We start from the raw sequence: 113575 nt of genomic DNA, 5'->3' as shown, positions 1-113575 counted from the left end.
CCGTCGTTGGTGATAGCCGTGTTGGCGTTGCGGTTGAAGGTCACCGACTCGTACTTGCGGTAGCTGTCTTCCTGGATATTGCGAACAAACTTGTAAGGCTGCAGCGTGGCGGTATCAATATAGGTTTCGAAGCGGTCGTTCACCTTCGATATCCAATCGAGCGAGGACGTGGTTTTTCCCGTGGCCGTAATATGGTATACGGGCCGGTTGTTAAGTCGCTCCGTATTGACGTTGATGAGGGCATTGGCCGCGTTTACGTAGATGCCGATGATGGAATAGTAAACATTGTAGGTAAGCACCTCGCCATCCTGGAAGGTCGTATTGCGGGTTCCGCAAAAATCCTCCGGATGCACCGTCCCTTCCTGGGCAGGCGTCACTTCTTTACCGGCGTGGCCGCCGAGAACGGTCAGGGTGAGTGCGGCAGCCAAAAGGGGTTTAACGTTCCTCATATCGCTTTTTAAATATTTTGACGCCCAGGATCAGCAGGCTACCCGCCAGGGCCGGCAGCACCAGGTTGATGAGCCAGATCGTGACCGTCGTTACTATTATCCCCAGGCTATTGGCCGAAAAAAGGCCGATGAGCTTGAGACTTACTTCGCCCCGGATGCCCACTTCCAGGAGCACCACGCTCGGGATAATGGCCAGTGCTAAAAAAACCAGGCCCATTACCCCAACGGCCTGCAGCAATGATACATCAACCGAAAACAAACGAAAAGCTAAAAGGTACTGTACCACGAACACTGCATACCGGACAGCAGATAGACCCAAAAGACGGCTCAGGCGTTGCATGCCGAATTCCTTCAGTGCCGCCACCAGGTAAAGCCAGGAAGCCTTGCGCAGCAAGCGTTCCAGCCATTTTTCAAGAGCAGCGATGTTAAAATAAAATAGTGTTAAAACACCGGTCCCGAGCACCAGTGCGGCCAGCCCCACCCGGTAGACGAAGGGATGCATCATCCCGCTGCCGGTAAGTTTTGCGTACAGGAAAATAAACGCAATGGTGCCGGCCCAGAGCGTCAGCAACAGCTGCGCCAGGCTGCCCACCAGGGTAAGGGCCACCACCTGGAGCCGCTTGCCTTCGGGCATGTACAGCATCCGGCCGAGGTACTCCCCGACCCGGTTGGGTGTGCTTACCGAAAAAGAAACGCCCGACAGAACGGCGCGGAACGACTGCCCGAAACTGATGGGCTCGATGGGGCGTACCAGCATCCGCCATTTAAGCGCCTCGATGCCCCAATTGGCCAGCATCAGCAGGCAAAGCGCGATAAAGTAAACGATGCGGGGTGAGTGGAAAGAGGCGCGGATGCTTCCCCAGGACTCCAGGAGCTGGGGTTGGTGCTGCAGTTGCCTGCCGATGGAATACAGGAGCCAGCTGAAAAGCAGCGGGCCCAGGAAGTAATTGCTAAATTTTTTACTAATTTTACCGGCCCGCATCGCCGTAAATATAACAGCCACCTTGCAAAGACCTTCAAAAATCATCCTTGGGATCGATCCCGGAACCGTAGTGATGGGCTATGGCGTTATCGCCGTTACCGCCGGCGTCATCCAGGTGCTGGAGGTGGATGCGCTGAAGCTGCCGGTGAAGGAAGACAGCTATGTGCGCCTGCAACTGATCCACGAAAAGGTGACCGAGCTGGTAAAAGTGCACCGCCCGCACACCTTCGCCATCGAGGCGCCCTTTTTCGGCAAAAACGTGCAGTCGATGCTCAAGCTGGGACGGGCGCAGGGCGTGGCTATCGCCGCGGCCATGAGCGGCGGCATCCCGGTGACCGAGTATTCACCCAAGCGCGTCAAGCAGGCCATCACCGGCAACGGTAATGCCGACAAGGAGCAGGTGTGGCAGATGCTCCACCGCATTGTAAAAATGGAGGAGTCACCCAAATCCTTCGACGCCACCGACGCCCTGGCCGTGGCCATCTGTCATTATTTCTCCGACGGCATCCCGCAGGCCAACCGGAGCACGGGCCGCGCCCGCAACCCGCGTAAGGCAAAGGCCGCCTCCGCCTGGGATGCGTTTATCGCGCAGAACCCGGGAAGACTGGGCTGATTTGCCGGCAGTGAAAGAACGCAGATTTATTATGATTTTTAAGATGAGCGCGGATGCTTATTCTGCAATGCCACGATGAATCATAACAACCTGCGTCAGCTGCGTTCGATCCTGCTTTCGTTTACAGGTGAGCCAAAATCTTTTCCTGCACCGACTTCAGCTGCGCTTCGCTCAGCTTCATCTTCGGCTGCGTGAAATTGATATCGTTGGAAGAAGAAATGGGCACGAGGTGTAGATGCGCATGCGGCACTTCGATCCCGATCACGGCCATGCCCACGCGCTTGCCGAAGGCCTTCTCAATGGCTTTGGCGATGGGCTGCGCAAACACCAGCATCCCCGAGAGGTACTCTTCCGGCAAGTCGTAGATCTTGTCCACTTCCACTTTCGGAATGACCAGCACATGCCCTTCGCGCAGCGGAAAGATGTCGAGAAATGCAAAGAAGCGCTCGTCTTCGGCGATCTTGTAGGAAGGAATTTCGCCGGCGATGATTTTGGTGAAGATGCTCATGAAGGAAAATTAAGGAGAATAAGAGTCTTTCACCGCGAAGAAAAGAAGGAGCTAAGGTTTACGCTAAGTTTTTATTTCACGTAGATCGCAAACGAAAGTCCCGCCTTCAGGCGGGACCCATATCCTTAGCGTATCGCTTCTTTGACTCCTTTTCTTAGCGGTGAGAAACGCTTCTTTTACTTTAAACACTTATTTCTTCCACCCGGAATTTCAGCACGCCGGCAGGCGCGGTCACCTCGGCCACTTCGCCGACGGCCTTGCCCAGCAGGCCTTTCCCGATGGGCGAGGTAGAGGAGATCTTGCCGCTTTTGAGGTCGGCCTCTTTTTCGGAGACGATCTGGTAAGTTACCTGCTTGTTATTATTGAGATTGGTCACCTTCACCTTGGTAAGGATCGACACCTTGGAGGTATCGATGGTCGATTCGTCGACGATGCGGGCCGTGGCGATCTGTCCTTCGAGCTGCGAGATCTTGGCTTCCAGCAGGCCCTGGGCTTCTTTGGCGGCGTCGTACTCGGCGTTCTCGCGCAGGTCGCCCTTCTCGCGGGCTTCAGCGATGGCGCGGGAAGCGGCGGGACGCTCTACGCCTTTCATATGCTGCAGCTCGTTCTTCATCTGCTCGAGGGTTTCCTTGGTCACGTATTGAATTCCACTCATGGTCGTTCGGTTGAGATAAATGAAAAAAAGAGCAACGCCTCAGTGGTTCACCAAAGCGTTGCTGTACGTTGGACAAATATAATAAAAATCGCAAAACGGACCTGTCAGAGCACCCCGGCGGTATCCAGCTTATCGATCAGCACTGAACTCATGCGCTCGTAGGCTTCGAAGCTGTAGCCCGCGATGTGCGGTGTAACGATCACGTCGGGATGTGCGCAAAGCTGCTCCAGGTGTGCCCGTTCGGCATCGGTGTACGTGTGGAGCTTTTCGTTTTCCAGCACGTCGAGTCCCGCACCGGCGATGAGACCCGCATCCAGCGCCCGCAGCAGGGCGGCCGTGTCGGTCACCCGGCCCCGGCAGGTGCTGACAAACCAGGGACGGCGCCGGAGCTTGCCGAAAAAGGCATCGCCTGCCAGATGCCTTGTCTCGTCCGTCAGCGGCAGGTGCAGGCTCACAAGGTCGGCGGCCCCGGCAATTTGTTCCATGGTGGCTTCCTCCACGTAATCGTGCCCGAAGTTCTCCCGGTATTTATCGCAGGCAAGCACCCGCACGCCAAAGGGTGCGAGCAGGCGGGCGAAGGCGCTCCCGGTATTGCCGTACCCCACGATGCCCACGGTTTTGCCCCCGAGCTCGGTGCCGCGGTTTTCGTTGCGGCGCCAGAGCCCCTGCTTCACCTCGCCAAAGGAACGGCATACATGGTTCATCAGGTTAAGGGCGAGGGCCAGGGTGTGCTCGGCTACGGCATTGCGGTTTCCTTCGGGCGTGCTGATACAGGTAATCCCTTTCTGCCGCGCATAGGCTGCATCAATCAGTTCCATTCCCGAGCCGAGGCGGCCGATCCAGCGAAGGCGCGGTGCCTTATCCAGCAGCGGCGCGTCGATGCGCAGCCGCGTCGTCACAACCAGCCCTTCCGCATCAACGATGAGCGCTTCGAGTTCTTCGTAAGTGATGGACGGAAAATCCAGCACCGCGTAACCGCGGCCGGCAAGAGCCTCCCCGAGCATCGGGTGAGCAGGTGCCGTCAGGATCGCATTCTTCATAACATACGGTGGGTAAGTTCAGCAAATTCAGATACGCTCAGTTGCTCGGCGCGGCGGTTGAAGCCTTCGTCCTGCAGCTCCTCTGCGCTGAAGAGGCCCTTCACTGCGTTCCGCAGCTGCTTGCGCCGCTGGTTGAAGGCGGCCTTCACGAGCGTAAAGAGTTTTTTCTCCGAAGCGATGGCGAGCGGCTCGCGGCGCGGCGTGAGGCGGATCACCCCGCTCATCACCTTGGGCGGCGGGTTGAAGGCGCCCTGCGGCACGTCGAAGAGGTATTCCACATCAAAGAAAGCCTGGGTGAGCACGCTGGTGACGCCATAGACTTTGTTGCCGTGCGCCGCCGCAAAACGCTGGGCCACTTCTTTCTGGAACATGCCCACGCAACCTTCCACAAGTGCCCGCCAGGCTATGATCTTGAAGACGATCTCGGTGGAGATATTATACGGGAAGTTGCCCACCACGGTAAACGGCTCTGTGAAAGGCGCGCCGATATCGAGAAAGCTTTTGTGGATCAGCTTGTCTTCGATCCCGGGATAGGTCTGCTTCAGGTAGACCACCTTTTCATCGTCCACTTCTACCGCCTTGAAGTCGATGCCGGGCAGCTGCAACAGGTATTTCGTCAACGCGCCCCCGCCCGGCCCTACTTCCAGCAGGCGCGCGAATGGCTTTGCTTCCAGCGCCGACACGATCTTGCGGCAGATGTTCTCGTCTTTCAGGAAATGCTGCCCAAGCGACTTCTTCAGGGTGTACATACCTCAAAGTTATGTCAGATGTCAGATGTGGGATGTCTGATGTTCAGCAAGCCTCCGCATACATAATCCCACAACCACTATATCCCACATCAGCCATCAGACATCCTACATGAAAAAGATCACGGTCGCAAAGGGCAGAGGACCCTTGCTGTCCGTGATCATACCAGAGGAAACCAAATCCAAATCTAAAGTTTTACAACGCGCTGGGTGCTGAGCAGGCGCCCTTCGGCATCGCGCACCTGGAGCACATAGGTGCCGCTGGCCATACCGAAAAGCGGTACCTGGAGGCTGCTGGCGCTGCGCCCGGCAACGGTCGACTGCTGCCACAGGGGGCGGCCCTGGAGGTCGTTGAGCCGCAGTTGCAGCAGCCCGGGCTGCGTGCACTGGAGCTGCACCTGCAGGCGGTCGGTGGCCGGGTTGGGATACACCTGGAGCTGCACCTGCAGCCCGAGGTGAATCAATACGATATTGCTGTAGGTAGCGTGACCGTTGTGGTCTACCTGGCGGATGCGGTAATGGTTGGCACCGGCCAGGGGCTGTGCGTCGAAGTAGATATAAGGCGGCGGCGTGCTGAGGCGGCCGATCGTTTCGAAGCGCACACCATCGGCGGAGCGCTCGATCTCGAAGTGATCGTGCTGCTCGTCGGTGTAGGCTTCCCAGTGAAGACGCACCGTGCCGTTGGGCTGCAGCTGTCCCTTGAAATTCACAAAGCGTACCGGCAGCACATTGAAGGTCTGCGTCGTCTTCACCACTTTCAGGTTGTCGATGTAAAACCCGTCGTCGAGCTCATGGGCGAAGGCGTCGGCATCGGCGTCAGAAGTAAACTGGAGGCGCAGGTTGAGACCCGGCTGACCGGCATAAGAAGTAAGGTCGTACCAGACACGTGTCCACTGGTCGCGGATGCCGGTGAGGGCGGGGTTGCCGCCAAGCGATCCGGAACCGGTGGCGGTGGCTTCGGCGATCGTGTGCGAACCGCATACTGCTACCCAGGAGTTATTGTTGCCCGTGGTGTTCACTTGCACCTGCAGCTTGTCGCGGCAGTTTTCGGAGCGGTGCTTTACCCAGAAGGTCAGGTAAGAGTTGGTCGCGTCACTGAGGTCAAGTGTGTTCTTATAGGTGATGGTGCGGGTGGTGCTGGTAGTATAGTTGCCGCTGGGCGACTCGGTGAGCGAGTTGCTGCCACCGAATGCGCTCGAGTTGGTGTAGGCCCAACTGCCGCCGTTACCGGCTACGTTGCTTGCGGTGGTCCAGTTGGTGGTGATGTTGCCCTCCATGTCATCAGACAGCATCGTCACGGGATTATACAGCTTGGTCACCGAATCCACGTAGGTAACACCGCCTGCGCTCACTACCCAGTTGTACCGCACGCGGTAGCCCGCAGCGATATTTCCCGGCAAGGTATAGGAAACCGATCCGGTATACGTATCGTAGTAGGCGGTTAACTCGGTAGCGACGCTGGCGCCGGCGTTTACCATATTCTCCACCGGCACAAGGGTCACTGTTGCAGGACCGCTGGTGAGCCCGATGTTACGGAGCTGGAAAGACAGGGTGCCGGTCTTGGAGGTCAGCGCCACGTCGTTCATGTCCTGGATATCGTAATACTGCCCGGCCGCGTAGGAGAGCTGGATGTTCTGCATGCAGTTCTGCTGGCAAAGGGTCTTGATCTGGCTGATGGGCGCCCAGAAGTCGCCGCCGCCGGCCTCGCCGGTCATGCCGTAGATCTTGCCCTTGGTGCCGAGGCCGATATCGCCCATCAGCAACCAGTCTTTAATGCCGCCGGCTACTTCGTAGTTAACGGTCTCCGGTGAGTTGCCCGCGCGGTGGCAGTTGTACGCTCCCATCAGTGCCGGGATCGCGGTATAGAAATTCGCATCCGAAGCACTCATCGTATGCAGCGACGGGCGTCCGAAGGGCAGCGAATAATAGGGACCATAGCAATGCTGGTCGATGGCGGTGACGAACTTGTGGGCGCTGACGAAGGCGCGAATGGCCTGCGTTTCTTTTTCGGAAAAAGCGCTCGGACCGTAGTAGGTATCCTGGGATGCCGTGTTGGAACCACAGCTGGTGCTGGCACCGGCGCAGTTGCCCCAGTCCACGCTGTAGTTACGGTTGATGTCGACGCCATAGGTGCTGCCGCTGATAAGGCGGCGGTTCTTGCGCCACAGGCCACCGCCGGTGGTTGGGTAGCCGCTGGCGCCGCTGTAGTTATACATGTAACCGTCCACGTTCACACAGGGGATGATGAAGATCTCGCGGCTGTCTACAAGCTCTTTGATCTTCGCATCCGTGCTGTAACTCTCACAGAGGTATTCCATGAAAAAGATCAGGCTGGTGCCGCCGATGGCTTCCCGCGCATGCTGGATGCCGGTGAACAGTACCTCGGGCTCGCTTTCGTCTGTGGCCACGTTATCGGAAATCTTCACCCCCCAGATGTCGTTATTGTTTATTGTCTTGCCGATCGAATAAAGCGAAACCAGGTTGGGATAAGCCGCAACGAGTGCCTGCATTTCAGAGATCATTTCGGCATAGGTAAAGTAGCCGGTGCCGGTGGCGGCGCCGAGGCGCAGGGAGCCGCCGTTGCCAAAGGAGGTGGGCGTGGTAAAAATGCCGGCAGCGTTGCTGCAGCTCACGGCATAAGGCGCCTTCGCGGTTTCGTAGCGCGACCAGTTGGCGCCGATGCGGCGGTTCAGCTCGGTAGTGTAGCGCACCACGTCGTCTACCAGCACCGTATAGCGGAAGCCGGAGGCGCGGAGCCGCGCCAGCTCTTCCTGGTCCAGCACCACTTCCATGGCGCCGTTGTTCATTTGGTAGTGATCGATCTCCAGGTTGTCAAAAACGAAAGCCTTTACGTCGGGCGACTTCATCGGGATGCGCACCTTCGAATATTTGTCCTGCGCGTGTGATGACAGCACAAAAAATACGCACAGTGAAAGCATCAGGAATAGCGTTTTCCTCATGGTTCTTCGGTTGGATTTGGTTGGTATTGGATGACGGTTAAAAGCGGGACGGCGATCAGCGGCGCAGCACCAGCGTACGTACCTGCCGTACGGACTCCGTCCGTAGTTCTACGATATACGTAGCCTCGGGCAGCGACTCGGGCAGGGGGATATTGTGCGTACTTCCGGCGGCTACCAGCTGGATGCGGCGCTCGAGTACGAGCGCGCCGGAAGCGGCATAGACGCGGCACAGCGCCGGTCCTTCGATCCCCGTCACCTGGAGGTTGACGCTGCCGCGGGCCGGGTTGGGCGCCAGCAGGAAGTTGTTATCGTCGTTGAAGCGCAGCTCGCGGATGCCGCTCCATTGGGGCGCGGCGCCGGGGCGCAGCACCTGGAGGCGGTAGTAGTTGCTGCCATCTGCCGGCTGGCTGTGGAGGAAGCTGTAGGTGCGGGTGGTTGCGGTGCCGGTAGCTGCCGATTGCTGCAGGTCGCTCCAGCGGCGACCATCGCGGCTGTGCTGCAGCAGGTAACGGGTGCCCGCCACTTCATCGGATATCTTCCAGGTGACGAGGCCTTTGCGGACATCGTGCTTGCGGGCGTCGAAGTCAACGAGCATGCTCGGCAGCGCGTAGGCGTTCACCTGCACACGGTAGTCTTCCACCTCACCGTCATCGAACCATCCGGTGGGATTGGCGGTGGTCATGCCGTTGGCGGCCGAGGTAACCCGGATGCGGATGAAGGTATAGGAATAAGGCGCCAGCGTCGTGGTCGGGTTGGGCCAGAAAAGCTGCACCGTCTGTGTGGAAGCACTCGAAGGCACATTCACCGAAATGCCTTCACTGGCATCGAAGATGCCGTTATTGTTGAAGTCAACCCAGGCGCACACCGTTGCGGGGGCACCCGTGTTGTTGAACACGTTGACGTCGGTGAGGTAGTTGCTGTTGTTGATCACGATGGAAGGCGTGGGCATGCCGTCGTCGTTGTCGCCGGCGGCGAAGAGCGACGTGTTTTTCGACCACTCGCTGGTAATGGTAGCACCGAGGCGCAGGTTGGTGTTGATCTCGTGCACCGCGGGCGCATTGGCCACGGGGTCGTAAGAAGAAGGTGCGTCGCCGAGGTCGCCTTTGGGCTTAAAGGCTTCTGCCGCGTCGCCCCAGCTTCCGCCGGAGGGGATGGTCGTGGTAGTCGAAGTGATCGTCTTCTGCGAAGCCGTGGTGATATTGGCACCACCGGTATAAGGCGCAATGGTACCGTCGAGGTTGTATATCGTGCCCGCCCAGTCCACACAGATCTGCCGCGGCACCCAGTTGCTCGACGGAGTGATGCGCGTCAGCGAACCGCTATACATATCATACTGGTAGATGTCCGGGTCGCCGGCGGCACCGTCAAAATCGTAAAGCACACCGTTGTTGAGACCAATATCGCTCCAGTCGTGCAGGATATTGGCGGTGACACCGTCGTCGGCGACGGCGGCATAGGCCTGGACGGCCGTGGCCGGCGTTCCACCGGAAATGTCGATACGCCAAACGATCGACTTGCGGCCCAGGGAGCCCGAGCCGCCGCTGGCGTAGCCTTCCACCCCGAGGTAGAGCGAACCGTTGTAAAAGCCCGCGGCGCCTGATTCCACGCCCGACTCATAAACGGGAACGCCCAGGGTCGTAATATCGGAAATAAAGGTGCTGAGTGTTCCGGTGGTGATGTCGTATTTCTTCACCGACTTGTTGGTCGCCGGCGAGCCCGTAAGGCTGTAGCAATAATAGATCACGTAGTTATACGGATCGTAGGCCATCGAGTTGATGTTGTTGCCGGTAGGATCTGCGAAGATCAGCTTCGACTTGCCCGTAGCGGGGTCGGTCTGCAGGATCTTATTGTTCACCACCGAAAGCACGTAGCCGGGCTGGTTATTCCAGGGCTTGCTCGTGCCGTAATAATTCGTGGGAAAGGCGGCGGCGTTGGTACAGGCATTGATGTCGGAAATAAAGATCGAGCCGTCTTCCCGGCCCGCGGCGTTACCGCTCGTAACGACCCCGGTGTTAGTTGTCGTGATCGTAAATGAAGACACCGGGCCGGCGATCGAAACGTTGACCGTACCGTTTTCCGATGTCAGTGCCGTAGCTGTCGCGTTCGCATCCACGCGGGCTACTGTTGTGTTGTTGTTTGTAAGAGTGAGTGTGGTGGTGGTAACACGCGTCATCGAAACCGCGGCGAGGGCAGACACTTCCACGCGCTGGTTCACGTCGATGTCGAACAGGGAGAACCTGACGTTCTGTACCGGGCTCTCGAAGGTGAATGTAATGGCGCCGTTGCCCAGGAAGCGAAGGTCGGACCCTTTGCCCGTCGCATTGGTTTCGGCGGTGTGCGCGGTGGAAACACCCAGGTTGTTGCCGCCGGTGAAGTTGTGCGTTACCGTCACTTTCTGCGTAGCGAAGGCGATATATTGCGTGGCAGCCTGTGCGTTGGTGACATAACCGGAAAAGCTGCCGCCGGTGCGGAGAAACTCCAGGGCGTCCCAGTTGATCTGGGCGCTGGAAAATCCGGCGGGGCATTGAGCCGAAGCAGCGGAGGAAAAGACCATTACGGCCAGGGTAAGGCGTAAAAGTCGCAGCATAGGGTTTGGTTTTAGAGAGGATCGGATCACACTGTTCACTGGTATAAAACGACCTGCACCATACCCTCCGGACGTCCGCAAAGCGGCCGCACGGGGCGCGACAAAACTTTTTTTTCAGATCAGGAGGGGTACGGATTCGGTTTCTGCCACTGTTATGTACGAATAAACGAAGCATAACGATTGACAGCCTCAAAATTAACGTTCTATTCGTTCTAAACAAGGGTAAAACTTGGTGATTTTTTATAGTAATCTTACGATAAGCCGTCGGTGTTTTTCCCTACCTGAATTTTCCCCAACTTTGCGTTATGCAAAAACCTGTTATCGGTATTACCTGCGGCGATCTGAATGGCATCGGCACCGAGCTGATCATAAAGACCTTTTCGGACCACCGCCTGCTGGAACACTGCACCCCGGTGATCTTCGGGTCGAATAAACTGGTGAATTTTTACAAGAAAACGCTTCCCGAGGCCAACCTCAACTACCAGAGCCTGAAGGACCTGACAAAGGTGAACCACAAGCAGGTGAATATCTTTAATTGCTGGGAGGAAGACGTCGCCATCACCCCCGGTGAACTCAACGAAACAGGCGGAATTTACGCTGTAAAAGCGCTGCAAGCCGCCACGCAGGCGCTGCTCGAAGGCCATATCCACGGCCTTGTTACCGCCCCCATCCACAAGAAGAACGTTCAATCAGAAAACTTCAAATACACGGGCCATACGCCCTTTTTCAAAGACGCCGCCAAGGCCCGCGACGTGCTGATGCTGCTTTATGCCGACAATATCCGCGTAGCCCTCGTTACCGAGCACGTACCGGTGGCTGAAGTGGGCAAGCAGATCACCAAGGGCGCCATCCTGAGCAAGCTGCAGCTGCTGCAGCAAAGCCTTCGCCGCGACTTCGGCATCGACAAGCCGCGGATCGCCGTGCTGGGCCTTAACCCGCACGCCGGCGACGAAGGACTGATCGGCTCCGAGGAAGAAACCATCATCCGCCCCGCCATCAAAGACGCCAAGAACAGCGGCGCGCTGGTATTCGGCCCCTACAGCGCAGACGCCTTCTTCGCCCGCCGCTCCTACCTGCAGTTCGACGCCGTGCTGGCCATGTACCACGACCAGGGTCTTATCCCCTTCAAGACCATCGCCTCCGGTGAGGGCGTCAACTTCACCGCGGGCCTGCCCTTTGTACGCACCTCCCCCGACCACGGCACCGCCTTCGATATCGCCGGCAAGGGTATCGCCGATGCCTCGTCGTTCACCACCGCCGTATTCGAATGCGTCGACATCATCAACCGACGCAGCGAATACGAAGAGCGCACCAAGAACCCGCTCCGTAAGGTGACGAGCGAAGTACTGAAAAACGTTGTCGACGAACGGATCGACGATACGATCGGATAATGCGGTAATGTGATAATGTGGTAATGTGATAATGTGATAACTGTTGAAATTATAAAGAACCTCGCCGATGGCGAGGTTCTTTATTACCGGATTACCGCATTATCACATTACCGCATTACTTAAATACGCTATCCGGCACACCCTTATTGATCGTATAATTACTATAGGTAAGCACGACGCTTCCTTTGCCGCTTTTCGGCGCCGCTTTTTTGGGGCCGCTTTTTTCGTAGTCGAACGTAACGCCTTTGGGCAGCTTGAATTCTTTGGTATCGAACAGGAAAGTGACTTTGCCGGGCAGGCCCCAGGCGGTGTACTTTCCGTATTCCAGCTGCATTTCATAGACGCCGCCGTCGCGGGTCACCACGGTACTCTTGCGGATCACCTGGGCCGCTGCGTCGATATAGAGCGTGCTCAGCACCACGTTGTCCGTCTCGCTGTTCGGCAGCAGCTTTATCACGCGGGTATTGGTGTTCCCGATGCGCGCGTTGCCGGCATCCACGATGCTGTAATTGCCGCCGGCCAGCAGGGCGGCCATGTTCACGCGGACGCCTCCCTTGGGCAGCACCGAAAGGCCGTCGGGCTTTTGCACGCTGAACTTGTCGGGGTAGCGGAAGAACACCAGCACCGCCGACTTCGGGGCATTGATAAAAGGCACGTTGATATCCATCGTGGCGGCCGCCTTATAGTCATGCACCTTGTCGAGCCGCGCCTTTACCTGGCGCACCAGGGTAGCCGCATCCTGTGCGCGGGCAGGCTGCAGGCAAAGCAGGGGCAACAGCAGCAGAAACAGTTTCCGGATCATGAGAGAATGTCTTTTTTACGGGCGATGAAAATGGTGGCGCCTACAAAAAGCAGGATATGTGCCAGCAGGATGGACGCCGAGCGCGCGATCTCGGGACCGTCGACGGGGCGCTCGAAAAAGCCCTTCCAGTTGAGCATATGGTTGGTAAAAAGCCAGGGCTTCAGCGACTGGAACAGCGGTATGTCCATCGTGGTGAGGATGGTACACACGATGATGACGCTCATGGTGGCGATGATCGGGCCAACGGCATTCTCGGCAAAAAGCGAGAAGAAAAAGGCCAGCGCCGCCACGGTGGTCATGGCGAGGGCCGCGAAGCCGAAGGCCGCCGCGTAGCGCCACAGCACGTCGGCGCTGTCGAGGATGACAATCATGTCGCTCTTCAGGATGATGAGGTCGCCGGTGCCGAAGAGGAGCAGCGAGCCGCCGAGGGCGAGCAGGGCCATGAACAGCAGGAGCAGCAGCGTATACAGCGTAGCGGCGATGAACTTCGAAAGCAGCAGCGCCGAGCGGCTCACCGGCCGCGAAAAAAGCAGGCGCAGGGTGCCCATGTTGGCCTCCCCCGCGATGGAATCGCCGGCCACCAGCGCGATGAGCAGGGGCACATGTACCAGCAGGGTCTGCAGGATGACGAAGCACACAAACCAGCCGTTGATGATCTGCCCGGATATGGAAAACGTACTTTCCACCGACTGCAGCGCGAAACCCAGGTAGGTGCGGCCGTCGGCCCAGAGCGCCAGCTGCAGCAGCCACACGATGGCTGCGATCGCGCCGAAGGCGATATAGGTGCGCGGCTTTTTCGCGATCTTGAACAGCTCGATCTTAATGAGTCGCCACATCTGCTTTCTGGGTTATGGAGAGGAAATAGTCTTCAAGCGAATGCCGGGGCTGCAGGGCCAGGATATCTACGTTCATAGCTACCAGGTCGCGGGCGAGGCGGGGCACGTCGGTGCGGGCCATGCGGAGCAGCAGGCGGTCGCCGGCGGGCTGCACGGCCCCGGCCCAGGAAGAAGCGAGCAACTTGCGCCGCGCGTCGGCGGCGTCGGCTGTAAGCAGCTCCACCTGCATATCGGCGGGGTTGAGGAGCTGGCGCACCTTGCCTTCGGCCACCTTGCGGCCCCGGTCGATAATGATCATGGCATCAGCCACGAGCTCCACTTCGCTCAGCAGGTGCGAAGACACCAGCACGGTCTTGCCCTCCTCACGGCTGAGGCGGCGAAGCAGTTCCCGCACCTCGGCGATGCCCTGCGGGTCGAGGCCGTTGGTGGGCTCGTCGAGCACGAGCAGGCGCGGGTTGTGGATGAGCGCGCAGGCAAGGCCAAGCCGCTGCTTCATGCCCTGCGAAAAGGTCTTCGCCTTGTCGAAGGCGCGTTCGCGGAGGCCCACCACTTCGAGCTGCCGCAACACGGCTTCGCGCGTGGGCCGCAGGCCCGACAGCTGCGCCAGCAGGCGCACATTATCGTAGGCGCTGAGGTATTGATACAGGTCGGGCCGCTCGATGACGGCACCCACCTGCGCCAGCACCTCGTGGCGGTGGCGCTGCAGCTCTTTTCCAAAAAGTTCGATGCGGCCGGCCGAGGGCTGCACCAGCGTCAGCAGCATGCGGATGGTGGTGGACTTGCCCGCGCCGTTCTGCCCGAGGAAGCCGTACACCTCCCCTTCCTCCACGCTGAAAGAAAGGTCGTCTACCGCCTTGAGGTTGGGATAAAACTTCGAAAGGTGCTGTACGGAGATGATGGGCGTCATTCGGGCTACAAAGCTAGCGCGGGGCCAGCCTGAGCAGAAACACGCGATCCGTTAAAAAGTTGAGTCAACGTCTAGACCAACCCCTCCCGGATCGCCTTGGCGATCAGCTGTGAGGAGTTGGCGACGCCCGCCTTGCGAAGCATGTTCTTGCGATGGGTGTGCACGGTGGCTTCGCTGATGGCAAGGCGCTCTGCTATGTCGGAGCTGCGAAGACCTTCAATCAGAAGCGCAAGGATCTCTTTTTCCCGGCGGCTCAGGTTGTCGTTGGCCAGCGGGAAGACCCGGGTCACATCGACATCGATATAGGACGGCTCACCATTGAGCCCGATGAACGACAGAACCAGCATGCCCGTTTCCTTGATATGGGTGATGTCGGTATGCACCGCCAGGGTCTGCAGAATGTTGCCTTGGTTATCGGACCGCAGCACCACCGACTGGTGCAGTACCCGGATATACTGTCCGTCGTTGCGCCGGAGGCGCACATCGTAGCGGGTCTTATAGTGGGGAATCTTTTCGATCGGGAGGCTTTTGAAAAACTCGCCCGTCTTGACGACAAAGTTGAGAAAATGCGGCTGGTCGTGCGGATGCATCACCGAAAGCAAAAAGGGAACATCAATCTGGTTGATTTCATACCCAAGAACGGCGGTTATCTCCTCGCTCAGATAATCAAAGGAAGCCGTGATGCTGTTGAACAGGAAATAGTAATAGTCGCCCACCTGGAAGAAAGCCTGTAGCTTTTTCGAAAGCTCATTTTCGGGTACGGGTGCTGCTTCGGGTGCGTCTCCGGCAAGCTGCTTCCAGATTCGGGCGGCTTCCCGGTAGATAGGGACATACATATTGGTCAGATGAGTTTAGACGACCAATATAGTAGAAATACGGAAAATGTAGAATTATTTCTGAATATATCCCTGGAGGGCCCGCACATAGGCCTCAAAAGCGTCTACCCCTTTGGGCGTCACCCGGCAGAGGGTCTGGGGGTAATTATCCTTGAACTGCTTGGTCACCTCGATATAGCCCGCCTCTTTGAGCTTCTGCACCTGCACGCTCAGGTTGCCGGCGGTGGCGCCGGTCTTTTCGCGCAGGAAGGTGAATTCCGCTTCCTTCACCCCGATCAGGAGCGACATAACCGCCAGCCGCAGCTGCGAATGCAATATGGGATCGAGGTCTTTAAACATGCAGGGAACGTTGCTGTTTGCGGTGACGGGCGCGCAGGATCAGTCCCGGAACGAGCCAGTTGGCGATACCGGCGAGTCCATTAAAGAGCATGTCCCAGGTTGTGGTGGTAAAGCAGGAGGCTATAAAGAAAAGGTAGCAGAGCACAGCCCCTACGAGCATGGGCCGAAAGCGCTGGGCGATGCCGGTGGCGAGAGTAGGAATGCCGTATAGCAGGATCAGCAGGCTGCCATAGCTGGGAATGCGGATATGCCCGTCGCGGGTGACGCCGTTGACCTGCTCCAGCAACACCGTGCCCCGCGCCGCCAGCGCCCGCTCTTCGGCCCCCGGCACCACGTTGAAGTAAAACACGAGCGCGAAGATGCTCAGGCCGTATACCAGCCACACCGCGTTCATCGCTTCCTGCACATGGGTACGTACGACGCGCTGCCGCGACTCGCGCACCGAGATCACCACCTGCGGCACAAGGGCCGCCAGCGTGAGCATCCAGACGTCGAAGCCGACCTTGAAATTCCAATAGCGCTCCGCGAAGCTGGTAAGGCCGCAAACAGCAATGTCCGTTCCCCAGAGGATGGCGCTGGTACCGGTTTCGTGAAAGTTCTTCTTCGCCTTACCGATCATCTCGGTGATAAGCCGCAGGCTTTCCTGCTCGCTCATTGGTTGCTCGTTCATGCCTGTTCGTTTTTGATACGGCCCAGCAGGTAGCCGGGAATAATGTAGCTGCATAGGATCGCCCCGGCCGTAAGCAGCATCTGGTAGTCGTAGGGCACATACACGCAGGCGATGGCAAGAACCCAATTGAGGATGCCGCCGGCCACGAGCGGACGGAAATGCAGCAGGCGCCCGGAGATATAGGTACCGAGCCCGTAAAACATAATGAAGAAAGGATAAGCGTAGAGGAAACCCTCGCGCGAATTGCCGATGAGGATACTCAACACGAAAAAGGAAATACCGATGCCCGTCCACAGGTAGGTCATGAAATCGCCGACGTAGGTGCGCGTGCCGGCGCTGCTGTGGCGGCGCGAGTAGACGATGGTGATGATAACAGCGGGAATGGTCACCAGCCACACGAGGTAATGATGCGGGTATCCGATAAAAACTTTGAGCGCGAACTGCGCCAGCAGGGCCGTGAAAGCCACCCATCCCCAGAAAAGGAAATAGAAGCGGTTAGAGCTCAAATTGGAGCGCGTCTTCCCGATCATCGACCGGATCAGGGCCAGGCTGTCTTCGGGGGTGAAAGAATTGTCCATAATTCGTATTAATGCGGGCAGGGTAAAGATAAGAGGCAGGGAGCGGAAGGAGCGGCAATCGGCAATGCCGGGGCGCAGCTATCGGTACCGCTGCTTCCCCGGCATCCGCCGCGCCCAAAGATCTGAGATCAGAGATCCGGGATCGAAAGTTCTATTTACTTGCCTGCGCCAGGAAATACTGCGTAGCGGGACGTCCCCAGTTCGGGGCCAGGGCGTCGGCAGGCTTGAAGCCATTGTATTTCTCCAGTGCGGTTTCAAAAAGCTTCTTCGCTTCGGTTTTGCTGCCGCCGAATTGCTCGGGGGTGAAGAACTTATCCTGGCCTTCGAGCAGGTAGATGCGCGGGTTCTCGGGGTTGAGCTTGCGCGCCATGGCCAGCGCCTCAGCAGCCTTGGGACCGTAGGTCATATAGCGGCTCATCGGGTCGGCGATCATCCGCATCGAGGCGATCATCTTGCGCACCACCCAGATCTCGGAGTTGTCTTTGCTGAGCGCCTCGGCTTTGTCGAGCAGGGCCTCCGCCTTGTCGGCCATCGGATCAATCTTGTCGGCTATGCCGCCGCGCAGGCCGTTCATCTGCAGCATGCCGGCATTCACCTTGGCGAGGGCGGCATAATAGTATGGCTGCCACTGGGTCTTCTCCGCTTCGGCAATGCGCTCAAAGCTGTTGGAAAGATCTTCAAGCGCCGCGGGGGTACGCGTGGTGTCGATGGCAATAACGCGCGGCTGCATGGCCGACACGAATTTTTCTGACTGTGCCTCTGCGCCTGCGAAAGCGGCAGCGGAAAGAACGAGAAGGAGTAACTTTTTCATGTGTGTTGGGATTGAATTTCGATTATAAGATTGTTGTCAGGGTTTATAGTATTTCTACGGACGGCTGCCGCGCTGGCGGCTCAGCCGCTCATACTCGCGCTCCTCGGCGTCGGAGCCGCCGCCGTAGGCGTGGTACCAGCCCAGGGCGATGCCGATGCCCCAGCCGAGTGTGGGCCAGATGGGCCAGGGAACTCCACCGCTGTAATAAGGGCGACCGGTAAAAAACCAGATGGCCCAGAGAAAGGCATTCACCACAAGGTAAGTGGCGAGGCTACGGCGGAAGGCCGCGCGGCGGCGGGCGATGCGCCACAGGTGCGGGTCACGGCCCTCAGCATTCGTTTGTGTATCCATGGTATTTGGTTGATTGGTTAATTGGCTAATTGGTCTTTAAGGCTGTAGTGAACTCAGGGCCGGCAACCACTGCACAAATCAGAAATCAGACATCCGACATCAGACATTCTCCTAGAGGTTGCTGTTGATCACATCCTCCGTGCGGTCCACGCCGAAGGAGATAAAGGCCCCGAGAAAAACAAACATATTCGTGGGCGGGGTGATGGCTTCCTTGCGCATCCCGTTGTAGGCATACTTGTAGCCGTATACCTGCTGGTTGCCCAGCACATTCGAAACCGAGAACACGAGCACCGTAAAGCGGCTGGCGCCTTTTTTCGAAAACAGTTTCGGCAGGTAGTTGACGCTGATGGAAGCGCTGTGATAGTCGATGGTGCGGCCGGCGTCGGTCAGCACCGGCTTGCTGGAAGCGTCGTAGCCGATGTTATAGTAAGGACGGCCCGAAGCATAGGTATACGAGGCATTGAACTGTGTTTTGATACCGGGTACGAAGCGCTTCAACACGAGCGAAGCGGTGTGCTTCGCGGCAAAGGACGGCTCTATAGCGGCGGGGAAATTGAGGTAGTCGCGCTTTGTGTTGAGGAAGGAGTACGACACCCAGTAGTCCAGGTTCTTGATCGTTTTCTTGTCGCGCCAGAACAGCTCGAAACCCTTTGCATCGCCATAGCCCGTTGAGCCGGTGGCGAGCTCATGGCCACCCACGATGCCCGTCTTGAGCAGGCTCTGGTAACGCTTGTAAAAGGCCTCGAGGCGCAGCGTCTGCTGGGCGCTGATGCGCTGGTACTGCGCAATGTAATGGGTGGCCCTCGCGTAGTCGAGCGTCACCGGCGCGGGCAGGTAGCGGCGCTCGGGCGACTGGTAAAACTCGCCGTAGGCCAGCGATGCCTGCCCGCCCTGGCCCAGCTTATAAGCCAGTGAAAGGCGGGGCGCCACGTTGACTTTATTCAGCAGCGACGAATGCTCGGCACGCAGTCCGGCGCGGGCGGCCAGCTCATTGGTAAGGTAGATATCGGCCTCGCCGAACAGCGATTTGATTTGCTCGGTAACGTTGTTCGGAATTTGCTGCCCGTTGTACCGGGTGAAGTCGGAGCGGTCGCTGCTGTAGTTGTATTCGGTGCCGACGCGCAGTGCGCTCAGTCCCTTCAGCCGGTGCTCGAAAACAGCCTTGGCGTTGGCATAGTGCCCTTTTGTGCGGAGCCCGAAGTTGCGCTCTTCCAGGCCTCCCACCAGCCTGGCGTCGTTATCGGCATTCACCAGGCTGCTGTTGATATCGTCGTGGTTCGTTGCATAAGAAGCGCCCAGCTGCAGCTTCCAGCCGCGGCCCAGGTTCTCGCGCCACGACAGGTTGTGGTACATATTATCGTTGGCCAGTCCGAACGCGTCTTTATAACCAAGCGTGTCGATGCTCGTCTGCCGCAGACCGAGCTTGTTGTAGCTGAAGTAACCATAGTATTTCAGCATGCCGGAAGCAGAGGTTTTGATGCGGAAGTTGGCATCGGCGGTGTGGTATTCGGGGATGTGGGTGTATTCGTCGCGCAGCTTAATCAGCTGAAAGCCCAGCCAGATATTGGTATAGCCGTACGATGCGCCCCAGGACGACTTCTTGTTCTTCGCCAGCTTCTGGATGCCGGCGTTGGCGCCGATTACCGAAATGCCGACGCTGCCGGCGCTTTGCTCGGGCAGGTCGATCGACTCGAGGATGAGCGCCGAGGATAGTGCTTGTCCGTAAAGGGCCGAATAGCCGCCGGCGCTGAACACGGTGCCCTTAAAAATAAAAGGCGAAAAGCGTCCGCGCTGGGCCACATTGGGCACCGAGCTGTAAAAGAAATTATTGACCAGGGTGCCGTCGATGAAGGTCTTGGTTTCCTGCGCGGTGCCGCCGCGTACAAAGAGCCCTTCGCTCTCCCCTACCTGCTGCGCGCCGGGAAGCGTCTTCACCGCGGCCGTTACGTCGGCGTTTGCAGAGGCGGTGGTCACGATATCGATCGGGCTGAGCACCGTGCCTTTTTTCTTATCCGAAGCCTCGAAGGAGCCGGCGGTGATCACCACGGCTTTGAGCTCGGTGACTTCCTCGCGGATGCTGAATTGTACTTCCAGGGGGCTGCCGTTGAGCTGCACCGGCTGGCTGGCGGCCTTGAAGCCCACCGCGCTCACCTCCAGCACCTGCGCTCCCTTCTCGGTACTGCGGAACGAAAAGCGGCCCATGGAGTCGGCTGTGGCACCGTCGTAGGAGCCACGGATCGCGATGGAAGCACCCGCCACCGGTGCGCCTTTGCCGTCGCGTACGGTGCCGCTGATGGGCTGGGCGCCCGCGATGGCGGCGATCAAAACAAAGAGGGTGAAAAAAGCGGCTCTCATAAAATGCAATTGTAGGACAAACGTAAACTGGTTTACAATATAAACCAAACTAAATTTTAAAGCCTGGTTGCATTAATCGCGCCGGGAGCGCCATCAGGACCCGAATATTAAAGAAAAGGGCTTTCCCGCTCTGCATTTAGGGGAGCACTTATTTGCGCAAAAGTGGCTTGCCAACGTTTGGCATTATGTTTTCGCGATAGATAATACACCATCGGTTTCTCTGAAACCCGGAGAAATCGTGGAATAATCGCCTGAAACCAACTTTTCTATTCCAGTCAAACCTATACCGTGACAACACAACCACTTGGCAGACCATTCTTCCTGCACAGCCGGAAGAAATTCTTATTGTTGCCGCTTGCTCAATGCATCCTCCCCCTGCAGCTGCTGCGGGCCATTTTCCTGCTTGCCGGCCCGGAGGCTGGGAAGGGCACGGAAACGGCTTACGTGCTGGTGCTTTATGCCATCCTGTTTGTCAATACCGGTCTGGAAATGTATGCGGCTGGCCGCCTGTTGCTCAGCTTCGGCACCAAGGCGGAACGAGCGCAAATTGCCTGCCCGCTTCTGCTGGCCAAAGCCTGTCTTTGGCTGCTGGCCTTGGCAGGCTATATCCTGTGCAGTGTCCGGTATACAGGCGCCACCAGTTACGAGGCGATCACAAACAGTTTGTTCGCCATAATATCGGCCAGCCTGCTGCTGCCTGCCTGGCTGCCCGGAAGTAATGGGCGCTTATCGATAGATCGGCACGTATTGCTGCCCCACCTGGCCTTTTGTATCGTAGCCACCCTGCTGACCATCATCCCCGGAGCGCTGCAGCTGCTGCCGCTGGTTGCAGCCGTCTATGCGCTTTTGGTTCTCTGGCAATTGCGGCAGTCCCTGCACAAGACAGGACTGCGCCAGGCCTCTTTGTGGATCGCGGCGCTGCGCCGCTTCCTGCACAATGGCGCTTCCTTCCCGATAAAGTACTGGATCGCGAATCAATTTTCCGTAGCCGTGCTGCTGCTGGTGGCTTTCCTGCCAATGGAGGAAGATGCCTGGGTGCTTGCCGGGGCGATCAATGTCTTCCTGCTGGAGCAGGCGCTCTTTCTTTTCCCGGTGATCGGCTTCCTGCTGCCTTTTGTGCAGGTCGCCTATATCCGGAGCCGGCGCGACGGTCTCGAACGGCTGCAGCGCCTCATGCCTTATGTGATGCTGTTATCGCTCGGGGCCACAATCATCGCCCTGTTTCTTTCCGATGTGATTGTAACCCACTACCTGGGCATTCGCTTCGCCGGTGCCACGGCCATCGTTTCCGTGTTATCGCCGGTACTCTTTTTCCACCTGATGAATACCCTGCTGGGACTGCAGCTGTTTCTCAACACGAAGCGAAAGCGGGAATATCTGCGTTCTTTTGGTTTTGGTTTTTTCCTGAATATGGGCCTCCTGATCCTGTTCAAGGGGTTCTGGCACAGCAACGGAGCGGCCTTTCTCCTGACGTTGACGGAAGCGCTCCTCTTCGGCGCTTACCTGATTTACCTGCGCCTCCACCAGGATCCGGACCTTCCTTCCCAATTCCCGCACCCGGGTCGGATTGTCAATAACCTGCTGCACACGCTATCGGAAATTGCCGCGCGCGCGCCGAAGTCGACAGTAGCGGGCCTCGCGTTCCGCTACGGACCGCTGGTGGAAGCTACCCGCCGTGTCGATACTACAGAGCGCGTACTTTACCTCACCTTCGACGACGGCCCGGATCCGTTGGGAACCCCCTTTGTGCTGGAGCAACTTCGGCGCTATGATGCCCGGGCCACCTTCTTTTGCCTTGGCGCCGCCGTGGCGCGACACCCCGAACTTTACGAACGCGTCCGTGCCGAAGGCCACGCCGTCGGAAACCATACGTACCGGCACTTGGATAGCTGGGAAACCCCGGCGAAGGCCTACCTCGCGGATGTGAGCGAGGCCGCCAGCCTTATCGACTCTCCGCTCTTCCGCCCTCCGTATGGGCATATCAACCGCTCGCGGATGCGGCGGATGCGGCACGGCGGCCAACCAATGCAGCTCGTACTCTGGTCGGTAGATAGCAAGGATTACGATTCGGGCATCACTCCGGAGCAGAGCTTCCACAACGTGGTCAATGCCGCGGGACCGGGGTCGATCATACTATGCCACGACATTGATTCGTCGGCACCTAACCTCAGGGTGATGCTGCCGCGCCTGCTGGCGCATTTTACTGCACTTGGCTACCGGTTCGAGGCTATCCCTGTAACCGGGAAGCCAGCTACCCGGCAAAGTGAGCCATCGGTCTGCATCAGCAATCATAGCTCTTTTTGAAACAGCTTCCAGGAGCACTGCACCTCACGGGAGCAAAGAATATGGCACGATAAAACCCTTCGCCTCTGGCGAAGGGTTTTATTTAAAAAGCACCGGGTGCTTACTTGTACTGGGGAATGAGGCTGTTCGTCAGCGCCGTCAGCTTGCTGATCGAATCATCCGAAAGACCACCCTTCTTGAACTCGGCGAGCACTTCGGGGTGCTTGTTCTCGAGTTCCATCAGGAGGTGCTCTTCGAATTCCTTCACGCGACGTACGGGTACTTCGCGGATGAGGCCCTGGGTACCGAGGTAGATGATGGCTACCTGCTTCTCCACCGGCATCGGCGAGTACTGGGGCTGCTTCAGGATCTCCACGTTACGGGCACCCTTGTCGATAACCAGCTTGGTAGCCGCGTCGAGGTCACCACCGAACTTCGAGAAGGCTTCCATCTCGCGGTAGAGGGCCTGGTCGAGCTTCAGGGTACCGGCCACCTTCTTCATCGACTTGATCTGGGCGGAGCCACCTACGCGGCTAACCGAGATACCTACGTTGATGGCGGGGCGGATACCGGCGTTGAACAGGTTCGACTCAAGGAAGATCTGTCCGTCGGTGATCGAGATCACGTTGGTGGGGATATAAGCGGATACGTCACCAGCCTGGGTTTCGATGATCGGCAGGGCCGTCAGCGAGCCACCACCTTTTACGAGGTGCTTGATGCTCTCGGGCAGGTCGTTCATCTGGCGGGCGATGGCGTCGTTGTTGATCACCTTGGCGGCGCGCTCCAGCAGGCGGCTGTGGAGGTAGAATACGTCACCGGGATAAGCCTCGCGGCCCGGGGGGCGGCGGAGCAGCAGCGATACCTCGCGGTAGGCTACGGCCTGCTTTGACAGGTCATCAAAGATGATGAGGGCCGGACGTCCGGTGTCGCGGAAGAACTCACCGATGGCGGCACCGGCGAAGGGCGCGTAGAACTGCAGCGGAGCGGGCTCCGAGGCAGAGGCGGCTACGATCACGGTATAGTCCATGGCACCGGCTTCCTGCAGGGTCTTCATCACACCGGCGATGGTCGATGCCTTCTGGCCGATGGCGACGTAGATGCAGTATACGGGCTTACCTGCCTGGAAGAATTCTTTCTGGTTGATGATGGTGTCGATGCAGATGGCGGTCTTGCCGGTCTGACGGTCACCGATCACAAGCTCACGCTGGCCGCGGCCGATCGGGATCATGGCGTCGATGGCCTTGATACCGGTTTGCAGGGGCTCGGTTACGGGCTGGCGGTAGATTACACCGGGGGCCTTGCGCTCCAGCGGCATTTCGTAGCGCTCGCCGGCGATGGGGCCTTTGCCGTCGATGGGCTCACCGAGGGTGTTTACCACGCGGCCTACCATGCCGTCGCCTACCTTGATGGAGGCGATCTGGCCGGTGCGGCGCACCTTGGCACCTTCCTGGAGGGTTCCCATTTCACCCATGAGTACGGCACCTACGTTGTCTTCCTCGAGGTTGAGGGCGATGCCCTGCACACCGTTCTCGAATTCAACGAGCTCACCGGCACGTACGTTGCCGAGGCCGTATACACGGGCGATACCATCACCGATCTGCAGAACGGTTCCTACTTCCTCCAACTCGGCGGTGGTGTTGGCACCGCTCAGCTGCTGGCGAAGGATGGCACTAATTTCATCAGGCTTTATTTCAGGCATTGTTGCTGATTTACTTGTTTCTAATTGATTGTATTACTACACACTTCTAACTACGCAATGCAGTTAGTTGATCTTATAAATAAAGTCGTTCTTGTCAAACTGGCGGCCGATCTCCTGGAGCTCATAGGCAATGGAGGCGTCGACCAGCTTGTCGCCGGTCTGCAGCACGAAGCCACCGATAAGGTCGGGGTTCACGCTCGTTTCCAGCTCGATCTGGTCCATATGACCCGACTGCTTCACCTGCGCCACAATGCGGCTTTTGACTTCTTCGCTTACGGGCGCGGCGGTGGTCAGCTTCACGGTGTGGATGCCTTTGAGCTGCTTGTACTGGTTGATGAAGGACGGGATGATCTCCACGAGCTCGCCTTCGCGGCCTTTGGCCACGAGCAGCTTGGTGAAGGCCAGCGTCAGCTCGCCGATATTGCCGGCGGTCACCGCGTTGATCACAGCCTGCTTCTTGTCGCTCGATACCACGGGGCTTTTCAGCATCGTATTGAAGTCGGGGCTCTGGCGGATCACCTCACGCAGGAACTGCATATCGGTATACACCGACTCCAGCTGCCCGCGCTCCTTGGCGAGGTCCAGCAGCGACTTGGCATATCTCGAAGCTAAACGGGGATTAGGCATGGTATTAATGTGATAATGTGGTAATGTGATAATGCGGTAATCAAATCCGGTCTCTCCTACATGTGGCTTCTCTGTTTACCACATTACCGGATTACCGCATTACCGCATTAATTCAATTTGATTTCGTTCACGAGGCCGTTGATGTGGGCTTCCTGGGCCTGGGGCGTGTCGAGTTGCTTGCGCAGCACCTTCTCGGTCACCTCGATCACGAGCTTGCCCACCTGGTTCTTCACCTCGGTGAGGGCTGCCATCTTCTGTGCGTTGATGGCCTGCTGGGCTTCGGCGATGATCTTGTTGGCTTCGTTCTTCGCCGCGTCTTTCGCTTCGTTCACGATCTTGTCGCGGGTGTCGCGGGCTTCCTTCAGCATCAGGGCGCGCTCTTCGCGGGCCTTGGCCATCAGCTCTTCATTCTCACTCTTCATCTGGGCCATCTCGGCCTTCACACGCTGCGCGGTCTCCAGCGAATCGGCAATGCCTTTCTCCCGCTCGCCGAGCGAGTTCAGGATGGGTCCCCAGGCGAACTTGCGGAGCAGGAAGAACACGATCAGGAAGGAAAGCAGCGTCCAGAAGAATAGGCCGGTGCCGGGTATTAACAGATCCATTATCTAGGGATTTGGGTATTTCTTGATTTGTCGATCGATTTGCTGATGCCCGATATCCGATGTCCGATTTAGATCGGACATCCGAGATCCGAGATCGAAAAATTTAAGAAACCGCGCCCTCGGCCCTGTGCGTCGGGCGCGGTAACTTCTTTTGTTGGCAGCTCTTATACGAACATGGCCAGGATACCTGCGATTACCGCGAAGAGGGCAACACCCTCGATAAAGGCGGCGGTCAGGATCATGTTGGCGCGGATGTCGTTGGAAGCTTCCGGCTGACGGGCGATGGACTCAACGGCACCACGGCCGATCTGGCCGATACCGATACCAGCACCGATTGCAGCCAGGCCAGCGCCAATGGCACCACCGGCGTTCGCGTAAGGAACTGTGCTCAACAGAATGGTTAACAAACTCATGACGGTTGTTTTATGTTGTTTAAAAAATCACACTTTGAGAGAATCTCTGATGTCTGATGTCTGATGTCTGATTTTTTCAGACAGAACCGTCATCAAGCAACCGAAGACCCGTTTACTGCTTTCTCCTAAAGATCCGAGATCAGCGATCTGAGATCTTAGATGTTCATCCAATGATCACCGGCTCGGTGGGCGGGTGGCCTGCGTGGGCTTCGCCTTCATGCTGGTGATGATCTTCCGTGGCCTGGCCGATGAACACCGCCGTGAGGTTGGTGAAGATGAAGGCCTGGATAAAGGCCACCAGCACTTCGATCACGAAAATGAACACCGAGAAGGCGATCGAGATGGGCATAAAGCCCCAGCCCGCTACCTTGGCCAGTGAACCGAAGATGAATATGAGGGAGATGAGACAGATAATGATGATGTGCCCCGCCAGCATGTTGGCGAAAAGACGGATGATGAGGGCGAAGGGCTTGGTGATGATCGACAGGATCTCTACCGGCACCATGATGAACTTGATACCGAAGGGCACCGGGGGGTTGAAGATGTGACCCCAGTAATGCTTGTTGCCCGAGATATTGATCACCAGGAAGGACACGAGGCCCAGCATGGCCGTGAAGGCGATATTGCCCGTTACGTTGGCCGAGCCGGGGATGAGGCCGAACAGGTTGTTGATCAGGATGAAGAAGAAGATCGTCAGCAGCAGGGGCATGAACTTGCGGTAGTGGTGGCCGAGGTTAGGCTTGGCTACCTCGTCGCGCACAAAGGTGATCACCGGCTCGATGGCGTTCTGCATGCCGCGGGGAGCGCTGGTAACGCCCTGGCCGCTCTTGTAGCGCTTGGCAACGCCCAGCATGATCCACACCAGCAGGATGAGCGCCAGCATCATCTGCACCACGTTGCGGGTGATGGAGAAGTCGTACACCTTGGCGCCGGCGAGGGGCGCTTTGGTGCTGGGGTCAACGGCTATAATGTTCTCGTTGCGGTAGCCTTTGGCCTGCTCCTCGGTGAGGTGGCCTTCGGAAACCATCTCGTGGCGCCAGTGCTCGGTTACAAGCTGGTAGCGGCCTTCGGCAACGCTGTGGCCGTGCTCGAAGCGGGCGGAGCTAAAGGTTTTGATGCCGCCGTTCTCTTTATCATACAGAATCACCGGCAGGCTGAGACCATAGGGGTGACCGTTGAGATCGAAGAAGTGGAAAGAGTGCGCGTCCAGCACGTGGCCGAAGATCACCTCGTTGGCGTCGAACTTATTGCCTTCTTTGGCGGGCTCCTCGCTGGCCACGTGGCCATCGGGCGTTTTTTCACCAACCGGTGTGCCGTGATCGTTTTGGGCGAAAGCAAGCACCGAAAACAGGCTGAAAACCGCTACCATCAAGGATTTGACACGTCTAACCTTCATATCTGTTCCCGAAATTTGGCGCAAAGATAAGGGTGCGTGCCCAAAAACAAAGGACAAAGTGCGTCCTTTCGGCAAAAGAAAAGGCGCCCGGTGCGGGCGCCTTTTCTTTTGCGGGAGCTCATCAGAATATCTGGTAATACCGCAGCATCAGCATCCCCGAAAGACCGGGCACCTGTTGCTGGATAATGCCAACGCCGGGTGCGAACCAGGCTGTTCCCAGGTCGCCGCCAAAGGGGTTGTTTTGCCAGCCCGTGTTCATAATATTGAACTGGAGGGCGCCGGTGACCTGGTACACATTCGTATAAGTGCGGCCGTTTACCGTAAGCGTTACGTTGTTGTTGACACAGTTGAACACCGCGCGGATCTGGGTGCTGTTGGAACCGCTGTAAGCGGCGGAGGTCCAGCTGGCACCGGTGGTCAGCGCGTCTTTCACCACCGGCAGCTCGGCGAGGGCACCGGCCGGGAAGGTCACGCCCATCGTGAGGCCAAGGTCTTCCAGGGCCACGGCCTGGTAGGTTGTACCCGCCTCTTTCCGGAACAGGAAGGAATCAGTGACGTTGCCCAGGCTGTTATACTCCCGGAACACCCGGTAGGTCTGGGTGCCGACGGTCGTGGAGGCTTCATTGATATGCTTGACCGTGTCGGTAGGATCGCTGGGGTCTGTATAGGTCCAGTAGCTGTTGGCGCCCAGGGGGAAATAGTCGCCGGAAGGCGTGGTGCCGCCGGTCACAACGGTCAGCGTATAGGTGCAGGTGCTGCCGTCGCCGAAATTAACCGGCACCGTAAAGGTGCCCGCAGCCGTAGGTGTGCCCGTTGCCGCCAGGGTGGCCGTGGGCGTCCCGCCGGCCGCCGTCACGTTGACGTTGGTGGAGGCAAAGGAAACGCCGTTTACGGGAGCCGCCGAAATCGTGTAGGAGCCCGGCTGCGCATAGGCATGGCCGCTCACCTGGATGCCGTTGCCGGCCGGAACGGGCGTCCCCGCCGTATAGGTGCCGGTGATGGAGCCACCGCAGCCACCCGCGGGGGGAGGCGCGCCTACTGTCACCGGGAAGCCGCAGCTGGTGCTGTCGCCGAAACGTACGGTAAAATTATGGGTACCCGTTGCGGCTGGCGTGCCGCTGCCGTTGAGCACAATGGTGGTAGCTCCCGGGGTGGTTACCACCACCGATTTCGAAAAGAAATAACCGTTGATGGTATCGGTAGTTACGTTATAAGTTCCGGCGGCGCTGTAGTTGTGGGTCAGGGTCACATTGTTTCCACCGAGCAGGGCCGTATCCTTATAATAGTTACCGGCTACCTGGGCATTGCAGGTGCCGCCGCCCTGGGCCGTAGCCGTTACGTTTACAATCACCTCGCAGAAAGCCGAGTCGCGGGTAAAGCGCAGCGTGGTGGGCACCGCCTGCTGGGGGGTGCCCCGCGCCGGGATGCGCAGCGATACGAGACCGGTGTCGCTGAAAGTGCCGGTGCCGGCAAAGGAAAACCCGTTCTGGATGTCGGAGTTGATGCTGTAATTACCGAGGGTGCGTACGTTCACCTTCAGCACGATGTAGGAGGAATCGCCGTTGAGGGCGCGACCGGCCACGTAGTTACCGACGACGCTGTCGCCAAGGCAATCACCGAAAATGTCCTGGAGGTCGTAGCGGGCGGGGCTGCCCAGTTCCAGGCTTTCCTCGCGGCGGCAGGAGGTGAGCAGCAGCAGCAGGAGCGCCGGCAGTGCCCAGAGAGAACGCGTCAATTGCATAAGAGTTCAGATGGGTTGCTAATCAAGGTTATGCGGCCCGCCCGGGGCGGGCAAACCTGCGCCAAGGGCGCTGTGACCGGTAATATTACGAATAGTTTAACGCCCTGCGGGTGAATTTATTTTTCGCTCGAACTGCATTTCGTAGAGACGGGCATAGAAGCCGCTGCGCCGGAGCAGCTCCGCATGGGTGCCCGTCTCCTTCACCTCACCCTTGTCGAGCACCAGGATCTGGTCGGCGCGCTGGATGGTGCTGAGGCGGTGCGCGATGATGATGGAAGTGCGTCCCGCAACCAAGGTCCGGATCGCGTGTTCGATCAGGGCCTCGCTTTCCGTATCGATAGAAGAGGTGGCCTCGTCGAGCACCAGGATCGCCGGGTTGTAGAGCAGGGCCCGGATGAAGCTGAGCAGCTGTCGCTGCCCCAGCGAAAGCGTGGCGCCACGCTCCATTACGTTGTAATCGTAGCCGCCCGGGAGGCTCAGGATGAAATCATGCATCCCGATGAGCTTCGCCGCCGCCTCCACCCGCTCCTGCGGGATGGCCGGGTTGCGCAGCGTCAGGTTGTCGCGCACCGAGCCGGAGAACAGGAACACATCCTGGAGCACCACGCCCACGTTGGCGCGCAGCGCGTCGAGCTGCCACGCTCCTACCGGCACCTCGTCGATCTTGATACTTCCGGAGCGCACTTCGTAAAGGCGGTTGAGCAGGGAAATGATAGTGGTCTTGCCCGACCCGGTATGGCCCACAATAGCCAGGGTCTGGCCGGGCGGTACCGAGAAGGACACATTGTGCAGCACCGTGTTCTCGGGGCTATAGCCGAAGGTCACGTTCTCGAAATCGATGCGCCCGGCCACCTGCGCCGGCGCATAGGTACCCGTGTCCTGCGTCACATCTTCGTTATCCAGCACCTTGAACACCCGGTCGCCGGCGATGAGCCCCATCTGCAGGGTATTGAATTTGTCGGCGATCACCCGCAGCGGGCGGAAGAGCAGGTTGAGGCAAAGGATAAAGGAGGTCATGATGCCGACGCCTACGTTGGGATGGGCCACGAACCAGACAATAAGGCCGGTTGAAGTGGCCAGGATGATCTCCACCACAGGAAAAAACACCGAGTAGGCGAAGATGGAGTGAATGTTGGCGTCGCGGTGCTCGCGGTTGATGGCGTCGAACTTGTTCATCTCCCGCTTTTCAGCGGCGAAGGCCTGCACCACGTACATACCCGTGATATGTTCCTGCACGAAGGCGTTGAGCGCCGACACGGCGTTGCGCACGCGGTGAAACGACTTGTTGACGCTCTCCTTGAAATAATAGGTCGCCACGATCAGGACGGGGAACGGGATCAGGCAGACCAGGGTGAGCTGCGGGTTGGTGGAGAACATATAAGCCAGCACCGCCACGATGGAAAGCAGGTCGGCCAGGATGGGGATAAGCCCGTCGGCGAAGATGTCGTTGATCCGCTCGATATCATCCACGGTGCGCGTGGTGAGGGTGCCGATGGGCGTGCGGTCGAACTGGCGGAGGTTGAGGCCGAGTACCTTGCGATAGGTGGTCACGCGCAGGTCTTTCACCACCGACTGCCCGAGCCAGGAAGTAAGGTAGGAGAAAATAAAGCGCAGGGCGGTTTCCACCAGCAGCAGCCCGATCTGGATGAGCGTGATCCGTACTACCCACACCGCGTTCCCGCTGGCAACGAACTCCCGGATCGTTTTGTCAATAAGCGCGGGGCGCACCGGTGTCAGCACCGCCAGCACGACCGCCAGGGCAATAGAGCCCCAGAAGGTGCGCTTATAGGGCCGAGCAAAGCGAAGCACGCGTTGAAGGGAGGTAAGACTGAAAGCGGGTTTCTTATCGGGCTGAGACAATCAGGCAATTTTAGGGAACAAAAGTAGGACCGGAACAAGGTTCCGGACTCTGAGGTTCTGAGGTTCTATGGTTTTAGGCTTGGATGGCGGAGACATCACGCCCGTGGTTTTGGGGAACACGCAACGCACGGATTCAGGTGCGGCCTGAGCCGTATATCCCCCGCCGGTAGCAAATCCAAAAAAATATGGGTTGTCCTCCAAAAATCAACCGGCTAAAAAACAGGTCATTAGCCGCAGACTGCATCGCCGCAAATCCATGCATCTGTACCGTATTAATACGAATCACTTATATCGGTGTGAAAATTGTATTAGAATTCAGGTACCGCCCGGCACCGGAGCGCATCCGTCACGACACACTTCAGCTAACCTACCAACATAAAAAACACGCTTATGCTCCGCTATCTTTCCCGACACTTTTTCCCCTGACCGGAAACCTCGGCCGCGACCTGTTATTACCCATTGACCAGGCACCGGTATGCCCGTTTTCCAGGGCGTCCCGGCTCCTGTTGTCCCGACGTTGCTAACCTAAAACCCTTTTATGCAGTTGCAGCATGCAAGTGGTACCTCCGTGTGCCCCGGGGTCTGCTTTCGGTTTGCAGACCCTTCTCCCCCGACCGCCCTTCCTTCCATTTATTTCAATCTACACGCCCGGGCGCCCGCGCGGCCGAAAGGCATTTCCCTACACTCAAACAACTGACCATGAAAATAAATTCTATGTTGAAGTCTTTCCTGCCGTGTACCGTATTTCTACTGGGAATCGGCGCAGCCTATAACAGCAGCGCGCAGACGCCGCAGACGCCCTCCGACTGCAAGACAGGCTGTACCTCCAACGACGTCCAGATCATGCGGGCCTACCTTGTGGATTCGGCTACCCTGCAGCCATTGTCCGCAGGGTATCAATGCCGCGGTTCGGTTAAGGTAAGACTGGCACTCGACCTGACCACCAATACGCCCCGCGTGGGCGTGGTGGTATATGCCAATATCAAATTCCTCGTCAACGGCACCCCCGGCAACATTCTCGCTAACAAAAAAGAATGCTTTGGCACCGTGCTCAACCGGCCTTCCAACCAGGTGGTTTTTTCGGGAGCCTTCACCTGGTCTTGCGGGACACCCATCGCGCTGACCAATGTTTTCATGGGTTGGGGCACCGGCAATACTGATTTCTGCCAGGGACTTTCAGCCTTCCGTTGCCCAGGCACACCTTCGAAGTGCTGGTCGCAGATTGATGGAAATTATATTACCATCGAAATTCCGATGGCGCAGAACGTCTCCCGCTCGCTGTGCCCGGACACGGCAGGCCGCACTACGGCCACATTTAACCTGACCGCCCTCAACGGGGAGGTATCGAACAATGCCAGCAATGTAACGGTGACCTGGTATCGCGACTCCGGCCTGCTCTCGCCGGTCGGTACACCCGCTGCCTACAGTACAGTCAGCACTACGGCATATGCCAAGGTCACGAGCAGCACCAACACCAGCGCCTACAGCAAAGCAGCAGTAACCCTGACAGTGCTTGCCGGGCCGGCGCTTTCGATAACGAATCCCACTGCGTTATGCAGCCCGGCTACGGCCGATCTTACAGCCGCAGTGACTTCCGGTAGTACCTTGCCAACAGGCACAAGCTTATCCTACTGGACCAACTCCGGGGCTACTGCCTCCATGACAACGCCGACCGCTGCCGGTGACGGTACTTATTACATCAAGGCAAGCACCAATACGACCCCCGCCTGCTCCGACATCCGGTCTGTTGTGGTAACTGTGCGGACCACTCCCGTACTTTCGATCACAAACCCGAACGCAGTTTGCTCGCCCTCCACTGTCGACCTGACGGCCGCAGCCGTGACCTCGGGCAGCACGCTGCCTTCGGGCTCCACGCTCTCGTACTGGACCAACTCCGCGGCCACTTCTTCGCTGTCTTCTCCAACAGCTGTGGGCGCCGGCACCTACTACATCAAGGCCAGTACGGGCACGACGCCGTCCTGTTCGGACATTGAAGCCGTAACGGTGTCGGTGTATTCGAATCCCTCCGCGCCGGCGCTTTGCGCGGTGCAGCCCAGCATGTGCGGACCCGCCACCGGTACACTTACTGTAACCAGTCCTGTAGGCAGCACCTACCAGTACAGCATCGATAACGGCCAGCACTGGCAAACGGGCGTAACCTTCTCCAATGTGGCGCCCGGCTCCAACCCGAGCATCGTGGCGAAGGACGGCAGTGGCTGCGTTTCCGCGGCCGCCAATTGCAGCGATGCGGTTACCTGCACCACAACCGCCCGCCTGGCTCCCCCGACCGCCCGTGCGGAAAAACGCGCCCCCGCCGAAGCGACGCCGGAAGACGCCGTAACGGTAAAGGTGTATCCCAACCCCTTCCGCAACTCGGTGAATTTCCGGTTTACCGCGCCGGTTTCGGGCTCCGTGAGCCTGGAAGTGTACGACAATACCGGCCGGCGGGTATCGGCCACCAGCTATGGCAGCATCAGCGCCGGAGCAACGCGGGAGCTTCATTACAGTCCCCGCCAGAAGATCGGCGCGCTGCTGTTTTACCGGCTGCGGATCGGCAGCATGACGGCAAGCGGCAAGATGGTCCAGAGTGAGTAAGCGGGTTTGATGAAGACCTGTCACTTCATCTCCCGGCACTCCAGCAAAAAGCCCCCGCGTTCGCGGGGGCTTCCTGATTATTCGTTGTAGGCAACCGCTCCCATCTGGCTGTTGTAGGCCTTGATGAAAATGGCGCCGAGGTTCCGGTGCGGCGGGATATAATCCTCGAAGCCCGCGAGCTTGCCCGCGTTCTTTTCAAATTCCTTCCAGAAGGGAATCCACTCGATGGTCTTGCCTTCGCGGAGCTTGCTGAACATCAGGTTGAGGAAATTCTGGTTGATGACGTTGAAGCCGGTCTGCTTGGAGGCAACAATGTGCGCGTCGGGAGCATGCTCCAGCACATCATGAATGAGGTGGTAGCCGCCGCAGGAGCCGAGGAACACGATCTTGGCCGCCGGCTGGATCTGGTCGATGGTGGCGCCGGCATAGTAGCTGTGCCCGCGGTGGATGACCACGGTGGGTTGGATGCCGCGGCCGCTCAGGTGATCGTCAAGAGCGGCCTGGGCACGCTCCAGCTCGCCGCTTTCCTCGTCGAGGGGCTTGTTGAAATAAAGGGTGACGGGCTTGCCCGTCGTGGACGCCCAGGCCTGCCATTGCTTTGTATCCTCGATCTTCTTCCAGCCGGTCCTGGCCAGCTGCGCCACCTGGATATTGTAGTTGTTGACGCCGTCTTTATCGCCATAGAAGAAGGCCTGCACAAACACGCGGTTGGTGTCGGCAAGCAGCGAGTTGTAGTCGACCGTATACACCGGCGGCACGCCAAACTCCTTCGACAGGTCGATCTTGCTGGTGGAGTCGGCCGAGCGGAACAGCTTGTCGAGCAGGTTGTAGAGCACGATGCCGCGCTGGTTGTTGCGTGCCCTGTTGCGCTCCAGGTTGGCCTGCACGTTGGCCAGCATCCGTGCCGCCATATCCTTGTTCGTTTGTACAATGGAGGCATAGGAGTCCGCCACATCCACGCCGTCTTCGAGTGTCTGGGTCTTTTCCAGACCGTTCACAAACTCGGTCATCAGCGCCTCGGCGTTTCCTTTATTCGGGAAGGAAGCCAGGAAGTCGTCGAGCGTATTGTAGCCCGCGGCCATCTTGATGAATTTCTTAAAGCGGTCGAAGGAAACGCTCATCAGCAGGGAGTCGCCGCGGTTGGCGCTTTTCTGCATCATCAGCGGGAACACGCCGCGCACATAGCTGGAAGTATACAGCTCCTCGCCGCCGATGACGATGAGGTAATAAAGCTCGGTGGCGCTCAGCTCCTGCAGGACCTTAAAGCGCTTCGCATCGGGCTCTTCGTGGAGGCCGTTGATGGTGTTGATGAAGGGGTCCATGGCGCGGCGGCGGAGCATGTCGTTAATGGCCTTCATGCCCATCACGGTGTCTTTCTGCTGCACCTGCTGCTGTACATAATCGATCCGCGTCCGCACCAGCAGTTTATAGTATTTAACGGGGTCGTCTTTTACGGCATTCACCTGCTCGAGGGTGATCTTGCCGCGGAGAATATTGTCGAGGAAGGGCAGCTGTTTCTGCCCGGCGCCGCCCGAGGTAGCCATCCGTGATACGGTGCGTACCAGCGAGTCGTCCATACGGCGGATGAAGTAGCCGAGGTCATTGTTGGCCGAGGCGTAATCGTATAGCTGCGCCGGGTTGCGGTAGGCCGCCAGGATGATGAGCGAATCGCGGTTGGGCAGGTTCGTATTGTCCTTCAGGGTGGCAAGAATGCGGTCGGGGTGCTGGGCGAGGTATTTCGACAGCACGATGTTCTTTGCTTCCGCCCGGCCGCTGTTGGCATCGAAGCCCTGCGAGCCGATGAGGAAATTGCCCACTTCGTACGAGGAGCGTTCTATTACGGGCACAATGGACGCGCCGCGCTCGTCGAGGGCCATGGCGGCCTCGTAGGCGTCAAACACGGCGGGCAGGTGCGAAGGCAGCACCTGGCGGTTGCGGTAGAGTTTGGCGAAGTTCTTCAGGATGACCTCGAGCCCTTTCAGGTACGCTACTTTTTTCTGGTCGCGGGTAAGGGTGTCGTTCTCGATCACGCACTGCAGGTTGTCCACGCGCCTGGTGATCGTCTGCGTTACCTGGAAGTTTACCTCGGGGTTATTGCCGGCATAGAACTCATTGTCGGCCTTTCCGTCGGCACGCAGGGCCAGCTGCTGGGCCTGGTCCACGAAATCATGACGCAACTGGCGGTTGAGGGGCGGCTTGCAGCCTTGGTCCGGCGTCTTGTGGGCGCCGGCTTTCTGGGCATTTGCCGTTCCGAGCGCCCCCATCAGCACAGCCACCAGCAAAACACGGAAGATCAGGTACATACGGCCCATAGAGCAAATTTAGTACCCGCCGGTTTATGAGGGTGTTAAGAAGCGGTTCTGAGGTTCTGGGATTCTGGGGTTCTGAGGTTGGTTTAGAACCGTGGACCGCGAAAGTCACTGCTCTGAAGGTAGCGGATTAAACCCAGCACGGCACCATCGGTGCGCTTCGCGATGTTGTAAATATGATCAAACCGCTCCTGGTCTATAAAGCGGTTGTCGAGTACGCGATAAAGCTGTGATTGTGTTTCTGTGCAGGAGGCATGACTAACTTCAAGAAACTGAACGAACTCTTTATTTCCGCCCCTTCCAAACCCTTCGGCGATATTATCCATCACCGAACCCGAGGAGGCTTTGATCTGGTCGCGGAGCTTAAAGTCTTTCGCCAACCCCGTTTCTTCACAGATCTGCAGAATTTCCCTGAAAAGCGACCGGGCGAGCTGCCAGGCCTCGATATCTTCGATACGTTTGAAAGTAGGCATGTCCGAAACTAAATATGCCTTTTTTCAGTTCCCGGTGATTTTACCCGCTATTTTTTGCTGTTTTAAACAGGCCGCCGGATACTTTTCCAACGACATTGAAACCATCCCCAGAACCCCAGAACCCTTCTTTAGTTAAGTTATCATTAACGAACTATGAACCGCCCCGCTTTTCCTTTAGGTTTGCGGCACACATCTGAACGCATGGACAACCGTTCCTGGAAAGTACTGATCGCCGACGACGAGCCCGATATCCTGGAGATCCTCCAGTTCAACCTGGCGCGGGAAGGCTACCAGGTGTTTACCGCCGAAGACGGCGACGAGGCGGTGGCGAAGGCCCAGAGCCTGCAGCCCGACCTGGTAGTGCTCGACATCATGATGCCCGGCAAGACCGGCGTGGAGGTCTGCCAGATCCTCCGCGCCCAGCCCGCGCTCAAAGACACGCTCATCATCTTCCTCACCGCGCTCAACGACGAGGCCACCCAGATCAAGGGCCTCGGCACCGGCGCCGACGACTATATCGCCAAGCCCGTTTCGCCCAAGGTTTTTGTGAGTAAGGTGCAGGCCCTCCTGCGCCGCGCCACGCCCAAGGGTGAAAACCGCGTCCTGGAGGTCAACGGTCTTGTGATCGACCCTGAGCGCTTCGAGGTGCAGTACCAGGGCCGCTCCTTCGTGCTGGCCAAGAAAGAATTCGAGCTCCTTCACCTGCTCGCCACCCGCCCCGGCAAGGTATTTCTCCGCAACGAGATCCTGAGCCAGGTGTGGGGCAACGACGTCATCGTCGGCGACCGCACCATCGACGTGCACATCCGCAAGATCCGCCAGAAGCTGGGGATCGACTGTATTACGACGGTGAAGGGGGTAGGCTATAAGTTTGATCTGTGATTCGAGGGGAGAGCAAATGATTACATGAGTACATGATTACATGAGCCGGGGAGGGAATTTATTGATCTCCGATCTCCGAGGTCTGATTTGATTCAGATCCGGGATCCTGAGATCCGAGTTCAGTAGATCTGCTTCTGCCCTCATGTAATCATGTATTCATTTACTCATGTAATCTTCCCTCCTTCTTTTCTTCGCTATCTTCCTCCTTCCGCCATGTTCAAAGAAAAAAACCTTTCCCCCCGCCAGCTCGCGCTCTTCACGGCCCTGGTGCTTTCCATACCCATCGGGCTCGGGTTCTTTGCCTATGGCGGTCATAGCTGGAAGGAAGCCACCGTGGCCTTCGTGCTCATCCTCGCCGGCTCCTACGGGCTTATCTCGTATATCTTCCAGCGCTTTATCTACCGCAAGCTGAAGCTCATTTACAAGTTCATCTACCAGACAAAAGCATCCAAGAAACAGGAAACCTATTACAAATACATCCTGCCCCAGAAAAGCATCGACGAAGTGCGGCAGGACGTGGAAGCCTGGGGCAAGCAGCGCCGCCGCGAGATCGAGCTGCTGAAACGCAACGAGACCTTCCGCAAGGAGTTTCTCCAGAACCTTTCGCACGAATTCAAAACGCCCGTCTTTGCCATCCAGGGCTATATCGAAACCCTGCTCCAGGGCGCCGTGGAAGACCGGGCCATCACCGAGCGCTTTTTGCAGAAAGCCCAGAAGAACGTAGAGCGCCTCTCCCACCTTATCCAGGACCTCGACGAGATCTCGCGCCTCGAGCGCGGCGAGCTCAAGCTGCATCCCGGCTCCTTTATCATACAGGACCTGGTACGCGAAGTGTTCGAAAGCCTTTCGCTGCTCGCCGAGCCGCAACACATCGCCCTCCAGATCAAAAAGGGCTGCGAAGCGCCCATCGCGGTGTGGGCCGACAAGGAAAAGATCCGGCAGGTGCTGATCAACCTCGTAGAAAACGCCATCAAGTACGGCCGCGCCAACGGATCGGTCACCGCGTCGATGTACAATACCGATGGCAAGAACATCCTCGTCGAGATCTCCGACGACGGTATGGGCATCCCCGAGGGCTCGCTGAGCCGCATCTTCGAGCGCTTCTACCGCACCCCCGAAGGCCGCGGCCGCGACGTTACCGGCTCCGGCCTGGGACTTTCCATCTGTAAGCACATTATCGAGGCCCACGGTCACGCCATCCACGTGCGCAGCACCGAAGGCGTGGGCACCACCATCGGGTTCACGCTCGCCGCACGGAAAGCGTGAGCCGTGAACCGTTACCCGTGAGCGGCTGAGGCCTGAAACAAAGAACGAATGCCAACGGCATCTGTTCTTTATTACCGCGCATCGCGGGCTCACGGTTCACAGCGCACGAAAAAAGCCACTGTGGAAACAGCGGCGGTATATAGTCTGCTTGAGGAAAAACCAAATTTCCCGCAGCCGCGTAAATCAATTGTTATGGCAATGTGAAGCCTGCGTTATTGAAAACGTTCATGATGCCTTGACCTTCACTTCATGATCACTTTACATCCCGTCGCCAACTTACGCTTATGTCCACAACCCGCATCACCCGCCTGCTCCTGCTGCGGCTTTTCCGGTCGCATATTGCATTTACCGGCCGCCGCGCCGCATTCCGGTGGGTGGTGCTCCTGCTCCTGCTGTTCCACTGCGGCTGCATCCTGGTGGCCCTGCTGGGAGCCTGCTGATCGCTTCAAAGGGGAGCATGCAGGAATTCCGGCACGGCGCTTGGATTAGGTAAGACACTATGAACTACGCCGTCGTCTTATTTTTTGATGAAACCCCCGCGGGATACTCCGTATCCGATAACGGGGAACAAGTACGCTTCCATCCTGCCCCCCATCCTTATGGTATGCAAACCCGCAGCCTGCCCGAGCTCACCGCCCGCCCCGCCTCCGACGGCTGGCTGGTAGAAGGCACCGACGACCCCTCGGTACGCATCCAGGTGGGCCGCCTTCTCGGTCAGCGGGCAGCTCCCATCGCCTCCCGCATCTCGGTGGCGCCGTAAAGCAGCGGGTTCTGTTAACAATTACTTAATATCGAAAACTTTTCCCGCAGAGGTTCGATTCCCGGTTTCCGTGCGAACTTAAGGTCATGGCAAACCGGATCTATACCGACCCCACCCAGCCGGGCCGCATTTCGGTGGAGCAGGAAGGGCGCTCTGCCCTGTCCATCCGCTATAACGAGCACACGCACTCGCTGCGGCTTCATTCCGAAAACGAGCAGCGCGTATTTATCATCGAGCGCCAACCGTTCTCCGCACGCCTGCAGCTTTTTTCTGAATACGGCATCCGCACCGGCACCTGCCGCTTCGATAGCCACCATCCCCTGCGCGGCAGCCTCGAGGTGGAAGGCGTGCGCATGCGCTTCCGCACCGAAGGCAATGAGCTCGCGCTCGAAGTAGATGGCAAAGCCATCGACCGCTTTACCTGGTCGGCGGCCGGCCGCTCGCCCGAAGAACTTGCCGGCATCCTGATGCTGGTGGGGCGCGAGGAGCTCAGGCCCCCGGTCTTCGCCAGCTGGCGGAGGCACCTAGGCTGACCATTCATTTTATCTTCGATTAATCGTCAGGTCGATAGCTAATAGAAAAGCCCGGATCGCTTGCGATCCGGGCTTTTTCGTAAGCCTCCCCCTGGGGAGGTTTGGAAGGGCATGGGGGCTGGGCTTAGTTCCCAAAACGTGTCCAGCCCTTATACCAGGTGTCGTTCGGGCCAACGGCGCCGCGGTAGTTTACCGCCGTCATGCCGTTGAAGCGGGCATCGGTGGCCGCATAGCTGTTGGTCAGCAGCGGGGAGGTGGTGCTTACCGTAAAGTCAGGGTTGTTGTAATTGAACGCATCGGCATAACCCACCTCGTTGTTGGTGGCCAGGAGCAGGTTGTTGAACGATGTCGTGTTGTGCCAGGCGAGCGCGTCGGCGGTGGTCCAGCCGGTAGCGGCATTGGTGCTGGCCGAATACTTCACCTGGTTGGCGGCAATGGTGCCGGAGATGATATTGCCGCGCCACCACAACGTCGGCGTCGTGCCGGTGATATTGAGGTCGGTGGGGCGGCCCGTCGACGCATCGATCAGCAGGCCGGTGTTCCAACCCATGAGCACCGAGTTGATCACCGACAGCGAGGAGTTGCGGCGGATCTGCGCGGCGTTGCGGTAGTAGGTGTTCCCGATCGTATTCAGCACCGCTTTCGGACCTACCGAGGTAACGTTGGCGAAGATGGCGCTCGTTTGCGGCGTCAGCGTGGAGCCGGCTGCATCGTTGTCGCTCTCGAAGCCGTTGGAACCGGAGATATCGGCCACGGCGGAGTCGCGGATGCCAATGGCGAACTGCACCTTGCCGGAGAAGCCGTTGTCGGTGTCGAAGTCGTCATCGAGTCCTTTGTAGGCGATGATATGGTCGGCATTCACCGTACCGCCGAACCACTCGAAGGAGTCGTCGGCCGCCCAGGCCACTTCCACATAAGAGATCGTGGTGCCACGACCTACGGCATACAGGCTTAGTCCGTTCAGCTCTTTGTCGGGCAGGAAGGCATAACCGGCATACTCGATGCGCACATACTTCAGCGTACCGCTGTTGTCGTTATCATCGGTGCCGCCGTAAAGGCCATAGCCGTCGCCGTTGTTGATACCGCCTTCTGCTTCACCGAGGCCGGCCGTACCGTTGTAGGCGGCATTGGTGCGGGCACGGCCCAGGATCACAAGCCCACCCCAGTCGCCGGGGCGGCTGCCGGAGCCTTCGCTCGAAGTGAACACGATGGGCTGGCTGGCAGTGCCGGTGGCATTGATGCGCGAGCCGCGGGTGATCACGAGCGTACCGCGCGAGTTCTTGTCACCCAGGATGGTCACTCCCGGCTCGATGGTGAGCTGAGCGCCGTTCACTACGTAAACGATACCGCGCAGCGTGTAGGTCTTGCCCGAGCGGAGGGTCAGGTCGGAACCGATGGCGCCCGAAAGGATTGCCGACTCCGACGTGATGGTGGTACCGCCACCGGTGTTGTTGTCAATGCCGTCCACCTGGATTTTACGGCAGGAGGCGAAGACCAGAAGCGATGCAGCTGAAAGGATCAGGATGCGTTTCATGATGTGATTGGTTAAATCGTTTATTAGTTAAGTAGTTAATTAGTCTGTTGGTGCCTTTTTAATCTTATTCCAATACCCCATTAGCAAATCAGCACATTACTTAAAGTTGTACGCGAACGTGACACCCACGCCGGTTCCGTAGATGCGGCGGATGGCCTGTACGTCTTTGTTACTGTTGAACTTTTTGTTGTTGTCGAGATCGTGGTAGAAGATGGCGGGCTGGTTAAGGATGTCGGAGAGGTTGATCCTTACTTCGCCCTTGCCGGAGAGTACCTTCTTTCCGAGCTGCAGGTCGAGGAGGGAGCGCGGGTTCTCCCAGATCTCCGGGATGCCGACGCCCGTGCTCTGGTTGACATTTCCGGCGAAGAGGATGCGGCGACCGATGCGGTTGAACAGCAGGTTGCCGGTGATTCCGTATTTCTCCAGGTCGTACTGAAGGCCGAAGTTGAGGAGGTAGGGGCTCTGTCCTTGCATCGGGCGGTCGGCCACCTGCGCATCGAACTTCACACGGTTGTAGATGACCGATACGTTCGAAGAGAACGTGAAGTTCTGCATCCCCGGCACGAAATCCAGCTTCTTGCGCACCTCCAGTTCAACACCGGCACCTTGTGCCGATGTGGCGTTGAGGAAGTTGAACGTGTTGGAAGAACCCACACCCGACTGGTTCGGAAACAGCTCGATTGGTTTTTCAAAATACTTGTAGAACACGCCGACCGTAAACAGTTCTCCGGCGCGGGGATAGAGCTCGTAACGGAGGTCCGCATTCGTGACCTTCGTGCGCACTAGCCTCCGGTCGCCCTGCACCGTAGCGCCGAGCTCGAAATCGTAGAAGGCGAAGTTGCTCAACTCGCGAAATTCGGGGCGCACCACCGTCTGCGAGCCCGAGAGGCGGATGTTGGTGCGGGTGTTGAGCTTGTAGGTCAGGTTGAGTCCCGGCAGCCAATCGCCCACTACCGAATGCAGGTAGCGTTCGTCCGAAGTATGCACGGAGCCCACCAGCTGGTCGAAGTTTTCGTAGCGAACGCCCCACACAGCGCGCAGCTTGTCGCTGAAGGCATTGTCGAACTGAATATAGCCGGCGTTGAGCATGGTGTTGGCGAGGTAGCGATACTGCTTACCGGAAAGCTCGTCGAACTCGAAGGCCTCGGGGGCGCCGGTAACGTGCGCGGGTGCGAAGATCTCATTCGCCGGAAGCCGGAGCAATGCGTTCGGATTCTGCGTGCGGGGCGCGATCGCATAAAAGAAAGGACGGCTGTCGAAAAGGCGGTCTTTTACCTGGAGCGCGTAACCGGCCTTGATGGTCTGGTTCTGACCGAGCCATTTGAAGCTTTTGCTCACATCGCCGCCGGCATTGTAGATGTAATCGCTCAGCATCGAGTAGAAGCGGGAGCCCGACTTCTGCGAGTTGCCTGAGCCGATGAGGGCCACGTAGTCCTTGTTGCCCGGTGTTTCCTCCACATACTGCAGGCGACGCTGGTCAGGAATGTACTGGTCGAGGATGTTGAAGCCGCCGCGCCACTGGATTTTGAGGCCGTTGCGTCCAAACAGGTTATGATCGCCCTGAATCTGGGTATTGAAGAAAACGTTCTGACGCAGCGCCAGTTCGGTGGCAGTAATGTTCTGCCCCGAGCCGCTGCCGAGGATGTAGTCCTGACCCTGGCGCTCGATCACCGACTTGGTGCTGTTCACGTTAAGCACGTTGCGCACCGCGATTTTATTGTTGTTGTCGATCTGGAGGGTGAAGTTGGCCATCCCCCCGGCAAGCACGTCCTGATTGTACTTTTCGTTGGTGTAGAAAAAGTCGCGGTCGCCCTGCAGGTTGGAGATAAAGGTGTTGCTGTAGTCGGTGCGGCGGAAGGAGCGGTTGTAGGTGAGGGCCAGCATTGCGCCGAGCTTTTTGCCGAAGAGGCGCGTATTGAAACCGCCATTGATCTGTGCCGATTGATTCGGCTGCAGCGACATCGGGTCGGGTGTCCACTGATTGTGCAGCTGACGGCCCAGGGCGGCCTGCGCGGCGGGGCCGGTGCTGCTGAATCCCGACTTCGACTGGGCGCCTTCAGGGATGGCGCGGTAGCCGTCGTCGATGCCGAGGAAGTCGAGCGAGCCACCCTGATAGGAGTAGAAGGGTTTTCCGATGGTTCGGGTGTTGAAGCCGGTGCCGAGCTGCGCATTCAGGAAACCGGTCGCGGGAATTTCCTTGGTATTAATCTGCACCAGGCCGCCGGCCCACTCGCCGGGCAGCTCGGGCACGAAGGCCTTGTTGATGACCATGTTGTCGAGCATCGAGGCTGGGAAGATGTCATAGGAAAAGGTCTTGCGGTCTGGTTCGGTTGACGACAGGAGCACACCGTTGAGCATCGTCTGGTTGTAGCGGTCGGCGAGGCCTCGCACGACCAGGTATTTGCCTTCGAGCAACGAGGTGCCGGCTACGCGGCGCAGCACCTCGCCCGTGTTCTTGTCGGGCGAGCGGCGGATGGCTTCGGCCGATACCACCTGGGCTACGGTATTGGTGTTTTTCTGGTAAGCGATCATCGACGTAACCGACTCGCGGCGGCGGCCAGAAGACCCGGAAACCACCACGGCATCCATGCTGCGCGCGGCGGTTTCGAGGGCGATGGTGAGCTCGGGGTCTTTCGCAGGATCGTAATCGTTGATGGTTTTCGCGGCATAGCCAACGGCCGTAATGGTAAGCGTGTAGGTTTTGCCCGGTGCCAGTGCCAGCTGGAAGCTGCCGTCTACACCGGTGCTGGTGCCGCCACCGCCCGCTACCGCGATGCTGACGCCGGCCAGCGGCTCGTTTTTGTCGTTGAGCACCTTGCCCGCGATGCGCGACTGCGCGTGGAGGGTGATGTTGAGGAAAAGGATGAAGCCAAGTATCAGAGCAGACCGGAAATACATGTGTTGCCGCATTTGCCCGCAAAGCTCCCAAGCGGGTGTTACGGCGCCGTTACGCGTCAGTTACCGGTGTGTGAAGCGATTGTTACGGGAATGTTATGCAGCGCGGCCATTCACCAGGTGCCGCGCGGCGAAAGCAGCAGGTCCACCTGTTCCTCATCGGCGACGTAGAGCCAGTGGTAACCGATCAGCGCATGCCCCGGGTTTGCGAAATGTCCCACGAGGCTGGCCATCGTGGTGTAGGCCTCCCGGGTGAGCAGGCAGCGAAAGTTTTTGCCGTCGGCCGGCAGCGCGATGCCTTCGTTTTTATCGGCCGCGATCAGTGTAAGCGTGCAGTTGAGCGCCTGCACGAAGTTGAGCCCGTGCACCTCCACCCGGCCATGACCGCTCACCAGCTGCTCCCCGATCGCCCGGCACAGCTCCCGCGCCTCCAGCGGCGTGAAGGCGTAAAGCCGGATCAGTTTGTCCGGGTCGGCCAGCGGGTATTTGCCACCGGCAGTGATATCATTGAGGTATTCGAGTTTCATGCAGGAAGGTTTAGAAGTCGTCTCCAAATCGCCGGATCCAGATCCCAATGCTGCGCATCGGGATGACAAGCCCAGGATAATTTACCGGGCTGCCCGGGCGGCAGTCGCGAAGCCCGGAGCCGCACCACGGGCCGCCCTGTTACCACCTTGAGACCTTGTCATCCCGATCGCTTGCGGCCGCGATCTTATTCCATCGCTGCTCCGGAAAATAGCTAAAGAAAACCTTTACGTAAGCGGGCGGCGTTTTGGCCGAAGCCGGCTCTTAGTAAGTTACGCCATTAAAGGCACGAGGCCCTGCACGAGCTTGACAGAAATCGTATCCGGCAGATTACCGGTTCACGGTGTAACTAAGCTCCGTTACCCCGCTGGCAAACTGACGGGTGGCCTCCAGCTGCAGCTTTACTTTCCCGGTGTTGCCGGTAAACAGCGGAATCCCCTCGCCGAGGATCACCGGGTTCACAAAAAGCCAGTAGCCGTCCACCAGGTTCTGCTCCATCAATGCATGCGTTGCCGTGGGGCTGCCGAAGACCAGGATCTCGCTGCCTTCCTTTTGCCTGATCGCATTGATTTTGTCGGCAAGGTTATCGCTGATAACGGTCGTATTCGCCAGGTCGGCACCATTCAGCGTTTTTGACAAAACGATCTTGTGCGCCCCGTTATACCACTTAGAGTGCTGGATGTCGTGGCTGGAGGCATCCGGCTCGTCGCCCGCGGTGGGCCAGTAGCCTTCCATCATCTCGTAAGTAACCCGTCCGTACAAGGCGCTGTCCGTCTGGCTCACCCGCCGGCCGATGTGGTCGAAAAGCTCTTCACCCACATTGATCCAGTTCATTTCGCCGTTCGGTCCGGCTACAAAGCCATCAAGAGAAATGTGCATGAAGGAGATTATCTTTCTCATAAGGTTGTAATTGTTGTTTTTTGTTTTCGGGCCGCTGCAAACGATCCGGTTTGCGTTTCGGCGGGGATGAATGTACGATGTTTCGATATGTTCGCGGGCTGCCGGCCAGACTTTGGTGCGCGGCCTGCCGGCTAGCTGAAGTAGCGGCTGACCGTGACCCTTCACCGCAACTTGAGTAAATCGGTTCAACAGCGATTACGTGTTCGGCCCCTCTGCATTGGCCGCATCGTAGCAAGTCGGTGTTCCAGGCCGTAACTTTCGTCAGCTGAGGATTCCCCGGCTCCGGGAATATTAATACCGATCTCCATGGCGGAAAAGCAAAGAATATACAAGGCGCTGATCATGAACGATTATCCCGGCGCGCCCTATGCGGACTGGATAAAGAACGGGAAAAAGACAATCGAAACCCGGTACCGGACTTTTAAGTACCGCGGCGATATCGTTATCTGCTGCGGTAAAACAAACTCCGTTGGCCCCAATGCCGGCAAGGCCTTATGCATTGTTGAATTATGGAAAATAAGGCCGATGAAAAAAGGAGATGAACACGCTGCCGGCGTAAGATTCAACCCGGAGCTCTATTGTTTCTTACTCCGGAACTGGCGGCATTTCAGCCGTGAATTTGAGTTCGCACCACAACGGATCTCCGGCGCGTGGCAAAGTCTGTTTGATATATCGATACCGGACGATGTGAAGATTATTTCAAAACCCAACATAAAGCCTTTTCCGGAGAAGGAGGAGTAGCCTGCCGGTATAGAGTGCCGGAATCCACCTGCAATCCTGAAACAAATCCGTGCCGGTAACGAGGCGCGGCAGGGCGTTAACAGCTGCTTTTTTCCAACCTGGATTCACTAAAAACAAAGCGAGTGTCTACCTATTAAAATAGATAACCACTCCTTTTGTAAGCTTTATTCGGGCGGACTATTTCACTCCACGGGTAATTTTTGATGCTACTTCGTTTACTGTGTAATCAACCGAGGAAACGTTGGTAACAAATGGCCGGCTTACAACAGTCTTTACAAGGTCTGAGTGCATGAAGGTTTCCATAGCTTCCTTGCTTTCCCACAAGTAAAAACCTCCAAAAGTGTTTTTCTCTTCATTTGCCAACCAAACCTTTGATATGAGTCCATTTACATTAGCCAGGACAGGAGCATCCGGATCAACCATCTTTTTTAGATAATCCGCCTGCGAAATATCCTTTAACTGATACGTGATTATTTGGGCATGCATGATCTACATTTTTATTGTGAAGAATGCTGTCAGGGTTGCAGTTAACGACCGGGGCTTTGCGCCATGCGTTGAACTATATGAATTTACAACTTAAAGACCGCAGCCTGGCTCATGTGCGCGGTCTTGATGAAGCAATCGGAAAGCGCGTACAACTGCACTGCCGAGCCCTGGCTGGGCATCATAACTGCCGTCAACCAGATCACCGAGGAGTTCCACGACAAGCTCACCCAACCCGCCGCAACCTCTGGCAGCGAAGCCTGATACGTCACTGAGGATAAAGCAAAGAGCCGCCCCCTGGGGCGGCTCTTTATTCACGACGGCACAACGATACGAAGGCACGACGAAAATATTTTTTTCTGCAGGCGGGCATTTACCTGCGTAGAAGCAGTTGAGCGACATCCGGCAGCACCATAAGATACAAAACGTCGTGTTGTAGCGCCGTCTTGCCGTCGTGTGCAAAGGCCGCCTGCCGCCGCCGCAGCTATTCCTCGAAGCGGATCTCGCCCGGAGTGGGATAAGATTGCAGCCGGCTGAAGTCGACCTTCCAGAGATCGAGCTCGTAGAGCGCGCCGGCGTCGTTGGCGGTGAGGGTGATGAACACGGCGCGGCCGTCGGAGTCGGTGTACTCGGCTTCCACCAGGTCGGCGGCGTGCTCGCCTTTTTGTGTGAACTGGATGCCGGCCTCGCCGAGGCTTTCCACGTCGTCGGGGATGGCGTAGCGCTGCCCGTCTTTCACTTTCGTGAGCAGGTAGGCGATGAGCGCGCGTTCTTCTTCTTTGATGGGTCGGGCCATAGTGCGGGAAAGATACGAAGGAGGAAGAAAGTGCCGGCAGTGGCGGCAAGCCGATGGCGTGGGACAGCAGGAACCTGCAGGTCAATCTCCAAAAACTGTAAGCGAAGAACAGGCTCTGTGCACTCTGCGGAACGCGCTGTGCCCTCTGCGAGAAAATTCCCCGAGAGAAACGCTATCTGATCGCCGCCGCCCGGATCCACTCCTTCAGCGGGGCCTTTGCCAGGTCGCCTTCATTCCGCAGCTTGATGTGCCGCATCTGCTTGCCCGTGCCTTCCAGCAGCCCCTGCGGATCTTCAAGGCCGCCGGCATCGTAGAAGCCAAAGGTCACATAGCTCTTTTGTGTTTTGAGGTAGGCAAAGTCGCGCCCCGCGCGGAAGACGGGCCGGCTCCATTTAAAGTCTTCCTGCACGCCCGGCAGCGCTTCGTGCACGAGGCGGCGGATGGCTTCCAGCAAGGCCTGCTGCCCTTCGGGCGCGGCGGCGATATAGGCAGTCACTTCGGGATTCATAGCTTTAGTTTGCAGGCCCAAGATAGCGGCTCCTGCCCACAACCAACCCCAGAACCCCGGAACCTCAGAACCTCAGATCCGGGTTGTTTCCGTTCTTTGCCCCATGCCCCTTCCCTTCCGTTATTTCCTCCTCCACAAGCCCCACGGCGTGCTCTCGCAGTTCGTGAGCCCCTACCCACAGCGGCTGCTCGGCGACCTCGGCTTCGCTTTTCCCGAAGGCACGCATGCCTTGGGCCGCCTCGACCTGGAGTCGGAGGGCCTGCTGCTGCTCACCACCGACAAACGGATGACGAAGCTGCTTTTCCAGGGGGCGGTGCCGCACCCGCGGGTATATCATGTGGAGGTAAAAGGCGTACCCGACGAAGCCGACCTGGAGCGCCTGCGTACCGGTGTGCCGTTCCTGATCGAAGGCGGCCGCACCTTCACCTCCGCACCTTGCACTGTAGAAGCCGTGCCGGGGCCGCCGCACTATTTTCCTTCGCCGTATAAATACAATCCATACGTTCCTACCAGCTGGCTGAAGATCAGCCTCACCGAAGGGCGCTTTCACCAGGTACGCAAAATGGTTCGCGTCGTCGGCCATCCCTGCATCCGCCTGCTGCGCACCTCCATCTCGGGCCTCGAGCTCGGCGATCTGCAGCCGGGCGCGGTGCGCGAGCTGGACGCGGAAACTTTCTTTGGCGGGCTGGGAATACCGGTGCCGGATTAACTGCCGTTCCACACCCGCAACAATGCGATGGCGGTAAACAGCAGCCAGATGCTGTTGAGCACCCAGCTGGCATGGGCCTTTTTCGACACCGCGTAAAAGATCAGGCAGGCGCAGCCGATGATGTTCAGCAACAGGTAGGTCACCGACTGGCTGGCGATGGCGCCGAGACTGTTGCCCGCATAGGCCGACAGCGAGCACAGGGCACCCGTCCAGCCGATTCCTTCCACCACGTATTTCTGTGCGATTGCCATAGCCTACAGTTTTAATTTCATTAAGATGTCGGTCTGCACGTCGTTGCCCAGCCGGAAGAGGTGCTTGTCGAAGGCGACAAAGCCATTCTTTTTATAGAAGTCGATCGCCTTTTCATTTTCTTCCCACACACCCAGCCACACGTAAGCCGCGCCTTGCTGCCGCGCTACACGGACTGCTTTTTCAAACAGCAGCTGCCCGATCTTCTTAGCCTGGAACTCCCGGAGCACATAGATCCGCTCGATCTCGAGCGCTCCGGCTTCCTGCAGCCCGGTCTGCGCGGGACCGCTGTTCACCTTCAGGTAGCCGGCCACGGCGCCGTTCAGCACGGCGAAGTAGAATTCCGAATGGGGCGCATTCAGTTCCGCTGTCAGCTTCTGCGCAGCAAAGCTCTCGGCGAGGTAGCGCCGCATATTTTCCTCGGTGTTGGTATCCGAAAAGGTTTCGGCAAAGGTTTGCCGACCCACCTGCTGCAGCGCGCTTAGGTCGGCTGCCGTTGCTCTTCTGATTTCGATCCCTTCCATGTTATGCAAAGCACGTACTTCGCAAGGGGCCGGGCAATGCCGGTTCTTCATTGATTAATGCGCCAAATGCATCACCGCTTATGGAACTGCTGCAGATCGAATACTTCCTGGCCCTCTCCCGCGAGCTCCATTTCTGGAACACGGCCGAGAAGTTGTTCATTACCCAGTCGGCCCTGAGCCGGCAGATCAAGGCCCTCGAGGAGGAGCTGGGCGTACAACTCTTTGAGCGGAGCAAGCGCAGCGTGAAGCTGACGCCGGCGGGTGCCTTCCTGGCCGGGCAGTGGACGCGGATGCTCGAGGAAGTGGAGCGCATCCACCGCCAGGCGCGCAGCATCCACGAGGGCGCGCAGGGCTTTCTCCGCATCGGCTACCCCGGCTCCACCACCTATGCCTTCCTGCCCGAGCTCATCGCGCACCTGGCGCGGGAGGCGCCGGCGGTCAAGATCGAGCTGGTGGAGCCCACCGATATCTCCTTCGAGCAGCTGCTGCTCAATTACCAGATGGACATCGCCTTCCGCCGCGACCCGGCCGAGAACGCCGCGCTGCGGTCGGAGCCGCTGTACGACGAGCCCTTCGCGCTCATCATACCCGAAGGGCACCGCCTCACCCAGGAAAACTTCAGCAGCCTGCAGCAGGTGAGCGATGAGCCTTTTATCCTGCCGGGCCTTCACCACAAAACCTTTTACGTGGCCTCGCTGCGCCGCCTCTTCGACAGCTACGGCATCAGCCCCGACGTGCGGATCGAGTCGGATTTTGGCGGCATGGTGCTGAGCCTGGTGGCCCGCGGCCTCGGTGTATCGGTAATGCCGGCATCTTACGCACGCAGCGCCCCGCCGGGTGTGCGCTTTATTGAGCTGCCGCACAAGACGCGCCTCTATGCCGCCTGGCGCAAAGACGACCACAACCCCGTGCTCACGCGGGTGCTGGAGGCGGTACGGACCATCGCGGCGCAGTTTGGAACACGGTAGCGCCGGATGAACGGTCCGCTCCGCACCGGGTGAAGGCTCATGGCATACGAATTGAAGCCCTGCCCGCGAACCACATGAAAGTTGCTACCAACCGGCTGGAGGCCTTCAGCGATTGTGTCATATCGATCATCATCACCGTCATGGTGCTGCAGTTCCGCCTGCCCGACCTTTCCGGCGCCGACAGGACCTCCTGGGAGATACTCCACCACCTGAAAGGGCAGTTGCCTTACCTGGCCGCCTATGCGTTTTCCTTCATGATCATCGGCATCTCCTGGAGCAACCACCACCATATGTTTCACCTGCTGGAGCATACCGATACCACGCTGCTCTGGTTCAACTTCCTGCTGCTGTTCTTTATGAGCCTCATTCCCTACGGCACCGGCATCGTGAGCGCCAACCCGCACCTGGCAGTTTCGGTGTCGCTCTACGCAGGGATACTGGCCTTCCAGGCCGCTTCTTTTCTGTTGATGCGCCACTACAGCCTCATACGGCACCTGCGGCACCACGACACCGACAAGCAGCTCGACCGCGAGATCCAGAAGGTTTCCTACCGCGCCCGCCGCAAGAGCTTCATCGGCATGATGCTCTATGCCGGCGCGGCGCTGCTGGCCTGGGTAAACATCTGGATCGCCTACGCCTGCCTGCTGGTGCCACCGGTGATCTTCTTCCTGCCCGAAGGCATAGACCAGGAAGAGCTGGCGGAGAAAGTCGCGGACAAAAACACCTGAGCTGCCGTTTATTGCGCGCGCCGGCTGTCGGCGCCCTGCGCGTCGCGCGTATTTTTCTGCACCACGATGGCCGAGAACATGCTCAGCAAAAACGACATCGCGTAAAAGCCTTTCTCGCTGCGCGCGAGCGTGGCATTCCATAGTCCTGCGGTGAGGAGGATGATGGAGGCGATGGTGGCAAACCACGAGAGTCCGTAATACAGCGAGGTAACGGGGATGCCGTCGATCTGGTCGCGCACGGCCTTCTGCACGGAGATCGCCGAGAAGAGGCCGAAGAGCAGGACGGTGAAGTAGTAGCCTTTTTCGTTGAGCGGCATGTCGGCATTGAAAAGCCCGATGATAAAAGCGGTGATGCCGGTAACGAGGGCGAGCCAGGAAGCCCCGAGGAAAGCGGCTGAGGGAGCGCGGCTTGGTTGCGTTTGTTCCATTTGTATTTGTTTGAAACAAACCTAGCGGGCACTGATTGGCGCCCGCTTGACAAACGTCAAGAACCGCTACCCGGCTTGTTAAGGGCTGCGCGCACGCGGCTGAGGGTTTCGGGCGAGATGCCCAGGTAGGCCGCGATGTATTGCAGCGGCACGCGCACCAGCAGGTGCGGCTCCTGCTCCAGCAGCTGCCGGTAGCGCTCGGCGGCCGTGCGGAACTGCCCGTTCACGAAGCGCTCCTCGAGGCGGACATAATAGTGTTCGTAAGCAAGGCGCACAAGGCGCTCGAGGCTGTGAAAGCGATCGAGCAGCCCGGCGAGCTTCTCGCGCGAGATGGCCCAGAGCACCGAGCCTTCGAGCAGCTGGATGTTCTCCACCGCCGCCTGCCCGGTGCTGAAGCTGTGAAAAGAGGTAACGAATTCGGGCGCGAACCCGAACCAGTGCGTCACCTCGCGGCCTTCGTGGTTGTAAAAGCCGCGGATAGCGCCCCTTTCGAGAAAGTAGAGGTGCCGGCAGATCTTTCCCTCCTCCACCAGCAGCTCGCCCTTGTGCAGCACCCGCTCCGTGAAGGCATCACGGATGGCTGCTTCGGCCTCCGCATCGAGCGGGCCCAGGGCCTTGATATGTTGAATGAGGGTTTGGATGGGTCGGATATATTAGTCTGTAGGTGATGAAGCTCCGCTTAGCGCGCGGCCCGGAAGTCGGCTTCGGTAAAGGTGTACGTGAAACGCCCGATCAGCACGTTGCGCGAGTCGTCGATGATTTCTTCGCTCCAGGCGGCCTTGTTATACAGGCTGCGGGCCGCCGAAAAGGGGATGTATTTCGGGTAAGAGGGAACGATACCCGCGCGTACATGCGCGATCCGCACCGTGTCGTGCCCCGCGGCGGCCGTATCGATAAAGGCAACGCGCACCGAGTCGAAGCGGCGCAGTTCTTCGGTCCAGGTGGGCGCCACATCGCGCTCATTGCTGCCGGATTCAAAAACATAGGCACTGTCGCCCGGGTTCATCGCCCGCACTAGGCTGCTGTCGGGAAGCCCGTTGGCATAAGGCACCACTACGATGCGGTGCGCCGAGCGATTGGCCAGCACCGAGTGGCTGCGGCCAAACTTGTCTTTGGTGCAGGCGGCAAGGAAAACGATCAGGAAAATAACTGCTGGAACGAGGCTCCGCTTCATCGGATAAAGATACGGGGGGCGCGCTCAACGCACCCTGCCGCGGCAGTTGCAGATTGGCCCGCAACCGCCGGCACTAATCCTAGAAGCGCAGCTGGGTGCGGAGCGTAAACACATCATCGCGCGCGTCGGAAGTAAATGCCGGGAGCGCCGTGTGCTCATTCAGCACGTGGTTGTACCAGGCCAGCACCTTCAGGTTGCGGTTTACGTAAAAGGTGAGTCCGCCGCTCCAGGTATCGTAGCGGATATCGGCAACCGTATAATTACGGTCCGGCTTACCGATGGCCGATCCTGTGGCTAAGCGGTTCGGGTCGAACCAGTCGTATTTGAGCCCCAGCTCCCAGCGCGGGGAGCCGATGTTCTGCAAAAAATAAAAAATGCCCGCATCGAAGGGCCGGATATAGGTAGGGCCTTCAGGCTGAGCACCCGGGTTGGCGGTGGTGGTGGCGGTGCCGGGCTGGGTGCCGCGCCAGTATTCGGCGCGCAGCTCGGTCTTGCCCCAGCCATGATGAATCTCGAGCTGTACGTCGGCACCATAGTAATGCCGCGGTGCCCGGGCGCCGGTGTTGCTTTCGGAAGAGTCGACGGAAAAGCCTTCATTACCGCCCCGCGCATCATACCGGTATTTCGTGTCCTGCCGCCAGCCGCCGTAAAGCACGGACAGGCCACCGCCGACAAGCCAGCCTTTCGTGATCGTATAGGGCTTCAGCGTCAGGCGGCCGATGATGTCTTTATAGGAGTCGAAGTCCGTGGTAGCGGTTACCCCGGGGCCGTTGAAGAGCCCCGCGTCGAGCTTTAGCCCGGGAGCGCCGGCGCGGCGCTTGACGGGGTCGATGGAGATCATTGCGCCCAGGTCGCGCTCGCCGGGCATCAGCACCTGCGAAGCCCGTGCCCGCTCGGGCGACTCCCGGAAGCCCGACGACAGGTTGACCTCGTAGCCGAAGGGCCGCGCGAAAAGGCCGGCGGTGGCGGAGAATGCCTGGTTGCCCGGGAGGTACACCCGCGCAAACATATCCCGCACGATCGATCCCCGCTCGGTGGCGTCTATCTGGAAGGTAAACACTGCAAAGGGCAAGGGGCCATGCTTATCCGGCACCTGGTAGTCGAGCTTCACCCGTGCCCGCCGGAGCATGAAGCGGCTGGAACTGTGCGGCGCGAAGTTTCCGCCTTCGAAGGAAGGAGCGCCCTCGGTGGAAGCCAGCTGGAACTGCGGCTGCATATAACCGCTGAAGTGCAGGTTCTCGAAACGCGACACCACGCGCACCATGGTATCGCGGAGGAAAAGCGTGGAATCGTACTCCGAAAGAAAGCGCTGTGCCCGGGCAGAGGCACCGAGCAGCAGCACGGACAGCAACAAGAGCGCAGCTTTCGCGCTTACGCGATCCCGGTATACACAAGCAGACATGGAAAGGGGTGTTGGGTATGTCAAAGGTGCGGACGCCCCATATTATCCTATTATTAATTCTATGTTACCATATGCCCCGTAGGATACCGGAGTTTCGATGGTAGTATTTTTGCTGCCAACATCAAAACGAAATATGGCATTTACCTCTTTCATGAAGCTGTTCAGTCCCAAGGATAAAGTGTTCTATGGTTTGTTTGAAGAAGTGGCGAACAACGGCCATATTATGGCGCAAAAGCTGGCGGCGATCGTTGCCGAAACCGATATCTCGAAGCGGCAGGGGCTTGTAAAGCCCATCGAGGACCTCGAGCATGCTTCCGATGAGCTCACCCACAAGATCTTCACCGAGCTCGGCCGCAACTTTATCACCCCCTTCGACCGCGAAGACATTCACTTCATGGCTTCGGCCCTCGATGATATCGCCGACTACATCTATGCATCGGCAAAAAAGATCAAACTCTACCACGTAAACCCCACCGACGAGGGCATCCAGCGCCTCTCCGAACTCATTGTTCAGGCAACTGCCGAGGTAAAGAACGCCGTTTACGAGCTCCGCGACATGAAGAACATCCGCAAGATCACCGACTCGCTGGTGCGGATCAACTCGATCGAAAACCAGGCTGACGACATCTCCGATATGTTCATCGAGCGCCTCTTCTCCATGGAGCCCGACGCCAAGGAGATCATCAAGAAGCGCGAGGTATACCAGGTGATGGAAGACGTTACCGACAAATGCGAAGACGCCGCAAATGTGATTGAGTCTATCATCGTTAAATATGCATAAAGAATACGGTAATGTGATAATGCGGTAATGTGGTAAATGAATCGCCACTTTTTATTACCGCATTATCACATTACCGCACTACCACATTCTCGCTTATGACTTTTATCATTGTCATCATCGCACTGGCGCTGATCTTCGACTATATCAACGGCTTCCACGACGCCGCCAACTCCATCGCCACGGTGGTGAGCACGAAGGTGCTGACGCCCTTCCAGGCGGTTGTATGGGCCGCGGTGTTCAACTTCGCCGCTTACTTCATCTTTAAAGACCACGGCGTTGCCGACACCGTTTCCAAAACGGTGCACTCCAAGGAGCTCGGCTCCACGGTGATGCTCACGGTTGTTTTCTCCGGACTCATCGCCGCCATCTGCTGGAACCTTATGACCTGGTGGTTCGGCATCCCGTCCTCTTCTTCGCACACGCTGATCGGCGGCTTCGCCGGCGCCGGCATTGCCGCGGGAGGCATTTCAGCCGTCAACACCGACGTGGTGGTGCGTACCGTAGCCTTCATCTTCGCCGCACCGCTGGTGGGTATGTTCTTCGCCTTCATCATCTCCGTCTGGTTCATGGTGTCCTTCCGCAAAGCGCTCATCCCGAGGCTTATCTCGCTCGGTGTGATCGCCGGGATCGTGCTGACGCTGATTGCAGTGGTAAAAACAAACCGTGCCGACATTTCGGGCATGAAGATCGAAAGCGCCCAGGGCCAGGCACACATCAAAGAGGTGGCGAATAAATCGTCGGCACAGCTGATGGGCTTCAAAAAAGAAGATATCCTGCTTGCCGTGAACGGCACGGCCGTGACCGGAAAGAAAGAGCTTGACGAAGTGATGAAAGCCACAGGAAACACCGGGAACACGTTTTCGTACACCGTGTTACGCAAGGGCGATACGCTGACGAAAACCACGCCTTATATCACGCATTACCAGTCGCGCTTCAGCCAGGTGCTTTTCTTTGGCGAGAACTTCAAATGGTTCCTGCTTGGTTTCATCCTGATGATTCTGGCCATGTTCACACTCTGGCTCAACCGCCTCAACACGCACCGCTCCAACGTATGGTTCAAGCGCCTGCAACTGGTGTCATCGGCGGCCTTCTCCATCGGCCACGGCGGCAACGATGCCCAGAAGGTGATGGGGATCATCACCGCGGCGCTCATCGCCAACGGCACTATCGACACCTTCGAGCAGATGCCCACCTGGGTGCCGCTCGCCTGCTATACCGCCATCGGTCTGGGTACCATGAGCGGCGGCTGGAAGATCATCAAAACGATGGGTACGCGCATCACCAAGGTAACGCCCTTCGAAGGCGTGGCTGCGGAGACCGCGGGCGCCGTTACGCTTTTCGTTACCGAATACCTCAAGATACCCGTGAGCACCACGCATACCATCACCGGCTCCATCATGGGCGTGGGCGCCACCAAGCGCCTGTCGGCCGTACGCTGGGGTGTAACCATTAACCTGCTCTGGGCCTGGGTGCTGACCATCCCGGTGAGCGCAGTGCTGGCGGCGATCGTGTATTATATCGTGCGGCTGTTTATATAGTCGTGAATCGTCAATTGTGAATGGCTTAGGCCTCATTGATGAGAAAGCCCCCGTCTCCCGCGGGGGCTTTCTTGTTGCCGCGCATTGCGAATTGAAGATTCACGATTCACGATTCACGATATTTGCCGCCTATGGCAAAGATCCTCGTTACCGGCGGCTGCGGCTTTATCGGCTCGCACACCGTTGTAGACCTCATGGAAAACGGATATGACGTGCTCTGCGTCGACAACAACGTCCGCTCCAATCCCGGCATTCTTGAAGGCGTGGAACGCATCACCGGCAAGCCGGTCAAGAACTACAAGGTAGACCTCTGCTCCTTTGACGACACCTGCGCCATCTTCCAGGAAAACCGCGACATCCAGGGCATCATCCACTTCGCCGCCTACAAGGCCGTGGGCGAATCGGTGGAGAAGCCGCTGATGTATTACGAAAACAATCTCGAGTCGCTCATCAACCTGTTGCGCTGCGTTCAGGAGTTCAACGTACCCTGGTTCGTGTTCTCTTCGTCCTGCACCGTTTACGGCAACCCCGATGAGCAGATGGTGACCGAATCGACCCCGCAAAAGCCCGCGGAGAGCCCCTATGGCGCCACCAAGCAGATGGGCGAGCGCATCCTCACCGACTTCCAGAAGGGCAGCAACACCAGCTGCATCCTGCTGCGCTACTTCAACCCCGTGGGTGCCCACCCCTCCAACCAGATCGGCGAGCTGCCCATCGGCAAGCCGCAGAACCTGGTGCCCGCCATTACGCAGACGGCCATCGGCAAGATCCCGAAGATGATGGTCCACGGCGGCGACTACCCCACCCGCGACGGCTCCTGCATCCGCGACTATATCCACGTAAGCGATATCGCCCACGCGCACACCCTCGCCATCAAGTACCTGCAGGAAGGCCGCAACCAGCATGGCACGGAGGTGTTCAACCTCGGCACCGGCAACGGCGTTACGGTGCTGGAAGCCATCCATGCCTTTGAAAAGGTGAGCGGCGAAAAGCTCAATTACGAGATCGGACCGCGCCGTCCCGGCGACGTGGTGGCCATCTATGCCAACAACGACAAGGCCCGCAACGAGCTGGGCTGGAACCCGCAGTACGGCATCGACGACATGATGCGCACCGCCTGGAACTGGGAGCTGCGCCTCCGCGACGACAAGGAGCTGTTTAGTAATGCCCCGGTGGAACTGAATTAAAGCGCGAGCCGTAAGCCCTCAACCCTGAGCGGCTGACGGCTCACGAATCCTTACCTTCGCACCCGAACGAAAACTCCCCCGCATCATGCTCAAAGACATACAACCCACCGGTAAGAAAGACACCCGCAGCGGCTTCGGCGACGGCATCGTGGAAGTAGCGCGCACCAACGAGAACGTGGTGGCCCTCACGGCCGACCTCGCCGGCTCGCTCAAGCTCCAGCAGTTTATGAAGGAATTCCCCGAGCGCTTTGTGCAGGTGGGTATTGCCGAGGCCAATATGATCGGCATCGCGGCGGGCATGACCATCGGCGGCAAGATTCCGTTCACCACCACCTTCGCCAACTTCTCCACCGGCCGCGTATACGACCAGATCCGCCAGAGCGTGGCCTATAGCGGCAAGAACGTAAAGATCTGTGCCTCACATGCCGGCGTTACCCTTGGCGAAGACGGCGCTACCCACCAGATCCTCGAAGACATCGGCATGATGAAGATGCTGCCCGGCATGACCGTGGTAGTTCCCTGCGACTATGCGCAGACCAAGGCCGCCACGATCGCCATCGCTGCCTACGACGGCCCGGTGTACCTCCGCTTCGGCCGCCCGGCCTGGCCGATCTTCACCAAGGAAGAAGACTTCGTGCTGGGCAAGGCGCAGGTGTTCTCCGAAGGCACCGACGTCAGCATCTTTGCCTGCGGCCACATGGTATGGCAGGCCATTCAGGCCGGCGTGCAGCTCGAGGAAAAAGGCATCTCGGTGGAGGTGATCAACATCCACACCATCAAGCCGCTGGACGAGGAAGCCATCATCAACTCCATCAGGAAAACCGGCTGCGCCGTTACCGCCGAGGAACACAATATCATCGGCGGCCTCGGCGACGCGGTAGGGCAGGTTGCCTCGAAGAACTTCCCTATTCCGATCGAATATGTAGGCACCAACGACACCTTCGGCGAAAGCGGTACGCCCGACCAGCTCCTGAAGAAATACGGCCTCACACCCGAGCACATCGTGGAAGCTGCCGAGAAGGCAATCGCCCGGAAAAAGAAGTGATTTATTGAGGATTTATACGACGAAACCCCGCTGTCGCGGGGTTTCGTATTGTAGGGCAAGCAATCGATACCTTCTTTATTTGAGCACGCCGAGGTCTTTGCCCACTTTGGTAAAGGCGGCGATGGCGCGGTCGAGATGTTCGCGTTCGTGGCCGGCGGAGAGCTGCACGCGGATGCGCGCGAGGCCTTTGGGCACCACCGGGAAAAAGAAGCCGATCACATACACGCCTTCCGCAAGCAGCGCGTCGGCGAATTTGGCGGCCAGCACCGAATCGTACAGCATGATGGGCACGATAGGATGCTCGCCGGGCTTGATGTCGAAGCCGGCGGCGGTCATCTTCTCGCGGAAATACTTTGTGTTGTTTTCCAGCTTGTCGCGCAGCTCGGTGGTTTCGCTGAGCAGATCGAGCACGGCGATGGAGGCACCGACGATGGATGGTGCGAGCGTGTTGGAAAACAGGTACGGACGGCTGCGCTGGCGCAGGAGCTCAATGATTTCCTTGCGACCCGAGGTAAAACCGCCGGAAGCGCCGCCCAGGGCCTTTCCGAGCGTGCCGGTGATGAGGTCGATGCGGCCCATAACGCCCTTGAGCTCGTGGGTGCCGCGGCCGGTCTTGCCCATAAAGCCCGAGGCGTGGCTTTCATCCACCATGACGATAGCGTCGTATTTATCAGCGAGGTCGCAGATCTTATCGAGCTGGGCCATGGTGCCGTCCATCGAGAATACGCCATCAGTAACGATGATGCGGCTGCGGGCGCCGGCGGCCTCTTTCAGCTTTGCCTCCAGTTCTTCCATATTGTTGTTCTCGTAACGGTAGCGCTGTGCCTTGCACAGGCGCACGCCGTCGATGATGGAAGCATGGTTGAGCGAGTCGGAGATGATCGCGTCCTGCTCGTTGAAAAGGGGCTCGAATACGCCGCCGTTGGCGTCGAATGCGGCCACGTAGAGGATGGTGTCTTCGGTGCCCAGGAATGTGGCGAGCTTCTGTTCAAGCTCCTTATGAATGTCCTGGGTGCCGCAAATAAAGCGCACTGAGCTCATACCGTAACCATGCGAATCGAGGTAGCGGTGCGCCGCCTCGAGCGTCTTCGGATGCGACGAAAGCCCGAGGTAATTGTTGGCGCAGAAATTCAGCACCCGCTTCCCGTTCACCGTGATTTCCGGCCCCTGGGGCGAAGTGATGATGCGCTCGTTCTTATATAATCCGGAGGTCCTGATCTCTTCGATCTCAGTACGCAGGCGCTCCACGAATTTCTCGTTCATAGTCAGGGTTTGCGGGCAAAGGTAATAGAAGGGAAACAAGGTTCGGAACCGCAAAAAGAATAAGAAAAGAAGTTGTTACGCGAAGGAAAGGTTCTGGGGTTTTATGGTTCTGGGGTTCTGGGGTTGGTTTGAAGCGGGGTGCCGGAAACCAGCAGTCAAAATAAAAAGGTCCCGCGTGCGGCGGGACCTTTCCAATTGTATTCCTTAGCGTAACGCTTATTCAACTTCTTTTCTTAGCGGTTCAGAACGCTTCTTTTCCTTCTCCCACCTTAAAACCGCAGTGCAGCCTGAAGCCCCCAGAAAGAACGCTCGTTGAACCAGCTTTCATACTTTGCGCGGAAATCGAGATTCACGAAGCGAACGCCGAATGCCGGGGCGAGGATCCCGGAAGTTTTCTTTGCTGTTTTATTGTCAACCGCAAATACGGCACCTGTTTCCAGAGCCCCGTAAAAAATTCCCGAGAAGCGATATTTAGCACCGACGCGAACGGGGAGTACGTTCACGGCAGGGTAAGATGCATTGGCAACACCCGGGAAATCCTTACCACCGAAGTGCATGAAGCCCGCGGAGCCGGTGATGTTGAATTTCACCGGGAGCTTTACATCTAAGGAAAGACCCAGCCCATAGCCGGTGTTTTGCGCATCGGACATAGCGCCGGAAGGAAAAGCGGCTTCCACGTATGGACCGAAAGAGAAAGGCTTTAGCTGTGCGGAAGCGGTGCTGCCGGCACAGCAGGCCGCGGCAAAAAGGGAGGCAGTAATGATATTTTTCATTTGCTTGGTTTGCGCAAAAGTAGGTCAGCGCCGGCTCCCTTGTTGCCGGCGCCGGTTGGGTTGCTGCTCACTCGAAGATGGGCAGCTGCCCGTGGGAGATAAAGATCACGGCCATCGCAACGGCGAAAAGTCCCAGGATGATCAGTAAAAGAAGAAGGATGTAGTTGGGCTCGCGGCGGACATCAGGTTCCGTTTCAGAAAAATAGCCGAATTCGAAATCCGGCTGCAGCCGGCTTTTTTGCAGGTTCATGGTTTTGTGTTTATTGGATTTTACAAGCATCTTTCAGTTGACTTCGGTTGTGAATACCCGTTACCAGGATGAAAGACCAAACTAAAATAACAAAACACATCCGTATGACCAAAAAGGCGAAACGATTCTTTCAGGCGGCAGGGCCGGTAAAAAAATCGGTCATTTTGTTGTATCGGTTGGCGCGTGCCGGTCAGGCATCGCCGCGGCGGGCGTCGTCGGCCCGCTGATCTTCATTGAGGACGCTCCCGCCCCGGGTGCGCTGTGCGCCGTAGCCGCCGGCCACGTCGCGGGCGACACGATCCCAGAAATCCAGCCCCTTGCCACGGGTTTCATTCGCCGGGCGCTGGCGCCCCTGTTCCTTGTTTTCTTTCGGTTCCCGCTGTTTCATAACCATTTTTTTTCGATGCTAATCCCTTAGCGTTCAATTTAAAAGTCGAAAAAAACATGCCGGAAAGCCCGCGGTGCCTTGCGCTGTTTTCCTTTTTTCAAAAGAATATCTATCTTAGCTGCTCCAACCGCGCACCCGCGCTGCTCTCCGATATCCTCTGAGCCCGTACCCAATCTCCTTGAGGCCTCCAATTTCCGTGAAGCATTTCTTAGCCTGCTTTAAACGTAATCCGTATGCGCCTCAACGCACTGTTTTTTACTTTATGCCTGCTTGTCCTTGGGAGCAGCGCCTTTGCCCAGACCCAGCAAAGCTCCTATGGCTTTCTCAGCCTGAGCGGCCGCGATGAAAAAAACAACGCCGTGATCACCTGGGAAACGATCCAGGAGCTCACCATTACCGACTTCAATATCCAGCAAAGCACCGATGGCCATCGCTTTGAAACCATCGGCACCATCAGCGCTAACTACGATACGCTGGCTATCCGGCACCAATACCGCTTTGTGGATGCCCAGGCAGCCGCCGACGGCAAGCTCGTTTATTACCGCCTCCAGATCAACATCAATAACGGCCGCACGCTGTACAGCAAGATACTGATGGTTCGCTTTGACGAGGAGCTGGAAGAAAAGCTCAGCTTCTACCCGAATACCGTAAGCACCAGCCTTCCGCTCGCGCTTGCCACCCGCTACGAAGGCGGCGCCCGCCTGCAGATCGTGGACGCATACGGCCGCATTCAGCAAAGCGAGGCCCTGCAGGTAACACCGGGCAACACCTTCCGCAGCATCGACGTCAGCCGCCTGCCCCGCGGGCAATATTTCGCGGTGGTGCTCGGCGATGGCCTGCGCCTGCAGCAGCGCTTCTTCCGGCAATAATGCACGCACACCGAATTTTTTCCAGAGGACCAAACCAGCCCCCGTACCAGCGGGGGCTTCTTTTTGCCGGCACCCGCGGGATGGGCAGCGTTTTTGTGGCTCTTTGCAAAAACACGGCACATGAAAAAACTAATCTTAGCAGCATTCAGTTTTTGCCTGCTGGCGGGCACTGTAAATGCACAGCACAAACCGGTAACGAAAACTAAGACGACAAACACGAAAACGAAAACCAAGACCAGCACATCCAACAACGCCGCAATGAGACCCGACAGTATGGGCATGCACCACAAGGCGCAGGACATGAACAAACCGGACACCAGCAACAGGCGCATGCCGGCCTCCTGGGACGGCTCTACGCCAGACACCGCCCGTGCCGCGATAAGCGGGCAGGTGCCGCAGCCCGGCATCATGGACAGCAGCGCCATGCGCAACCGCAACAATATGGATACCATGGGTGCCTACCGAAACATGAACCAACCGGCCAACATGAACCAGCCGGCAAACATGAACACATCAGGCAATGCAAACAATGCAGGATCCGGCACTGTAAACAGCACTATGAATACGAATCCGCGGCCCGGCGACAAAGAAGTGAAGGTGAAGGAAAAACCCAGCAAGACGAAGGTGAAGCACATCAAACACTGAATGTGCTGATGAGGCAATACTTTGACCTACTAAAATACGAACGCCGCTCCTGTGGAGCGGCGTTCGTATCAGCACACCAGCACGTTAACGAATCAGCACATTACTTAATCATTTTATTTCGGATCAGCTCCATGAGTTCGGCCTTGTAGTTATCACCGATCAGGATCTCTGCCTGCACGCCCTGGAGGCGCACGAGGTTGCCTTCAATACCGGTGATGCGGGCCAGCGGGATGATGAAGGATTTGTGCACGCGCATAAAGCGCTTCTGCGGGAGCCGCTCTTCCAGTTCCTTCATGCTGGTATAAACGAGGGTCTTCTGGTTGCCGCGGTGAATGGCCACGTAGTTTTTCATGCCCTCGATAAAGTCGATGTCCGACAGGTTGATCTTGAGGAGCTTCCCCTTCGACTCCGTTTTTACAAACAGGTAGTCGTCCACCTTGTCATCGGCGGGCGCGGCAGCCGGCTGCATCAGGCTCATCGCCTTCTGCACGGCCTGCAGGAAGCGCGGCAGGCGCACGGGCTTCAGCAGGTAGTCCACCACGTCGAGGTCGTAGCCCTCAAGGGCGAATTCGGGGTAGGCGGTTGTAAGGATCACGCGGGCCTTCCCGTTGATCGCCTTGATGAAGTCGAGTCCCGACAGCTCGGGCATCTGCACGTCGAGGAAAACAAGGTCTACTTTGCCCGAGGCTACTTCCTGCAAAGCCTCGATGGGGTGCGTGCTGGTGCCCACCAGCTCGAGGTAGGGCGCCTGCTTTACATAGTGCTCCAGGATGTCGATGGCATGCTGCTCATCGTCGATGATCATGCAACGGATCATAGTTGGTAAATGGTTAGTTCGGTGGTATAAAGCTCGGCATCTTCCTTCACTTCAAAGCGAAAAGCTTCGCCGTAGGCCAGCTCGAGGCGCTTCCGGATGTTTTCGAGCCCGATGCCGTTGCCCAGCTCCTTGGGACCGCTTTTCTTGCGGTTGCTGCAGGAGAAGTAGATCCCTTCCTTCCCGATCTTGATCAGGATGGTGATGGGGTGCTCCACGCTTTTGAAGTCGCCGTGCTTGAACGCGTTTTCCACGATGGTGATGAGCGCGAAGGGGATGATCTGCGCGCCGTTTACGGCGCCCTCCACGTCGAAGCGCACATTCAGCTTGTTGTTGTAGCGCAGCTGGTTGATCTTGATCACATTCTGCACATGCTCGATCTCGTCTTTCAGCGGGGCCTTGCCGTCGCGGGTATTGCCCTGGCTGAGCGCATAGCGCATGATGTCACTCAGCGTAAGAATGCCTTCCGACAGGTCTTCCGACAGGGGCAGCGCCTTTGCGTAGAGGAAGTTGAGCGTGTTGTGCAGGAAGTGCGGGTTGATCTGCGCCTTCAGGAAGTTGTAGTTGGCCTGCGACTTCTCAAACTCGAGCTGCAGCTTCTGCTCCTCCAGGATTTTCCGCTGCTTGCGCTCGTCGCGCAGGTACACGAGGTAGGAAAAAACCAGCGGGATACCGAGGTAAAAGATCGTGGCAAGGGTATGAGAAAAGACAAGAATCCCCGCCGTATACTTCTTCTTTTCCGCGATCTCCGGCGAGCAATAGTAGGAGGCGAAGTAATAAACGATCAGCACCGCCGTGATGGCGAGGCAATAGCGCAGATAACTAAAAAAGGATTTGCGCTCGATGAACCGCTTGTAAAAGCCATTCAAGGTGATATAGTAGTAAAACACGAGGAAAATAAACCCGGCAACCTGGTAGACCAGGAAGGGCAGGGTCAGCTTATCGCGCAGGTTGATCTCCTTGGTGGCAGCCGCCGGAGACATGTACATAGCCAGCGCTCCCAGCAGGATGAAAAAAATACAAAAGGCCAGTACTACCCAGAAAACTTTCCAGAACTGAAACCGGTGAGGGGTTTTCATAAGAGGGGAAATTAGGAATTCTATAGTTGAGATGGGGTCGGGAATCGTTAATCCGCGATGCGCGCCAACAAAGAGCAGATGCCTTCGGCATCTGCTCTTTACGATAGGCGCAAGCATTCACGATTTACGTAATTACCCGCCGATGCCGATGCCGCCGCCACCGCCCTGGGTGCGCTTCAGCTCGTCTTCGGCGCCCACATTGCGTTGCTTCGCCGCTTTTACCTGCTTGTTGCCGAAGCGCCAGGTGGCATTGAGCTTGAACTGGCGGCTTTCCCAACGGGCAGCCACATCGGTGCGCTGGCCGGCAAACTGGGTGTAGCCCGAGAAGCGCAGGGTCTGGAAGACGTCGCTTACCGAGGCTTTGATCGTGCCCTGTCCCTGGAGGATCGTTTTCTGCAGGCCGAAGTCGACGGCACCCATGGCCCTGGCCTGGAAGGCGCCCTGGTAAATAGTCGGGGCATTGTAGAAAGCTGTCATCTCGCCGGTCCAGGTCTTATCCTTGCCAAACTTCAGGCTGTTCTGCGAAAATGCCGTAAGGGCGAAAGCGTCGAAATCGATGGTGCGGTCGGGCGTGGCGCCGGGGCTGTGGTATTTCGAGTAGTTGGTGCTTACGTTGACGAAGGACGTAAAGCTCTTGTACATGAAGGGATAGCTGGCGTTGAGCGCGATCACATCCTGGGTGGCCAGGTTCTGCTTCGTGATAAAGGATTTGGAGCCATCTACATCGATCTGCTGGGCGAACATATTCTGCACGTGGCTCCAGTTGAGCGACGCATTGAACTTGTATTTATACGAATGGCTGATGCCGATGCTGTTGGTGTATTGCGGGCGCAGGTTGGTGTTGCCTTTCGAGTAGGTGTATTCGTCGAGGCGGAACTCGAAGGGGTTCAGGTCCTGGTAGGCCGGGCGGTCGATGCGGCGGCTGTAGTTGATGCTCCACACCTTCATCGGATTCTTGTTGAAGGAGATGGCCGCGCTCGGGAAGAAGTCGGTGTAGTCGCGCTGGAAGCCGGCCTCAACGGCGCGGTAGGTGCCGCTCTCGTTCTTCTCACCGTTCGATGTACCCTTGCTTACCGTATGCTCCACGCGCAGGCCGCCCTGGATCATGAGGCCTTTCAGTTGGCGGTTGTAGTTCACATAGCCGGCGTGGATCTGCTCGTCGTAGCGGAAGCGGTTGCTGAGGTCGCGGTCGTAGTTCTCAACGGGCCCGTTTACATTGAAGCGGCGGAAGTCGTTGTCGGTGCTGGTATAAGCGGTTTTGCCACCGAAGCCCAGTTTGCCTTTTGCGAAGTTCTGCTCCCAGTCGGCTTTCAGCGAGGCGATGTCGATACGTGTCGGCGTAATGAAGCGGTATTCGGCCGAGCTCAGCTTGCTGCCATCGGGTGTCCAGTAGACATTGGGCTGGCGCTGGTCGGTGTTGTTGTCATACCAGCCGTAGTCGGCGTTCAGTACCAGGCTCTGTCCTTTCGTGCCGTTGTAGTTGTAGTTGGCGTTCGCATTGATGTTGTTGCGGCGCACTTCGCTGTTGCTCTGCGCAGTAAGGATGCGATCGGTGACACCGGTTGCTTTGCTGATGATGGGCGTACGGCTTTCCATCGCAATTTGGGGCGCTGCCAGGTTGCCGTTTACCAGCACGCCTACCGAATGGCGCTTATTGATGGTGTAGTCGGCGCCGGCTTTGAAGCCATGGCTGTTGTTGGTGAAAACGTTGCGGCCTTTCTGGTCGAAGATGGAGTCGCGCACGTCGCGGTGCAGGTCCATCGTGTTGTACATGCGGCCATAATTGAAGTTATAGTTGCCGTACAGGTTTACCTTGTTGTTGCGGTAGTTGAGCGAGGCGCCGGCATTGTACTTCGAGTAGTGGCCCACGTTGTAACCTGCGGTGAGCGAGCCGTTGGCGCCGTAGTTCTTGTTCTTTTTGAGGCGGATATTGATGATGCCCGCATTGCCGGCGGCTTCGTATTTGGCGCCGGGGTTGGAGATGATCTCGATCGCCTCGATCTGGGTCGACTGCATCGTGCGCAGGTAGGCGGCGAGGTCGGCGCCGCTGAGCGGCGTCGGGCGGCCATCCACGTACACCTGTACGCCGGTCTTGCCGCTTACCGAGAGGTTTTCGTCTTTATCCACCAGCACGCCGGGGCTCTTGCGGAGCAGCTCCAGGGCGTCGTTGCCGGTAGCGTTGATGGTGCCTTCGACATTTACCACCGTGCGGTCGGCCTTTACCTCCACGATGGGCTTACGCACAGCCACCGTTACGCCGGCGAGCTCACCGGAGGCGCGGCGCAGGGCCAGTACCGGCAGCTCGGTGGTACCGGTGCCGGCTTCAAAAGGTGCCGAGGGCGCGGGACTGAAGCCTACGGAGGAAGCGCTGACGCGGTAGCGGCCGGCCGAAATGCCACCGAACTGGTAGGCGCCGCTGGCGTCAGACACGGCCAGCTTTACCACGCTGGAGTCGCGCAGCAGGCTCACCGTAACACCCTGAAGGGGTTTGCCGTCGGCATCCTGCACACGGCCGCTGACCGTCTGGGCCTGTACAGCACCGGCAGTAGCGGTCAACAGAAGAAGGGCTAAAATCTTTCTCATAACATCCGTTTTATCGTCGTTGAATATGGTTTGTTGTAATCCGGGCACAAACCTATTTTTTACCGGGTTCGGGACGAAAAACGTTACACGTAGGGGGAATTTGGAAGGATGAAACGGGAGATTGAGATCTCTGGATCCCGGATCTCCGATCTCGGATTTGTTGGAAGCGACCTGGTGGAACCGGGTTGGTCACTTATGGTGGAAATTTTTCTCGCAGAGGACACGGAGCGATTCGCAGAGGGCACGGAGGCTTTTGCTACGATTACAGTTTTGCGGAGGCATTCTGACAGGCCGGGTAATGTCCTACAATTCAACTCAGTGAGATGCGGGAGCTTTGCCTGCCTCCGGCAGGCCTCCAATAATTAACGCGTAAAGGCGCAGAATCAGCATCGGGCAGTGATGCCTTTACCAAAAAGAGCACACCGGACGGCCCGCCGCCCGGCCCCGCTTAGCACCTTCCGCAACTACAACCCTTAAGACTGATTGCCCTTCCAAAAGCAGCAGCGTGACCACACCCAAGTCCACCTCCCTGAAAATATCCTTAGCGTTAAAAAACTACCGCCGTCAGGCAAATCCGACATCGGAGATAAAAAGATCTACTCTCCCATTCCCTCCCCGTCCGCCGTCTTGCTGCTTTCTTTTACCAGCTCCTGGATGACGGCCAGTTCGGCAGGCGTAAAGAGGCGCCACTTGCCGGGTGCGAGGCCGGCGAGGGTAATATTCATGATGCGGGTGCGCTTCAATGCGGTAACGCGGTAGCCGAGCGCCTCGCACATCTTGCGGATCTGCCGGTTCATGCCCTGGGTGAGAATGATGCGGAAGCGGTTGGGCGCCTCCTGCTTTACGAAGCAGGGCTTCGTCATCCCGTCGGGAATGCGGACGCCGGCACGCATCTTCTTCACAAACTCGAGGTCGAAGGGATGGTCGGTGGTGACGACATACTCCTTCTCATGGTTATTGCCCGAGCGCAGGATCTTATTGACGATATCGCCGTCGTTGGTGAGGAAGATCAGTCCCTCCGAAAGCTTATCGAGTCTGCCGATGGGAAAGATGCGCTGCTTGTAGTTGACGAAGTCGATGATATTGGTCTTGTCCTGCCGGTCGGTGGTGCAGGTGATCCCTTTGGGCTTGTTCAGCATGAGGTATACCGGCGCTTTCTTTTTCGGAAGCGGCTCACCGTCCACCAGCACCTTGTCGCCGGGCTTCACGCGCGTGCCCTTCCAGGCCAGCTCGCCGTTGATGGTCACGCGGGCCTGCTCGATGTATTCGTCGGCCTCGCGGCGGCTGCAGAAGCCGGATTCGGCAATGTATTTATTCAGGCTGGTATCCATGGGTACAGGAAAGTCGGCCCGCTCAGGCCTTTTCTTCGTCCGCTTCTTCCTCATCGTTGTCCGAATCCAGCGCCTGGCGCAGCTGCTCGTGGAAGTCGGCAAGGCTGAAATTCTCAAGCTCCACGGTGGCGCCGGTTTCGAGGAGGCGGCCGGTGAGGGCATAGGCCAGCTCCAGCGGCTCCAGCTCGGTGCCTTCGAGCGACGCGTCCCAGTTGGTGCCAACGAGCATGCCTTCCTGCTGCATACCCAGCATCCAGGTTTCGAGGAACTCACCGAGGGCGATCTGTTCGGCTTTATAGTCGGACCACTCGTCGTTGGCCAGCGACTCCGCGGTGGCGGCATCCGACCAGAAGGGGATCACTTCAGCGTCATCGTAATCGTTCGACGGCGACACGGCATAGCCTTCCGCAGAGCGAAGTGCCCACACGGACCTGTTGGCGATTACCTGCTCGATAAACTGGTTGTATTGCTCGTCGGCGACGTTGTTGTCAGGAAGCATAGTGTTGTTTGAAAGATGATTTACCGGTATACCGGGGGCGCAAGGTAGCACATTGCCGCCTCAGGCCCCGCGGTGGAGCTTTTTTAGCAGCGCAATCTGCCCGAGGTGGTAGTGCGTGTGCTCGATGAGGCCGAGAAAGTTGCGGTGGTAGCTTCCATATTTCGGATCGGTGAAGTCGTCGCTGAGTCGCTCATCGGGAAAGGTTTCAATCAGCGCCGCGAGCCGTTCCGCATCTGTAAAGGCCCGCTCCCGCAGGGTTTCCCACTCGGCTGCCCGGAGGAGATGAGGCACATCGAAACTATACTTGTCCTGCGCATTCAGCGGTCCGCCTTCCAGCACATCCAGGACGGCCGCCACGTAATAATGAATATGAAAAGTCAGCGCCGCGATCGTATTCAAACTGCCCTGCTTTCGCACAGCCTCTTCGAGCGAAATGTCGCCCAGCGTTTGCCGGACGTTTACCGAGGTCCAGTTGCCTCCCGAAAAAACCTGGCGCAGGTGGGCGCCCAGTTGCGCGGCGGTGCTCATGGCGATGCGTTTAATTGATTCAAGATACGAAACGGGTGACCATACCCGTTGTCGCCTCCGGTAAAAACAGCAACCGCGCCACTTTCACGTTTTCCAAACAGCCCACCCTTGCCCGTTTGCGCAAAGCATCTTAATTATGTGGTGCATACCAACACTGACTGCACATGGAATTTTTCGCGCTTGTCGTCATCATAATTTTCCTGATCGCGCTGCTTGCCCGTGGCAACAGCAATACCCGGAACGAAGAACTGCTGCACCGCCTCCTGGAGCAAACCCGCCGCCTCACCGAGGAGGTGCACGAGCTGCGGCGCGGCCAGCAGCCAGCACCGCCACCCGTTGAAAAGCCACGCCCCGTGGTGCCGCCACCGGTTGCGGCCCTGCCTCCACAAGCGCCGGTACGACCACCGGAGCCGGTAACGCCGGCTGCCTCCGAAGTGCCCGAGCCCGTCGCGGCAACACCTGCGCTCTCCTTCCGCGAGCGCTTCCTGCGGGATCATCCCGACCTGGAAGCCTTCATCGGTGAGAACCTGGTGAACAAGATCGGCATCGCCATCCTGGTGCTGGGCATCGCCTTCTTCGTTAAATATGCCATCGACCAGAACTGGATCGGCGAAACCGGGCGTGTGGCCATCGGCTTTGCGTGCGGCGCCGCGCTCACCGGCCTGGCGCACTACCTGCGCCGCTCTTACCGCGCCTTCTCGTCGGTGCTGGCGGGCGGGGGCATCGCCATTTTCTACACGACCATCAGCTTTGCCTATCATCAATACCACCTGTTTTCGCAGGCCATCTCCTTCGGGCTGCTGGTGGCCATCACCCTGTTTGCGGTGCTGCTGGCCCTGCTCTACGATTCGCTGGCCCTTGCGGTGATCGCCACCGTCGGCGGCTTTGCCACGCCGCTGCTGGTGAGCAATGGCGCGGGCAACTACGTGGTGCTGCTTTCCTACCTCGCCGTGCTCAACGCGGGCATCCTGGCGCTGGCTTTCTTCCGCCGCTGGCCCGCGCTCAATGCCATCGCCCTCGGCGCCACCCTGCTGCTCGTGGCCGGCTGGCTGTGGAACAGCCTCGGGTCGGCGGGGGTGAATCATGGGCTGGCGCTGGCACTCATTACCCTGCTGTACGCTTTGTTCCTGGCGGCCAATATGGCCTTCCCCGTGCGCTTCGGGCGGCCCTTCCGTCCCTTCGACCTGCTGTTGCTGCTGCTGATCACTGCCGCCTATTACGGCGCCGGCATGCTGCTGCTTCAATATGTGGACGGCGGCCGCTGGGCCGGCCTGTTCACCATCGGCGCCGGTGCTGTCAACCTGGCGCTGGCCCTCTATTGCTTCCGCCGCCCCGGCACCGACCGCAACCTGCTCTACCTGCTGATCGGTCTTACGCTCACCTTCGCCACGCTAGCGGTGCCGGTGCAACTGGAGGGACATGCCATCACGCTCTTCTGGAGTGCCGAATTCGTGCTGCTCTACTGGCTGTTTGAACGCTCGGGCATCCGGCTGTTCAAGCTCGGCTCCTACCTGCTGATGGCGCTGGCGCTGGGCAGCCTGGTGATCGACTGGTCGCTCACCGGCACCACCGACGGCGGGCTTACGGTGCTCTTCAACACGGTGGCAGGCGCCGCCACCAATATTGTGGCCATCGCCGCCTTCGCGGCCTACCGGGCGCTGCTGCGGCGCCAGGAGGTGCCGGGTGTGGCGCTCAACGCGCGCTTCCGGCTGCTCACCTGGATCACCGGAACGATCGCCTGGCTGCTGCTCTACGGCACGCTGCTGACGGCCGTCAACCTGTATTTCTACAGGGAGGCCGACGTAGCCCTGCCGAATGTATACCACCGCATCGTCACCGCCGGCCTTGCCCTGGCCACGGGACTGCTGCTGCAAAAGCGCGACGGCCGTATCGCCGTGGCGCAACTGGTACTGCTGGCAGGCGCCCTTATTTATTTCTTTGCCAGCCAGGAAGCGATGACGGTGCTGCACCGCCGCATTTCGTCGGGGACCGTATCACCCGTCCACATCGTGGCCCAGGTGGCGGCCACTGCGCTGTACGTGGCGCTGCTGTACCGCGCCGCCCGCGCTGCCGCCCGCCACTGGGCGCTGGCCCCCTACCGCGGACCGCTGGCCTGGAGCCTCGCCGCCGCCGCGGTGCTTTACCTCAGCTTCGACGCCGCTCACTATTATGCCCTTGCCGGCGGCGAGAGCGGCCGCACGGCCCGGGAGGCCCAATACACCCGCGCCGCGCTGACCATTCTCTGGGGACTTTGTTCTTTTGCGCTCATGTGGCTCGGGATGCGCCACCGGGCCCGTACCTTGCGGCTGATCTCGCTCAGCCTCTTCACGCTGGCCCTGCTCAAGCTGTTCTTCTACGACCTGCTGCATGTGTCGGAAGGCGGCAAGATCGCGGCCTTTATCCTGCTGGGCGCCCTGCTGCTCACCGTTTCGTTTATGTACCAGAAACTCAAAAAGATCCTCATCGATGACCGGCCTGCGTAAATGCCTGTTGCTGCTCGCCCTACTGCCGCTATGGGCCCTGGCGCAGCCGCGCGTGCGGGCCGTACTCGACCCCGTGGGCGCCGACGGCTTCTACCGCATCTTCGTCAGCCCCGAGCTGTCGTCGTGGGCCCGCGCCGACCGCTCCGACCTGCAGCTGCGCGACAGCGCCGGCACGCCGGTGCCTTACCTCCCCGATACGCTCACCAGCTTCTCGTCTTTTTCCTTTATCAACTACCCGTTGCTGTTGGTACGCAACGACTCGGCGCGCACCGCCATTGAGCTTTCCGTTCCCGAAAACGGCACTGAAAGCTTCTTTATGCAGTTTGCCGCCACGGCGGCCCAGCGACCGGCAGCCCTGTCGGGGAGCAACGACCGGCAGCGCTGGTACAGCATCGAAGACTATATCGGGCTGAAGCCTGAAGTGCGCGACCAGCGGGGTGTGGCGGTCCAGGACTTCCGCTTCCCTTTCAGCCGCTACCGCTACCTCCGCCTTGAGATCACCAATGGCAAAACGGCGCCCCTGCTGCCCGTAGTGGCGGGACGCATCTCCGGCGGCACCGCACCCGCGGCCTGGGATGTGCGGCAACGCTACAACTTCAGCCAGGCCGACAGCCCCGGCCGCAGCCTCGTGCGTATCTACAATCCGAAGGGCATGCTCGTGGAGCGCCTCACCATTGCCGTACGTAAGCCGCTCTATTTTGCCCGCAACGTCACCGTGTCGGCCCTGCGCGCCAACCGCTGGGAGCCCATCGCCACGCAGGTGCTGGCCACCGGGCAAACGGAGCTGCTGCTGCCGCCCGTGAAAGACGAATTGCTCGAGTTGTCTGTTGAAAACGGCGCCAACCCACCGCTGCAGGTAGACAGCATCGACGGCGCGCAACGCCGCTACTACGTGGTGGCGCACCTGGAAAAAGGCCAGTCGTATTATCTCTATGCCGGCGACCCGGAGGCGCGGCCCGTCAACTACGACCTGGCGGCGTTCCGCGACCGCATCCCGGTAAGCCCGCCGGAGCTCGGCTACCGCATCGAGCGCCTCGCGCAGCCCGGGGCCGGGGCGGGCAAAAAAAGCAGCCGCATATGGATCTGGATCGCCCTGACCGCCGGTATCGGTCTGCTGGCATGGCTTGCGATGAGCCTGCTGCGCGACCTGAAGCGCCGCGAAGACTAGGTTGACTAAAAACACCGCAGCTCATGTACCGAAAAGCTCATTTGGCACTTTTTCGCCGGCTTTTGTAACCCCGCGGCACCGAGCTTCGTCCTATTCCAAAACAAAACCATGGTACCGAAGGCACTGCGGCTTCCCCTGATCGTTCTCCTCCTGGTGCTGGCTGCCGCCTGGGCGGTGCCGGCACGCCCGGTTGGTTCTGTTTCCGCCTGCAAAGCGCCCGCCGCGGGCGCAGAGCTCGTGTGGGAATCGCTGACCCGCCAGGTAGCGGCCGGAACGGGGCTTTAGGCTGCAGCAGGGCCGGGTTGCCGTTTGCCGGATTTTTTTTCACCGCGCCTGTAACTTTGTGGCGGCTGCCCCGTTCTACAGGCAACCGCTGTTCGACTGTTTTATGACGGAAAGAGATTATAACGAATGTGTTACCCTGCATGCCGACGCGGTATTCCGCTTTATTGTCAAGAACCTGCGACATGAAGAGGATGCGCGCGACGTGGTGCAGACCGCCTTTGAAAAGCTATGGCGCAGCCGCGCCGAAGTGGAGGCCGCCAAAAGCAAATCCTTTCTCTTCACCGTTGCCTACAACTGCATGATCGATCACCTGCGCAAGGTGAAGCGGATCTACCTCAAGGAAGAATTCAACCCCGACGACCGCGTGGTGCACAAGCCCGTTCACAACGCGAAGGCCGTGCTGGAAGAAGCTTTGGCCCGCCTCAGCGAAACCCAGCGCTCGCTGGTGATGCTGAAAGACTACGAGGGGTATTCCTACGAGGAGATTGGCCAGATCATGGGCCTGAACAGCAGCCAGGTGAAGGTATACCTGCACCGCGCCCGGCTTCAATTAAAGCAGTACCTGGTAAAAGTGGAAAATGTCATTTAATCCGGATATCCATATCACCCGCGCCAATTACGAGGAATACTTTCTCCTCTATACCGACGGTGAGCTCTCACCCGCCGCGATGGACGCCGTAGATGCCTTCACCCTGCTGCATCCCGACCTGCGCGAGGAGCTGGAGCTGCTGCTGGAAACGCGGCTCGACGGAGCGCCGGTAACCTTCGGCGACACGTCGGCCCTGATGGCGGAGAGCATGCGCCGCGCCGCGAGCGAAGAAGACCTCCTGCACTATATCGACGGCGAGCTCGACGCGCCCGCCGCCCGCGCCCTGGAAGCACGCCTCGAGGAAGACGCAGCCCTCCGCGCAGAAGCGGCCCTCCTGATGGCCGTGAAACTCGATCCTGCAGATACCATCGAATTTCCCGATAAACAATCCCTGTACCGCCGCGAAAAAGAGCGCCGCCCCCTTATCTGGTGGCGCGTGGCCGCCGCGGTGCTGCTGTTTGGCACCGGCGCGGCGCTGTGGCTGAAGGGCCGCAGCACTATCGGACCTGAAAGCGGGAAAGGCGTTGTAGCGGTAACCGGCAACCGAAATGCCGGGCACCCGCAAACCGTTCCGGCTGAATCAGTCACTGCCGCTACGGGTTCCACAACGAATAACAAGGAAGTCAAAACCAATTCATCCGACCGTATAAATACTGGTAAGAACGATGCGCGCAGCGGCCAGCTTGCTGTAGCTGAGCCAAAGAAGAAGGTGACAGCAGCGCAGCCCGCCGGTGCGGTAACGCCGGCTGTACAGCGCCTGGTGCCGGATGTGCGTGACCGTGTACCTGCCAACGACGGCCTTATTGCCAGCAACGACCTGCCGCGCAACGAACGCATCGACGCTCTTGAAACCAGAATCCGTCCTTCACAAAATATTGGCGATCTGCCTGTAACAAACGAAGTGACCCTCGCGTACACTTCATCAAAGGCCACGCCGCCGGAAGCGACCACGGCGGTGCTGCAAACCGAAAAGCCCCAGGCTTCCGTACGGGGTCTTCTCCGCAAAGCAGCCCGCTTCGTTGAAAAGCGCACCGGCATCCGCGCCACCAATGAAGACGACCAGCTGGTTGTCGGCGCCGTGGCCATCAATTTAAAATAACCGCAAAGCAAGAACCATGAAAAGAACGCTACTCGCTACCCTGGCGACAGGGATCGCCCTGTGCTCCTTTGGACAAGACACCACTGTTTCCGCCCGCCCCACCGTTGACACAACTGGCCGCCCCGACACCATCCGCATCGGCGGCATGGTGATCATCCGCGACGGGAAGGCCGACCACCCGCGCACCCACTCGATCACTTTCGGTAACAGCCGCCGCCATAATTCCAACCTGAGCACCAACTGGGCCATCCTCGACCTCGGCTTCTCCAACTTCGACGATCATACGAGCTACGCCGCTTCCGATGTGCAGGCCTTTGCGCCGGGCGCCGACGCCGACCGCTTCAAGCTCCGCACGGGCAAGTCGGTCAACGTCAACATCTGGATCCTCATGCAGAAGCTGAACCTCGTGAAGCACGTCGTTAACCTGAAATACGGTATCGGCCTGGAGCTGAACAACTACCGCTTCGACAACGAGCGCGTGCACTTCCTCAAGAACCCGACAAGGATCATCGATGACTCCTCCTGGTCGGAAGTGGATAAGAACAAGCTGGCTGCCGATTACCTCACGGTGCCCATCATGCTCAACTTCGACCTGACGCCTTCGCGCAAGCACGGCTTCGGCTTCAGCGTCGGTGTAAGCGCCGGCTACCTCTACTCCGCGCGCCAGAAGATCAAGGAAGACGGCAAGGTGCACAAGACGCACGGCGACTTCGACCTCGATCCCTGGAAGATCTCGGCCATCGCCGAAGTGCAGCTCGGCCCCATCCGCCTCTACGGCTCCAGCGCCTTCAACAGCATGTGGAGCAAGGGCCTCGACCAGCGCCCCTACAATGTCGGCATCCGCCTCAGCCACTGGTAGAGAAATTTTTCGATCTCCGATGTCGGATGTCTGATTTAGAAAGGTTCGCAAAGCGAACCTTTTTTGCGTCCGGAGGAAGATCGAAGATCCGAGATCCGCGATTTAAAGATTTTTTTGCACGGATTTTGCTTTTGGCGAAAACATAACGTCCGCGTACGAAAGAGCCGCGTCATTCGTTATACATTTGACTCCAAACCGTTTGTGACGCCATGAAAAGCACCCTATTCCGCACCGTTCTGCTGACAGCCGCGTTGCTGCCGCTGTCGGCCCAGCGCAAGGCCACGGCCGGCGCCACCTTCATCCCCCATACAGGCGCCGTCACCGCCTCCGGTTCATCCATGCCCATCCAGCCCATCCGCATCGTGATCGACAAGTCCGATTACGAGATGCAGGTTTATGATGTGCAGGGCTGGTATGCCACCTACCCGGTGGTATTCGGCAACAACAGCCTCGCCGATAAGTGCGTGGAAGGCGACCGCTGCACGCCGGAAGGCTCCTTCCGGATCGTCAACAAGCGCAAGCACGAAAAGTGGAGCCGGTATATGGGTCTCGACTACCCGACGCCCGCCTCCATTGCCCGCTTCAACGAGCTGAAGCGCCAGGGCAGGATCCCGAAGAACGCTACCCCCGGCGCCGGCGTGGGCATCCACGGCACCTGGCCGCACGACGAATACATGATCGACCGCTACAGCAACTGGACCAACGGCTGCATCGCGCTCAAGAACGAGGACGTGCAGGACCTCTACTCGTATGTGCCCATCGGCACGCCGGTGCAGATCAAGCGCTAGCGATAACCGGCAATAGCATTGAGCCCGAGGCTGCCTTTCGAAAACATTAACGCAAAGTATCCGCGATTCCCGCTTTCCGCGCGCGGAAAAAAACCTGCAATTCGATACTTTTGCCCCGATGCGGCAAAACGGATCATCCTTCACAACAGCTCAAAAAATCGGCAGCTTCCTGCTGATGCTGGCACTGGTGTGGCTGAGTGTGTGCATCCCCTACGTTTACCGCTTCCAGCAACAGGTTAAAACCGAAAAGCAAAGTCTCGCCAGCACCCACGGTGCCGATGCCGACGACGACGGTGGTCTGATGAACAACACCACCGAAGAAAAGGCGGAATCCTCTTCCCCTACCAGCAACATCCAGGAGTTTCTCCACGAGCCCCTTCACCTCGAGCATCCCTCGATTGAACAGGTCAACGAGTATGGCCACTTCGAGCAGAAGGCCTCTGTTGCTTTTCACCCCGAATACGTTGCGCCCCCTCCGGAAGCATGATCACGTCAATCGTGAATCGTCAATCGTGAATGGGTAAGCCGGTAATACGGCAATGAACACCCATCGGATGATGCGCTCTGTGCGGTCCTTGTTTACCGCCATTGCGTACTGCCGTTGCACCTTGTAAGCACCAGCACAGGTATTGACAGCCAAAGCGCCGTAACAACGGGCGCACTTCCCTTTCAAGCACGCATGAAGCACTCCGGCTTTGGCGACGCGCCTGCAGGCCATCACCTTATTGCCGGGCGCGTTGCGCCGTCAGCGTTCATCAACGTGCCGCCGGCACGATTACGCTACGGGCATGCCCGGATGAAAGGGAAGGCGCGGCCTTATTCACGATTCTCATTGACGATTCCGGTTACCGGCGCCATTCGCTTCGCTTTCATTTTCGAATCTCATTAATAAACTGACCTCTCATGTCTTCTAAGAAAAACCCGTTTGCCTCGCTCAAGGCAGACATCCCCTCGTCTATAGTCGTCTTTCTCGTTGCGCTGCCGCTGTGCCTGGGTGTGGCCCTCGCCTCAAAAGCGCCCCTGTTCAGCGGCCTCATCGCCGGTATGGTCGGCGGTATAATCATCGGTGCCCTCAGCAGGTCGCAGCTGAGCGTATCGGGACCCGCGGCTGGTCTTACGGCCATCGTTTCGGCGGCCATCATCGCCATGCCCGGCGGCTCGTTCCCGGCCTTCCTGGTTTCGGTGGCCATCTGCGGCGCGCTGCAGATCGCGCTGGGCTTTGCCCGCGCAGGCGCCATCGGCGACTATATCCCCAGCTCCGTAATTAAGGGCATGCTGGCGGCCATCGGCCTCATCCTGATCCTCAACCAGTTTCCGCACCTGCTTGGTGACGATTCGCAATTTGAAACCGACGAGTCGGTGCCGGCACCGGCGAAGAAGGGAAATATCTTTTTCAACTTCGTCAACGCCTTTGGTCATATCAACCGGGTAGCCCTCATCATCGGCGCCGTGTGCCTTGCATTTCACTTTATCTGGGAAAAGCTGGTAGCCAACCAGAAAGGCTTCCTGCGCCTCGTGCCTGCGCCGCTGCTGGTGGTGCTGATCGGTATCGGCATCAGCATGGCGATCGGCGGCAACGGTGCCCTGGATCCCCAGCACATGGTGAAGCTGCCGCAGGCGTCATCGGCAACCGAGTTTCTCAGCTTCTTTACAAGCCCCGACTGGTCGATGCTCAACAACAGCCACGTCTGGATCACGGGCGTCACGCTCGCGATCGTGGCCTCGCTCGAAACCTTGCTGTCCATCGAAGCCATCGACGACCTCGACCCCTACAAGCGTGTTACCGACAAGAACCACGAGCTGAAAGCGCAGGGTGTGGGTAACCTGGTGTCGGGTCTTATCGGCGGCCTCCCGGTGACCTCGGTGATCGTACGCTCCTCGGCGAACGTCAACTCAGGCGCGCAGACGAAGAAGTCGGCCATCATGCACGGCGCCCTGCTGCTGCTTTGCGTGGCCTTCATCCCCAACCTGCTCAACCTCATCCCGAAGGCGGCCCTCGCCGCGGTGCTCATCTTCACCGGCTACAAGCTGGCGAAGCCCTCGCTCTTCGTGATGTTCTATAAGAAAGGCTGGGACCAGTTCATGCCTTTTGTGATCACCATCGCGGCCATCCTGGCCACCGACCTGCTCAAGGGCGTGATCATCGGTATTGTGGTTGGCCTCTTCTATGTGCTCCGCAGCAACTTCCGTACGTCGGTGATGGTGGTTTCGGATACGAACCGCTACCTCTTCCGCCTGCGCAAGGATGTGAGCTTTCTCAATAAAGCGATCATCAAGAACCGCCTGGAGCAGGTACCCGGGAACGGCTATGTACTCATCGATGCGAGCCGTGCCGACTTCATCGACCGCGATGTGCTGGAGGTGATCGAGGACTTTACCAAGCATGCCCATCTCAAGAATATCCGCGTGGAAGTAAAAGGCTCGCTGGAGCGTACCGGCAGCCTCGCCCGCTTTGCCGAGCAGCGCGAGGCGCAACTGGCCGGAACTACGGTTTAGTCATAAAAAACATTCATTTTAACCCAACCTCATTTAATATTTGTATATGGAATCGTATCAGAAACTGTTATTGGAAAACAAAGCCTGGGCCCAGGAACGCGTAACCGACAATCCTGAATATTTCCAGCGCCTCGCAAAACTTCAGGCACCCGAGTTCCTCTGGATCGGCTGCAGCGACAGCCGCGTGCCGGCCAATGAGATCACGGGCACCCAGCCCGGTGAGATCTTCGTGCACCGCAACGTAGCCAACCTCGTAGTGAACACCGACGTGAACCTGCTGGCCGTTCTGGATTATGCCGTGACGCACCTCAAGGTGAAGCACGTGATCGTTTGCGGCCACTATGGCTGCGGCGGCGTGAAAGCCGCAAGCACACAGACCGACTTCAAGCCGGTGCTCAACATGTGGCTCCGCAACATCAAGGACGTGATGCGGGTGCACCGCGACGAGCTCAACGGCATCACCGATGAAGACGCGCGTGTAGACCGCCTCGTGGAGCTCAACGTGCGCGAGCAGGTGATGAACCTCGCCAAGACCACCATCATCCAGCGCGCCTGGAAGAACGAACAGCGCCCGCACCTGCACGGCTGGGTGTACGGCCTCAGCGACGGCCTCATCAAACCCGTGTTCGAGATGCCTGCCGGCACCCACATTGACCCGTTGTACGAGTACGAAAATCTCTGATCTCGGATCCCTGATTTTTGGATCAGCGCCCGACTATATCAAGGCTCCCGCTTTTGCGCGGGAGCTTTTTTTATGTAATCCTTAGCGAAACGCTTTGCACCTTCTTTTCTTCGCGGTTAAGAACCTTCTTTACCTTTAATCCCTTATGTCGATCGAAGTCAAAGCACTCCGCAAGCATTATGGCGCGCAGAAAGCCGTGGACGGCATTTCTTTTTCCGTGCAGCCCGGGCAGATCGTGGGTTTCCTCGGACCCAACGGCGCCGGCAAGAGCACCACGATGAAAATGATCACGGGCTACCTCGAGCCCGATGCGGGCACGGCGCTCGTGAGCGGGATCGATGTGCGCAAGGACGCGCTCGCGGCCAAGAAAAAGATCGGCTACCTGCCGGAGTCCAACGCGCTTTATTACGATCTCTATGTGCGCGAATACCTTGGCTTCATGGCCGACGTGCACGGCATCGCCCGTAAGAAGGAGCGGGTGGAAGAAGTGATTGCGCTCACCGGTCTTACCCCCGAAGCGCACAAGCGCGTGGGCCAGCTTTCCAAAGGCTACAAGCAGCGCGTGGGCCTGGCCGCCGCCCTCATCCACGACCCGGAAGTGCTCATCCTCGACGAGCCGACTTCCGGCCTCGATCCCAACCAGATCATCGAGATCCGCAACGTGATCAGGGAGCAGGGCAAAAACAAGCTGGTGCTTTTCTCCTCGCATATCCTGCAGGAAGTAGAGGCGATCTGCGACCGCGTCATCATCATCAACAAGGGCACTATCGTTGCCGACGACACGCTCGCTGCCCTGCGCAGCCGCAACACCATGAATACCGTGCGCGTGTCGTTCCAGGAAGCGCTGGAACCCGAGTGGCTACGCCGCCTGCCGGCCGTGGCGGAAGTGGAAAAGATCGACGCCCGCACCTGGAACCTCCGCACCGAAGACCCCGAGACCGTGCGCAAGGCGCTGCTGCAGCTGTCGGTGGAGCAGGGGCTTAACATCGAAAGCCTGAGCACCGGTTCGGAGAGCCTGGAGACGATCTTCCGGGGACTGACGGCGTGAGTCGCGTGAATCGTCAATCGTCAATCGTGAATGCTGACGCCGGTAATGGTTAAGTGTCGCTTTGCGCGACGGGCGAAAGCCCGTCATTGCGAGCGTAGCGAAGCAACCTCCCCGACCTGAAGACTGTTGATAACCCAAAGGAGCATCAAAGCAGAACATCCTTGCGACTACGAGCACCCTGCGTAAATGCGGAGTTTGCTTCGCTACGCTCGCAATGACAGCTGCGCTGTCGGCTTCGCAACCAGGGGCCCGACCCCAAAATGAAAATGCCCTAAATTCGCGGCAACCAAAAAAGTCAATCCCCATGAGTTCAATAGCCGGCGTTTACGCCCGTCAGATCCTCGACAGCCGCGGCAATCCGACCGTAGAAGTGGATGTTATCACCGATGAAGGTGCGCTGGGACGCGCGGCCGTGCCAAGCGGTGCCTCTACCGGTGTGCACGAGGCCGTGGAGCTGCGCGACGACGACAAGAGCGTGTATGTAGGCAAAGGCGTGCTGAAAGCCGTGGAGAATGTGAATAAGACCATCGCCCCCGAGCTGCTGGGCTATGATGTAAGCGACCAGACCGGCATCGACGCCGCGCTGATCGAGCTCGATGGCACCGAGAACAAAGGCAAGCTGGGCGCCAATGCCATGCTGGCCGTGTCGATGGCCGTGGCCAAGGCCGCTGCCGACGAGGCTTCGCTGCCCCTCTACCGCTATATCGGCGGCACCAACGCCAAAACGCTGCCCGTGCCGATGATGAATATCCTCAACGGCGGCGCGCATGCCGACAACAAGATCGACTTCCAGGAATTCATGGTGATGCCCGTGGGCGCCACCACGTTCTCCGAAGGCCTCCGCTGGGGCGTGGAGATCTTCCACGCGCTGAAGTCGGTGCTCAAGAAAAAAGGCTACTCCACCAACGTGGGCGACGAAGGCGGCTTCGCACCCAATATCGGCTCCAACGAAGAAGCCATCGAAACCGTGCTGACGGCAATCGAAGCGGCCGGCTACAAAACCGGCTCGCAGATCATGATCGCCATGGACGCAGCCAACAGCGAACTGTATAAGAACGGCAAGTACGTTTTCCATAAGAGCGACGGCAAGACCCTTTCTTCCGACGAGCTGGTGAAGTATTGGGAAAACTGGGTGAACCAGTACCCGATCTGCTCCATCGAAGACGGCATGGCCGAAGACGATTGGGAAGGCTGGAAGAACCTCACCGAGACCGTAGGCAAGCGGGTGCAGCTTGTGGGCGACGACCTTTTTGTTACCAACGTTAAGCGCCTCGCGCAGGGCATCGAAACCGGCACCGCCAACGGCCTGCTGGTGAAGGTGAACCAGATCGGCACCATCACCGAAACCATCAACGCCGTAACCATGGCGCAGCACGCGGGTTACAACACCATCATGAGCCACCGCTCGGGCGAAACCGAAGACACCACCATCGCCGACCTCGCCGTGGCCCTCAACTGCGGCCAGATCAAGACCGGCTCGGCTTCCCGCACCGACCGTATGGCCAAGTACAACCAGCTGATCCGCATCGAGGAACTGCTGGGCAGCTCGGCGCTGTACCCAGGCAAGAGCCTGAAGTTTGGAAAGTGATTAATCGATTTCAACAGGAAGCCCTGGCCAATCGCCGGGGCTTTTTCTTTAGAGAAAGAACGCAGACCTGTTCGGATGGCTATGATTTGCGCAGACCTGCCGCTAAAAATCATAACTGATCTTAATAAATCCGCGTCATCTGTGTTCCTTCTCTCCTTTCCACGCGGGTTAGCTTTGCACTATGATCCCCATTGACCTCAGCAGACTGCAAGGCAGGCACGTGCGTCTTGAATTGCTCGAAGAGCACCACGTTCCGGAGCTGCGCGCCCTCGCCCGCAACCCGCGCATCTGGGAGTACACGAAGACGCTCCTTGTCAACGACAGCTACGATGAACAGTTTGATAAGTACATCGCCACGGCCTTCGACCCGCGCAACACCGGGATGCAGGTGTCCTTTGTGATGCGTGACGCGCAGACCGGAAACATCATGGGCATGACGCGTTACTACCGCATCGAGCCTTCGATGAAGCGCCTTGCTATCGGCTACACCTGGTATGTGCCGGAATACTGGGGCCACGTGCACAACAAGGAATGCAAGCTCCTGCTGCTGCAGTATGCCTTCGAAACCCTCGGCTACCAGCGCGTGGAGTTCGAGGTGGCCCACCAGAACGAGCGCTCGCAGAAAGCCGTGAAAAAGATCGGCGGCATTCAGGAAGCGGTGCTGCGCAAGCACGGGCTCCATGCCGACGGCAGCATCCGGCACACCGTGGTGTTCAGTATCATTGATGATGAATGGCCGGAGACAAAGGGGAAGCTTTTGTCAATGTGCTAGTGTGCTAGTTCGGCAGTGTGCTAGTTTGCTAATGCCAGCGTCTACCAGCACAGCAACCCACCAGCACACTAGCAAACTTTCCCTACCTTCGTATTACAGTAAAGAATTACATGAAAGCCATCCGCCGCATACCGCCCTTCCTCCGCAATAAATTCTTTATTGCCGGTGTCGGCTTCCTGGTATGGTTGCTGTTTTTCGACCGCAACGACTTTTTCATCCAGCGGGAGCGCCGGGCGGAGCTCCGGGCGCTGCAGGCTTCCAAGAAGCATTACCAGCAGCAGATCGACCAGGAGCGCAAGTTTGCCGACAACCTCCGCAACGACCCCGCCACCATCGAGCGCTTTGCCCGCGAGCGCTACGGCATGAAGCGCGAAAACGAAGACCTGTTCCTCGTACCCGGCGCCAAAAACAGTGAACCTTCCGCACAATAAGCGTGTTTAAAGAGCGTTTATTACCCTGAACGACCTAAAAAACCACCGTCCACAACTAACGAATCCAAATTCGGCTTATGTACAATTATACACCGGAGGACCTGCTACGCTTCTTGTACCACGAAATGAATGTTGAAGACGCCCGCTCGCTGGAATCGGAACTGTCGCGGGACTGGTCCCTTCGGGAAAAGCTGGCCGTTTTAAAATCCGCACAGGAACGCCTCAATGGCGCTATGGAAAGCCCCCGTACCGAAGTGGTGCTGAATATCCTGAAATACGCTGCCGCCACCTCGGCTCAAAACGCCTGAAGGACGAAAACTTACCTGCAGGCACCCGGCCGTTCTCACCTATGAAGATCGGTCCTGCCGGAGGTGACAACCACCTAATTTTGAAGCCCCGACCAAAGCGATCGGGGCCTTTCAATTCTATCCATGACCCGCAAGCAACGCTTCGAACATGTCATCGCCTATTTCGAGGAGGCCATGCCCGACCCCGAAACCGAGCTCCTTTACGATAATACCTACCAGCTGCTGGTAGCCGTCATCCTGTCGGCACAGTGCACCGACAAGCGGGTGAACATGCATACGCCCGCGCTTTTCGAGCGCTACCCCGACATCCCGTCGCTTGCCGCCGCCCAATACGACGATGTTTTCGACCTCGTAAAATCGATCTCCTTTCCCGGCAACAAGACCCGTCACCTGCTGGGTATGGCCAAAATGGTGCAGGAGAACTTCGGCGGCGAGATCCCGATGACCGTGGACGAGCTGGTAAAGCTCCCGGGCGTCGGCCGCAAAACCGCCAACGTCATCACTTCGGTGGTCGATAACCAACCCAATATGGCTGTGGATACCCACGTATTCCGTGTGTCGGCGCGCCTCGGCCTCACCGTGCGCGCCAAGACCCCGCTCGAAACCGAAAAGCAGCTCATCAAGTGGGTGCCGCGCGACCTCGTCTACAAATTCCACCACTGGCTCATCCTCCACGGCCGCTACGTATGCGTGGCCCGCAAACCAAAATGCGGCGAGTGCGGCCTCCGGCCGGTTTGCCCGTATTTCCAGAAGGTTGTGTCGAAGCAAGTGTGCTAGTTTGCTGGTGTGCTAATGGGCTGAATAAAGAAACTGCCCGGGGGTGGCCCCAATTTGCTGGTATCGAATCGGCTTTTTGCACACCAGCACGCTTCCCCACCAGCACACTCTTTTTTGGCGTGACACTTGCGGTAGAGCTACCACTTCCCCACACGTGTATGCTTACCACCAATACGCCCACCGGCATTGACAGCCGTCTTTCCCTGAAGCCACTCGCCGACGCCCTCCGCAGCACCATCGGCGAGGGTAAGCGCGGGGCCGCGGCACTTTATGCCCCGCTCCTGCGCGACCTCGACCTGCGCCCCGAACTCCTGGAGCCGCACCGCGATGCGAAGCCGCTGCAGCCGCACGCCGAGCTCGTGGAAACACTGCTCTCCACCATCTTCCCGCCCGGCACCTCGGCCACCGGCGACATGTATGCCGTGGCCATTCCCTTCAGCCACGAAACGATCTACGCCTCCGATACCTTTCGCGACCGCTTCCTGGAAGCCAACACGAACTGCATCGCGGAGCACGGCGACCAGCAGAATATCACCCGCGCCATGCACAAGCTGGCCTACAACCTCATCCTGCGCCAGTTCTACCACTGGGAGCTGCCCGCAACGGCTTCCTCGGTGCATCCCTTCGCCGACCGCGAAACGGGCCTCACCCACTACCTCGAGCTCAACCTCGACGCCCGCTTCGTACGCGTGTCGCTTTCCAACCCCGACTTTGCGATGCCCGGCGAATACACCACGGAAAGCTCCCTGGAGCTCGACGATCTGCGCGCATCCTTTCCGATCGGGCATTTTTGCTTTGAAGGGCTCATCGTGCTCAACGTCAGCGACGTCACTGCCGACCAGTCCATCACCGAGATCAAAAACGCCCTGCTCAACGTGCGCACCTTCTCCGATGTGACCGTGTACGACGAACTGCAGCATCATATCCAAACGTTCCTGGGACTGCCGCAGGTGACGGTGGGTATCACGCCCTTTTTCCGGTCCGGCGGCATCTATCATTTCTCCGAACTTCACTACAAGAACAGCCTGCTGTTTCGCAGCCCGGAGGCCCAGGCCGACCGGACTGCAATGGCCCGGCTCTGCCAGGAGCTTTTCAGCGACCGGGCACAGCCAATGCTGTTTCAGTCCATCAGCGAAGGCCGCCGCGCCCGGCACCCGCTGCTCCCGTATTACTACGGTCTTGGCACCCGCAGCCTTATCCTCTGCCCCCTGCTTTGCGACGACGGTCAATTGATCGGGCTGCTCGAGATCTCGAGCAGCGAGGCCGGCTACCTGCGGTACAATCATCTCTCCCGCATCCAGAGTGCCGTGCAGCTATTTACGCTGGCGCTTGAGAAGAGCCTCGAAGCCCTTGCCCAGGATATCGACCGCACCATCAAGGAGCACTTCACCGCGGTGCAGCCCGCCGTGGAGTGGAAGTTTACCGAGGCTGCCTTCGCCTACCTGCAGCGGCACCAGGAAGATGAAACCGCTTCGCTGCCGCCCATCACCTTCGAAGACGTTTACCCGCTCTATGCGCAGATCGATGTGCGTAACTCCTCGCAGGAGCGCAATGCCGCCATACGGCGCGACCTCGTTGCGCAACTGACGCAGGCGCAGGAGTTGCTGAATAAGGCAGGCCGCAGCGAGTTCCCGATGCTTAAAGCGGTGCGCTTCCGCGTGGGCCAGTACCTGGCGGCCCTTGGCGAAGGCCTGCTTTCCGACGACGAGCTGGAGCTGTATAATTTCCTGCAGACCGAGGTGGACGCCGTGATGCAGCACCTGCGTCGCTCCCGCCCCGAGCTGGCCGCGGGCGTAGACGCCTACCTTGCTGCCATCGACCCGCAGAAGAAAGTACTGTACCACCACCGCCGGCAATACGAGGAAAGCATCACGCGAATCAACGAAACACTCGACCGCTTTATCGACCGCGAGCAGGCGCAGATGCAGAAGGTTTACCCGCATTACTTCGAGCGCTACGTCACCGACGGTATCGAATTCAATATGTACGTGGGGCAGTCGCTGGCGCCGGAGCTGCCCTTCAACGAAATTTATGTGGGCAACCTGAAGCTGTGGCAGCTCACCCTGCTCACCCGCGCGGCGCTGCTGACACAGGTGCTGGAGAAACGCCTCGCCCTGCCCCTGCAGACCACGCAGCTGATACTGGCACACAGCGTCCCGATCTCGGTTTCGTTCCGCCGTAAGGAGCGCAAGTTCGACGTGGACGGTGCTTACAACATCCGCTACGAGATCGTGAAGAAACGCATCGACAAGGTGAAAACCCGCAGCGGAGAGCGCCTCACCCAGCCCGGCTACGTGGCCATTGTATACGCCCAGCAAAAAGAGCTGCAGGAATACCTCGGCTACGTAGACTACCTCCGGTCCGAAGGCCTCATCGAAGGCGATCCCGAATACCACGAGCTGGAGGAGCTGCAGGGTATTAACGGGCTCCGGGCGATCCGCCTCAAGGTGCACCTGCACGAAGAGGAACAGACCGCACCCAAAAAAGGCAAAGGAATCAGCGTCCGGGAAGGCTCCTGACCGGAACCGGTAACCCGAACCAGGAAAGGGCTGCGGCAATGCAGCCCTTTTTGCGTGCCCTGCCGGCGGGAAAAAACCATTTTTTTCTGGTGAAAACCTCATGGAATTGCCCTTCCGGCAGGGCTACCTTGGTACTGCCTGCCCCGGAACGGCAGAAGCATTTTCATATGGCCACATGAACGGAGGAAACCTGAAAATCCGCAAAGAGTAGGGAAAACACCAAAAACAACATGATGAAACATCTTTTGAACTTATGCCTGGGACTGCTGCTTGCCGTGTGTGCCGCGGCGCAGGGAGAGGTTTATTATTGCGACGACGACCTGCTGGCACGCCTGTGGCCGATCGGCGAGTTGCACAACCAGGGCGCTGAGCAGGTGTATAAGGAGCTGGTCGGGCGCTTCGGAAGCTCCATCACCATCCGGACACAGGAAGACCGCGATAAGATCCGGCAAGCCATCGACGACGCGGTGATCCAGTTTACCGGCGCCGCAACCGGCGTGAAAGGGATCGACCTGCTGGACGGGATCCGCAACCTCACCATCCCGACGAAAGCCTCTTTTTCAATGACGCTGCCCGAGCTATTCATGAACGAAGCAGAAGGAGAGACGCACTCTCCGGAATTCAGGGAAGCGCTGGCGGCGCTCGATGAGCTGATGGGACATGCCGAGGCCTACGAAAGCCCCGAAGCGTTTCAGAAACTGGCGCGGGAGCACCTGGCGCGCCTCCCCATCTACCGGGAAAAACTGGAATGGGTAGCAGGGGTGAGCACCGCCTATCATTCCGTCCGGTATTGGCGCTACGAAAAGCCGAAATGGCGCGACCTGATCCACAACGGCAGCGGACTCACCGCCCGGGCAGATGCCGGGGACGGTGATGAGCCTCCGGGCAAAAAGATCGCGAAGGCGGATGTTACAGGTGCCATTAAAGGAGTGGTTTGGGGTGCTGCCGCGGGCGCAGTGGGAGGAACCGTCGTAGTTCCGGGAGCAGGCACCCTTGGAGGCGCAGCGGCCGGAGCTGTGGTTGGTGGTGTCGGGAATGGTTTGAAGGGCTCCGTCAATGCCGCAATTGATTCCTTTGTTGACTGGCTATTTGGCGAAAAGCCCAAAAACAGTTGAACCGGCAGATCGTCTGACAAATTTGAAAACCATGATAAAGAAAAATCGGATCCTGGTGCTTGGCCTGTATGCCCTGCTATGTGTTGCCATCGCGCTCTTTGTTGAAATGTACCTTTTCGGAGATCCATTTTCCTGGGGTACAGTGATCACCGCAGCCATCTTCGGAGTTGTCCTTATCAAAATGCTCGAACGCATGGCGAAAGCGAAAGAACGGAAGCGGGGGAGCCAGGCAACACGGGGTACGAATTATTGAACAATCGCTGATTCCGGGCACTGCGAGACGATCGTGCCCACCTCACAAAAACAAAGGCCCCGCGAACGGGTGCCTTTGTTTTTCTTCGTTTGTATAACAGTAGCTATCAGAAAGGGAACCCGAACGTGATCACCGGCAACGCTTTTTCCTCGGCGCTCCAGGCCAACATGCCCGTGACGACGAAGCGCTTCACCGGCGCCACCCAGAGGCCACCGCCGTAGCCGGCATACCAGCCGCCCGGTGACTGGCTTTTGTATTTCACCTGGCCCACATCGAAGAAGGTCAGCAAGCCTACGGATCCCGGGAAGAGATAGGTGCTGAAGTCGGCAAGGCGGAAGCGCAGCTCGCTCTGGCTGTAGAGTACGGTCTGCCCGGCAAAGCGGTCGCGGCGATAGCCCCGCAGGTTGTTGACGCCTGAGAGGTAGTAGGCCTGCGGGATCTCGATGGTCTTGCCGAACACATGCCCGTAGCCGAAGCGCGTGGCCAGCACAAAGCGCGGCAGCGTAAAAAGGCTCGAATAGATCCGCATGTCCACATCGGCGCGCACCACATTGTCGCTGTATTTGTTGAGCCCGAAGAGCGGCCGGATATTCAGGTCCATCAGGAAGCCGCGCGTCGGGATGACGCGGCTGTTCTGCGTATTGATATCGAGTTTGAAGTGCGGGCCGGCGTAGAAGTGCTCCTTGTACAGGGTCTCGTAGTTGACGCCTTCAATGGCGGGCTGGTCGATGAACTTGTCTTTGTTCTGCTGCTCGTGCACCCGGAAATACTGGAACGTAAGGCCGTAGTTGACGCGCATCCACGACTGCAGCTGGCGGCGCAGGAGCACGGACAGGTCGGCAATATCATACCGGATGCGGTAAAACTTGTCGATGGCCAGTTGCTTGTTGAAGGGCGTGTTGTTGCCGAAGCCGAAGAAGTTGGTCACGTTGATGGGCGCCCGCACATCGGCGCGGATCGTCAGGTCTTCGTGGCCCACCAGCTGGGTGAAGTCACCTTCGTAGCGGAAGCGGTAAGAGTTCGTGCCGAGCGCCCGCACCATGCTCACGAAGTGCCTCGTATCGTAGGGCTCCTTCCGGAAGCCTTGCGTGATGTATTCCGCGCTGACGCCGACATACAGCTTGTCGTCTACGTTGTAGGCCGCGGTGAGACCCGGGTGGAAGACATTGTATTTAAAGCCGAAGCGGTTGTAGCGGTTCACCTGCGGGTCCTTGCTCCGCCGGTCCTGCCCTTTCCGGATGTTCGTCAGCACGTTCTCTTCGAAGGTCGCGTCGTACACCTTCAGGTTGGCCGACACGGCGTTGTTGACAAAGGTGTCGTTCCCGGGGCCGCCGATAAGACGCACTTTAAGCCCCCCGCTCTTGCCGGCACCTTCGTTGATAAAACGGTCGTCGTCGCTGAGTCCGTATAGGTTCACCTCCTGGGTCACTTTCGGATCGAACACGCGCTCGTACACCTTGGTGCTCAGGTTGCCGTCCTTGCTGATCTTATGCACCGTCAGCAAAAGAGTGCCGTCGTCGCGGCGATGGGCGCGGAACTCCTCGCGCTTGTTGGAGCCCACCACGTTCACCTGCTTGGAGATGAAGCGGTAATACTCCATCATATCGTCACGGAAATACTGCCGGCGCTTCTTCAGTGTAGCAATAAGCTCGTTCATCCGGAAAGGATGCACTTCTTTGGGCTGCAGGCGCATCGCCCGCTCGATCACGTCGTCGGTCATAACAGCCAGCACGGTGTCGATCTGCGCCATCCATTCTTCTTTCGACAGGCCGTTGAGGAAGAAACGGTCGAAGTTGCGGGCCACGCGGTTGAAGGTCTTGATATTTTTCGCCTTCGGGCTGATGCCTTGCACCTCGGGGATGAACCAGGGCTTTTTGGCAAACCAGGGCACGATGCCTTCGTTGGTAAAGAAGGCCTGGTCGTGGTCGCGGGCGATGGGGTAATAGATCTTGCCCTTGCCGGTGTCGCGCGTGGCCCAGCGCCACTGGTCCTCGTGCCGGTCGAAGTCCATGATGAACATGTCTACCAGGCGCGCACGGAGCACGGCCTTCTGGTCAACATGGTCGTCGTTGTCGTCGAACATGCGATACACCACGTCGTCGGTGTTATAGGTCTTCTTCACATCAACCGGCTCGCGCTCTTCCAATATTGCCAGCACATTGGAGAAAGATGCATTGAAGCGCCCGAGGCGCGGGTCGGCGGGCACGAACACCAGTTTGCGGCGGATCCGCGGCAGGCCGGCGGCGGCGGCAAAGCCGTCGTAGGTGAGCGACGCGTAGGGATAGGAGGCCGAGATGCCCTGCTCCACAATGTCCTTGGCGAAGGTCTGCCGCAGGTCGGGCGGGATAGCGGCCTCGGGAAACTTGGCGATGCTGCGCAGCACCCACTCACGGCCTTGCTTGTCTTCGAGGCGGAGCGACTTCGTTTGCTTGCCGCCACCGAGGCGCGTAGGCTTGAGGCCGCCCTGCTCCTTGCTGATGTCGAGCACGGGCACGGTCACCGGTGTCGTCCACTCCTTGCGGTAGTTGCGGCCGGTAAGCAGGTTGCGGAAGGCGTTGCTCTCCAAATCCTTATTAGCGGCAATGGTGATCGTCTCCGGCAGCGTATAGATATTGGTATCGGGCAGCGGCGGGATGACCTTCTGGATCGTAAAAAGCTCCTTGGTGAAATTTGGGTTGTCGAGGCCCGTATTGCTCAGGTTGTAAAATTTTGTCACCACTTTCCCGCTCTTGAGCACCTCCACCATGGCGAAGCCAAGGCTCACATCGCCATACAGCATGTTGGCGTTCTTGCTTTTGATGCGCGTCAGCTCTGCCGCGGCGCCGCTCACGATATAGTAGAGGCTGTCCTTGGGCTTGCGCAACAGCTGCTGGCTGTGGTCGTGCCCGTGCACCGTGAGGGTGTTGGGATGTTTCTTGAGCACGTCTTCCACCGCCTTGGCGTAGCTGCGGTACACGGGATGGTTGAAATCCTGCACGTTGCCAAACACCCCGCGGGCGATTGGATAGATAGAGCCGAGGCCGGGCAGCGGTATGTAGAGGCCGTGGATGGCTTCTGCCAGCGGGAAGATATGCTGCTTGAGGGTATAGGCGCCGCCGTGAACCCCCTGGGAATAAATGGGATGATGCGTGGCCAGCATCACCAGTTGGTTGGGGTGCGTCTGTATGATCTCATCGAGCTCGGAGGCGAAGTCGTCGAGGCTTTTCGAGGAGCAGTTGGAGCCGGGCCCGGGCTTGTCGTGTATGTGCAGGAACCACTGGCTGTCGCCGAGCACGATCACGAGCTGGCTGTCTACCTCCACCGTCACCGGGCCGGGACAGCCGCCGCGCGGCCAGGCTTCGATATTGCTTTGCTGGAGGCCGTTGATATAGTCCACCTGGTTCTGCACGCGCAGCCAGCCGCCGATCTTCCCGTTCATCCAGTCGTGGTTGCCCGGGATCCAGTAGCCTTTGGCCTTCTTGCCTTTTACGAGCACCAGCTGCGAGTCAAGAATCCGCTTGGAGCGGGTAAAGTCTTCTTCGCCTTCGGTAGGCAGGCCCAGGGGGTAGATGTTGTCGCCCAGGAAGAGGGCGATATTGCGGGTGTCGTTCCAGTCCACATGTTGCTTCAACCAGTCTACCACCAGTTGGTGGTCGTTGTTGAGGTCGCCGCCGTCACCCAAAAGAAAGATGCGGTGGCGTACGCTGTCGGCCTGCGCGGCAGCGGCTACGGACACCAGGAGCAAAGCCCAGCAGTAAAAGATCCTTTTCATCGGTGCTTGTTGATTTTCCGTGTTTTCCGTAAGGTCAGCGGGCGCCTTTTTGTCCGTTATAGGGGATCCGGAGCAGGGAAGCTTTACCCAACTTCGCCTCATTGGAAATGTACATATCGCCATTCTCTGCAAAAGCTATTCCCTCGGCCTGTGGGTAAAAGCTGGGGTTGAGGCGGTAGGCGGCGCGCACCCGGCCCCGCATGTCGGCCACCACCAGCAGGTGGCCGGCCGACGACAGCACGTAAAGCTCCCCGGTAAAGGGGTGAATGGCCGCCGCGGAGGGCTTGAACTCCACCCGGCCGTCTTTAAGGGCTTCGTTGATGTCTTTCAGCCGGAAGGAGTAAAAGGGGTTTGTATCGAAGCTGCGCGTGGCGAGGTTAAAACGCCAGGCGCTGCGGATCCCCTTCTTGCTTTCGCCCTTGATGCTCTTGGAGAGCAGGATGAGCCCGCCGGCGCTGGGATCGTAGTAAAGGGTTTCAAAGTCGACGGTGCTGCCATCCTTCCGTTTCCCGGCTTCTTCAGGCACCGGCACCTTCAGGCTGTAGGAGCGCGTAACAAGGCCCGAGTCGGTGCGGCGCGTTTCAAATAGTGTGGCGTCGGAGGCCAGCACAAACACCGAGCTGTCCACCTTCACCACATCTTCGTAGTCAGCACTTTCCCCAAAAGACTCTTCGTAATAATCATCGTCGCGGCCATCGGTGTAAATGCGGTATATGTGCTTCTTGTCGTCGGCGATGGCCAGCATGGAGCCTTCACCGCGGAGGTAGAAAATCCCCGAAATCTCGTTGAGCTTTTTGTCGAGAAAATGGATCTCCGGCCGCGGCAGCACGTAGCCCTTCGGCGAATGGGGCGCCCAGAACATCTGGCAGCCGGTAAGAAAACACATTGCCACCACCGTTAGCAGGACAATGAGCACCAAGGGGCCCGCGGGGCGGCCTGGGGTTGCCGGAACGGGGCGCGCCGGGGACCCGGCCCACCCTTTTTTCGGGGCGGCGGCGCCAACCGCGCCCTGTCTCCGGAGGGCGGGGAACGATATTTTATATAACAGCTGGGGCATAGCCCACTCTTAACGAAAATTACGCCATGACCGACCAACAACTCAGTATACTGGCCGCGGCGCAGGAATACGTCACCAACCTGTTTCGCCAGAAGGTAGACCCCAAGTTCGTGTTTCACAACCTGGGGCATACCCAGCAGGTAGTTGCCGCCGCCCACGAGCTCGCCAGCCATCACACCCTGAGCGATGAAGACGAGTTTGTGCTTTTCCTCTCCGCCTGGTTTCACGACACCGGCTTCGCCAGCGGCAAAGCCGAGGAGCACGAGAAGGAAAGCACCGCCATCGCCACCGCCTTTCTCACCGAAAAAGGTGTGGAGGAACCCATCATTCAGCGGGTGTCGTCGTGCATCCAGGCCACCCGCATGCCACAATCGCCGCTGAGCATCGTGGAAAAGATCCTGTGTGACGCCGACCTCTACCATCTCGGCGGGCCCGACTTTAAAAAGATGAACGCCCAGCTGCGCGCCGAGCAGGAAGCCTACCTGGGCCGCGAGCTGCCCAAGAAGGAATGGCGCCAGCGCAATATCGAGTTCCTCGAAACGCACCAGTACTTCACCGAATGGGCGCAGGAGCACCGCGAGCCCCGCAAGCAGGTGTGGCTGCGGGAGATGCGCAAGAAGCAAGGCGACAAGGAGGTGAAGCACACCCCCACGATCGATGTTTCGCCCTATGCCTTCGACCCCGAATTGCCGGCGGGCGGCGACAAGGAAAAGAAGGATAGCCGCGAGTCGGCGGCCGCGCGGTCGGAGAAAGAGCGCGAGCGCACCGTTCAGACCATGTTCCGCCTCACGGCCGAAAATCACATCCACCTCTCCTCGCAGGCCGACAGCAAGGCCCATATCATGATCTCGGTTAATTCCATCATCATCTCCATCATGTTCTCTGTGCTGCTGGGCCGGCTGGAGTATTACCCGCACCTCGCCATCCCCACCTTATTGCTGGCAGCGGTATGCGTTACCACGATCGTCTACTCGGTGCTGGCCACACGCCCGAGCATCAACAGCGGCCTTTTCACCGAAGACGATATCCGCAACCGCCGCACAAACCTGCTTTTCTTCGGCAACTTCCATAAGATGGAACTGGAGAAGTACAACTGGGCCATGAACCAGCTTATTAATGACGGCGACTACATGTACAGCTCGCTGATCAAGGACAACTATTTCCTCGGCCTTGTGCTTGCAAAGAAATACCGCTACCTGCGGATCTCGTATACCATCTTCATGTTCGGGCTGGTGGCGGCGGTGATCGCATTTATTGCCTCGTATTTCCTGGCAGGGCAATAGCGTGAGGTGATTGGAACCCGGCTTAGAAAAGAGGACCTTCAGTCCTCTTTTCTATTCGCGACGGCGCAAAGGCACAACGGCGCCACGAGAACGATAATTGTTGTCCGGCAAGCAACATCGTGCCGTCGTGAAAAAGTCCGCCCGCGGCCCGCGGCCTCAGATCCAAACGCAGCACCGGAACCCGCGAGCGGCATAATACGACGATGCGCCATTGTGATAAATAAACACCCGGTCGTAGCGGCGATCGCCGAAGATGGCCCCACCAAGCCGGCGCACCTCAGGCGGGGTAAGGAGCCAGCTGGAGGTTTTCGTATCAAAGGACCCGACGGCCTGCAGGGCGCGGTATTGGGCTTCATCGAGCAGCGACGCGCCCATGGCGGCGGCGGCCGTGAGCGCGTCGCCGGCCGGCTTGTGTTCCTTGCGCTCGTCGAGCGCGGCGCGATCGTAGCACAGGCTGCGGCGCTCCTTCGGGCTTTCGGCGGCACAATCAACAAACAGGAAAGCGCCCGTACCGGCATCACGGCCGATCACATCGGGCTCGCCGCCGGTACGCTCCAGCTCAGACAGGGTCCACAGTTTCTCCGCCGCACCTTCAAGACGCGCCCGCACCTGGCTCCAGTCAATGTCCTTGTGGCGGGAGCGGTTCTTCTCAAAGCGGGAGCCGAGGATACCGAGCAGGTCTTCGCGCTGCGCTTTCGACAACTGCTTTTTTACTGGAGTGGTCATAAGAATAAGGGTTAGTGCATGCGCCTTTTCGCGCGGTCCTTACTATGAAGATAAGTCAAACCGGCGCGGAGGAACGCGAAGCCATGCCCCGGCGGCGCCATAGCACCAGCCGCAGCGCGTGCACGTCATGCCGATATCGCCGGCACCAAATGCTGTCGCTCTATTACCGGGCGCCTCACGGGGGGGTAAGCAGTCCATCCAAACTGCAGGTTGTCGCCAAAGCCGACGCACAGGTCGCCTTCCTCCAGCAGGCCGCCCTCGCTGCCCACGCCCACGCTGCCGCGCGGCCGCCGTATCAGGTTTCAGAAAGAACCCAATTGCCTGCCGGAATGCTACCGTATTTCTACGGACGCGCCCGAAAAGAAGCGCAGCACGAGCTCATTGAAGGCTTTCGGACTCTCGGTGGGGAAATAGTGCGTTTGCTTTGGTGCGATGTAGAGCGTCGCGCCCGGGATGCCGGCCGCAATTCCGCGCGTATGTGCTTCCCGGATGAGGTCTTTTTCGCCGGCGATCACCAGCACGGGACAATGGATAGCGCGCAGCTCTTCGAAGCTGTGGCGCGGCTCGGTGAGCAGCAACTGGTTGAAGCGGTGGTTATTGCGGGCAACGTACGAGGTATCGCCTTCAAGGCCTTTGTCCATTTTCGCCACTTCGCGGAACACTTCCTTGTCCACCACCGTTTTGTCGATAAAGATGTTGGCGCCCATCGTGGCCAGCATCTTTACTTTTTGCGGGTACTTCATCGCCATGATGAGACCGGTGTTGCCGCCGTCGCTCCAGCCCAGCACGCGCACGGAGTCGAGCTTAAGGTGATCGAGGAGCGCTTTCATATCGTCCGCGAAAAGGTCGTAGGTGTAGCGCGTGCCGTCTTCGTTCGAGCGTCCCTGCCCGCGCGTGTCAACAGCAATGACGTGGTATTGCTTTGCCAGCGCGGGGATCTGGTCTTTGAATGCGACGATCGACTGGCGGTTACCATGCAGCAGCAGCAGCGGCTCACCCTGGCCGTAGGTTTCATAATAAATGCGCACCGCTCCGTTGCTGAAGTAGCGGCCGGCGCTGTCATTTGTGCCGTACACCACGGCGCGCTTTACGCCGCTGCCATCCACCTGGAATGCGCGCGTGCTTTGGTAGCCACCGGCAACGGCACCCAGCTTATAGCCACCTAGTTCGTCGCGGAAACCCCAGGCGGCATGCGTACTGTCGGCCTCGAAGCTGCCGTCGCGCAGCGGGTATTCTTCAAACACACCTTTTTCTTTCTCAATGAAAAGACGGAAGGCATCGTACCAGAATCTGCCGCGGCCGCGGTAAACGCCGCCGATGTTGAGCCACTGCGCGTCCTTCTCAATTTTACCGTTGATGACGCGATGCTCCCATTGGGAGTTACGTACCGGCTTATCCAAACCATTCTGAAAGAAGCCCACTTTGCCACTAGCCAGGTCTACCCGCGCCCACATGGAAGCGCCCGCGGTGGGCTCGTCGGCGGCGGGCTCGGCGCGCACCGCCGATTCGAGACGAAACTTCTTACCGGCAAGCGTACGCACGTCGATCCGCTGGCTGAAAGCACCCCAGTTGTCCTGTGCCCCGGCGGTGAACGACGCGAACAATAAGATGAGGAAAAGAGTCCGCATAGCAGTTGATTGAAGTCAAAAGATACGTCATTCTTCCGGCCACCGGTTCAGCAGCCCTTCCCGCCCGGCAAACAAGTCGCGGAGGCTGCTGATCAACGCATCGCTGCCCACCGCCAGCGTTCCTTCGTGCGAAACGTATACGATCCATTCCGCCGCGGCATCGCAGTAAAACATTTCTTCGTTGCGCGTGTCAACGAGACTGTTATCGATCTCGGCATCGATACCGTCTTCGGTGAGTTCGTAGCAGCGCGCGCCGGCCAATGTGCGGATGAACATCTCCAGTTGCGCGCGGTCTTCGTCCGACAGGTATTGCTGCAACACCCAGCATACCGGCTGCGGGCTCAGGCCTTCCAGTGGCTCCCAGTAGTCGCCGGCATAGCCCCAGCGCTCGTAAAGAATTCCGCGCAGCGCTTCCCGCTCTTCCTCCGATAATCGCCTGCGGTAGGGTAAAGCCGCCACATCTGCCAAGGACGAATCATCAACGGAATCGAGCCAGGCAATAAATCGTTCACGCTCTTCCCGCATTGCCTCTTCTTCTATGGAGTTATGGTCCCCCCCGGTGAGGAGGCTTTGTGCTTCCGCACCCATTTGCCGCAGCTGCGCCCGCAACGTTTCTATATTCCCGCCGGCACGACCCGTAAGCCGCTCCACTTCACCGAGGATGGCGGCCAGCACGTTGTAGCGGGGATACAGGTTGTAGTCGGAATCGGAGTAAGTATCCGTATGCCCGCTGCGCTCGCGCGCATAGCGTCCGGCCCAGTAGTTATACTGTTGCTGCAGGTAGCGGCGGGCGGCGGTATGCAGGGCTTCTGCAGGCGACATAGCGTAGGGGATCAGGTGCGGCTTTCGTCAAAAATCTCTTCTACGTTCCTGCGGATGTTGTCGGCCATGCGCGCCATAGGCAGGTCGTTGGAGTCGCGGCCAAACGGGTCTTCAATCTCCTCGGCAATGAGCTCAAGCGATGCAAGCACGTAGAAGATAAAGGTGGTGACCGGGATAGCCATGTAACCAAGCGTAAAAGCAAGCCCGAAGGGCAGGGTGATGACGTAGAGGAAGATGAACTTCTTGATAAAGGCGCTGTAGCTATACGGTATCGGTGTGTTCTTGATCCGCTCGCAGGCGCCGCACACATCGGTAAAGGAGCGCAGCTCCTCGTTGAGGATGATGAGCTCCTCGCCGCTGATGACGCCGGCGCGGTGCAGGCTGTACACACGGCCAAAGAGGCGGCCGGCCATCCGGTTGGGCACGTGCTGGGCAGCGGCGATGTTGCCGAGCTCAGGATGCGGGCTCTCGTCGAGTGCAAGCTGGGTGCTTTCCTTGAGCAGGTGGCGCTGCAGCAGCTGCGCGTAGAGTGGAATGGCCTGCCGCATGAAAGTACGCGCTTCGGTTTCAGCAGGCGGCAGCAGCGCGTGCAGCTTAAGTGCCAGGTTGCGGCTGTTGTTGACGAGCGCCCCCCACAGCTTGCGGCCCTCCCACCAGCGGTCGTAGGCCGTATTGGTACGGAACACGAGCAGCATCGAAATGGCGAAGCCGAGCAGGGTGTGAAGGATGGTGATGTTGCGCGCGCTGGAGTCGGCCGCCAGTTTCCAGTAGCGCATCTCGAGGTACACGATGCCCCAGGAATACAGGGCAATAAAGACCAGCATCGGCAGCAACTTGCGGAAAGTGTCCGACTTATGAATCCGGAAGATGTGGAGAAACCAGTCTTTGGAGTTGTAGTAGATCATGGCCGCCGGCAAGATAGCGCAGGAAGAAAGAACGCAGGTTTTTTATGATCCATATGATAGCGCAGCCTTCGACTACACTCAGGCTGACACCAGCCACGTAAGCTAGGCTGACGAAGTCATGGTGAGCTTGCCGAACCATGTGTATTCCGCCCGTGGAATCAGCGTTCTTTCTCGCTCCATGGGGCCTGCCAGGCTTCAGCCCGCCACCACCGCGCCTTCCGCATAGTCCCTGAGGCGTTCCATCGCCTTGGGAAAGGTACTGTTGAAATAGCCGGCCAGCTCTTCGTTGGCGTCGAGCTCGGCCTGCACGCGGGTGCCGCCGCCTTCGTCGTGCAGGGAGTAACGCTCGCGGGCGCCGGCCCAGGGCGCGGGCGGCTGCGCAATGCCGCCCTTCACCTCGCCGTGGTGCAGGAACACCATGCGCTCGTTGGGGGTCAGCGTTTCGATAGTGCTGTACATGCCGTTGCCGCCGGGCGACAGGAAGCGTATGGGGCCACCCTCCTGCCAGTCGGTCTCGGCATAGGAGCCCTCCATAAAGGCCGCGGTCCAGTAGCGGTAGCCGGCGTCGCTCCAAAGGCTTTCCCACACGCGGGCGCGCGGGGCATCGATGTGGATGGAAAATTTGAGTGTATCCATGGTTTCGTTGTTTTCACAACGAAGCTACCAAAGCCGGTACGGAGGGAAGGGGTAGGATTGCGACAAAATGCGGGCAGAGGCCGCTTTTCCGAACAGGAATGACGCCGTGGCTTAGATCCGGAGCGGGTGCGCAGAACTAAAGCGCCGCTCCCCGCTCCACAAAAATCAACTTATTGCCAAACGGATCGTATGGCTGATGTGTGATGTCTGATGTCTGATTTGGCTTGCGCGCGAACGTCCCGGGCATTACTTCGCAATGAAGGATTTGCAGTCGCCTTCAACGGCCAATATAAACGGCGCTGCAAAGCAGCGCCGTTTACATATTCATTCCGCGTTTTCCGCGTGCTACAAGTATTTCGCGATTTCTTCCCTCAGCTCGGCCTTCATGATCGGCTCACCCTTGATCTTGTGATAACCCTTGGCATCAATGAGGAACTGGTCGCGGATCAGTTTGATCAGCTGCCCGTTGTTGATCTCGGGGATGAGCACCGTTTCGTAGCGACGCAGCAGCTCGCCGAGGTTGCGGGGGAAGGGGCGGATATAGCGCAGGTGGGCATGTGCCACCTCGTGGCCTTCTTCGAGCAGTTGGGCCACCACCGTTTTGATCACACCGTAGGTGGAGCCCCAGCCAAGCACGAGCACCTTGCCGCTTTCCGGGCCGTTATCGAGCTCCTGCTCGGGAATGTATTGGGCGATCTTGTCTACCTTCTCCTGGCGCAGCTTCACCATGGTCTGGTGATTCTCGGGGTCGTAGCTCACGTTACCACTCACATTCTCTTTTTCGAGGCCACCGATGCGGTGCTCGAGTCCCGGCGTGCCCGGCACGGCCCAGGGGCGAACACCCTTATCGTCGCGCAGGTAGGGCTGAAACTTAGGCTCGTTGTGGCCAAGCTCCGTCTTGAAGCTTACGTGGATCGGCGCCAGCGATTCGGAATCAGGGTACTGCCAGGGCTCGGCGCCGTTGGCGATATAGCCGTCTGACAGGCAGATGACGGGCGTCATGTGCTCCACGGCAATGCGCACCGATTCATAAACCGTATCGAAGCAATCGCTCGGGGTTGCCGCCGCCAGCACGGGCATGGGGCTTTCACCGTTGCGGCCATACACAGCCTGCAGCAGGTCGCTCTGCTCGGTCTTGGTGGGCAGGCCGGTCGAAGGGCCGCCGCGCTGCACGTCCACGATCACGAGGGGCAACTCCAGCATGAGGGCGAGGCCCATCGCCTCGGTCTTGAGGGCCATACCCGGACCGGAGGTGGTGGTGACACCCAGCTGGCCGCCATAGGCCGCGCCGATGGCCGCGGAAATGCCGGCGATCTCGTCTTCCGCCTGGAAGGTGCGGATGCCGAAGTTCTTGTGGCGCGAAAGCTCGTGGAGGATGTCGGAAGCCGGGGTAATGGGATAGGTGCCCAGGAACAGCGGCAGGCCGCTCTTCACCGAAGCGGCGATAAGGCCGTAGGCCAGTGCCTGGTTGCCCATCACGGAGCGGTAGGAGCCGGCCTTCATGCGGGCCTTCTCCACCTGGTATTGGGTGGTAAATGTTTCTGTAGTGTCGCCGTAGTGGTAGCCGGCGCGGAGCACGCGCAGGTTGGAGTCGAGGATCTCGGGCTTGCGGCTGAACTTCTCCTGCAGGAACTGCTCGGTGGAGCTCATATCGCGGCCGTACATCCAGTAAAGGAAGCCGAGCACGAACATGTTTTTTGCGCGGTCCTTCTCCTTGGTGCCCATCTTGTCGTCCTTGAGGGCCTCGCGGGTCATCTTGGTCACGTCCATGCGGATCACCTCAAAGCCTTCCAGTGTATTGTCCTCGATGGGGTTGACGCCCTCGGGGTAGTTGGCGAGGCGGAGGTTTTTGGCATCAAAGCCGTCGACGTTGACGATCACCTTACCCCCCTTTTTGAGGTGTTTCAGGTTCACCTTGAGGGCGGCGGCGTTCATGGCCACCAGCACGTCGTAGGCGTCGCCGGGGGTATGGATGGAGTTGGAGGAAAAGTGGAGCTGGAAGCCCGAAACGCCGGGGAGGGTGCCGATGGGGGCGCGGATCTCGGCCGGGAAGTCGGGGAAGGTGGAGAGATCGACCCCCAGGAGGGCCGTGTTATTGGTGAACTGGGTACCGGTAAGCTGCATGCCGTCGCCGGAGTCCCCCGCGAACTTGATGACCACGTCCTGTACCACTTCTTGCTTGCGTTCCATAATTGGCCGCAAAAGTACGCCCCTTCGGGGCGAATATCGATCAAGGAACACCGATTTAAGAATATCGAAGGGCTTTCGGGTTACCCGGCCGCCCCTTTCATTGGGATTTCGATATTCCTTGTTCGTTCTTCGATATTACGAAAGATCCCCGCTGGTCGGCGGGGATCGATTTCTTCAGGCGGAAAGAGATTCGTTGGTGCTTCACTCTTTCTTTTTTGTTTGTCGGAATGCCTGGGCGGCTCTTTTCAGTGGATATTGGACGGGTTTTTCAAAAGGAAAGCGGATTGGTCTTTCAGGGGATTACGGATCTTTTTGGTTTTTCAGTGGATTCTAACACAAAGCTAATCCAGCCTCTGCCGTAGTTCAGCTTTTGCCGCTCTTTTCTCAGCAAATTGCGGGTAAGACCGGAAGACCGCTAAAGGTTTTATTTAGACATTCCTCCTAAAACAACTAGGAAAGCACCTTAGTCAATGGTGAAACATTGAAAAAGCTGCCTGCGGGTCTTTTTCCCGCCGCGCATACCCTGGTTGCGGCGGGCCGGAAGCGGGAAAAGGAAGGGCAAGCCGGTGTGACTTTATTCGACGAGCCCGAACGGCTCAAAATGACCGCCGGCATCGTGGCGGGTGCGTACGGCGGCCGGGTCCGACCAGTCGTAGGCCAGGATAGTGCGGAGCGACTCCACCAGGCCCGTAAAGGTAGCGGGCTTCCGGAAGTAAAGGGCGGCGCCCAGCCCGTAAGCTTCCTGCACAAGCGAGTCGCCCTCCGAAGCACTGTAAATCACCACGGGTGTGGCCGACAGTACGCCGCCCGCCCGCCAGTCGCGGAGGCACTCGAGGCCGGTGCGTCGGGGCATATTAATATCGGTGAAAATAAGCCCGGGGCGGTGAAGCACCAGGGCGGCAGGGACGGCATCGCTGTCATCAATGAAATAAAAGCGCACCGGGTAGCCTAACTCTTTCAGGGCGCGCTCCATCAGGAAGGCGTCATCGGGGTCGTCGTCGACCAGTAATACGGAGTCGATAGCAGTCTGCATAAACGTCAAGTTTAGTCGGCTGATGGAAAGGGACTGCAAGCGCAATACTGCGGCGGTACGGTGAAGGTAGGCCGAAAAGCCGGTATCGCCTCCGCTCAATTGGCCCTTTGCTATATTGGCATCCTAAAAACCAGAAATTATGATACGTCATGCATCGGCCGTGTGGAACGGCTCCGGCAAGGAAGGCAACGGAACCCTCAACACGCAGAGCGGTGTGCTGAAGGAAACGCAGTACTCGTTCAACTCCCGTTTTGCCGATGGCGCCGGCACCAACCCCGAAGAGCTGGTGGCCGCGGCCCATGCCGGCTGCTTCACCATGAAGCTTTCCTTCGTGCTGGGCGAGGCCGGCTTTACGCCGGAGCGCCTCGAAACGAAGTGCGACATCACCTTCGAGAACGGCTCCATTACCCAATCGCACCTCACGGTGAAGGGTACGGTGCCCGGCATCGACGAAAGCAAGTGGCAGGAAGCCGTGAAGAAGGCCGAGCAGGAATGCCCCATCTCCAAATTGCTGCTGAACGGAACAAGCGTTTCTTCCGAAGGAACCCTTTCTTAAAGAACGCATCCCAGTTTTTTCAAAATGCCCTTCCTTACCGGAGGGCGTTTTCTTTCCGGCGTCGGCGCAAGCGCCTCCGGGGCATAATGACAAGGCACAACGTTAGTCTTTCAGGTCATTCTTTTCGTCGTGTCGTTGCACCGTCGTGCCGTCGCGAAAAATGGCCGCCTGCGGCCCAAAAAAAGCCCTCCGTCGGGAGGGCTGTGTTTTTTAGCGAAGCTTTTTCAGAAAGAAGTCTTTGTTGAACCGCAAAAAGGCCGAGTAGCCATACTCGAGGAACTTGTTCTTGAGGTCGTAGTACGGCTCGAGGCGCAGGTCGATGGAGACGTTCGGGAAAAGCTCTTTATCGTAAATGAGCGTGGCAAATACAAGGGAGCGCTCCGGCTCGCCGAAGCCCCGGATCTTTTCAGAGATCGAGTTGTACAGCGGCAGGCCTACGGGGCCGAAGAAGGTGTTGCCGTTCCAGTAGCGGAGCTCGAGGTCGAGGTTCCACCTCGATTTCAGCAGCACCGAGCCGAGCCAGCCGTAGCCTTCGTTATACAGCTGCAGCTTGTTGCCCGAGATGTTTTTGTAGCCCACGTAGTAAGCGTCCGTCTGCACCGAGCGCAGCAGCCCGCCGCGCCCCATCGGGAACTGTGCCGAGAGGCCCGCAGCGCCGTTGAACAGCGACTCGATGGCCATGTTGGACGTAGAAATCTGCCCGCCATAGTGCGATACCAGCGCCTGCAGCGGCACCGTCAGCTTTACACCCGGACGGTCAACCACCAGCGTACGCGTGGATATACCCGAGTTGAGCTGCTCGCGGAAATTGTCGCCGATAACGATCGACTCGCGCCAGTCGATGAACCAGTCGGCCCAGAAGCGCTTCTTGTCGATCTTCAGCTGCAGGCCCTGCTCGTTGCGCGTAGTGGCGGCGCGGGTAACGTCGTTGAATTCCACCCGGTCCATACGGCCCACGATGAAGCGCTCGATGTTGTAGATGGGCTCCACGAAGCGGTGATTAAGTCCGCCCTCGAGGGTCCCCATAATAAAGGTGAGGCCCTTCTTCTGGTACCTGGCGGTGAACATCGGCTCTACCGTTACCAGCCCGGGGCGACCAAACTCGCGGCGGAGCAGGAGGCCGCCCTTTACGGAGAAGTACGGGTTCACCTGGTACTTGAGTTGCGGCATCAGCATCGTGCCCAGCAGGGTGTAACTGTTGGGGATATTACCGAACCATTCGTAGTTGCGGAGGTAATTGATATTGTCGACCTGGAGGCTCAGCCGGCCCGAGTCAGCGGCCTGCAGGGTGGCGGTATCGCGGAAGATGGGGTAGTCGGTCTGGGCAAAGGAGGCAGCACCCAGCACGGCGCCCACAAGTGTCATCAGCACTTTTTTCATACAGCGGTCATTTTTTAAAGAAGAGCCGCGAAGGTAGCGAGATTGGCGAAATGGGGAATGTACCGGCGTGCGAAGCGACGCCTTTGGCGTTGTTGTAAGCGAAAGCGAAGCAAATTCTTCAGGCCCAGCCATAGATATATGGCACAATATTTTAATCTATAGTCTTCCCAACCGTCCGGCGCAACGCATTGGTGCCGGCACCTCATTCTGCCGGCCCGCCCGTTTTTTTTAAACAAAAACGATCATTATGTCACATCGCAGAGACAAGCGCGAGCGCGCGCAAAGCCAGGGCAACAACAACCAGAAAGGCGGCAGCGGCAACAGCCAGCAAACGCCGGGTTTGGCCCGCAGCGGCGAAGGACAGCAGAAAGTATCCGACAATTCGGGTAACAGTTCTGAAGGCAGCAAAGGGGGCCGCGGCAGCGACCGCCAGGGTGGCAGCGGTGGCTCCAGCCGCTCGGGACGTTAGACCAAGAAGAGTTCGTAAAGCAAAGAACGCAGATCGATTAGCGTTGATTATGCGGAAACGCGGGTGGCAACACCGGCGACAATCATAACCGATCGTATGAAATCTGCGTTCTTTCTTTCCGTTTTCCCGGGTTACATCAATCATCCTTTCAAACAAACAGTCATGGACAAGAATCGCAATCAGCAGAACATCGACCCGCAGCGCGACCGCCTGTCGGGCAACAGCGGCACGAACCAGCAAACGGGCAACAGCGGCACCCAAGGTCGCGACAGCCGCACGAGCCGCGGTGGCACCACCGATATGGGTACCACGGGCAACGCCACGCGCCGCGGCGACTCGGGTATCCGCCCGAAACGCAACGTTACCGGCTCGGATTACGACGGGCAGGTGTCGGGCAGCTAGCCGCTATGCCAGCCGCGCCTGTGTCAAAGCTTCCACAGATGCGGCACACAGTAGTAAAACGGCTGAGCACACGCGTAAACGGGAGCGGTACGGGCACAAGAATTTTAGCAGGCAGTACCGCTCACTATTTGTTTATTTAAAAATCTACAACATGGACAACAATCAAAGAAACCAGGGCCAGGACCAGAATCGTTCGGGCAACCAGGGTAGCTCGCAGCAAGGTCTCGGTGGTCAGACGCAGAACACCAGCGGCGGCCAGCAGGGCGGCTCAATGGGTAACCAGGGTGGTTCCACGGGCAGCCAGGGTGGCTCTATGGGCAACCAAGGCGGCAGCCAGAGTGGCGACACAGGCCGCAGCGGCCAGCAGGGCGGCTCGCGCAGTTCCGAAGGCATGGGCAACCAAAGCCAGGGCACCAGCTCGGGTAGCCAGGGTGGCAGCCAGAGCGGTCAGCAGGGCGGCAGCGGTCGCAGCTCCGGCAGCGACTATGGTTCTTCTTCCGGCGGCTCGAACCTCAACAGCGGCGACAGTGGCCGCGGTGGCTCCAGCCAGTCGGGCGGCAAATCCGGCCGCGAAGGTGGCATGTAAGCCATCCAACGATTCGCTTGTTAGTTAACGAATGCGAGGAGCGCCCTGTATTTCTACAGGGCGCTTTTCTTCCTAAAAAGTAAAATCATGGAACGAGAAAAGAACGACCGGCCCAACGCCTACCCGAAGCCCACGGAGACCGACAGCCAGCACAAGGAACAGGGCGAATACCTGCAGCGCCAGAGCAGCCGCCTCACCGATCAGAGCGAAGGCGCCGACACAAAACAGGATGTGGAGCAGATGCGCGACGCGAACAACCAGAATAACACGGAAGGCATTCCGTGAATCGGGCCGTGAATCGTCAATCATGAATCCGCGATGCGCGGCAAAGAAGAAAGGATGCCAAAGGCATCCTTTCTTCTTAGTCAGGCGTCAGCTATTGACAATTCACGACTCAGGCTCCCTCGTAGATAGCCCGCACGGCATCCGCGTATTTCGACATGATGGCCTTGCGCTTCAGGCTCAGCTTGGGCGTCAGCTCGCCGCCCTCGATGCTCCATTCCCGCGGCAGCAGGGCGATCTTTTTCACCCGTTCCACATTATTGAAAAAGGAGTTGTAGGCATCAACCTGCTGCTGCATGAATTCCTGCACTTTCGGGTTGCGGCACAGCGCTTCGCGGTCGGCGGCGGCAATGGCCTGCTCGCCGCACCATTGCTGCAGGCGCGCGAAGTTGGGCACCACCAGGGCGGCGGTAAACTTTTGCCCGTCGCCCACCACCATGATCTGCTCGATATAGGGCGATTCCACCATGCGGGTTTCAATGGGCAGCGGCGCCACGAACTTGCCGCCGGAAGTCTTGAAGATCTCTTTCTTGCGGTCGGTGATCTTGAGAAACTTTCCCTCAACGAGCTCACCGATATCACCGGTATACAGCCAGCCGTCTTTCACCACTTCTTCCGTCAGGTCGGGGCGCTTGTAGTAACCCATCATTACGTTGGGGCCCTTGCACAGCACCTCGCCGTCTTCCGCGATCTTCACCGTCACCCCGTCAATCACCGGCCCTACGGTACCAAAGCGGCGGTTCTCCGGCTCGATGCGGTTGACGGAGATCACGGGCGAAGACTCCGTCTGCCCGTAGCCTTCCATAATGGGAATGCCGCCGGCCGTAAAGATGCGAATGAGACGTGAAGGGCAGGCCGCGGCGCCGGTGACGATGGCCCGCAGGTTGTTGCCGAGGCCTTCGCGCCATTTGCTGAAAATAAGTTTGTTGGCCAGCTTCAGCTGGAAGCGGTACCAGGCCGATCCTGGTTCCTTCACGTCATAGCGCTCGCCCAGCCGGAGGGCCCAGAAGAATAATTTCTTCTTGATGCCGGTGAGCTCCTGCGCCTTGGCCAGGATCTTCTCGTACACCTTTTCCAGGAGGCGCGGCACCGTAGTGAACATCTCGGGCTTTACCTCCTTGAGGTTGTCGCCCAGCGTGTCGAGGCTTTCGGCGTAATAGATCGTTACGCCCGCAAAAAGGTAGATGAACGTCACGGTGCGCTCAAAGATGTGGTTGAGCGGCAGAAAAGAAAGCACCTTGCTGCCCGTTCCCACCGGCAGCAGCGATTGCGTGGCCAGCACGTTGCTCAGCACGTTGTGGTGCGACAGCATCACGCCTTTGGGTGTGCCGGTAGTTCCGGAAGTATAAATGATCGTGAAGAGATCTTCGGTATCGATACGTGCGGCGGCGGCTTCCAGGTGAGCCTTTGCATTGGTGTCGGGAGCGCGGAGCAGCTCGGTCCACAGCGGCGCGGAGGCCACCGCCTCGAAGCTGTAGATGGCGGCCACAGAGGGGCACTGCTCGCGGATCGAATCCACCTTCTGCAGCATCTCGGCATCGTTGACGATCACGAGCTTTACCTGCGCATCGTTGAGCACAAAGGCCAGGTCGTTGATGTGCACGGTAGGATACACCGGCACCAGCACGGCGCCGCACTTCTGCACAGCGAGGTCGAGGATGACCCATTCGGGACGGTTCTTGGCGAGGATGGCTACTTTGTCGCGGCCCTCCACCGACATATCATTGCCGCCCAGCCCCAGCGCCATCAGGCCCACAGCAAGCTGCTCCACCTTCTCATTCACTTCGCGAACGCTCCAGGTGCGCCAGCTGCCGCGCTCCTTGCCCGCCAGCAGCGGGCTGTCGGGCGAGCGCTCCACCAAAATATCCAGGCAATCGAACAGGCGATGCGGAGTTTTCATACGGCAAAAATAAGTTGTAGTGGTAAGTTAGGGAAGATCGGGCTATTTATGTCCGGCAGCCGGCGTGCGCAGCCGACAGCGAAGCTGTCATTGCGATCCCCAACAAGTTGGGGAGAAGCAAATTCCGCATTTACGCAGGGTGTATGCTGCCGAAGAGAATTTATGCTTAGATGCGCTCTCCGGCACCGACCAACCCTTAGGTCGGGGAGTTTGCTTCGCTCCGCTCGCAATGACGGCCAAAGGCCGTCGCTTCGCCTACTAAAGCCAAAGGCGCCGCTTGCACGACGCCTCTGGCACTTCGATATTCATTATTCGATATCCGATATTCTCTATCCGCCGTAGTACTGCCCGGCAGGCATGCGAAACACCCGTCCTTTCTGGAAGTTGCTGAACTTCTCCCATTCGGCCGGATGGGTGCGGGTCCAGGTTTCAAAGACCGGCAGGTTGGCGTCGGCGCCGAACAGCCACTGGTTGTAGGCTTCAAACATGCCCTCGCGCAGCAGCTGCTGCTGGAAGTCGAACAGCTTGAAGGGAAACTTCGCGGCGTAGGTCTTGCTCCAGTCGAGGATGAAGCGGGTGCGGATCATGGTGAGTACTTCCACATTGATACCGCGGCTGACGAGCGAAGCCTGCTTGTCCATGGTCTCCAGAAAGGCCTTGGCAAAGGGCGACAGCTTTTTGGATTGGTCCTTCATGATGTCGGTATCGGCAAACAGCTTCTCTTTATAGGCCGAGAGCAGCATGCCGCGCATGGCCGTGCCGCGCTCGCTGAGGCTTTCCATGTTGACGAAGATCTCGCCGTAAATAAGCGACCACACCTTGTCTTTGGTGTAGAAGTAAAAACGCGCGGCGTTGTAATAGTTTCCGCTGTAGGCCGGATCTTCCCTGATTCCTTTTTCCCACTGCCCGATGGCGCCGAAGTCTTTCCTGGCGAAAAGAAGCTCGCCGTACTCGCTGTACAGGGCACCGCTCTTCGGGAACTTCCGCAGACCTGCCCGGTAGGTTTTATCGGCATCCTTTACGCGCTCGAGCGCCTTGTACACGTTGCCGGCAAGCTGGTAGGCCTGCACATCCACCTCGGGGTGATCCAGCAGCCGGTCGATCATATCAAGCGCCTTGGCGTAGTCCTGCTTGTAATAAAGCGCCATCGTAAGGTCTTTCTGCAGGGAGTAGTTGTCTTTGTCGTTCTGCAGGGCCCGGGTAAACACCAGGATGGCGTTCTCGAAATCGAGGTTGCGCATAAAGGTGCGGCCGGTTTCCTGCGGGTTTTCCTGTGCATGGCCGGAAAGGGCGATCGCTGCGGCTACAAAAACGGAGAAAAGTCGTTTCATGCCCCAAAATAAAAGAAAACGCGCCCAGGGGCGCGTTAAAATCTGGCTAGCTGCAATCTTTCAATCTGGAATCTGGCCGACGCAAACAAATTTCATCGGTATGGAATCTGGATGGCGCAAGCAAAGATTCCAGATTACCTGATTCCAGATGGTCAGATCAGGTGCGTGAGCAACCCATCGCGCAGCTTCGGCTCAAACCAGGTGCTCTTGGGCGGCATCACTTCGCCGCTGTCGGCAATGTCGAAGAGCTGCTGGATGCTGACGGGATAAAGGCTGAAGGCCGCGGCAGCTTCGCCCGACTGCACGCGCTTCTCGAGCTCGCCGAGGCCGCGGATGCCGCCTACGAAGTCGACGCGGTTGTCGGTGCGCGGGTCGTTGATGTTGAGGATGCGGCTGAGTACCCCTTCCTGCAGGATGGTCACGTCGAGCACGCCGATAGGATCGTTGCGGAAGGAACCTTCTTTAGCGGTAAGGCGATACCACTGCGTGCCGAGGTACATACCGAACTCATGAAGCCTGCCCGGGCGCACCTGCTCACTTGCGGGGTCCACATCAAACTGCTCCTTTACCTTGTCGAGGAAAGCCTCGGGCGTCAGGCCGTTGAGGTCTTTTACAATGCGGTTGTAATCGAGGATCGCCAGCTGGTTGGCCGGGAAGATGGTGGTCAGGAACCACTGGGCGGCGTCGCTGTCGGGAAACTGCTTGCTTACCTTGGCGGCCGAAGCACAGCGGTGGTGCCCGTCGGCGATATAGGTGAAGGGAATCTTTTCAGCAAAAAGCGCCGTGATGGCATCGATGGTAGCGGTGCCGTCAACCACCCACACGGCATGCGTAACGCCGTCGGGAGCGGTGAAGAAATACTCCGCATCGTGCTGCTTTTTCCAGTGCGCGAAGATGTCATCCAGCTCCTTGATGTCCTTGCACGCCAGGAACACGTTGCCCGTCTGGGCACGGATGGCCGTCATATGATCGATGCGGTCTTTCTCTTTTTCCGGACGGGTAAACTCGTGCTTCTTGATCACATCGCTGAAGTAATCCTTCACCGACGATACGCACACGAGGCCCGTTTGCGTGCGGCCGCGCCAGGCCAGCTCGTAAATATAGTAGCAGGGCTTTTCGTCCTGGAACAGCACCTTGCGCTCCTGGAGGGCAGCGAGGTTTTCGGCAGCCTTCTGGTACACTTCCGCCGTATGCGTGTCGATGCCCGCCGGCAGGTCGATCTCCGACTTGGTCACGTGGAGGAAGGAAAGCAGGTTGCCTTCGGCCTCGGCGCGGGCCTCTTCGGAGTTGAGTACGTCGTAGGGGCGTGAGGCCACCTGTGCGGCGAATTCATTGTGCGGGCGCAGGGCGCGGAAAGGACGGATGTCGGCCATAGCTTATCGATTGTGGCGGCAAACCTAAGTTTTATAAAGAAAAGAAGCGTTTTTCACCGCGAAGAAAAGAAGTTGAATAAGCGTTTCGCTAAGGAATAAAATTGAATAGGTCCCGCCGCTGGCGGGACCTATTCGTTTAATCTTAGCGTAACAACTTCTTTTCTTATTCTCTTTGCGGTGAAAAACTCTTTTTTACTTATTTATCCTTTCCGCTGAGCAAACGACCTCATCAGCTCCGTCAACGCTACCACGCTCTCGTACGGCAATGCATTGTACAGCGATGCCCGGAAGCCGCCCGACAAGCGGTGGCCCTTGACGCCTACCATGCCTTCTTCCTTGCACAGGGCCAGGAACTCCGCTTCCACGGCCGGGTCTTCAATAGTGAAGCAGACATTCATCCGGCTGCGGTCTTCGGGTGCCGCGCGCGGCTTGAAGAGCGGCAGCGCGTCGATAGTATCGTAAAGCAAGCCGGCCTTTCGCTCATTTTCTTTTTCGATGGCCGCGATGCCGCCCGCTTTTTTAAGCCAGCGCAGCGTGAGCAGGCATACGTAGATCGAGAAAACCGGCGGCGTATTGAGCAGGGAGCCGTTCTCGATGTGGTTGCGGTAGTCCATCATCGTGGGCAGCGGGCGCGACACTTTACCGAGCATTTCCTTATTCACCACCACCACGTTCACTCCCGCGGCGCCGATATTCTTTTGCGCACCGGCGTAGATGAGGCCATACTTCGTGAAGTCAACCCGGCGACTGAGAATGTCCGAGCTCATATCGGCCACGAGCGGCACACCCTTATCGTAAAAAAACGATAGATCCTGCCATTGCGTGCCGTAGATCGTATTGTTGGTGGTAAAGTGCAGGTAGGCCGCTGAAGGATCAACGGTAAACTCCTTGGGCAGGTAGGTATACCCCGAATCTTTCGAGCTGCACACCACGTCGACGCCGCCGAACAGCTTCGCTTCCTTGATGGCCTTGGTGGCCCACACGCCGGTGTCGGTGTAGGCAGCGGTGGCTGTTTCATCAAGCAGGTTCATCGGCACCTGCATAAACTGCGTGGAGGCGCCGCCATGCAGGAACAGCACCTCCTGCTCCGGCAGCAATCCCATATGCTCCCGCAGCAAAGCGATCGCTTCGTCGAGCACGGCCTGGAAAAGCGGCGTGCGGTGCCCGATCTCGAGAATGGAAAGCCCGGTACCGTTGAAATCAAGCACGGAGCGGCTTGCCTCTTCAAACACTTCCCGGGGAAGGATGGAAGGACCGGCGTTGAAATTATGAATGGCTTTGGCGGCTGTGTTCACGTTGCTTTGTTTGAAGCAAATATCCGTAGGGAATGAAAACGGGCGGCCGTACACTTTTTGAGAAACAGAAGGATACAAAAGGGAAAGAAGCGTTTTTCACCGCTCAGAAAAGAAGTTGAAGAAGCGTTGAGTATGCTCAATAAAGTGTGTCAATTTAAAACTGATTAAATTGATATACGATGGAAAAGAAATCATTTGATTTTGATGCTTTTGTAAAGGAGGCTGGTGAGCAGCTTCGCTCCGGCAAGCCTTTAGTTGGAGCGGAAGGTGTTTTTACGCCGCTTTTAAAGCGCGTTATTGAAGCTTCTTTAGAAGGTGAGATGGACGAGCACCTTAAGGAGAAGAAAAGGCCGGGCGGCAACCGGCGCAACGGCCACACACAAAAAAATATACAAAGCTCGTTGGGCGGCTTTGATATTTTTTCTCCCCGCGACCGCGACGCCTCCTTCGAGCCACAGACAGTGGCCAAGCGTCAGCGGGTCATCTCCGAGGATATGGACCAGAAGATCCTGAGCCTGTATGGCATGGGCCTGTCTTATTCAGACATTCAGAAGCACCTGAAGGAGATTTATGACTTCGACATCTCGGATGGCACGCTGACGGCCATTACCGACCGGATCATCCCGGCGATCAAGGAGTGGCAGAACCGGGTACTGGAGAGCGTTTACCCGGTGGTGTGGCTCGATGCCATCCACTTCAAAGTCCGACAGGACGGCGT

General features: G+C 58.4%; 111 protein-coding genes (1 of these 111 cut by a window edge). 47 read left to right on the top strand and 64 right to left on the bottom strand.

Annotated features, from left to right (window positions below; all coding sequences use genetic code 11):
- Positions 1-449, bottom strand: the 5' portion of a protein-coding gene (locus EPD60_RS03450) for a DUF3108 domain-containing protein (protein ID WP_131446881.1). It extends 388 nt beyond the left edge of the window; only the first 449 of its 837 coding nucleotides appear in the window; it begins with the start codon at positions 447-449; the stop codon falls past the left edge of the window.
- Complete coding sequence (locus EPD60_RS03445) at positions 436-1431, bottom strand: lysylphosphatidylglycerol synthase transmembrane domain-containing protein (protein ID WP_165871391.1); 996 nt, start codon at positions 1429-1431, stop codon at positions 436-438. Before EPD60_RS03445 ends, EPD60_RS03450 begins: the two co-directional genes overlap by 14 nt.
- 22 nt (positions 1432-1453) lie before the next feature.
- Here EPD60_RS03445 and ruvC point away from each other — a divergent pair, with 22 nt between their 5' ends.
- Positions 1454-2044 carry a crossover junction endodeoxyribonuclease RuvC gene (gene ruvC / locus EPD60_RS03440; RefSeq protein ID WP_207896531.1) on the top strand — a complete coding sequence of 197 codons (591 nt, stop codon included), beginning with the start codon at positions 1454-1456 and terminating at the stop codon, positions 2042-2044.
- 121 nt (positions 2045-2165) lie between these two features.
- On the opposite strand, the gene EPD60_RS03435 is transcribed toward ruvC, so the two are convergent.
- The 6 genes from EPD60_RS03435 to EPD60_RS03410 all read right to left on the bottom strand — a co-directional run bounded on the left by EPD60_RS03435 (position 2166) and on the right by EPD60_RS03410 (position 10540).
- Positions 2166-2552 carry an HIT family protein gene (locus EPD60_RS03435; RefSeq protein ID WP_131446877.1) on the bottom strand — a complete coding sequence of 129 codons (387 nt, stop codon included), beginning with the start codon at positions 2550-2552 and terminating at the stop codon, positions 2166-2168.
- 181 nt (positions 2553-2733) lie between these two features.
- On the bottom strand, positions 2734-3207 hold the full coding sequence (gene greA, locus EPD60_RS03430; RefSeq protein ID WP_131446875.1) for a transcription elongation factor GreA: 474 nt from the start codon (positions 3205-3207) through the stop codon (positions 2734-2736).
- 104 nt (positions 3208-3311) lie between these two features.
- Positions 3312-4247, bottom strand: coding sequence for an NAD(P)-dependent oxidoreductase (locus EPD60_RS03425; RefSeq protein WP_131446873.1), 936 nt, complete (start codon positions 4245-4247; stop codon positions 3312-3314).
- Positions 4244-4996: a 16S rRNA (adenine(1518)-N(6)/adenine(1519)-N(6))-dimethyltransferase RsmA gene (gene rsmA / locus EPD60_RS03420; protein WP_131446871.1), complete on the bottom strand. Its 753-nt coding sequence runs from the start codon at positions 4994-4996 to the stop codon at positions 4244-4246. The genes EPD60_RS03425 and rsmA overlap by 4 nt, the downstream gene beginning before the upstream one ends.
- A gap of 185 nt (positions 4997-5181) precedes the next feature.
- Positions 5182-7953: a M14 family metallopeptidase gene (locus EPD60_RS03415; RefSeq protein WP_131446869.1), complete on the bottom strand. Its 2772-nt coding sequence runs from the start codon at positions 7951-7953 to the stop codon at positions 5182-5184.
- A gap of 55 nt (positions 7954-8008) precedes the next feature.
- Entirely contained in the window at positions 8009-10540 is a 2532-nt protein-coding gene (locus EPD60_RS03410) for a GEVED domain-containing protein (protein ID WP_131446867.1), read from the bottom strand.
- 305 nt (positions 10541-10845) lie between these two features.
- Here EPD60_RS03410 and pdxA point away from each other — a divergent pair, with 305 nt between their 5' ends.
- Positions 10846-11931: a 4-hydroxythreonine-4-phosphate dehydrogenase PdxA gene (gene pdxA, locus EPD60_RS03405; RefSeq protein ID WP_131446865.1), complete on the top strand. Its 1086-nt coding sequence runs from the start codon at positions 10846-10848 to the stop codon at positions 11929-11931.
- Between the two features lie 115 nt (positions 11932-12046).
- Here pdxA and EPD60_RS03400 read toward each other — a convergent pair whose 3' ends face one another.
- From EPD60_RS03400 to EPD60_RS03355, 10 genes are all read right to left on the bottom strand, one after another.
- Entirely contained in the window at positions 12047-12733 is a 687-nt protein-coding gene (locus tag EPD60_RS03400) for a LolA family protein (protein ID WP_131446863.1), read from the bottom strand.
- Entirely contained in the window at positions 12730-13569 is an 840-nt protein-coding gene (locus tag EPD60_RS03395; RefSeq protein WP_131446861.1) for an ABC transporter permease, read from the bottom strand. The genes EPD60_RS03400 and EPD60_RS03395 overlap by 4 nt, the downstream gene beginning before the upstream one ends.
- The gene (locus EPD60_RS03390) at positions 13553-14476 is read right to left on the bottom strand and encodes an ABC transporter ATP-binding protein (RefSeq protein WP_131446859.1); all 924 of its coding nucleotides are present in this window, start codon (positions 14474-14476) and stop codon (positions 13553-13555) included. Before EPD60_RS03390 ends, EPD60_RS03395 begins: the two co-directional genes overlap by 17 nt.
- A 71-nt stretch (positions 14477-14547) precedes the next feature.
- Positions 14548-15312 (bottom strand): LuxR C-terminal-related transcriptional regulator, encoded by a 765-nt coding sequence (locus EPD60_RS03385; protein ID WP_131446857.1) that lies wholly within the window; start codon positions 15310-15312, stop codon positions 14548-14550.
- A gap of 54 nt (positions 15313-15366) precedes the next feature.
- The gene (locus tag EPD60_RS03380; RefSeq protein WP_131446855.1) at positions 15367-15651 is read right to left on the bottom strand and encodes a winged helix-turn-helix domain-containing protein; all 285 of its coding nucleotides are present in this window, start codon (positions 15649-15651) and stop codon (positions 15367-15369) included.
- Entirely contained in the window at positions 15644-16321 is a 678-nt protein-coding gene (locus EPD60_RS03375) for a hypothetical protein (protein WP_131446853.1), read from the bottom strand. The genes EPD60_RS03380 and EPD60_RS03375 overlap by 8 nt, the downstream gene beginning before the upstream one ends.
- Positions 16318-16899 (bottom strand): hypothetical protein, encoded by a 582-nt coding sequence (locus EPD60_RS03370; RefSeq protein ID WP_131446851.1) that lies wholly within the window; start codon positions 16897-16899, stop codon positions 16318-16320. The genes EPD60_RS03375 and EPD60_RS03370 overlap by 4 nt, the downstream gene beginning before the upstream one ends.
- A 151-nt stretch (positions 16900-17050) precedes the next feature.
- Entirely contained in the window at positions 17051-17710 is a 660-nt protein-coding gene (locus tag EPD60_RS03365) for a tetratricopeptide repeat protein (protein WP_131446849.1), read from the bottom strand.
- Between the two features lie 54 nt (positions 17711-17764).
- The gene (locus EPD60_RS03360; protein WP_131446847.1) at positions 17765-18061 is read right to left on the bottom strand and encodes a 2TM domain-containing protein; all 297 of its coding nucleotides are present in this window, start codon (positions 18059-18061) and stop codon (positions 17765-17767) included.
- Between the two features lie 111 nt (positions 18062-18172).
- Complete coding sequence (locus EPD60_RS03355; protein ID WP_131446845.1) at positions 18173-20416, bottom strand: TonB-dependent receptor; 2244 nt, start codon at positions 20414-20416, stop codon at positions 18173-18175.
- A gap of 288 nt (positions 20417-20704) precedes the next feature.
- Here EPD60_RS03355 and EPD60_RS03350 point away from each other — a divergent pair, with 288 nt between their 5' ends.
- Positions 20705-22720, top strand: a complete 2016-nt coding sequence (locus tag EPD60_RS03350) for a polysaccharide deacetylase family protein (protein ID WP_131446843.1) — start codon at positions 20705-20707, stop codon at positions 22718-22720.
- Positions 22721-22820: 100 nt separating this feature from the next.
- On the opposite strand, the gene atpA is transcribed toward EPD60_RS03350, so the two are convergent.
- From atpA to EPD60_RS03315, 7 genes are all read right to left on the bottom strand, one after another.
- A complete protein-coding gene (atpA, locus tag EPD60_RS03345) occupies positions 22821-24398 on the bottom strand; it encodes a F0F1 ATP synthase subunit alpha (RefSeq protein ID WP_131446841.1) in 1578 nt (525 codons plus the stop codon).
- Between the two features lie 63 nt (positions 24399-24461).
- Positions 24462-25025 (bottom strand): ATP synthase F1 subunit delta, encoded by a 564-nt coding sequence (atpH, locus tag EPD60_RS03340; RefSeq protein ID WP_131446839.1) that lies wholly within the window; start codon positions 25023-25025, stop codon positions 24462-24464.
- A 107-nt stretch (positions 25026-25132) separates the two neighbouring features.
- Positions 25133-25627 (bottom strand): F0F1 ATP synthase subunit B, encoded by a 495-nt coding sequence (gene atpF / locus EPD60_RS03335; RefSeq protein WP_131446837.1) that lies wholly within the window; start codon positions 25625-25627, stop codon positions 25133-25135.
- Between the two features lie 164 nt (positions 25628-25791).
- Positions 25792-26019, bottom strand: coding sequence for an ATP synthase F0 subunit C (gene atpE / locus EPD60_RS03330; RefSeq protein WP_243647749.1), 228 nt, complete (start codon positions 26017-26019; stop codon positions 25792-25794).
- 184 nt (positions 26020-26203) lie between these two features.
- The gene (gene atpB / locus EPD60_RS03325) at positions 26204-27436 is read right to left on the bottom strand and encodes a F0F1 ATP synthase subunit A (RefSeq protein WP_131446832.1); all 1233 of its coding nucleotides are present in this window, start codon (positions 27434-27436) and stop codon (positions 26204-26206) included.
- Between the two features lie 121 nt (positions 27437-27557).
- Positions 27558-29177, bottom strand: coding sequence for a hypothetical protein (locus EPD60_RS03320; protein WP_131446830.1), 1620 nt, complete (start codon positions 29175-29177; stop codon positions 27558-27560).
- A 96-nt stretch (positions 29178-29273) separates the two neighbouring features.
- Complete coding sequence (locus EPD60_RS03315; protein ID WP_243647748.1) at positions 29274-30986, bottom strand: ABC transporter ATP-binding protein; 1713 nt, start codon at positions 30984-30986, stop codon at positions 29274-29276.
- A 765-nt stretch (positions 30987-31751) separates the two neighbouring features.
- On the opposite strand from EPD60_RS03315, the gene EPD60_RS03310 reads away from it, so the two are divergent.
- Positions 31752-33632, top strand: coding sequence for a T9SS type A sorting domain-containing protein (locus EPD60_RS03310; RefSeq protein ID WP_131446826.1), 1881 nt, complete (start codon positions 31752-31754; stop codon positions 33630-33632).
- Between the two features lie 77 nt (positions 33633-33709).
- Here EPD60_RS03310 and EPD60_RS03305 read toward each other — a convergent pair whose 3' ends face one another.
- Together EPD60_RS03305 and EPD60_RS03300 are read right to left on the bottom strand one after the other, a co-directional pair.
- Positions 33710-35944, bottom strand: coding sequence for a hypothetical protein (locus tag EPD60_RS03305; RefSeq protein ID WP_131446824.1), 2235 nt, complete (start codon positions 35942-35944; stop codon positions 33710-33712).
- Between the two features lie 83 nt (positions 35945-36027).
- Positions 36028-36414, bottom strand: a complete 387-nt coding sequence (locus EPD60_RS03300; RefSeq protein ID WP_131446822.1) for a four helix bundle protein — start codon at positions 36412-36414, stop codon at positions 36028-36030.
- A 201-nt stretch (positions 36415-36615) separates the two neighbouring features.
- Between EPD60_RS03300 and EPD60_RS03295 the strand changes: the two genes are divergently transcribed.
- From EPD60_RS03295 to EPD60_RS03285, 5 genes are all read left to right on the top strand, one after another.
- Complete coding sequence (locus tag EPD60_RS03295) at positions 36616-37296, top strand: response regulator transcription factor (RefSeq protein ID WP_131446820.1); 681 nt, start codon at positions 36616-36618, stop codon at positions 37294-37296.
- Positions 37297-37509: 213 nt separating this feature from the next.
- Positions 37510-38562 carry a sensor histidine kinase gene (locus tag EPD60_RS03290; RefSeq protein WP_131446818.1) on the top strand — a complete coding sequence of 351 codons (1053 nt, stop codon included), beginning with the start codon at positions 37510-37512 and terminating at the stop codon, positions 38560-38562.
- Positions 38563-38846: 284 nt separating this feature from the next.
- Positions 38847-39002, top strand: a complete 156-nt coding sequence (locus tag EPD60_RS16810) for a hypothetical protein (protein WP_165871389.1) — start codon at positions 38847-38849, stop codon at positions 39000-39002.
- A gap of 164 nt (positions 39003-39166) precedes the next feature.
- On the top strand, positions 39167-39322 hold the full coding sequence (locus EPD60_RS16805; protein WP_165871388.1) for a hypothetical protein: 156 nt from the start codon (positions 39167-39169) through the stop codon (positions 39320-39322).
- A gap of 86 nt (positions 39323-39408) precedes the next feature.
- Positions 39409-39855 (top strand): hypothetical protein, encoded by a 447-nt coding sequence (locus EPD60_RS03285; RefSeq protein ID WP_131446816.1) that lies wholly within the window; start codon positions 39409-39411, stop codon positions 39853-39855.
- Between the two features lie 124 nt (positions 39856-39979).
- On the opposite strand, the gene EPD60_RS03280 is transcribed toward EPD60_RS03285, so the two are convergent.
- From EPD60_RS03280 to EPD60_RS03265, 4 genes are all read right to left on the bottom strand, one after another.
- Positions 39980-41389, bottom strand: a complete 1410-nt coding sequence (locus EPD60_RS03280) for a hypothetical protein (RefSeq protein WP_131446814.1) — start codon at positions 41387-41389, stop codon at positions 39980-39982.
- A gap of 96 nt (positions 41390-41485) precedes the next feature.
- Entirely contained in the window at positions 41486-44287 is a 2802-nt protein-coding gene (locus EPD60_RS03275) for a TonB-dependent receptor (protein ID WP_165871387.1), read from the bottom strand.
- Positions 44288-44397: 110 nt separating this feature from the next.
- Positions 44398-44811 (bottom strand): hypothetical protein, encoded by a 414-nt coding sequence (locus tag EPD60_RS03270; RefSeq protein ID WP_131446810.1) that lies wholly within the window; start codon positions 44809-44811, stop codon positions 44398-44400.
- Positions 44812-45139: 328 nt separating this feature from the next.
- Positions 45140-45709 (bottom strand): dihydrofolate reductase family protein, encoded by a 570-nt coding sequence (locus EPD60_RS03265; protein ID WP_131446808.1) that lies wholly within the window; start codon positions 45707-45709, stop codon positions 45140-45142.
- A 306-nt stretch (positions 45710-46015) separates the two neighbouring features.
- Between EPD60_RS03265 and EPD60_RS03260 the strand changes: the two genes are divergently transcribed.
- Positions 46016-46450: an ASCH domain-containing protein gene (locus tag EPD60_RS03260; protein ID WP_131446806.1), complete on the top strand. Its 435-nt coding sequence runs from the start codon at positions 46016-46018 to the stop codon at positions 46448-46450.
- A 177-nt stretch (positions 46451-46627) separates the two neighbouring features.
- On the opposite strand, the gene EPD60_RS03255 is transcribed toward EPD60_RS03260, so the two are convergent.
- A complete protein-coding gene (locus EPD60_RS03255) occupies positions 46628-46936 on the bottom strand; it encodes a YdhR family protein (protein WP_131446804.1) in 309 nt (102 codons plus the stop codon).
- Between the two features lie 111 nt (positions 46937-47047).
- On the opposite strand from EPD60_RS03255, the gene EPD60_RS16800 reads away from it, so the two are divergent.
- Positions 47048-47197, top strand: coding sequence for a hypothetical protein (locus EPD60_RS16800; RefSeq protein WP_165871386.1), 150 nt, complete (start codon positions 47048-47050; stop codon positions 47195-47197).
- A 220-nt stretch (positions 47198-47417) separates the two neighbouring features.
- Here EPD60_RS16800 and EPD60_RS03250 read toward each other — a convergent pair whose 3' ends face one another.
- Positions 47418-47729: a DUF6984 family protein gene (locus EPD60_RS03250; protein WP_131446802.1), complete on the bottom strand. Its 312-nt coding sequence runs from the start codon at positions 47727-47729 to the stop codon at positions 47418-47420.
- A 172-nt stretch (positions 47730-47901) separates the two neighbouring features.
- Positions 47902-48237 carry a DUF1801 domain-containing protein gene (locus tag EPD60_RS03245; RefSeq protein ID WP_131446800.1) on the bottom strand — a complete coding sequence of 112 codons (336 nt, stop codon included), beginning with the start codon at positions 48235-48237 and terminating at the stop codon, positions 47902-47904.
- Positions 48238-48340: 103 nt separating this feature from the next.
- On the opposite strand from EPD60_RS03245, the gene EPD60_RS03240 reads away from it, so the two are divergent.
- Complete coding sequence (locus tag EPD60_RS03240) at positions 48341-48946, top strand: pseudouridine synthase (protein WP_131446798.1); 606 nt, start codon at positions 48341-48343, stop codon at positions 48944-48946.
- Here the strand turns inward: EPD60_RS03240 and EPD60_RS03235 are convergent.
- Together EPD60_RS03235 and EPD60_RS03230 are read right to left on the bottom strand one after the other, a co-directional pair.
- Complete coding sequence (locus EPD60_RS03235; protein ID WP_131446796.1) at positions 48943-49197, bottom strand: CBU_0592 family membrane protein; 255 nt, start codon at positions 49195-49197, stop codon at positions 48943-48945. The genes EPD60_RS03240 and EPD60_RS03235 overlap by 4 nt on opposite strands.
- A 3-nt stretch (positions 49198-49200) precedes the next feature.
- Positions 49201-49719 carry a GNAT family N-acetyltransferase gene (locus tag EPD60_RS03230; RefSeq protein WP_131446794.1) on the bottom strand — a complete coding sequence of 173 codons (519 nt, stop codon included), beginning with the start codon at positions 49717-49719 and terminating at the stop codon, positions 49201-49203.
- A gap of 80 nt (positions 49720-49799) precedes the next feature.
- Between EPD60_RS03230 and EPD60_RS03225 the strand changes: the two genes are divergently transcribed.
- Positions 49800-50687, top strand: a complete 888-nt coding sequence (locus EPD60_RS03225; RefSeq protein ID WP_131446792.1) for a LysR family transcriptional regulator — start codon at positions 49800-49802, stop codon at positions 50685-50687.
- Between the two features lie 74 nt (positions 50688-50761).
- Positions 50762-51415 carry a TMEM175 family protein gene (locus EPD60_RS03220; RefSeq protein WP_131446790.1) on the top strand — a complete coding sequence of 218 codons (654 nt, stop codon included), beginning with the start codon at positions 50762-50764 and terminating at the stop codon, positions 51413-51415.
- Positions 51416-51423: 8 nt separating this feature from the next.
- On the opposite strand, the gene yiaA is transcribed toward EPD60_RS03220, so the two are convergent.
- The 4 genes from yiaA to EPD60_RS03200 all read right to left on the bottom strand — a co-directional run bounded on the left by yiaA (position 51424) and on the right by EPD60_RS03200 (position 54419).
- Positions 51424-51843: an inner membrane protein YiaA gene (gene yiaA, locus EPD60_RS03215; RefSeq protein ID WP_131446788.1), complete on the bottom strand. Its 420-nt coding sequence runs from the start codon at positions 51841-51843 to the stop codon at positions 51424-51426.
- A 56-nt stretch (positions 51844-51899) separates the two neighbouring features.
- Positions 51900-52397, bottom strand: coding sequence for a Crp/Fnr family transcriptional regulator (locus EPD60_RS03210; protein WP_207896530.1), 498 nt, complete (start codon positions 52395-52397; stop codon positions 51900-51902).
- Positions 52398-52522: 125 nt separating this feature from the next.
- Positions 52523-53017, bottom strand: a complete 495-nt coding sequence (locus EPD60_RS03205; RefSeq protein ID WP_131446786.1) for a hypothetical protein — start codon at positions 53015-53017, stop codon at positions 52523-52525.
- Between the two features lie 79 nt (positions 53018-53096).
- Positions 53097-54419 (bottom strand): porin, encoded by a 1323-nt coding sequence (locus EPD60_RS03200; protein ID WP_131446784.1) that lies wholly within the window; start codon positions 54417-54419, stop codon positions 53097-53099.
- A 133-nt stretch (positions 54420-54552) separates the two neighbouring features.
- Here EPD60_RS03200 and EPD60_RS03195 point away from each other — a divergent pair, with 133 nt between their 5' ends.
- From EPD60_RS03195 to EPD60_RS03180, 4 genes are all read left to right on the top strand, one after another.
- Positions 54553-55200, top strand: a complete 648-nt coding sequence (locus EPD60_RS03195; protein ID WP_131446782.1) for a DUF47 domain-containing protein — start codon at positions 54553-54555, stop codon at positions 55198-55200.
- 95 nt (positions 55201-55295) lie between these two features.
- Positions 55296-56738, top strand: a complete 1443-nt coding sequence (locus EPD60_RS03190) for an inorganic phosphate transporter (RefSeq protein ID WP_131446780.1) — start codon at positions 55296-55298, stop codon at positions 56736-56738.
- Between the two features lie 131 nt (positions 56739-56869).
- Positions 56870-57925 carry a UDP-glucose 4-epimerase GalE gene (galE, locus tag EPD60_RS03185; RefSeq protein WP_131446778.1) on the top strand — a complete coding sequence of 352 codons (1056 nt, stop codon included), beginning with the start codon at positions 56870-56872 and terminating at the stop codon, positions 57923-57925.
- Positions 57926-58010: 85 nt separating this feature from the next.
- Positions 58011-58970: a transketolase family protein gene (locus EPD60_RS03180; protein WP_131446776.1), complete on the top strand. Its 960-nt coding sequence runs from the start codon at positions 58011-58013 to the stop codon at positions 58968-58970.
- Between the two features lie 75 nt (positions 58971-59045).
- Here EPD60_RS03180 and kbl read toward each other — a convergent pair whose 3' ends face one another.
- The 4 genes from kbl to EPD60_RS03160 all read right to left on the bottom strand — a co-directional run bounded on the left by kbl (position 59046) and on the right by EPD60_RS03160 (position 61650).
- On the bottom strand, positions 59046-60233 hold the full coding sequence (gene kbl, locus EPD60_RS03175; RefSeq protein WP_131446774.1) for a glycine C-acetyltransferase: 1188 nt from the start codon (positions 60231-60233) through the stop codon (positions 59046-59048).
- 269 nt (positions 60234-60502) lie between these two features.
- A complete protein-coding gene (locus EPD60_RS03170) occupies positions 60503-61006 on the bottom strand; it encodes a hypothetical protein (protein ID WP_131446772.1) in 504 nt (167 codons plus the stop codon).
- Positions 61007-61073: 67 nt separating this feature from the next.
- The gene (locus tag EPD60_RS03165; protein ID WP_131446770.1) at positions 61074-61256 is read right to left on the bottom strand and encodes a hypothetical protein; all 183 of its coding nucleotides are present in this window, start codon (positions 61254-61256) and stop codon (positions 61074-61076) included.
- A gap of 190 nt (positions 61257-61446) precedes the next feature.
- On the bottom strand, positions 61447-61650 hold the full coding sequence (locus tag EPD60_RS03160) for a hypothetical protein (protein WP_131446768.1): 204 nt from the start codon (positions 61648-61650) through the stop codon (positions 61447-61449).
- A 227-nt stretch (positions 61651-61877) separates the two neighbouring features.
- On the opposite strand from EPD60_RS03160, the gene EPD60_RS03155 reads away from it, so the two are divergent.
- The gene (locus tag EPD60_RS03155) at positions 61878-62513 is read left to right on the top strand and encodes a T9SS type A sorting domain-containing protein (protein WP_131446766.1); all 636 of its coding nucleotides are present in this window, start codon (positions 61878-61880) and stop codon (positions 62511-62513) included.
- Positions 62514-62633: 120 nt separating this feature from the next.
- A complete protein-coding gene (locus tag EPD60_RS03150; RefSeq protein ID WP_131446764.1) occupies positions 62634-63158 on the top strand; it encodes a hypothetical protein in 525 nt (174 codons plus the stop codon).
- 100 nt (positions 63159-63258) lie between these two features.
- Here the strand turns inward: EPD60_RS03150 and EPD60_RS03145 are convergent, their stop codons facing one another.
- The 6 genes from EPD60_RS03145 to EPD60_RS03120 form a co-directional block, all read right to left on the bottom strand.
- A complete protein-coding gene (locus EPD60_RS03145; RefSeq protein WP_131446762.1) occupies positions 63259-63975 on the bottom strand; it encodes a LytR/AlgR family response regulator transcription factor in 717 nt (238 codons plus the stop codon).
- Positions 63972-65051, bottom strand: a complete 1080-nt coding sequence (locus tag EPD60_RS03140) for a sensor histidine kinase (RefSeq protein ID WP_165871385.1) — start codon at positions 65049-65051, stop codon at positions 63972-63974. Before EPD60_RS03140 ends, EPD60_RS03145 begins: the two co-directional genes overlap by 4 nt.
- A gap of 132 nt (positions 65052-65183) precedes the next feature.
- Positions 65184-67634 (bottom strand): outer membrane beta-barrel family protein, encoded by a 2451-nt coding sequence (locus EPD60_RS03135; RefSeq protein WP_131446758.1) that lies wholly within the window; start codon positions 67632-67634, stop codon positions 65184-65186.
- 596 nt (positions 67635-68230) lie between these two features.
- Positions 68231-68965 (bottom strand): pseudouridine synthase, encoded by a 735-nt coding sequence (locus tag EPD60_RS03130; RefSeq protein ID WP_131446756.1) that lies wholly within the window; start codon positions 68963-68965, stop codon positions 68231-68233.
- A gap of 22 nt (positions 68966-68987) precedes the next feature.
- Positions 68988-69464, bottom strand: a complete 477-nt coding sequence (locus tag EPD60_RS03125; protein ID WP_131446754.1) for a DUF2750 domain-containing protein — start codon at positions 69462-69464, stop codon at positions 68988-68990.
- Positions 69465-69524: 60 nt separating this feature from the next.
- Positions 69525-69992: a DinB family protein gene (locus tag EPD60_RS03120; protein ID WP_131446752.1), complete on the bottom strand. Its 468-nt coding sequence runs from the start codon at positions 69990-69992 to the stop codon at positions 69525-69527.
- Between the two features lie 164 nt (positions 69993-70156).
- Between EPD60_RS03120 and EPD60_RS03115 the strand changes: the two genes are divergently transcribed.
- The 20 genes from EPD60_RS03115 (at position 70157) to EPD60_RS03025 (ending at position 89252) form a co-directional block, all read left to right on the top strand.
- Complete coding sequence (locus EPD60_RS03115) at positions 70157-72475, top strand: DUF2339 domain-containing protein (RefSeq protein ID WP_131446750.1); 2319 nt, start codon at positions 70157-70159, stop codon at positions 72473-72475.
- Positions 72459-73643 (top strand): DUF3999 family protein, encoded by a 1185-nt coding sequence (locus tag EPD60_RS03110; protein ID WP_165871384.1) that lies wholly within the window; start codon positions 72459-72461, stop codon positions 73641-73643. The genes EPD60_RS03115 and EPD60_RS03110 overlap by 17 nt, the downstream gene beginning before the upstream one ends.
- A gap of 108 nt (positions 73644-73751) precedes the next feature.
- A complete protein-coding gene (locus EPD60_RS16795; RefSeq protein ID WP_165871383.1) occupies positions 73752-73928 on the top strand; it encodes a hypothetical protein in 177 nt (58 codons plus the stop codon).
- 103 nt (positions 73929-74031) lie between these two features.
- Complete coding sequence (locus EPD60_RS03105; RefSeq protein ID WP_131446746.1) at positions 74032-74517, top strand: RNA polymerase sigma factor; 486 nt, start codon at positions 74032-74034, stop codon at positions 74515-74517.
- Complete coding sequence (locus EPD60_RS03100) at positions 74507-75616, top strand: anti-sigma factor family protein (RefSeq protein WP_131446744.1); 1110 nt, start codon at positions 74507-74509, stop codon at positions 75614-75616. Before EPD60_RS03105 ends, EPD60_RS03100 begins: the two co-directional genes overlap by 11 nt.
- Before the next feature lie 16 nt (positions 75617-75632).
- Complete coding sequence (locus EPD60_RS03095) at positions 75633-76475, top strand: outer membrane beta-barrel protein (RefSeq protein WP_131446742.1); 843 nt, start codon at positions 75633-75635, stop codon at positions 76473-76475.
- 209 nt (positions 76476-76684) lie between these two features.
- On the top strand, positions 76685-77263 hold the full coding sequence (locus EPD60_RS03090; RefSeq protein ID WP_243647747.1) for a L,D-transpeptidase family protein: 579 nt from the start codon (positions 76685-76687) through the stop codon (positions 77261-77263).
- A 118-nt stretch (positions 77264-77381) separates the two neighbouring features.
- Positions 77382-77750, top strand: a complete 369-nt coding sequence (locus tag EPD60_RS03085) for a hypothetical protein (RefSeq protein ID WP_131446740.1) — start codon at positions 77382-77384, stop codon at positions 77748-77750.
- A gap of 192 nt (positions 77751-77942) precedes the next feature.
- Complete coding sequence (locus EPD60_RS03080) at positions 77943-78152, top strand: hypothetical protein (RefSeq protein WP_131446738.1); 210 nt, start codon at positions 77943-77945, stop codon at positions 78150-78152.
- 14 nt (positions 78153-78166) lie between these two features.
- Complete coding sequence (locus EPD60_RS03075; protein ID WP_131446737.1) at positions 78167-79759, top strand: SulP family inorganic anion transporter; 1593 nt, start codon at positions 78167-78169, stop codon at positions 79757-79759.
- A 46-nt stretch (positions 79760-79805) separates the two neighbouring features.
- Positions 79806-80441 carry a carbonic anhydrase gene (locus EPD60_RS03070; protein WP_131446735.1) on the top strand — a complete coding sequence of 212 codons (636 nt, stop codon included), beginning with the start codon at positions 79806-79808 and terminating at the stop codon, positions 80439-80441.
- Positions 80442-80586: 145 nt separating this feature from the next.
- Positions 80587-81489: a gliding motility-associated ABC transporter ATP-binding subunit GldA gene (gene gldA, locus EPD60_RS03065; RefSeq protein ID WP_131446733.1), complete on the top strand. Its 903-nt coding sequence runs from the start codon at positions 80587-80589 to the stop codon at positions 81487-81489.
- Between the two features lie 304 nt (positions 81490-81793).
- Positions 81794-83077, top strand: a complete 1284-nt coding sequence (gene eno / locus EPD60_RS03060; protein WP_131446731.1) for a phosphopyruvate hydratase — start codon at positions 81794-81796, stop codon at positions 83075-83077.
- A gap of 181 nt (positions 83078-83258) precedes the next feature.
- Positions 83259-83849 carry a GNAT family N-acetyltransferase gene (locus tag EPD60_RS03055; protein WP_131446729.1) on the top strand — a complete coding sequence of 197 codons (591 nt, stop codon included), beginning with the start codon at positions 83259-83261 and terminating at the stop codon, positions 83847-83849.
- A gap of 110 nt (positions 83850-83959) precedes the next feature.
- On the top strand, positions 83960-84280 hold the full coding sequence (locus EPD60_RS03050; RefSeq protein WP_131446727.1) for an FtsB family cell division protein: 321 nt from the start codon (positions 83960-83962) through the stop codon (positions 84278-84280).
- Between the two features lie 77 nt (positions 84281-84357).
- Positions 84358-84588, top strand: coding sequence for a hypothetical protein (locus EPD60_RS03045; RefSeq protein WP_131446725.1), 231 nt, complete (start codon positions 84358-84360; stop codon positions 84586-84588).
- Between the two features lie 123 nt (positions 84589-84711).
- A complete protein-coding gene (nth, locus tag EPD60_RS03040; RefSeq protein WP_131446723.1) occupies positions 84712-85365 on the top strand; it encodes an endonuclease III in 654 nt (217 codons plus the stop codon).
- 158 nt (positions 85366-85523) lie between these two features.
- Positions 85524-87884 (top strand): hypothetical protein, encoded by a 2361-nt coding sequence (locus EPD60_RS03035; RefSeq protein ID WP_131446721.1) that lies wholly within the window; start codon positions 85524-85526, stop codon positions 87882-87884.
- Between the two features lie 230 nt (positions 87885-88114).
- Positions 88115-88999, top strand: coding sequence for a hypothetical protein (locus EPD60_RS03030; RefSeq protein ID WP_131446719.1), 885 nt, complete (start codon positions 88115-88117; stop codon positions 88997-88999).
- A gap of 31 nt (positions 89000-89030) precedes the next feature.
- A complete protein-coding gene (locus EPD60_RS03025) occupies positions 89031-89252 on the top strand; it encodes a hypothetical protein (protein WP_131446717.1) in 222 nt (73 codons plus the stop codon).
- Between the two features lie 106 nt (positions 89253-89358).
- Here EPD60_RS03025 and EPD60_RS03020 read toward each other — a convergent pair whose 3' ends face one another.
- Together EPD60_RS03020 and EPD60_RS03015 are read right to left on the bottom strand one after the other, a co-directional pair.
- On the bottom strand, positions 89359-93003 hold the full coding sequence (locus EPD60_RS03020; RefSeq protein WP_165871382.1) for a BamA/TamA family outer membrane protein: 3645 nt from the start codon (positions 93001-93003) through the stop codon (positions 89359-89361).
- A gap of 34 nt (positions 93004-93037) precedes the next feature.
- Positions 93038-93889, bottom strand: coding sequence for an SdiA-regulated domain-containing protein (locus tag EPD60_RS03015; protein WP_165871381.1), 852 nt, complete (start codon positions 93887-93889; stop codon positions 93038-93040).
- Between the two features lie 197 nt (positions 93890-94086).
- Between EPD60_RS03015 and EPD60_RS03010 the strand changes: the two genes are divergently transcribed.
- Positions 94087-95343 carry a Pycsar system effector family protein gene (locus EPD60_RS03010; RefSeq protein WP_131446711.1) on the top strand — a complete coding sequence of 419 codons (1257 nt, stop codon included), beginning with the start codon at positions 94087-94089 and terminating at the stop codon, positions 95341-95343.
- Positions 95344-95499: 156 nt separating this feature from the next.
- Here the strand turns inward: EPD60_RS03010 and EPD60_RS03005 are convergent, their stop codons facing one another.
- From EPD60_RS03005 to EPD60_RS02975, 7 genes are all read right to left on the bottom strand, one after another.
- Entirely contained in the window at positions 95500-96069 is a 570-nt protein-coding gene (locus EPD60_RS03005) for a DUF4256 domain-containing protein (protein WP_131446709.1), read from the bottom strand.
- 332 nt (positions 96070-96401) lie between these two features.
- Positions 96402-97697 (bottom strand): alpha/beta fold hydrolase, encoded by a 1296-nt coding sequence (locus EPD60_RS03000; RefSeq protein WP_131446707.1) that lies wholly within the window; start codon positions 97695-97697, stop codon positions 96402-96404.
- A 27-nt stretch (positions 97698-97724) separates the two neighbouring features.
- The gene (locus EPD60_RS02995; RefSeq protein ID WP_131446705.1) at positions 97725-98519 is read right to left on the bottom strand and encodes a hypothetical protein; all 795 of its coding nucleotides are present in this window, start codon (positions 98517-98519) and stop codon (positions 97725-97727) included.
- 11 nt (positions 98520-98530) lie between these two features.
- Positions 98531-99424, bottom strand: coding sequence for a bestrophin family protein (locus EPD60_RS02990; RefSeq protein ID WP_131446703.1), 894 nt, complete (start codon positions 99422-99424; stop codon positions 98531-98533).
- Between the two features lie 195 nt (positions 99425-99619).
- Positions 99620-100060 (bottom strand): SRPBCC family protein, encoded by a 441-nt coding sequence (locus tag EPD60_RS02985; RefSeq protein WP_131446701.1) that lies wholly within the window; start codon positions 100058-100060, stop codon positions 99620-99622.
- A 345-nt stretch (positions 100061-100405) separates the two neighbouring features.
- On the bottom strand, positions 100406-102250 hold the full coding sequence (locus EPD60_RS02980; protein WP_131446699.1) for a 2-oxoacid:acceptor oxidoreductase subunit alpha: 1845 nt from the start codon (positions 102248-102250) through the stop codon (positions 100406-100408).
- A gap of 574 nt (positions 102251-102824) precedes the next feature.
- Positions 102825-103283 carry a response regulator gene (locus EPD60_RS02975; protein WP_131446697.1) on the bottom strand — a complete coding sequence of 153 codons (459 nt, stop codon included), beginning with the start codon at positions 103281-103283 and terminating at the stop codon, positions 102825-102827.
- A 139-nt stretch (positions 103284-103422) separates the two neighbouring features.
- Between EPD60_RS02975 and EPD60_RS02970 the strand changes: the two genes are divergently transcribed.
- Positions 103423-103839: an OsmC family protein gene (locus EPD60_RS02970; RefSeq protein WP_131446695.1), complete on the top strand. Its 417-nt coding sequence runs from the start codon at positions 103423-103425 to the stop codon at positions 103837-103839.
- Positions 103840-104049: 210 nt separating this feature from the next.
- On the opposite strand, the gene EPD60_RS02965 is transcribed toward EPD60_RS02970, so the two are convergent.
- Entirely contained in the window at positions 104050-105219 is a 1170-nt protein-coding gene (locus tag EPD60_RS02965) for a hypothetical protein (protein ID WP_131446693.1), read from the bottom strand.
- A 247-nt stretch (positions 105220-105466) separates the two neighbouring features.
- On the opposite strand from EPD60_RS02965, the gene EPD60_RS02960 reads away from it, so the two are divergent.
- The 4 genes from EPD60_RS02960 to EPD60_RS02945 all read left to right on the top strand — a co-directional run bounded on the left by EPD60_RS02960 (position 105467) and on the right by EPD60_RS02945 (position 106961).
- Positions 105467-105688, top strand: a complete 222-nt coding sequence (locus tag EPD60_RS02960; RefSeq protein WP_131446691.1) for a hypothetical protein — start codon at positions 105467-105469, stop codon at positions 105686-105688.
- A gap of 162 nt (positions 105689-105850) precedes the next feature.
- Positions 105851-106090 (top strand): hypothetical protein, encoded by a 240-nt coding sequence (locus tag EPD60_RS02955; protein ID WP_131446689.1) that lies wholly within the window; start codon positions 105851-105853, stop codon positions 106088-106090.
- Positions 106091-106241: 151 nt separating this feature from the next.
- A complete protein-coding gene (locus EPD60_RS02950; protein WP_131446687.1) occupies positions 106242-106676 on the top strand; it encodes a hypothetical protein in 435 nt (144 codons plus the stop codon).
- Positions 106677-106763: 87 nt separating this feature from the next.
- Positions 106764-106961 carry a hypothetical protein gene (locus EPD60_RS02945; RefSeq protein ID WP_131446685.1) on the top strand — a complete coding sequence of 66 codons (198 nt, stop codon included), beginning with the start codon at positions 106764-106766 and terminating at the stop codon, positions 106959-106961.
- 109 nt (positions 106962-107070) lie between these two features.
- Here the strand turns inward: EPD60_RS02945 and EPD60_RS02940 are convergent, their stop codons facing one another.
- The 4 genes from EPD60_RS02940 to serC all read right to left on the bottom strand — a co-directional run bounded on the left by EPD60_RS02940 (position 107071) and on the right by serC (position 112857).
- Positions 107071-108858, bottom strand: coding sequence for an AMP-dependent synthetase/ligase (locus EPD60_RS02940; protein ID WP_131446683.1), 1788 nt, complete (start codon positions 108856-108858; stop codon positions 107071-107073).
- A gap of 329 nt (positions 108859-109187) precedes the next feature.
- Positions 109188-110189 carry a tetratricopeptide repeat protein gene (locus EPD60_RS02935; RefSeq protein WP_131446681.1) on the bottom strand — a complete coding sequence of 334 codons (1002 nt, stop codon included), beginning with the start codon at positions 110187-110189 and terminating at the stop codon, positions 109188-109190.
- A gap of 152 nt (positions 110190-110341) precedes the next feature.
- Entirely contained in the window at positions 110342-111562 is a 1221-nt protein-coding gene (locus EPD60_RS02930; RefSeq protein WP_131446679.1) for a DUF1015 domain-containing protein, read from the bottom strand.
- Between the two features lie 200 nt (positions 111563-111762).
- Complete coding sequence (serC, locus tag EPD60_RS02925; RefSeq protein ID WP_243647746.1) at positions 111763-112857, bottom strand: 3-phosphoserine/phosphohydroxythreonine transaminase; 1095 nt, start codon at positions 112855-112857, stop codon at positions 111763-111765.
- A gap of 179 nt (positions 112858-113036) precedes the next feature.
- On the opposite strand from serC, the gene EPD60_RS02920 reads away from it, so the two are divergent.
- Positions 113037-113575, top strand: a 539-nt coding sequence (locus tag EPD60_RS02920; RefSeq protein ID WP_207896529.1) for a transposase, incomplete at its 3' end; no start/stop codon positions are given.

It is taken from the genome of Flaviaestuariibacter flavus (genome assembly GCF_004337505.1).
Taxonomy (GTDB): domain Bacteria; phylum Bacteroidota; class Bacteroidia; order Chitinophagales; family Chitinophagaceae; genus Flavisolibacter; species Flavisolibacter flavus.
The sequence above is the reverse complement of the archived record's forward strand: the minus strand, read 5'-3'. Positions and strand labels throughout refer to the sequence as shown.

Coding starts and splice junctions, on each gene's coding strand:
- EPD60_RS16805 (WP_165871388.1), top strand. CDS start 39,167: ATGCAAACCCGCAGCCTGCCCGAGCTCACCGCCCGCCCCGCCTCCGAC.
- EPD60_RS02985 (WP_131446701.1), bottom strand. CDS start 100,060: ATGGATACACTCAAATTTTCCATCCACATCGATGCCCCGCGCGCCCGC.
- EPD60_RS03225 (WP_131446792.1), top strand. CDS start 49,800: ATGGAACTGCTGCAGATCGAATACTTCCTGGCCCTCTCCCGCGAGCTC.
- EPD60_RS03400 (WP_131446863.1), bottom strand. CDS start 12,733: ATGATCCGGAAACTGTTTCTGCTGCTGTTGCCCCTGCTTTGCCTGCAG.
- EPD60_RS03020 (WP_165871382.1), bottom strand. CDS start 93,003: ATGAAAAGGATCTTTTACTGCTGGGCTTTGCTCCTGGTGTCCGTAGCC.
- rsmA (WP_131446871.1), bottom strand. CDS start 4,996: ATGTACACCCTGAAGAAGTCGCTTGGGCAGCATTTCCTGAAAGACGAG.
- EPD60_RS02945 (WP_131446685.1), top strand. CDS start 106,764: ATGGAACGAGAAAAGAACGACCGGCCCAACGCCTACCCGAAGCCCACG.
- EPD60_RS03230 (WP_131446794.1), bottom strand. CDS start 49,719: ATGGAAGGGATCGAAATCAGAAGAGCAACGGCAGCCGACCTAAGCGCG.
- EPD60_RS03285 (WP_131446816.1), top strand. CDS start 39,409: ATGGCAAACCGGATCTATACCGACCCCACCCAGCCGGGCCGCATTTCG.
- EPD60_RS03265 (WP_131446808.1), bottom strand. CDS start 45,709: ATGAGAAAGATAATCTCCTTCATGCACATTTCTCTTGATGGCTTTGTA.
- EPD60_RS03160 (WP_131446768.1), bottom strand. CDS start 61,650: ATGGTTATGAAACAGCGGGAACCGAAAGAAAACAAGGAACAGGGGCGC.
- EPD60_RS03140 (WP_165871385.1), bottom strand. CDS start 65,051: ATGAAAACCCCTCACCGGTTTCAGTTCTGGAAAGTTTTCTGGGTAGTA.
- eno (WP_131446731.1), top strand. CDS start 81,794: ATGAGTTCAATAGCCGGCGTTTACGCCCGTCAGATCCTCGACAGCCGC.
- EPD60_RS03015 (WP_165871381.1), bottom strand. CDS start 93,889: ATGTGTTTTCTTACCGGCTGCCAGATGTTCTGGGCGCCCCATTCGCCG.
- EPD60_RS03410 (WP_131446867.1), bottom strand. CDS start 10,540: ATGCTGCGACTTTTACGCCTTACCCTGGCCGTAATGGTCTTTTCCTCC.
- EPD60_RS03170 (WP_131446772.1), bottom strand. CDS start 61,006: ATGAAAAATATCATTACTGCCTCCCTTTTTGCCGCGGCCTGCTGTGCC.
- EPD60_RS03155 (WP_131446766.1), top strand. CDS start 61,878: ATGCGCCTCAACGCACTGTTTTTTACTTTATGCCTGCTTGTCCTTGGG.
- EPD60_RS03240 (WP_131446798.1), top strand. CDS start 48,341: ATGCCCCTTCCCTTCCGTTATTTCCTCCTCCACAAGCCCCACGGCGTG.
- EPD60_RS02950 (WP_131446687.1), top strand. CDS start 106,242: ATGGACAACAATCAAAGAAACCAGGGCCAGGACCAGAATCGTTCGGGC.
- EPD60_RS16795 (WP_165871383.1), top strand. CDS start 73,752: ATGGTACCGAAGGCACTGCGGCTTCCCCTGATCGTTCTCCTCCTGGTG.
- EPD60_RS03055 (WP_131446729.1), top strand. CDS start 83,259: ATGATCCCCATTGACCTCAGCAGACTGCAAGGCAGGCACGTGCGTCTT.
- EPD60_RS03260 (WP_131446806.1), top strand. CDS start 46,016: ATGGCGGAAAAGCAAAGAATATACAAGGCGCTGATCATGAACGATTAT.
- EPD60_RS02975 (WP_131446697.1), bottom strand. CDS start 103,283: ATGCAGACTGCTATCGACTCCGTATTACTGGTCGACGACGACCCCGAT.
- EPD60_RS03445 (WP_165871391.1), bottom strand. CDS start 1,431: ATGCGGGCCGGTAAAATTAGTAAAAAATTTAGCAATTACTTCCTGGGC.
- EPD60_RS03190 (WP_131446780.1), top strand. CDS start 55,296: ATGACTTTTATCATTGTCATCATCGCACTGGCGCTGATCTTCGACTAT.
- atpB (WP_131446832.1), bottom strand. CDS start 27,436: ATGAAGGTTAGACGTGTCAAATCCTTGATGGTAGCGGTTTTCAGCCTG.
- EPD60_RS03025 (WP_131446717.1), top strand. CDS start 89,031: ATGATAAAGAAAAATCGGATCCTGGTGCTTGGCCTGTATGCCCTGCTA.
- EPD60_RS03235 (WP_131446796.1), bottom strand. CDS start 49,197: ATGGCAATCGCACAGAAATACGTGGTGGAAGGAATCGGCTGGACGGGT.
- EPD60_RS03165 (WP_131446770.1), bottom strand. CDS start 61,256: ATGAACCTGCAAAAAAGCCGGCTGCAGCCGGATTTCGAATTCGGCTAT.
- EPD60_RS03115 (WP_131446750.1), top strand. CDS start 70,157: ATGGAATTTTTCGCGCTTGTCGTCATCATAATTTTCCTGATCGCGCTG.
- EPD60_RS03295 (WP_131446820.1), top strand. CDS start 36,616: ATGGACAACCGTTCCTGGAAAGTACTGATCGCCGACGACGAGCCCGAT.
- EPD60_RS03075 (WP_131446737.1), top strand. CDS start 78,167: ATGTCTTCTAAGAAAAACCCGTTTGCCTCGCTCAAGGCAGACATCCCC.
- EPD60_RS03125 (WP_131446754.1), bottom strand. CDS start 69,464: ATGCTTCCTGACAACAACGTCGCCGACGAGCAATACAACCAGTTTATC.
- EPD60_RS16810 (WP_165871389.1), top strand. CDS start 38,847: ATGTCCACAACCCGCATCACCCGCCTGCTCCTGCTGCGGCTTTTCCGG.
- EPD60_RS03255 (WP_131446804.1), bottom strand. CDS start 46,936: ATGCATGCCCAAATAATCACGTATCAGTTAAAGGATATTTCGCAGGCG.
- kbl (WP_131446774.1), bottom strand. CDS start 60,233: ATGAACGAGAAATTCGTGGAGCGCCTGCGTACTGAGATCGAAGAGATC.
- EPD60_RS02980 (WP_131446699.1), bottom strand. CDS start 102,250: ATGGAACGCAAGCAAGAAGTGGTACAGGACGTGGTCATCAAGTTCGCG.
- EPD60_RS03415 (WP_131446869.1), bottom strand. CDS start 7,953: ATGAGGAAAACGCTATTCCTGATGCTTTCACTGTGCGTATTTTTTGTG.
- EPD60_RS03085 (WP_131446740.1), top strand. CDS start 77,382: ATGCGGCAAAACGGATCATCCTTCACAACAGCTCAAAAAATCGGCAGC.
- EPD60_RS03375 (WP_131446853.1), bottom strand. CDS start 16,321: ATGAACGAGCAACCAATGAGCGAGCAGGAAAGCCTGCGGCTTATCACC.
- EPD60_RS03250 (WP_131446802.1), bottom strand. CDS start 47,729: ATGGCCCGACCCATCAAAGAAGAAGAACGCGCGCTCATCGCCTACCTG.
- EPD60_RS03095 (WP_131446742.1), top strand. CDS start 75,633: ATGAAAAGAACGCTACTCGCTACCCTGGCGACAGGGATCGCCCTGTGC.
- EPD60_RS03150 (WP_131446764.1), top strand. CDS start 62,634: ATGAAAAAACTAATCTTAGCAGCATTCAGTTTTTGCCTGCTGGCGGGC.
- EPD60_RS03000 (WP_131446707.1), bottom strand. CDS start 97,697: ATGCGGACTCTTTTCCTCATCTTATTGTTCGCGTCGTTCACCGCCGGG.
- EPD60_RS03390 (WP_131446859.1), bottom strand. CDS start 14,476: ATGACGCCCATCATCTCCGTACAGCACCTTTCGAAGTTTTATCCCAAC.
- EPD60_RS02960 (WP_131446691.1), top strand. CDS start 105,467: ATGTCACATCGCAGAGACAAGCGCGAGCGCGCGCAAAGCCAGGGCAAC.
- EPD60_RS03135 (WP_131446758.1), bottom strand. CDS start 67,634: ATGAGAAAGATTTTAGCCCTTCTTCTGTTGACCGCTACTGCCGGTGCT.
- EPD60_RS03080 (WP_131446738.1), top strand. CDS start 77,943: ATGAAGCACTCCGGCTTTGGCGACGCGCCTGCAGGCCATCACCTTATT.
- yiaA (WP_131446788.1), bottom strand. CDS start 51,843: ATGGAACAAACGCAACCAAGCCGCGCTCCCTCAGCCGCTTTCCTCGGG.
- EPD60_RS03010 (WP_131446711.1), top strand. CDS start 94,087: ATGACCGACCAACAACTCAGTATACTGGCCGCGGCGCAGGAATACGTC.
- EPD60_RS02970 (WP_131446695.1), top strand. CDS start 103,423: ATGATACGTCATGCATCGGCCGTGTGGAACGGCTCCGGCAAGGAAGGC.
- pdxA (WP_131446865.1), top strand. CDS start 10,846: ATGCAAAAACCTGTTATCGGTATTACCTGCGGCGATCTGAATGGCATC.
- EPD60_RS02965 (WP_131446693.1), bottom strand. CDS start 105,219: ATGAAAAAAGTGCTGATGACACTTGTGGGCGCCGTGCTGGGTGCTGCC.
- atpA (WP_131446841.1), bottom strand. CDS start 24,398: ATGCCTGAAATAAAGCCTGATGAAATTAGTGCCATCCTTCGCCAGCAG.
- EPD60_RS02955 (WP_131446689.1), top strand. CDS start 105,851: ATGGACAAGAATCGCAATCAGCAGAACATCGACCCGCAGCGCGACCGC.
- EPD60_RS03050 (WP_131446727.1), top strand. CDS start 83,960: ATGAAAGCCATCCGCCGCATACCGCCCTTCCTCCGCAATAAATTCTTT.
- EPD60_RS03300 (WP_131446822.1), bottom strand. CDS start 36,414: ATGCCTACTTTCAAACGTATCGAAGATATCGAGGCCTGGCAGCTCGCC.
- EPD60_RS03395 (WP_131446861.1), bottom strand. CDS start 13,569: ATGTGGCGACTCATTAAGATCGAGCTGTTCAAGATCGCGAAAAAGCCG.
- EPD60_RS03290 (WP_131446818.1), top strand. CDS start 37,510: ATGTTCAAAGAAAAAAACCTTTCCCCCCGCCAGCTCGCGCTCTTCACG.
- EPD60_RS03355 (WP_131446845.1), bottom strand. CDS start 20,416: ATGAGAGCCGCTTTTTTCACCCTCTTTGTTTTGATCGCCGCCATCGCG.
- EPD60_RS03005 (WP_131446709.1), bottom strand. CDS start 96,069: ATGACCACTCCAGTAAAAAAGCAGTTGTCGAAAGCGCAGCGCGAAGAC.
- EPD60_RS03045 (WP_131446725.1), top strand. CDS start 84,358: ATGTACAATTATACACCGGAGGACCTGCTACGCTTCTTGTACCACGAA.
- EPD60_RS03145 (WP_131446762.1), bottom strand. CDS start 63,975: ATGATCCGTTGCATGATCATCGACGATGAGCAGCATGCCATCGACATC.
- EPD60_RS02930 (WP_131446679.1), bottom strand. CDS start 111,562: ATGGCCGACATCCGTCCTTTCCGCGCCCTGCGCCCGCACAATGAATTC.
- EPD60_RS03100 (WP_131446744.1), top strand. CDS start 74,507: ATGTCATTTAATCCGGATATCCATATCACCCGCGCCAATTACGAGGAA.
- EPD60_RS03205 (WP_131446786.1), bottom strand. CDS start 53,017: ATGAAGCGGAGCCTCGTTCCAGCAGTTATTTTCCTGATCGTTTTCCTT.
- EPD60_RS03220 (WP_131446790.1), top strand. CDS start 50,762: ATGAAAGTTGCTACCAACCGGCTGGAGGCCTTCAGCGATTGTGTCATA.
- EPD60_RS03385 (WP_131446857.1), bottom strand. CDS start 15,312: ATGTATGTCCCTATCTACCGGGAAGCCGCCCGAATCTGGAAGCAGCTT.
- EPD60_RS03200 (WP_131446784.1), bottom strand. CDS start 54,419: ATGTCTGCTTGTGTATACCGGGATCGCGTAAGCGCGAAAGCTGCGCTC.
- gldA (WP_131446733.1), top strand. CDS start 80,587: ATGTCGATCGAAGTCAAAGCACTCCGCAAGCATTATGGCGCGCAGAAA.
- EPD60_RS03380 (WP_131446855.1), bottom strand. CDS start 15,651: ATGTTTAAAGACCTCGATCCCATATTGCATTCGCAGCTGCGGCTGGCG.
- EPD60_RS02935 (WP_131446681.1), bottom strand. CDS start 110,189: ATGAAACGACTTTTCTCCGTTTTTGTAGCCGCAGCGATCGCCCTTTCC.
- EPD60_RS03270 (WP_131446810.1), bottom strand. CDS start 44,811: ATGAAACTCGAATACCTCAATGATATCACTGCCGGTGGCAAATACCCG.
- atpF (WP_131446837.1), bottom strand. CDS start 25,627: ATGGATCTGTTAATACCCGGCACCGGCCTATTCTTCTGGACGCTGCTT.
- EPD60_RS03110 (WP_165871384.1), top strand. CDS start 72,459: ATGACCGGCCTGCGTAAATGCCTGTTGCTGCTCGCCCTACTGCCGCTA.
- EPD60_RS03425 (WP_131446873.1), bottom strand. CDS start 4,247: ATGAAGAATGCGATCCTGACGGCACCTGCTCACCCGATGCTCGGGGAG.
- nth (WP_131446723.1), top strand. CDS start 84,712: ATGACCCGCAAGCAACGCTTCGAACATGTCATCGCCTATTTCGAGGAG.
- EPD60_RS03320 (WP_131446830.1), bottom strand. CDS start 29,177: ATGCAATTGACGCGTTCTCTCTGGGCACTGCCGGCGCTCCTGCTGCTG.
- EPD60_RS03275 (WP_165871387.1), bottom strand. CDS start 44,287: ATGTATTTCCGGTCTGCTCTGATACTTGGCTTCATCCTTTTCCTCAAC.
- EPD60_RS03365 (WP_131446849.1), bottom strand. CDS start 17,710: ATGAAAAAGTTACTCCTTCTCGTTCTTTCCGCTGCCGCTTTCGCAGGC.
- EPD60_RS02990 (WP_131446703.1), bottom strand. CDS start 99,424: ATGATCTACTACAACTCCAAAGACTGGTTTCTCCACATCTTCCGGATT.
- EPD60_RS03105 (WP_131446746.1), top strand. CDS start 74,032: ATGACGGAAAGAGATTATAACGAATGTGTTACCCTGCATGCCGACGCG.
- EPD60_RS03435 (WP_131446877.1), bottom strand. CDS start 2,552: ATGAGCATCTTCACCAAAATCATCGCCGGCGAAATTCCTTCCTACAAG.
- EPD60_RS03305 (WP_131446824.1), bottom strand. CDS start 35,944: ATGGGCCGTATGTACCTGATCTTCCGTGTTTTGCTGGTGGCTGTGCTG.
- EPD60_RS03310 (WP_131446826.1), top strand. CDS start 31,752: ATGTTGAAGTCTTTCCTGCCGTGTACCGTATTTCTACTGGGAATCGGC.
- galE (WP_131446778.1), top strand. CDS start 56,870: ATGGCAAAGATCCTCGTTACCGGCGGCTGCGGCTTTATCGGCTCGCAC.
- EPD60_RS03280 (WP_131446814.1), bottom strand. CDS start 41,389: ATGAAACGCATCCTGATCCTTTCAGCTGCATCGCTTCTGGTCTTCGCC.
- EPD60_RS03120 (WP_131446752.1), bottom strand. CDS start 69,992: ATGAGCACCGCCGCGCAACTGGGCGCCCACCTGCGCCAGGTTTTTTCG.
- EPD60_RS03130 (WP_131446756.1), bottom strand. CDS start 68,965: ATGGATACCAGCCTGAATAAATACATTGCCGAATCCGGCTTCTGCAGC.
- EPD60_RS03370 (WP_131446851.1), bottom strand. CDS start 16,899: ATGGACAATTCTTTCACCCCCGAAGACAGCCTGGCCCTGATCCGGTCG.
- EPD60_RS03180 (WP_131446776.1), top strand. CDS start 58,011: ATGCTCAAAGACATACAACCCACCGGTAAGAAAGACACCCGCAGCGGC.
- EPD60_RS16800 (WP_165871386.1), top strand. CDS start 47,048: ATGTGCGCGGTCTTGATGAAGCAATCGGAAAGCGCGTACAACTGCACT.
- EPD60_RS03245 (WP_131446800.1), bottom strand. CDS start 48,237: ATGAATCCCGAAGTGACTGCCTATATCGCCGCCGCGCCCGAAGGGCAG.
- EPD60_RS03360 (WP_131446847.1), bottom strand. CDS start 18,061: ATGGATACACAAACGAATGCTGAGGGCCGTGACCCGCACCTGTGGCGC.
- EPD60_RS03030 (WP_131446719.1), top strand. CDS start 88,115: ATGATGAAACATCTTTTGAACTTATGCCTGGGACTGCTGCTTGCCGTG.
- EPD60_RS03195 (WP_131446782.1), top strand. CDS start 54,553: ATGGCATTTACCTCTTTCATGAAGCTGTTCAGTCCCAAGGATAAAGTG.
- EPD60_RS03090 (WP_243647747.1), top strand. CDS start 76,685: ATGAAAAGCACCCTATTCCGCACCGTTCTGCTGACAGCCGCGTTGCTG.
- EPD60_RS02940 (WP_131446683.1), bottom strand. CDS start 108,858: ATGAAAACTCCGCATCGCCTGTTCGATTGCCTGGATATTTTGGTGGAG.
- EPD60_RS02995 (WP_131446705.1), bottom strand. CDS start 98,519: ATGTCGCCTGCAGAAGCCCTGCATACCGCCGCCCGCCGCTACCTGCAG.
- greA (WP_131446875.1), bottom strand. CDS start 3,207: ATGAGTGGAATTCAATACGTGACCAAGGAAACCCTCGAGCAGATGAAG.
- EPD60_RS03035 (WP_131446721.1), top strand. CDS start 85,524: ATGCTTACCACCAATACGCCCACCGGCATTGACAGCCGTCTTTCCCTG.
- EPD60_RS03070 (WP_131446735.1), top strand. CDS start 79,806: ATGGAATCGTATCAGAAACTGTTATTGGAAAACAAAGCCTGGGCCCAG.
- atpH (WP_131446839.1), bottom strand. CDS start 25,025: ATGCCTAATCCCCGTTTAGCTTCGAGATATGCCAAGTCGCTGCTGGAC.